We start from the raw sequence: 115,343 nt of genomic DNA on the forward strand, positions 1-115,343 counted from the left end.
GCGCGGCCTCGGTTTTACCCACACCGGTCGGCCCTGCGAACAGGAACGAACCGACGGGCTTGTCAGGCGACTTGAGGCCGGCACGGGACAGTTTGATCGCAGTCGACAGCGAGTCGATCGCCGCATCCTGGCCAAATACCGTGAGTTTCAGGTCACGTTCAAGGTTACGCAGCAGTTCTTTGTCGGAACTGGTGACGTGTTTTGGCGGAATTCGCGCGATTTTAGCGACAATGTCCTCGACCTGAGGCACTTCGATGCGCTTCACGCGTTTCTCGATCGGCTGCAGACGCTGGTAGGCGCCCGCCTCGTCGATGACGTCGATGGCCTTGTCCGGCATGTGCCGGTCATTGATGTAACGCGAGGCCAGTTCCGCAGCGGCGCGCAGGGCTTCATCGCTGTATTCGATGCTGTGGTGCGCTTCGAAACGCCCTTTCAGGCCACGCAGGATGCCAATGGTGTCTTCCACCGAAGGTTCCGACACATCGACCTTCTGGAAGCGCCGAGCCAGAGCACGGTCCTTCTCGAAGATTCCGCGGAATTCCTGGAACGTTGTCGAACCGATGCAGCGAATATCGCCCGAAGACAGCAATGGCTTGAGCAGATTCGACGCATCCATGACGCCACCGGACGCAGCGCCCGCACCGATGATGGTGTGGATCTCGTCGATGAACAGGATCGCCTGCGGACGTTTTTTCAGCTCATTGAGCAGCGCCTTGAAGCGCTTCTCGAAATCGCCGCGGTATTTGGTCCCGGCCAGCAAAGCCCCCAGATCGAGGGAATACACCACGCTATTGGCCAGCAGGTCCGGCACCTGATTGTCGACAATGCGTTTGGCCAGGCCTTCGGCAATCGCGGTTTTACCCACGCCTGCCTCGCCCACCAGCAATGGATTGTTTTTGCGACGACGCGCGAGGATCTGCGCGACGCGCTCGACCTCCAGCTCACGGCCTACCAACGGATCGATACGACCCTGGCGCGCGAGTTCGTTGAGGTTGCTGGCATAAGCATCCAGAGGATTGCCTGAAGAAGAAGACTCACCGCCCTCGTCGTCCTGCATATCTTGTTCACCTTCAGAGTGATCGCCATGCCCCGGCACTTTGGAAATGCCATGGGCGATGTAGTTGACGACATCGATGCGCGCAACGCTCTGCTGTTTCAGCAGAAACACGGCTTGACTCTCTTGCTCACTGAAGATTGCGACCAGCACGTTAGCACCAGTCACTTCGCGTTTGCCCGAGCTCTGTACATGAAAGACAGCACGTTGCAGTACACGCTGGAAGCCCAGGGTTGGCTGGGTTTCACGATCCTCGTCATGAAGCGGGATCAATGGCGTGGTGGAGTCAATGAACTCCTGCAGATCATGCTTGAGTTTGTCGAGGTTTGCGCCGCAGGCACGCAAAACGGTGGCGGCAGCCTCATTATCCAATAGGGCCAGCAGAAGGTGCTCGACAGTCATGAATTCATGACGCTTCGAGCGAGCCTCCTTGAAGGCAAGATTGAGGGTGACTTCGAGCTCGCGGTTTAACATAGCTTCACCTCATACCCAAGTGGTCGGCGATTAACCGTCCTTCTCGATTTCACAGAGTAGCGGATGCTGGCTTTCCCTGGCGTACTGGTTGACCTGCATGGCCTTGGTCTCGGCGATGTCGCGGGTAAACACTCCACATACTGCCCGTCCTTCTGTATGGACGGCCAGCATGACCTTGGTCGCCAGCTCGCGATTCAGGTTAAAAAACACCTCGAGCACTTCGACGACGAAATCCATCGGTGTGTAGTCATCGTTGAACAAAACCACCTTATACATCGGTGGCGCCTGTAAAGCAGGCTTAGCCTCCTGAACAGCAATGCCTGCGGAATCGTCGTCGTGTAAATCAGGGCGATCCTGATTGAATGTTAGTCGAATCTGGCTGATTGCATGCATGGAAAGAAAGGTTCGTCAGTTGTGCGAATACAGTGGTGGGGGCGGCCATCGAAGATTTCAACTCCGACTGCCCGGTCACCTTGACTATCGGAAAATCGGTGTTACAAACAATAGAGCCCACAGTGGGTAAAAAAGGTCCGCGGAGTCAATTCTATTTGAAAGATCAGACTGCGGATTAACTGGATGATACTCCAGTGATGGAGTCTGTTGCAGAGGGATATGGGTATGGCTGTCGGTAAGGTGAAATGGTTCAACAATGCCAAGGGGTTCGGTTTCATTAACACCGACGCCAGAGAAGGTCGCGACGAGGATGGCAAGGAAATCGATTTCTTTGCCCACTATTCGGCTATTGAAATGGACGGATACAAAACCCTCAAGGCTGGGCAAATTGTTAGCTTCGAGATCATCCAGGGCCCCAAAGGACTGCATGCGGTAAAGATCGCGGCTGCCACCTCTCCGGACGAAAAGAGCACCACTGCCACCCGGCAAGAAACAGTGTCGAGCTGACGCAGCTCGTCATCCAGTCATAAAAAAACCGCCCGAAGGCGGTTTTTTTGTCAGCTGGTTTACATGTGCGAGATCAACGCATCACCAAACGCGGAAGACGACAGCAGTTTCGCGCCCTCCATCAGACGTTCGAAGTCATAGGTTACGGTTTTCGCGGAGATCGCGCCGTTGGTGCCTTTGATGATCAGATCGGCCGCTTCGGTCCAGCCCATATGACGCAGCATCATCTCGGCGGACAGGATCAACGAACCCGGGTTGACCTGGTCCTTGCCGGCGTACTTCGGCGCAGTACCGTGGGTGGCTTCGAACATGGCCACGGTGTCGGACAGGTTGGCACCCGGCGCGATACCGATACCGCCCACTTCGGCCGCCAGGGCGTCGGAGAGGTAGTCGCCGTTGAGGTTCAGGGTCGCGATGACATCGTACTCGGCCGGGCGCAGCAGGATCTGCTGGAGCATGGCATCGGCGATGGCGTCCTTGACAATGACGTTCTTGCCGGTTTTCGGGTTCTTGAACTGCATCCACGGACCGCCGTCGAGCAGGGTCGCGCCGAATTCTTCAGCGGCCACTTCGTAGGCCCATTCCTTGAAGGCACCTTCGGTGAACTTCATGATGTTGCCTTTGTGCACGATGGTCAGCGAGTCGCGGTCGTTGTCGACCACATACTGCAGGGCTTTGCGGGCCAGACGCTTGGTGCCTTCCAGGGACACCGGCTTGACGCCGATACCGCAGTTTTCGTCGAAACGGATCTTGGTGACGCCCATTTCTTCTTTAAGGAACTTGATGACCTTGGTCGCTTCCGGCGAACCGGCCTTCCATTCGATACCGGCATAAATGTCTTCCGAGTTTTCGCGGAAGATGGTCATGTCGACATCGCCTGGCTTCTTGACCGGGCTCGGTACGCCTTCGAACCAGCGCACCGGACGCAGGCAGACATACAGGTCGAGCTGCTGACGCAGGGCCACGTTCAGCGAACGGATGCCGCCGCCGACCGGAGTGGTCAGAGGGCCCTTGATGGAAACCACGTAATCCTTGACCGCGTCCAGGGTTTCCTGAGGCAGCCAGGTGTCCTGATCGTAAACCTGAGTCGCTTTCTCCCCGGCGTAGACTTCCATCCAGGAAATTTTGCGCTCGCCGCCGTAAGCTTTCTTAACAGCAGCATCGACAACCTTGATCATGACCGGGCTGATATCAACGCCAATACCATCGCCTTCGATGAAGGGGATGATCGGGTTGTTAGGAACATTGAGAGAATGGTCTGCGTTGACGGTGATTTTGTCGCCGACGGCTGGAACCTGAATCTTCTTGTATCCCATGCTGTACTCCATTGTTTGGATTGAACATCTGGCTGCGTTCGAGCGTACCCCAGTTAAATCGGCGCGCAAACCCTATGTTCCACCCATCTGCCGCGAAGCTGCACTGTTCGCGACGTACAAGCCTGAAAGCAAAGGGAAAAGCGCCAAACTCAAGCACGGCGAACGACTCTACGCGTCGCACTTGCCTGCGACCTTTAGACCAATGGACGAAAAACGTTGCATATGAACCATCGGCAGATTGCCAGCTACCTATGTATAATGCCGCCGCTGACCACAGAGTCACGACGGCCGACCGCTCTATCACAAGACGTTGGGCCCGAATAAGCAGGATTGCTACCGCAGTCCACCCGCTTGACGCTCGACTGATGCACCCAACATCACCGCGAAGAATCTCGACATTCGGCTCATGGATGACTTTGAACGAACGCGCTTACCCGGCGCCCCTCGAGTTTCTGCGCACGCTTTAGCAAAGAAGAGAGAGTTAATCCGAATATGCCCACCCGCTCGAAGATCATCTATACCTTCACCGACGAAGCCCCAGCCCTCGCCACCTATTCACTGTTGCCTATCGTAGAGGCTTTCACTGCCTCGGCTGATATCGCCGTTGAAACCCGCGATATCTCTCTTGCAGGGCGCATTCTGGCCAGCTTCCCCGAGCAATTGGGTGACAAAGCCGTAGCCGACCACCTCGCCGAACTGGGCGACCTGGCCGTTACACCTGAAGCCAACATCATCAAGCTGCCGAACATCAGCGCTTCGGTTCCGCAACTGCAGGCTGCAATCAAAGAGCTGCAAGCCCAGGGCTTCGCACTGCCGGACTACCCGGAAACCGTAACCAGCGATGCCGACAAGCTCGCCAAGTCGCGTTACGACAAGATCAAGGGCAGCGCGGTAAACCCGGTTCTGCGCGAAGGCAACTCCGATCGTCGCGCCCCGCTGTCGGTCAAGAACTACGCGCGCAAGCACCCGCACAAAATGGGCGCCTGGGCCAAAGACTCCAAGTCCCACGTCGCTCACATGAGCACCGGCGATTTCTACGGCAGCGAAAAAGCCGCCCTGATCGACGCCGCTGACGCCGTCAAAATCGAACTGATCGCTCAAGACGGCACCACCACCGTCCTGAAAGAAAAAACCACCGTGCAAGCCGGTGAGATCCTCGATTGCGCGGTCATGAGCAAAAACGCGCTGCGCAGCTTCATCGCAGCCGAGATCGAAGACGCCAAAGCCAAAGGCGTGTTGCTGTCGGTTCACCTGAAAGCCACCATGATGAAGGTTTCCGACCCGATCATGTTCGGCCAGATCGTTGCCGAGTTCTATAAAGACGCCCTGACCAAGCACGCTGACGTACTGGCACAGATCGGCTTCAACCTGAACAACGGCATCGGCGACCTCTACGCTCGTATCAAGGCTTTGCCTGCCGAACAACAAGCGCAGATCGAAGCGGACATCCAGGCGGTCTACGCCGTTCGTCCGTCGTTGGCCATGGTCAACTCCGACAAAGGCATCACCAACCTGCACGTGCCGAGTGACGTGATCGTCGACGCCTCGATGCCAGCGATGATCCGCGACTCCGGCAAGATGTGGGGCACCGACGGTCAGTTGCACGACACCAAGGCTGTGATCCCGGATCGCTGCTACGCCACCATCTACCAGGCGGTGATCGAAGACTGCAAGGCTAACGGCGCCTTTGATCCAACCACCATGGGCAGCGTGCCAAACGTTGGCCTGATGGCGAAGAAAGCCGAAGAGTACGGCTCCCACGACAAGACCTTCCAGATCAAGGCAAACGGCGTAGTTCGGGTTTCCGACAGCGCTGGCCGCACCCTGCTGGAACAGTCGGTTGAAGCCGGCGACATTTTCCGCATGTGCCAGACCAAAGACGCGCCGATCCAGGACTGGGTCAAACTGGCCGTCAACCGTGCCCGTGCAAGCGCCACTCCAGCGATTTTCTGGCTGGACCCAATGCGCGCCCACGACGGCGTAGTGATCGAGAAAGTTCAGGCCTACCTGAAGGATCACGATACTTCTGGCCTGGACATCCGCATCATGTCGCCTGTCGACGCGATGAAGTTCACCCTGGACCGCACTCGCGAAGGCAAGGACACCATCTCGGTGACCGGCAACGTATTGCGCGACTACTTGACTGACCTGTTCCCGATCATGGAACTGGGCACCAGCGCCAAGATGCTGTCGATCGTTCCGCTGATGAACGGCGGCGGCCTGTTCGAAACCGGCGCCGGCGGTTCGGCACCCAAGCACGTTCAACAGCTGCTGGAAGAGAACTTCCTGCGCTGGGATTCCCTGGGCGAGTTCCTGGCCCTTGCTGCTTCCCTTGAGCACTTGGGTGTTACCTACAACAACCCTAAAGCGCTGGTGTTGGCCAAGACCCTGGATCAGGCCACTGGCCAGTTCCTGGACAACAACAAGTCGCCATCGCGCAAAGTCGGCAACATCGACAACCGCGGCAGCCACTTCTACCTGGCGCTGTACTGGGCTCAAGCCCTGGCTGCCCAGACCGAAGACGCTGCACTGCAAGCGCAGTTCGACGAACTGGCCAAGACCCTGACCGAGAACGAAGCGACCATCGTTGCCGAGCTCAACGCCGTGCAGGGCAAGCCAGTGGACATCGGCGGTTACTACCACGCCAATGCCGAGCTGATCAGCAAGGCCATGCGCCCGAGCGCAACCTTCAACGCCGCGATTGCTGCGCTGGTTTAAGGTTGTAAGGGAACACCACAAACCCCGGCCTCGTGCCGGGGTTTGTGTTTTTAAAAGATCAAAAGATCGCAGCCTTCGGCAGCTCCTACACGGATCCTTGTAGGAGCTGCCGAAGGCTGCGATCTTTTGATCTTCAGTTTGCCGAAGACCGTACAGAGGAAAACCCTATGGATTGGCTACCCCACATCACCGTCGCCACCATCGTCGAAGACAATGGTCGCTTCCTGATGGTCGAAGAACTCAAGCACGGACAAACGGTACTCAACCAGCCCGCGGGCCATCTGGACCCGAATGAAACCCTGATCGAGGCCGCCGTGCGCGAAACCCTCGAGGAAACCGGCTGGGACGTCGAGCCGACAGGCGTGGTGGGCATTTATCTCTACACCGCGCCAAGCAATGGCGTGACCTACCAGCGGGTCTGCTTCACCGCAAAACCGCTCAAACACCACCCGGATTATCAGCTGGACGACGGCATCGTCGGCGCAAAATGGCTGACGCGTGACGAACTGCTGCAACAGCGCGCAAACTGGCGCAGTGAGCTGATCATCCGCTGTATCGATGATTATCTGGACGGCAATCACTTCGGTCTCGAACTGATCCGCCCTTCTCTTTAGCCTTGCAGGCTTGAGCCTGCTAGAATCGCGTCCTTTTTCAAGACACTCATTGAATCCCTATGCGTGATCCAGCCCCTTCTGATACACAAAAGAAGCGCGTCATTGTCGGCATGTCCGGCGGCGTGGACTCTTCCGTTTCCGCTCTCCTGCTGATCGAGCAGGGTTATGAGGTGGAAGGCCTGTTCATGAAGAACTGGGAAGAAGACGATGGAACCGAATACTGCACCGCCATGGATGACCTGGCGGACGCTCAGGCGGTGTGCGACAAGATCGGCATCAAGCTGCACACCGCCAACTTCGCCGCCGAGTACTGGGACAACGTGTTCGAGCACTTCCTGGCCGAGTACAAGGCCGGTCGCACGCCGAACCCGGACATCCTTTGCAACCGCGAAATCAAATTCAAGGCGTTCCTCGACTACGCCATGATGCTCGGCGCCGACCTGATCGCCACCGGCCACTACGTGCGCCGCCGTGACATCGATGGCCGCACTGAATTGCTCAAGGGCCTGGATCCGAACAAGGACCAAAGCTACTTCCTGCACGCTGTCGGCGGTGAACAGATCGCCAAGACCCTGTTCCCGGTCGGCGAACTGGAAAAACCCGAAGTGCGCGCGATTGCCGAGAAACACGACCTGGCTACCGCGAAGAAAAAGGATTCCACCGGGATCTGCTTTATCGGCGAACGCCGCTTCAGCGACTTCCTCAAGCAATACCTGCCGGCCCAGCCCGGCGAGATCAAGACCACCGAAGGTGAAGTCATCGGCCGTCATCACGGCTTGATGTACCACACCATCGGCCAGCGTCAGGGCCTGGGCATTGGCGGCTTGAAAGACGCCAGTGACGAACCGTGGTACGTGCTGATCAAGGACCTGGAACACAACGAATTGATCGTTGGCCAGGGCAATGACCATCCGTATCTATTCTCCCGCGCCCTGCTCGCTTCAGACATCTATTGGGTCAACCCGATCGACCTGAGCGAACCGCGCCGTTTGACCGCCAAAGTCCGCTATCGCCAAAGCGACCAGCCCTGCACGCTGGAAAAAACCACCAGCGGCTACCGCGCGACTTTCGATGACCCGCAACGCGCGGTCACCCCAGGCCAGTCCGTGGTGTTCTACGACGGTGAAATCTGCCTCGGCGGCGGCGTGATCGAAGTGGCCGAACCCTGGACCAGGACCAGCAAGGACCAGCGTTCATGAGCCCGACTCAGGAACAACTGACGGCCTTGGGCGGCGTGTTTCTCGCGGCGGTGCTGGTCGACAAGATCGCCAAGACCGGCCAGACCAATGAAGCCGGGCTGACCTGCATGCTCGGCAGCCTGTTGATTCGCGACCCCAAGGACACGCTGGAAGTCTATGGTGGCGACGACATCAATCTGCGTGAAGGTTACCGCGCATTGATTGGCGCTCTGGAACGCGACCCAAGCACCCTTCAGCGCGAACCGCTGCGCTATGCCCTGGCGATGCTCGGCCTGGAGCGTCAGTTGGCCAAGCGCAACGACATGCTGGACGAGATCGGCAAGCGTCTGCCGCAGATTCAGTCTCAGGTCGAACACTTCGGCCCGGCTCATGAAAACGTGATCGCCGCCTGCGGTGCGTTGTATCAGGACACCCTGAGCACCCTGCGCCAACGGATTCAAGTGCATGGCGACATGCGCAACCTGCAGCAACCGAGCAATGCCTCGAAGATCCGCGCGCTGTTACTGGCCGGCATTCGATCGGCGCGCCTGTGGCGGCAGTTGGGCGGTCATCGCTGGCAGTTGGTGATCAGCCGGCGCAAATTGCTTAAAGAGCTTTACCCGCTGATGCGCAGCAGCTGAACCGCGCCCGCAATACCGTTTTGTAGTCAGTAACGCGTAATACGCCGGTCAGTTGGCAACGGACCGGCGGATTTTTTCATGTATGATACGCGCCCCATTTCGTTGCCCGACTGTCCGAGAACACCCCATGCAGCTCTCTTCGCTCACTGCGGTTTCCCCTGTTGACGGCCGCTACGCCGGCAAAACCCAGGCCCTGCGCCCGATTTTCAGCGAATACGGCCTGATCCGTGCTCGCGTCCTGGTTGAAGTGCGCTGGCTCCAGCGCCTGGCCGCTCACCCTGCCATCAGCGAAGTGCCGGCGTTCTCCGCCGAAGCCAACGCGGTGTTGAACACCCTGGCGGAAAACTTCTCTCTGGAGCACGCCGAGCGTGTCAAAGAGATCGAGCGCACCACCAACCACGACGTCAAAGCCATTGAGTACCTGCTCAAAGAGCAAGCGGCCAAGTTGCCGGAACTGGCTGCCGTCAGCGAATTCATCCACTTTGCCTGCACCAGCGAGGACATCAACAACCTGTCCCACGCCCTGATGCTGCGCGAAGGCCGTGATGACGTTATGCTGCCGCTGATGCGCCAGACTGCCGAAGCCATTCGCGAACTGGCCATCCGTTTCGCTGACGTACCGATGCTGTCGCGCACCCACGGCCAACCGGCTTCGCCGACCACCCTGGGCAAAGAGCTGGCGAACGTGGTTTACCGTCTGGAGCGTCAGATCGCTCAAGTCGCCGCCGTTCCGCTGCTGGGCAAAATCAACGGCGCTGTCGGCAACTACAACGCTCACCTGTCTGCCTACCCTGAGATCGACTGGGAAGCCAACGCCCGCGCCTTCATCGAAGACGAGCTAGGCCTGGGCTTCAACCCGTACACCACGCAGATCGAACCGCACGACTACATCGCCGAGCTGTTCGACGCGATCGCGCGCTTCAACACCATCCTGATCGATTTCGACCGCGATATCTGGGGCTACATCTCCCTGGGTTATTTCAAACAGCGCACCATCGCTGGCGAAATCGGTTCCTCGACCATGCCGCACAAGGTCAACCCGATTGACTTCGAAAACTCCGAAGGCAACCTGGGCATCGCCAACGCATTGTTCCAGCACCTGGCGAGCAAACTGCCGATCTCCCGCTGGCAGCGCGACCTGACCGACTCCACTGTACTGCGCAACCTCGGTGTCGGCTTCGCCCACAGCGTGATTGCCTACGAAGCCAGCCTCAAAGGCATCAGCAAGCTGGAGCTCAACCAGCAGAAGATCGCTGCAGACCTGGACGCGTGCTGGGAAGTGTTGGCCGAGCCGATCCAGACCGTGATGCGCCGCTACAACATCGAAAACCCGTACGAGAAATTGAAAGAGCTGACTCGCGGCAAGGGCATCAGCCCTGAAGCGCTGCAGACCTTCATCGACGGGCTGGATATGCCTGCGCAAGCCAAGGCCGAGCTGAAACTGCTCACCCCGGCCAACTACATCGGCAACGCTGTAGCGCAAGCCAAACGCATCTGATCGACCGCTTTACCCGTTTGAGACGCCCGGCAGCGCCGGGCGTTTTTATTCCCGTCTGAAAAGTGCTTTTTTTCAATAGGTTACACATGAATCCTGATATTCCTCTTCAACTTCTGGGCGGCATCACGGCGCGCGAATTCCTGCGTGACTACTGGCAGAAAAAACCCCTGCTGATCCGTCAGGCGATTCCTGATTTCGAAAGCCCGATCGACGCCGACGAACTGGCCGGCCTGGCGCTGGAAGAAGAAGTCGAATCGCGCCTGGTGATCGAGAACGGCGAGCGTCCTTGGGAATTGCGCCGTGGCCCGTTCGCCGAAGACGAATTCAGCAAACTGCCGGAACGCGACTGGACCTTGCTGGTTCAAGCGGTCGACCAGTTCGTACCGGAAGTCGCTGACCTGCTGGAGAACTTCCGCTTCCTGCCGAGCTGGCGCGTTGACGATGTGATGATCAGCTTCGCCGCCCCGGGTGGCAGTGTTGGCCCGCACTTCGATAACTACGATGTATTCCTGCTGCAGGGTCACGGCAAGCGCAACTGGAAAATCGGCCAGATGTGCGATTCCGAGAGCAAGCTGCTGCCCACACGCGGACTTGCGCATCCTCGCCGACTTCGAAGCCACCGATGAGTGGGTTCTGGAGCCGGGCGACATGCTGTATCTGCCACCACGCCTCGCTCACTGTGGCGTGGCCGTCGACGACTGCATGACCTATTCGGTCGGTTTCCGCGCACCGAGCGCCGCTGAAGTGCTGACCCACTTCACCGATTTCCTCAGCCAGTTCCTGTCGGACGAAGAGCGCTACACCGACGCCGACGCCCTGCCGGCAGTCGATCCTCACCAGATCCAGCACGACGCCCTCGATCGTCTGAAAAGCTTGCTGGCCGAGCACATGAGCGACGAGCGCCTGCTGCTGACCTGGTTCGGCCAGTTCATGACCGAGCCACGTTACCCGGAGCTGGTGGTGGGCCCGGAAGAGGTCGAAGAAGACGACCTGCTCGCCAGCCTCGAGCAAGGCGCGGTGCTGATCCGCAACCCGAGCGCGCGCCTGGCCTGGTCGGAAGTCGATGACGACTTGCTGCTGTTTGCCAGCGGTCAGAGCCGTTATCTGCCGGGCAAATTGCGCGAACTGCTGAAGTTGATTTGCGCCGCCGATGCGCTGCACGTCGACAATCTCGGCGAGTGGCTGACTGACGAAGACGGTCGTGGCCTGCTGTGCGAGTTGGTCAAGCAAGGCAGCCTGGGGTTTGCTGATGAATAAAATTCACGTACGTGTCGCAGACTGGCAAAAGGACAACGCCGAGATCCGGCGCATTCGTGAGACGGTGTTCATCGCCGAGCAATCCGTTCCGCCTGAGTTGGAATGGGATGCTGATGACGCAACGGCAGTCCACTTTCTGGCCTTTGAAGGTGACTTTCCGATCGGCACCGCTCGGCTGCTGCCAGATGGTCACATTGGCCGGGTGTCGGTACTGAAGGACTGGCGCGGCTTGAAAGTCGGCGATGCGCTGATGCAAGCAGTGATCGGTGAAGCCGAGAAGCGCGGGCTGAAACAGCAGATGCTGAGCGCGCAAGTGCAGGCCACGGCGTTCTATGAGCGCCTGGGTTTCAGCCTGGTCAGTGAGGAGTTCCTGGAAGCAGGGATTCCACATGTAGACATGGTGCGTCACTCCGCCTGACCTGTGGCGAGGGGGCTTGCTCCCGCTGGGTCGCGAAGCTGCCGCAAATTTTCAGGGCCGCTACGCAGCCCAACGGGAGCAAGCTCCCTCGCCACAAAAGCCTTCAGGAACACCCCAAAACGCCCCGCCATCCTCGGATGCCGGGGCGTTTTGCTGTCTACGATTCAACTTGCCCCACCGCGGGCCGACAAACTGGCAATATCAAGACTTTGAAGGCGGAGATAACGGATATGCCCCTACGCACCCTGCTCACCACGCTGCTGCTGACCTGCAGTTTTTCGGTCATGGCCGCCACCGAGATCGTGCCTCTGAACTATCGCACCAGCGCCGACCTGCTGCCGGTGGCGCAGAATTTCATTGGCAAGGACGGCCAGGTCAGCGCTTATGGCAATCAGCTGATCATCAACGCAGAACAACGCAAGATCGACGAACTTAAAGCCGTGATCAGCCAACTCGACGTGGCCGCCAAGCGTTTGCTGATCACCGTCGACACCAACGAAAACAACTTCCAGGGCGATCAGGGTTACTCGGTGAGCGGTACCAAGCCGAGCCAGACTCGCATCATCAATCACAGCACCGACAGCCGTGACGGCGGCATCCAACAGGTTCAGGCGAACGAAGGCACGCCGGCGCTGATCCAGGTCGGCCAGAGCGTACCGTTGACCAGCACACAGACCGATTCCTACGGCGACCTGCGCAGCGAGACTGAATACCGCAATGTCACCCAAGGCTTCTACGTCACCGCCAGCGTCACCGGCGACATCGTTCACCTGGCAATCAGTACCAACCGTGACCGGATGAGCCAGGAACGTTCCGATGTAGTGAATGTGCAAAGTACCGACACAACTGTCACGGGTCGACTGGGTGAATGGATCACCCTGGCCGGCATGAATCGCCAGACTCAGGCCGACAAACAGGGTCTGACCCGCAGCTACTCGACTCAGGGCCGGGATGACATGACGCTGAGGGTGAAAGTCGATACGTTGGACTAAAGCACCAAAAACTGACTGATTAGTCGTATTAGACCAAAGATGTAGTGCTTGAAAAAAAGCACTACAAAACGTTTGACGAGCCAAAAAAGCAAAGGCATGATGGCCTCGCTCCCGCTAATCAGAGGCCCTGGCAAGGGCTTTCGAGTCGCTGTTCGCACCCTACCCCGCGAGCCGATTCGTGTCTGTACCGCCCACAAGGTGTGTTTGACGAGGTTGCCGACTGGAACGAAGTTGTCCCGAGGGACGGAAGCGTAATAGGTAACCCGGCTCCACACTGAAGTTCGCACCAAGGCCCACGACGCCCGAATGCGCTCGCCAGTTCGCCCTTACCTGCTCACTTCCCCTCGAGCCCATCGTTCATCCCGTCGCCTACCCCGCCAAATCCAGCCTTGAGCGCCTAAGCTTCTGGTCAGCGAGCAGCCTTTTATGCCCCTTTAAAATGCGTATCTGGCAGGAGCAGGAATTTTCACCAAGAACGACTTTTATCAAAGACGCGACGAGGTTTATCTCCATGGCACTGACACGCGAACAGCAAATTGCAGCCCTCGAAAAAGATTGGGCTGAAAACCCGCGCTGGAAAGGCGTGACACGCAATTACTCCGCTGCTGACGTCGTCCGTCTGCGTGGCTCGGTTCAACCTGAGCACACCTTTGCAAAAATGGGCGCCGAGAAGCTTTGGAACCTGGTCACCCAGGGTGCCAAGCCGTCCTTCCGCCCTGAGAAAGATTTCGTCAACTGCATGGGCGCCCTGACCGGCGGCCAGGCTGTGCAACAAGTCAAGGCCGGTATCCAGGCGATCTACCTGTCGGGCTGGCAAGTGGCTGCGGACAACAACTCCGCCGAATCGATGTACCCGGATCAGTCGCTGTACCCGGTGGATTCGGTTCCGACCGTGGTCAAGCGCATCAACAACTCGTTCCGTCGCGCTGACCAGATCCAGTGGAAAGCCGGCAAGAACCCGGGCGACGAAGGCTACATCGACTACTTCGCGCCGATCGTGGCTGACGCTGAAGCCGGTTTCGGTGGCGTTCTGAACGCTTACGAGCTGATGAAGAGCATGATCGAAGCAGGCGCCGCCGGTGTTCACTTCGAAGACCAACTGGCTTCCGTGAAAAAATGCGGACACATGGGCGGCAAGGTACTGGTTCCTACCCAGGAAGCCGTGCAGAAGCTGACCGCTGCTCGCCTGGCCGCTGACGTTGCCGGTACACCGACCATCATCCTGGCCCGTACCGACGCTAACGCAGCCGACTTGCTGACTTCCGATTGCGACCCGTATGACCAGCCATTCGTCACTGGCGAACGCACCCAGGAAGGTTTCTACAAAGTGCGCGCCGGTCTCGACCAAGCCATCGCTCGCGGCCTGGCCTACGCGCCGTTCGCCGACCTGATCTGGTGCGAAACCGCCAAGCCGGATCTGGACGAGGCTCGTCGCTTCGCTGAAGCGATCAAAAAGGAATACCCGGACCAACTGCTGTCGTACAACTGCTCGCCTTCCTTCAACTGGAAGAAAAACCTGGACGACGCGACCATCGCCAAGTTCCAGCGCGAACTGTCCGCCATGGGTTACAAGCACCAATTCATCACCCTGGCCGGCATTCACAACATGTGGCACAGCATGTTCAACCTGGCGCACGACTACGCCCGCAACGACATGACTGCCTACGTGAAGCTGCAAGAGCAGGAATTCGCTGACGCCGCCAAGGGTTACACCTTCGTGGCTCACCAGCAGGAAGTGGGCACCGGCTACTTCGACGACATGACCACCGTGATCCAGGGTGGCACGTCCTCGGTGACCGCGCTGACCGGTTCGACCGAAGAAGAACAGTTCCACTGATCTGCTTCATCTGAATAAACGGCCGTTGCGGACCGAATAAAAGCTAACCGCAGCGCTGCATATCTGACGCCCCGACTGGTTCGGGGCGTTTTTTTGCCGGTGATTTCACGAACACCACCGACCACTGTGGGAGCGGGCTTGCTCGCGAAAGCGGTGTGTCATTCAGCATTGATGCCGACTGATCCGACGCTTTCGCGAGCAAGCCCGCTCCCACAGTGGTCGACGGTGACTCAGGGAAAACATTGATCCAGAGCAGTTTCATGGACCGGAAAATCAGGTAAAACGACCGCGCTCGCTACTTGCAGTAACGCGCATATAAGACAACTTCCCAGCCACTCACCTGTTAAACAGTTTGAAAAGCACGCCAAATAATATTGATTATCATTTAACGACAACTATGTTCGTTACATTCCCTACAAAACATATTTGACAAAACCCCCGCTAATGCCCGAGCAGCATGGGCTACAGGGCTTTGGAGGCAGGCTATGTCCTTATTCTTGTAAATAATTTCGCTATCTGAATTTTACTTGCTCGGTGTTTAGCCATAAAATCACCGCGATTGATTGCTGCGACATATCGTCACTGCTTTGTTTCTTTTCAAGCTCAGAGACCTTTGCTCTCTGTTAAGGATTTCCAGCATGCCCGAAGCGACCGGACTCATGGCCCACAACTGGGGCTTTGCCATTTTCCTTCTGGGTGTCGGCGGCCTTTGCGCCTTCATGCTCGGCGTCTCCAGCCTCCTCGGGTCAAAAGCCTGGGGTCGCAGCAAAAACGAACCGTTCGAGTCCGGCATGCTACCTACCGGTGGCGCCCGCTTGCGGCTCTCAGCCAAATTCTATCTGGTCGCGATGCTCTTCGTGATCTTCGATATCGAAGCCCTTTTTCTCTTTGCCTGGTCTGTGTCCGTCCGCGAAAGCGGCTGGACCGGATTCGTCGAAGCTCTCGTTTTCATAGCAATTCTGTTGGCAGGTCTTGTCTACCTATTCCGAGTGGGCGCCCTTGACTGGGCTCCGGAAGCTCGGCGCAAGCGGCAAGCGAAGCTGAAACAATGAGGCTTTGGCAATGCAATACAATCTCACCAGGATCGACCCCGATGCTCCTAACGAGCAGTATCCGATTGGCAAACGGGAAACCGTTTCCGATCCGTTAGAAGATCAAGTCCACAAAAACATTTTCATGGGCAAGCTCGAAGACGTGCTCAACGGCACGATCAACTGGGGGCGCAAGAACTCCCTGTGGCCGTATAACTTCGGTCTTTCGTGCTGCTACGTGGAAATGACCACCGCCTTCACGGCGCCCCACGACATCGCGCGCTTTGGCGCCGAGGTTATCCGGGCATCGCCGCGTCAGGCGGATTTCATGGTTATCGCCGGTACCTGCTTCATCAAGATGGCGCCGATCATTCAGCGTCTCTACGAGCAAATGCTCGAGCCCAAATGGGTCATCTCCATGGGTTCGTGCGCCAACTCCGGTGGCATGTACGACATCTACTCCGTCGTTCAAGGGGTGGACAAGTTCCTGCCCGTGGACGTCTACGTGCCTGGCTGCCCGCCCCGCCCTGAAGCTTTCCTGCAAGGCTTGATGCTGTTGCAGGAGTCGATTGGACAGGAGCGTCGTCCGCTTTCCTGGGTCGTCGGCGATCAAGGCGTGTACCGCGCCGAGATGCCTTCGCAAAAGGAACAGCGCCGCGAACAGCGAATCGCAGTCACCAACCTGCGCAGCCCCGACGAAGTCTGATCCAGATCTGTTCTTACAAAGAAACGAGAAACTGGCTTCATTCTTTACGTTGACCGAAAGCGATAAATAACCATGACTACAGGCAGTGCTCTGTACATCCCGCCTTACAAGGCAGACGACCAGGATGTGGTCGTCGAACTGAACAATCGTTTTGGCCCGGAGGCGTTCAGCGCCCAGCCGACGCGCACCGGCATGCCGGTGCTTTGGGTTGCCCGCGCCAAACTCGTCGAAGTCCTGACCTTCCTGCGTAACCTGCCCAAGCCGTACGTCATGCTCTATGACCTGCACGGCGTGGACGAGCGTCTGCGCACCAAGCGTCAAGGGCTGCCCAGCGGCGCCGACTTCACTGTGTTCTATCACTTGATGTCGATCGAACGTAATAGTGACGTAATGATCAAGGTCGCCTTGTCCGAGAGCGACCTCAGCGTGCCGACCGTTACCGGTCTGTGGCCAAACGCCAATTGGTACGAGCGTGAAGTGTGGGACATGTACGGCATCAACTTTGCCGGTCACCCACACCTGACCCGCATCATGATGCCGCCGACCTGGGAAGGTCACCCGCTGCGCAAGGACTTCCCGGCCCGCGCCACCGAGTTCGACCCGTTCAGCCTGACCCTGGCCAAGCAACAGCTTGAGGAAGAAGCCGCGCGCTTCAAGCCTGAAGACTGGGGCATGAAGCGTTCCGGGCCGAACGAGGACTACATGTTCCTCAACCTCGGCCCTAACCACCCTTCGGCGCACGGTGCGTTCCGCATCATTCTGCAGCTGGACGGTGAAGAGATCGTCGACTGCGTGCCGGACGTCGGTTACCACCACCGTGGTGCCGAGAAAATGGCCGAGCGTCAGTCCTGGCACAGCTTCATTCCGTACACCGACCGTATCGACTACCTCGGTGGTGTGATGAACAACCTGCCGTACGTGCTCTCGGTCGAAAAGCTGGCCGGCATCAAGGTGCCCGAGAAGGTCGACGTCATCCGCATCATGATGGCCGAGTTCTTCCGGATCACCAGCCACCTGTTGTTCCTGGGGACTTACATCCAGGACGTCGGCGCCATGACCCCGGTGTTCTTCACCTTCACCGACCGCCAGAAGGCGTACACGGTGATCGAAGCCATTACCGGTTTCCGTCTGCACCCGGCCTGGTACCGCATCGGTGGCGTCGCCCACGACCTGCCGCGCGGCTGGGAAAAACTGGTCAAGGATTTCGTCGAGTGGATGCCCAAGCGTCTGGACGAATACCAGAAAGCCGCACTGGACAACAGCATCCTGCGTGGCCGCACCATCGGCGTCGCCGCCTACAACACCAAGGAAGCCCTGGAATGGGGCGTCACCGGTGCCGGCCTGCGTTCGACTGGTTGCGATTTCGACCTGCGCAAGGCGCGCCCTTACTCGGGTTACGAGAACTTCGAATTCGAAGTGCCGCTGGCGGCCAATGGCGATGCCTATGACCGTTGCATCGTTCGCGTCGAAGAAATGCGCCAGAGCATCAAGATCATCGAGCAGTGCATGCGCAACATGCCGGAAGGCCCGTACAAGGCGGATCACCCGCTGACCACGCCGCCGCCCAAAGAGCGCACGCTGCAACACATCGAGACCCTGATCACGCACTTCCTGCAAGTTTCGTGGGGCCCGGTGATGCCGGCCAACGAATCCTTCCAGATGATCGAAGCGACCAAGGGCATCAACAGTTATTACCTGACGAGCGATGGCGGCACCATGAGCTACCGCACCCGGATTCGCACCCCAAGCTTCCCGCACTTGCAGCAGATCCCTTCGGTGATCAAAGGCAGCATGGTCGCGGACTTGATCGCGTACCTGGGTAGTATCGATTTCGTTATGGCCGACGTGGACCGTTAAGCATGAACAGCACGCTTATCCTGACAGACCGTTTCGCCCTGAGCGAAACCGAGCGCTCGGCCATCGAGCATGAGCTGCATCACTACGAAGACCCGCGCGCGGCGTCGATCGAAGCCTTGAAGATCGTCCAGAAGGAACGTGGCTGGGTGCCTGATGGCGCGCTCTACGCCATCGGCGAAATCCTCGGCATCCCGGCCAGCGACGTTGAAGGCGTGGCGACGTTCTACAGCCAGATCTTCCGTCAGCCGGTGGGCCGTCACATCATTCGCGTCTGCGACAGCATGGTCTGCTACATCGGCGGCCACGAGTCGGTGGTCAGCGAAATCCAGAGCAAGCTGGGCATCGGCCTGGGTCAGACCACCGCCGACGGTCGTTTCACCCTGCTGCCGGTCTGCTGCCTCGGCAACTGCGACAAGGCGCCGGCGTTGATGATCGACGACGACACATTCGGTGATGTGCAGCCTGCCGGCGTTGCCAAATTGCTCGAGGGCTACGTATGACCCTGACTTCCTTTGGTCCAGCCAACCGCATCAAGCGTTCGGCCGAGACTCACCCGCTCACCTGGCGTCTGCGTGACGACGGCGAAGCCGTATGGCTCGACGAATACCAGGCCAAGAACGGTTACGCCGCTGCGCGCAAGGCCTTCGCCGACATGGCCCAGGACGACATCGTCCAGACCGTGAAAGATTCCGGCCTCAAGGGCCGCGGCGGTGCAGGCTTCCCCACGGGCGTGAAGTGGGGCCTGATGCCCAAGGACGAATCCATCAACATCCGCTACCTGCTGTGCAACGCGGATGAGATGGAGCCGAACACCTGGAAAGACCGCATGCTGATGGAGCAACTGCCCCATCTGCTGATCGAAGGCATGCTGATCAGTGCTCGCGCGCTGAAAACCTACCGTGGCTACATCTTCCTGCGTGGCGAATACACCACCGCCGCCAAGCACCTCAACCGTGCCGTGGAAGAAGCCAAGGCAGCAGGCCTGCTGGGTAAAAACATCCTGGGCAGCGGCTTCGATTTCGAGCTGTTCGTGCACACCGGCGCCGGGCGTTACATCTGCGGTGAAGAAACCGCACTGATCAACTCCCTCGAAGGCCGCCGCGCCAACCCGCGCTCCAAGCCACCCTTCCCTGCCGCCGTCGGCGTGTGGGGCAAACCGACTTGCGTGAACAACGTGGAAACCCTGTGCAACGTGCCGGCGATCATTGCCGACGGCGTGGACTGGTACAAATCGTTGGCCCGCGAAGGCAGCGAAGACATGGGCACCAAGCTCATGGGCTTCTCCGGCAAGGTCAAGAACCCGGGCCTGTGGGAATTGCCGTTCGGCGTCACCGGTCGCGAGTTGTTCGAAGACTACGCCGGCGGCATGCGCGACGGTTACAAGCTCAAGTGCTGGCAGCCAGGCGGCGCCGGTACCGGTTTCCTGTTGCCTGAGCACCTGGACGCACAAATGTATGCCGGCGGCATCGCCAAGGTGGGCACCCGTATGGGTACCGGCCTGGCCATGGCGGTGGACGACAGCGTCAACATGGTGTCGTTGCTGCGCAACATGGAAGAGTTCTTCTCCCGCGAATCCTGTGGCTTCTGCACCCCATGCCGTGACGGCCTGCCGTGGAGCGTCAAGCTGCTGCGCGCGATCGAAAACGGTGAAGGGCAAGCCGGCGATATCGAGACCCTGCTGGGTCTGGTCGGTTTCCTCGGCCCGGGCAAGACCTTCTGTGCTCACGCACCGGGTGCCGTGGAGCCGTTGGGCAGTGCCATCAAATACTTCCGTCCAGAGTTCGAAGCCGGCATCGCGCCCACCAGCGCCGTCGTCCCGCCTCTGGCAAAGCCGATCGTAGTCGGCGCGTAAACGCTTAAAAAAGCGAAGGGTCCGTGCCCTTCGCTTTGTCGTGTGATGACGCCGTAAACGGCTGTGTTGATTCACGCGAATAACAAGATTCCATTAGCCACGCCCGCTGACACCGGGCCAACGAAGAACTTTGAACCATGGCCACTATCCACGTAGACGGCAAAGAGCTCGAAGTCGATGGGGCAGACAACCTGTTACAGGCGTGTCTGTCGCTAGGCCTCGATATTCCTTATTTCTGCTGGCACCCAGCCCTTGGCAGCGTTGGCGCTTGCCGCCAGTGCGCGGTCAAGCAGTACACCGACGAGAACGACAAGCGTGGTCGGATCGTCATGTCTTGCATGACCCCCGCCACCGACGGCAGCTGGATCTCCATCGACGACGAAGAAGCGAAAGTGTTTCGCGCAAGCGTCGTCGAATGGTTGATGACCAACCACCCTCACGACTGCCCGGTCTGTGAGGAAGGCGGTCACTGCCACCTGCAAGACATGACGGTGATGACCGGCCACAACGAGCGCCGTTATCGCTTCACCAAGCGTACTCACCAGAACCAGCAACTGGGCCCGTTCATTTCCCACGAAATGAACCGCTGCATCGCTTGCTATCGCTGCGTGCGTTTCTATAAGGACTACGCCGGCGGCACCGACCTCGGCGTATTCGGCGCCCACGACAACGTGTACTTCGGTCGCGTTGAAGACGGCGTGCTGGAAAGCGAGTTCTCCGGCAACCTCACCGAGGTCTGCCCGACCGGTGTGTTCACCGACAAGACGCACTCCGAGCGCTACAACCGCAAGTGGGACATGCAGTTCTCGCCGAGTATCTGCCATGGCTGCTCCAGCGGTTGCAACATTTCCCCGGGCGAGCGTTACGGCGAAGTGCGTCGCATCGAAAACCGTTTCAATGGTTCGGTGAACCAGTACTTCCTGTGCGACCGCGGCCGTTTCGGCTATGGCTACGTCAACCGCGAAGACCGCCCGCGTCAGCCATTGCTGGCCAACGGCACCAAGCTGAGCCTCGACGAAGCGCTGGATAAAGCCGCTGACTTGCTGCGCGGTCGCAACATCGTCGGTATCGGTTCGCCGCGCGCCAGCCTCGAAAGCAACTATGCGTTGCTGGAACTGGTGGGTGCCGAGCACTTCTACTCCGGTATCGAAGCTGCTGAACTTGAGCGCATTCGCCTGGTTGTGCAGGTGCTCAAAGACAGCCCGCTGCCGATCCCGAACATGCGCGACATCGAAGATCACGATGCGATATTCGTCCTCGGCGAAGACCTGACCCAGACAGCTGCGCGCATGGCCCTGGCCCTGCGTCAATCGGTCAAGGGCAAGGCCGAAGACATGGCCGACGCCATGCGCGTTCAGCCATGGCTCGATGCTGCGGTGAAGAACATCGGCCAGGACGCGCTGAACCCGCTGTTCATCGCCAGCCTGGCTGAAACCAAGCTCGACGACGTGGCGGAAGAATGCGTCCACGCCGCTCCCGACGACCTGGCCCGCATCGGTTTCGCCGTGGCTCACGCCCTCGATGCCAGCGCGCCGGCCGTTGAAGGCCTGGACGCTGAAGCCCTCGAACTGGCTCAGCGCATCGCCAACGCCCTGCTCGCTGCCAAGCGTCCGTTGATCATTGCCGGTACCTCGCTGGGTTCCAAGGCGTTGATCGAAGCTGCAGCGAACATCGCCAAGGCCCTGAAGCTGCGCGAGAAGAACGGTTCCATCAGCCTGATCGTGCCAGAGGCCAACAGCCTCGGCCTGGCCATGCTCGGCGGTGACTCGGTCGATGCAGCCCTGCAAGCGGTGATCGACGGTAAGGCCGACGCCATCGTCGTGCTGGAAAACGATCTGTACACCCGTACCGACAAAGCTCGTGTCGATGCTGCCCTGAGCGCCGCGAAAGTGGTGATCGTGGCGGACCATCAGAAGACCGCCACCAGCGATCGCGCGCACCTGGTGCTGCCAGCGGCCAGCTTCGCTGAAGGCGACGGTACGCTGGTCAGCCAGGAAGGCCGCGCCCAGCGTTTCTTCCAGGTCTTCGACCCGACTTACCTCGACGCAAGCATTCTGGTTCATGAAGGCTGGCGCTGGCTGCATGCCCTGCGTTCGACCCTGCTGAACCAGCCGATCGACTGGACCCAACTGGACCACGTCACCGCTGCCGTTGCTGCGAGCAAACCGCAACTGGCGCGCATCGTCGATGCCGCACCGTCCGCCGCGTTCCGCATCAAAGGCCTGAAACTGGCTCGCGAACCGCTGCGTTACAGCGGCCGGACTGCCATGCGCGCCGACATCAGCGTGCACGAACCGCGTACTTCCCAGGACAACGACACCGCGTTCTCGTTCTCCATGGAAGGTTACTCGGGCTCGGTCGAACCGCGTCAGCAAGTACCCTTCGCCTGGTCTCCGGGCTGGAACTCGCCGCAAGCCTGGAACAAGTTCCAGGACGAAGTCGGTGGTCACCTCCGTGCGGGCGACCCGGGCACTCGCCTGATCGAAAGCACCGGTGATTCGCTGAACTGGTTCGCCAGTGTTCCACGCGCGTTCAACCCGGCTCCGGGCACCTGGCAGGTTGTGCCGTTCTTCCACCTGTTCGGCAGCGAAGAGAACTCGTCCAAAGCCGCGCCGGTCCAGGAGCGCATTCCAGCTCCTTACCTGTCGCTGGCCAAGTCCGAAGCCGATCGTCTGGGCGTCAATGACGGTGCCCTGCTGAGCCTGAACGTGGCCGGTCAGACCCTGCGTCTGCCACTGCGCATCAACGAAGAGCTAGGTGCCGGTCTCGTCGCATTACCGGCCGGTATCGCCGGTATTCCGCCAGCGATCTTTGGCAAATCCGTTGACGGTCTGCAGGAGGCAGCGCTATGACCTGGTTCACTCCTGAGGTGATCGACGTAATCATCGCGGTCCTCAAGGCCATCGTGATTCTGCTCGCCGTGGTGGTGTGCGGCGCGCTGCTGAGCTGGGTCGAGCGTCGTCTGCTCGCCCTCTGGCAGGACCGTTACGGTCCGAACCGCGTCGGCCCGTTCGGCGCGTTCCAGATCGCCGCCGACATGATCAAGATGTTCTTCAAGGAAGACTGGACCCCGCCGTTCGCCGACAAAGTGATCTTCACCTTGGCGCCGGTCGTGGCCATGAGCGCCTTGCTGATGGCCTTCGCGATCATCCCGATCACCCCGACCTGGGGCGTGGCGGATATCAACATCGGCATCCTGTTCTTCTTTGCCATGGCTGGTCTGTCGGTCTACGCGGTGCTGTTCGCCGGCTGGTCGAGTAACAACAAGTTCGCCCTGTTGGGCAGCTTGCGGGCCTCGGCACAAACCGTGTCGTACGAAGTGTTCATGGGCCTGTCGCTGATGGGTATCGTGATCCAGGTCGGCTCGTTCAACATGCGCGACATCGTTGAATACCAGGCGCAGAACATGTGGTTCATCATTCCGCAGATCTTCGGTTTCCTGACCTTCTTCATCGCTGGCGTCGCCGTGACTCACCGTCACCCGTTCGACCAGCCGGAAGCGGAACAGGAACTGGCCGACGGTTACCACATTGAATACGCCGGCATGAAATGGGGCATGTTCTTCGTTGGTGAGTACATCGGCATCGTGCTGATTTCGGCGCTGCTGGTGACCTTGTTCTTCGGTGGCTGGCACGGCCCGTTCGGCATTCTGCCGCAGATCCCGTTCATCTGGTTTGCACTGAAAACCGCGTTCTTCATCATGTTCTTCATCCTGTTGCGCGCCTCGATTCCGCGCCCACGGTATGACCAAGTGATGGATTTCAGCTGGAAGTTCTGCCTGCCGCTGACCCTCGTCAACATGCTGGTGACCGCTGCGGTCGTGTTGCTCAACACGCCCGCCGTCGCGGCTCAGTGAGGATAGAGAATCATGAAGTACATTTTTGACATCGTGCATGGCTTCTTCACCCAGCTTCGCAGCCTGGTGATGATTTTCGGCCACGCCTTCCGCAAGCGCGACACGCTGCAGTACCCGGAAGAAGCCGTGTACCTGCCGCCGCGCTTCCGTGGGCGTATCGTGCTGACCCGCGACCCTGACGGTGAAGAGCGTTGTGTAGCCTGCAACCTGTGCGCCGTGGCGTGCCCGGTGGGTTGCATCTCGCTGCAGAAAGCTGAAACCGAAGACGGTCGCTGGTACCCGGACTTCTTCCGCATCAACTTCTCGCGCTGCATTTTCTGCGGCCTCTGCGAGGAAGCCTGCCCGACCACCGCGATCCAGCTGACACCGGATTTCGAAATGGCCGAGTTCAAACGTCAGGACCTGGTGTACGAGAAAGAAGATCTTTTGATCTCCGGCCCCGGCAAAAACCCTGATTACAACTTCTATCGTGTTGCAGGTATGGCGATTGCCGGTAAGCCTAAAGGCGCCGCGCAGAATGAAGCCCAGCCGATCAACGTGAAGAGCTTGCTGCCTTAAGGAAGAAAGATGGAATTCGCTTTCTATTTCGCATCGGGTATCGCTGTTGTGTCCACGCTTCGCGTGATCACCAACACCAACCCCGTGCACGCCCTGCTCTACCTGATCATTTCGCTGATCGCCGTGGCCATGACGTTCTTCGCCCTCGGCGCACCGTTTGCCGGTGTACTGGAAGTGATCGCCTACGCCGGCGCCATCATGGTGCTGTTTGTGTTCGTGGTAATGATGCTGAACCTGGGCCCGGCCTCGGTTCAGCAAGAGCGCGTCTGGCTCAAGCCCGGCATCTGGCTGGGCCCGGTCGCCCTCGGCACCCTGCTGCTGGTTGAACTGCTGTATGTGCTGTTCAGCGATGCCAGCGGTCAGGCCATCGGCCACACCACCGTAGACGCCAAGGCCGTGGGCATCAGCCTGTTCGGTCCGTATCTGCTGGTGGTCGAACTCGCCTCGATGCTGCTGCTCGCCGCAGCGGTTACGGCATTCCACTTGGGCCGCAACGAAGCCAAGGAGCAATGACGATGCCTGCTATCCCTTTGGAGCATGGTCTGGCGGTCGCCGGCATCCTGTTCTGCCTCGGTCTGGTCGGCCTGATGGTTCGGCGCAACATTCTCTTCGTGCTGATGAGCCTGGAGGTCATGATGAATGCCTCCGCGTTGGCGTTCATCGTTGCCGGTAGCCGCTGGGGCCAACCGGATGGACAGATCATGTTCATCCTGGTGATCAGCCTGGCAGCCGCCGAGGCCAGTATTGGCCTGGCGATTCTGTTGCAGCTGTATCGCCGCTTCCACACTCTCGATATCGACGCTGCCAGCGAGATGCGCGGATGAACTTTCTCTATCTGACTTTCGTATTCCCTCTCATTGGTTTCCTGCTGCTGTCGTTCTCCCGTGGACGCCTCTCGGAAAACCTTTCGGCGCTGATTGGCGTCGGCTCCATTGGCCTGTCGGCAATCGTCACGGCCTACATCATCTGGCAGTTCAACGTTGCGCCCCCTGAAGGCGGTCACTACACCCAGGTGTTGTGGCAGTGGATGGCGGTGGAAGGCTTCACGCCTAACTTCGCGCTGTACCTGGATGGTCTGTCCCTGACCATGCTGGGTGTGGTGGTCGGCGTTGGCTTCCTGATCCACCTGTTCGCGTCCTGGTACATGCGCGGTGAAGCCGGTTACTCGCGCTTCTTCGCCTACACCAACCTGTTTATCGCCAGCATGCTGTTCCTGGTCCTGGCCGATAACCTGCTGTTCGTGTACTTCGGCTGGGAAGGCGTGGGCCTGTGCTCCTACCTGTTGATCGGTTTCTACTACAGCAACCGCAACAACGGTAACGCGGCACTCAAAGCCTTCATCGTGACCCGCGTCGGCGACGTGTTCATGGCCATCGGCCTGTTCATCCTGTTCCAGCAGTTGGGCACGCTGAACATTCAGGAACTGCTGGTCAAGGCGCCTGAGCATTTCAAGGCCGGCGACTTCTGGATCGTGCTGGCGACCCTGATGCTGCTGGGCGGCGCTGTCGGTAAATCCGCGCAACTGCCGCTGCAAACCTGGCTGGCGGACGCGATGGCCGGCCCGACTCCGGTTTCGGCACTGATCCACGCCGCGACCATGGTGACCGCCGGTGTTTACCTGATTGCCCGTACCCACGGTCTGTTCGCCCTGGCGCCGGACATTCTGCACCTGGTCGGTGTCGTGGGTGGCGTGACGCTGGTACTGGCAGGTTTTGCCGCACTGGTGCAGACCGACATCAAACGGATCCTCGCCTACTCGACCATGAGCCAGATCGGCTACATGTTCCTGGCCCTGGGCGTAGGTGCGTGGGAAGGCGCGATCTTCCATCTGATGACCCACGCCTTCTTCAAGGCGCTGTTGTTCCTTGCTTCCGGTTCGGTGATCGTTGCCTGCCATCACGAGCAGAACATCTTCAAGATGGGCGGCCTGTGGAAGAAGCTGCCACTGGCCTACGCCAGCTTCATCGTCGGCGGCGCGGCCCTGGCGGCCTTGCCTCTGGTGACCGCGGGCTTCTACTCCAAGGATGAAATCCTCTGGGAAGCGTTCGCCAGCGGTAACCAGGGTCTGCTTTATGCCGGCCTGGTCGGTGCCTTCATGACCTCGCTGTACACCTTCCGCCTGATCTTCATCGCGTTCCACGGTGAAGCGAAGACCGAAGCCCACGCCGGTCACGGCATTGCTCACTGGCTGCCGCTGTCGGTGCTGATCGTACTGTCGACGTTTGTCGGCGCGATGATCGTTCCGCCGTTGCACGGTGTACTGCCGCAAAGCGTCGGCCATGCCGGCGGCGACGCCAAGCACAGTCTGGAAATCGCCTCGGGCGCCATCGCCCTGGCCGGTATCCTGCTGGCCGCGCTGCTGTTCCTCGGCAAGCGTCGCTTCGTCACCGCCATCGCCAACAGCGGCGTCGGCCGCTTCCTTTCGGCCTGGTGGTTCGCTGCCTGGGGCTTCGACTGGATCTACGACAAACTGTTCGTCAAGCCTTACCTTGCGATCAGCCACATTCTGCGCAAAGACCCGCTCGACCAGACCATCGGTCTGATCCCGCGTATGGCCAAAGGCGGTCACACCGCCCTGAGCCGCACCGAGACCGGTCAACTGCGTTGGTATGCCGCCTCGATGGCTGCTGGTGCCGTGCTGGTAATCGGCGCCGTCGTGCTGGTAGCGGTCTGATATGAACCTTGCGAACTTGCGAAAGGAAACGAGCCCGTCATGATTCTGCCCTGGCTAATCCTGATCCCCTTCATCGGCGGCCTGCTGTGCTGGATGGGTGAGCGCTTCGGCGCCACCCTCCCCCGCTGGATTGCGCTGATCACCATGTCCCTGCTGCTCTCCCTCGGCCTCTGGCTGTGGGCCAACGGTGACTATTCATTTGCACCGGCGCCTGGCGCCGATCCGACCTGGGTGATTGAGTTCAAACACGTCTGGATCCAGCGTTTCGGCATCAACGTGCACCTGGCCCTCGACGGCCTGTCGCTATTGATGATCCTGCTGACCGGCCTGCTGGGTGTCCTCTCGGTACTCTGCTCCTGGAAAGAGATTCAGCGTCACGTGGGCTTCTTCCACTTGAACCTGATGTGGATTCTGGGCGGTGTCGTTGGCGTGTTCCTCGCCCTCGACCTGTTCATGTTCTTCTTCTTCTGGGAAATGATGCTGGTGCCGATGTACTTCCTCATCGCGCTCTGGGGTCACAGTTCTTCGGACGGCAAGAAAACCCGGATCTACGCGGCGACCAAGTTCTTCATCTTCACCCAGGCTTCCGGCCTGATCATGTTGGTGGCGATCCTGGGTCTGGTACTGGTCAACTTCAACGACACCGGCGTGATTACCTTCAACTACGCCGACCTGTTGAAAACCAAGATGTCGATGACCACCGAGTACATCCTGATGCTCGGCTTCTTCATCGCCTTCGCGGTCAAGCTGCCCGTGGTGCCGTTCCACTCCTGGCTGCCTGACGCTCACGCCCAGGCACCGACCGCGGGTTCCGTGGACCTGGCCGGTATCTTGTTGAAGACTGCGGCCTATGGCCTGCTGCGTTTCGCCCTGCCGCTGTTCCCGAATGCCTCGGCCGAGTTCGCACCGTTCGCCATGACCCTGGGTCTGATCGGGATCTTCTACGGTGCGTTCCTGGCCTTCGCACAAACCGACATCAAGCGTCTGATTGCCTTCTCGTCCGTTTCCCACATGGGCTTCGTACTGATCGGCATTTACTCCGGCAGCCAACTGGCGCTGCAGGGCGCAGTGATGCAGATGCTGGCGCACGGTCTGTCGGCCGCGGCACTCTTTATCCTCTCCGGTCAGCTGTACGAGCGTACCCACACCCGCGATATGCGTGAAATGGGTGGCCTGTGGTCGAAGATTGCCTATCTGCCGGCCCTCAGCCTGTTCTTCGCCGCCGCGTCTCTGGGCTTGCCGGCGACCGGTAACTTTGTCGGCGAGTTCCTGATCCTGATCGGCACCTTTGCCAGCTCGCCATGGATTACCGTGATTGCGACGTCCGGCCTGGTGTTCGGTTCGGTCTACTCGCTGATCATGATCCACCGTGCCTTCTTCGGTCCGTCGAAATCGGACGCAGTGCTGCATGGCATGGACGGTCGCGAACTGATCATGGTGGTTGGGCTTGCGGCGCTGCTGATCTACATCGGCGTGTACCCGCAGCCGTTCCTCGATACCTCTGCCGCGACGATGCATGGCGTGCAGCAGTGGCTCGGCACCGCCTTCACTCAACTCGCTTCGGCCCGGTAAGAGCGCTATGGAATTCACGACTCAACACTTTATCGCGCTTGCGCCGTTGTTGATCACCAGCGCCACGATCATCGTGGTGATGCTGGCTATCGCATGGCGCCGCAACCACTCCCAGACCTTCCTGCTGTCGGTGGCAGGTTTGAACCTGGCCTTGCTGTCGATCCTGCCAGCCCTGAAAGTCGCGCCGCTGGCCGTGACGCCATTGCTGCAGATCGACACCTTCGCTTGCTTGTACATGGCGCTGATCCTGGTCGCCACCCTCGCCTGTGTGACCCTCGCCCACGCCTACCTCGGCGATGGCGGTTCGGGTTACCCGGGCAACCGTGAAGAACTTTACCTGCTGATCCTGATGTCCGCCGCCGGTGGCCTGGTCTTGGTCAGCGCGCAGCACCTGGCCGGCTTGTTCGTCGGTCTCGAACTGCTCTCGGTACCGGTTTATGGTTTGGTGGCATATGCCTTCTTCAACAAGCGTTCGCTGGAGGCCGGCATCAAGTACATGGTGCTGTCGGCTGCCGGTTCCGCGTTCCTGTTGTTCGGTATGGCCTTGCTCTACGCCGATTCCGGCAGCCTGAGCTTCAACGGTATCGGTCAGGCCCTGGCGGCCACCGGCCTGCCAAGTTCGCTGGCTCAACTGGGCCTGGGCATGATGCTGATCGGCCTGGCGTTCAAGTTGTCGCTGGTACCGTTCCACCTCTGGACCCCGGACGTTTACGAAGGTGCTCCGGCACCGGTGGCAGCGTTCCTGGCCACCGCGTCGAAAGTCGCTGTGTTCGCGGTGATGGTGCGTCTGTTCCAGATCTCGCCAGCGGCGAGCAGTGGCGTGCTGAGCGACGTGCTGACCCTCATCGCCATCGCGTCGATCCTGTTCGGTAACCTGCTGGCACTGACCCAGAGCAACCTCAAGCGTCTGCTGGGTTACTCGTCCATCGCCCACTTCGGCTACCTGCTGATCGCCCTGGTGGCGAGCAAAGGCCTGGCCGTGGAAGCCATCGGCGTGTACCTGGTCACTTACGTGATCACCAGCCTTGGTGCATTCGGCGTGATCACCCTGATGTCCTCGCCGTACAACGGCCGTGACGCGGATGCCCTGTACGAATACCGCGGCCTGTTCTGGCGCCGTCCGTACCTGACCGCCGTCCTGACCGTGATGATGCTGTCCCTGGCCGGTATCCCGCTGACCGCGGGCTTCATCGGCAAGTTCTACATCATCGCCACCGGTGTCGAGTCGCAGCAATGGTGGCTGGTCGGCTCCCTGGTACTGGGTAGCGCCATCGGCGTCTTCTACTACCTGCGTGTGATGGTCACCCTGTACCTGATTGAACCAAACCTGCGTCGCCACGACGCGCAACTGCACTGGGAACAACGTGCAGGCGGCGTGATGCTGCTGGCGATTGCCGCACTGGCGTTCTTCCTCGGCCTGTACCCACAGCCGCTGCTGAACCTGGTTCAACAATCGGGGTTGGCGGGTTGATCGCGTAAGCGATACTCGGTAGAAAACAGAAACGGCACCTTCGGGTGCCGTTTTTGCGTTTAGGGGATTGTCTCCCCTTTCTTCGGAAAGGGACTGCGAAGACATCAGCATTGGCTGACATCCGGCAGTTGCTGCTGAGCGCTAAGGTGGTGAAGAGTTAATCAGGAGCATCCCATGAAGCTAGAAATTCTTTCGAGGTCGGAAAATGGTTTTGAATTCCCCCCTCACTCGGCACATAGCAGTTTGACCTATCGTCCTCTCCCCTTTGCCGCCTCCAAATATTCTGGCTATATTTGTCCAGAATATGCAGGAGAACTTATGATCATCGTTCCATTAGCCGAAGCAAAAAACAATTTGTCCAAGCTCGTCGATGACGCGGCAGCCGGGCAGATCATCACTATTGCCAAACATGGGCGAGCCCTTGCCCGATTAGTCCCCGTGGGCAAGCCCTGCGGACGTCGTATTGGTGCAATGAAAGGCAAACTGGTTCTCGCTGACGACTTTGACGCGCCGCTTCCCGACGAAATGCTGGATGCTTTTGAGGGGACCCAGGAATGAGGGTTTTGCTCGACACACACATCTTGCTTTGGACGCTCAGTGATGACCCCAAACTATCTGGCAAAGCCAGAAAGCTAATTGAGAACGCAGCCGATATTTACATCAGTGCAGCGACATTCTGGGAGATGGCGATCAAGGTTGGACTAGGAAAGCTAGACGTTGACCTGGAGGAAATCCGGCAGTACAGCCTCGAAAGCGGTTTCATCGAACTACCAGTGACCTCAGAACATGCCATAGCAGTGAAGGACCTCGAACATCACCACCGTGACCCATTTGATCGGCTCATTGTTGCAACGGCCATGACAGAGCCAATGAAACTGCTCACCGCCGACCCATTGGTGGCCAGGTACACAGATTTAGCAATTCTGGTTTAACCGGCCCACCTCGCCCCTCTCCTCCCCCGATATCCAGAATCGCCTCGCGGGGGAATCAGCCGCGTCCTACATCCCGATCTCGCCTTCGACATTAATGTAATGACTTGACCGAATTGGCAGGCACAGAAGCCTTGACCTATTCGATTCTTGTGATAGAAATATACGCAGGTAACGTACAGAACATGGACGCTCTTTTTATCGAATTACCCGCATTTCAAAAGCATAGAAATGACTACCTGGACGACGAACTGTTTCGCAGCTTTCAACTGGAGCTGCTGAAAAACCCGGAAACCGGCGACCTGGTGGAAGGTATGGGCGGGTTGCGAAAGGTCCGTTTCTCCGACCAGCGACGAGGCAAAGGCAAGCGCAGTGGACTAAGGGTGATTTATTACTGGTGGTCGGGTTTTGATCAATTCTGGCTGTTCACCGTATATAGCAAAAACGAGCAAGACGACTTGTCGCCTTCCCAGAAGAAACTTTTCAGACAAACTCTATATAGCGAAATCAACACGAGATCCCACTATGAAACGTGACATTTTTGCCGAACTGATGGAAGGCCTTGACGCCTTGGCCGATGAGCGCCAAGGCAAGGTCACGCTGCGAACCCACAAGGTCAAATTGCCAAAACTGGTACCAATTACTGCCGAGGAAGTGGTAGCCATACGCCAACAGCTCAACCTTTCCCGTTCGGTATTCGCGATGTATTTGCGTACGAATACCCGGACGCTGGAGAACTGGGAGCAAGGACGGGCGAAACCTAATGCTCAGGCGACAACGTTGATCCGGCTGGTCGAGCGTTTTCCGGAGACGGTTGAACAACTGGCGGCGCTGACCTGAAGTGTTTGCGGTGTACTCAATGACGTCTTCGCGAGCAAGCCCGCTCCCACAGTTAATCGAAGGAGCTCCCCCCATGGTGTATTCACTGGAGATCCACTGTGGGAGCGGGCTTGCTCGCGAAGGCGGCCCAACAGGCACAAATGAAAACGGCACCTTTCGGTGCCGTTTTGCCTCTCGCGGTCTCGCTGTTTACTTACGCGCCGCCTCCCACGACTTCAGCAGTTCGGCATAGCTCACGGTTTCGCCCTTCGGCTTCTCGTTTGCCAGTTTCGCTTTCGGCGCACCCGGTTGATCGAACCAGTACTGCGCATCCCGCTCCGGATTCATTTTCGGCCCGCAGGTCGGTTGTACCTTGGAGCGTTCCAGACGGGTCATGATCGCATCCTGATCCTTGGCCAGACCGTCCAGTGCCTGTTGCGGCGTTTTCTCGCCACTGGCCGCTTCCGCGATATGGCTCCACCATAGTTGCGCCAAACGCGGATAGTCCGGCACGTTGGTCCCGGTCGGAGTCCATTGCACGCGGGCCGGGCTGCGATAGAACTCCACCAGACCACCGAGTTTCGGTGCCAGGTCGGTCATGGCTTGTGAGTTGATGTCCGACTCGCGAATCGGCGTCAGGCCGACGATGGTTTTCTTCAGGGATACGGTTTTCGAGGTCACGAACTGCGCGTACAGCCAGGCCGCGAGTTTTTGCTTTTCAGGCGTGGACTTGAGGAAGGTCCAGGAGCCGGCATCCTGATAACCGAGCTTCATGCCCTCCTCCCAGTACGGGCCTTTCGGCGAGGGGGCCATGCGCCATTTCGGCGTGCCGTCGGCGTTCATCACCGGCAGGCCCGGTTTGGTCATGTCGGCGGTAAACGCGGTGTACCAGAAGATCTGCTGGGCGATGTTGCCTTGGGACGGCACCGGCCCGGATTCGGAGAAGGTCATGCCCGCCGCTTCCGGTGGGGCATATTTTTTCATCCAGTCTACGTACTTGGTGGTCGCATACACCGCCGCCGGGCCGTTGGTATCGCCGCCGCGGGTCACACTGGAGCCGACCGGATGACAATCCTCGACGCGGATGCCCCATTCGTCCACCGGCAAACCGTTGGGTATGCCTTTATCGCCGGCACCCGCCATGGAGAACCAGGCATCGGTGAAGCGCCAGCCCAGGGACGGATCTTTCTTGCCGTAGTCCATGTGGCCGTAGACGCGTTTGCCGTCGATTTCCTTGACGTCTTCGCTGAAGAATTTGGCGATGTCTTCATAGGCCGACCAGTTCACCGGCACGCCCAGTTCATAACCGTACTTTTCTTTGAATTTCGCCTTCAGATCCGCCCGTTCAAACCAGTCGGCGCGGAACCAGTAAAGGTTGGCAAACTGCTGGTCGGGCAGTTGATAGACTTTGCCGTCGGGCGCGGTGGTGAACGAGATGCCGATGAAGTCTTTGATGTCCAGGGTCGGTGAGGTGTAGGCCTTGCCTTCGTTAGCCATCAGGTCGGTGATCGATTCGGTTTTGCCGTAGCGAAAGTGCGTACCGATCAGGTCCGAGTCGTTGACCCAGCCGTCATAGATGTTCTTGTCCGATTGCATCTGCGTCTGCAGCTTTTCCACCACGTCGCCTTCTTGCAGCAGGTCGTGAGTCAGTTTGATCCCGGTGATCTCGGTAAAGGCCTTGGCCAGGGTTTTGGATTCATATTCGTGGGTCGCGATGGTTTCCGAAACCACCTTGATGCTCATCCCGCGAAACGGCTCGGACGCTTTGATAAACCACTTCAGCTCTTCGAGTTGCTGGGCTTCGGTCAGGGTGGACGGTTTGAACTCGCTGCCAATCCATTTCTTGGCGGCGTCTTCATAGGCATCGGCCCAGGCCGCAGCGCTCAACCCGCTGAGTGCCAGCATGGCTGCCAATGAAACGCTATGTCGCAGCTTATTGTTTTTGTCGAACATAGAGACCTCCTGTTTAGGTTTCGGGACATGCATGCCGATCGATTTCGACTAGCCCCAACGCATCACAGCCAACAGCCACACCAGGGACAACGCGAACGCCACCCAGATGCTCCAGTCGGTGACGCCGATTACCAGCAAATGCAGGTAGGCGCTGCCGAGAAGACCGATAAACAGCCGATCACCACGGGTAGTGGCAATCGGCAAAAAACCACGCCGAGGGATACTCGGCGAACGCAATTCCCAGGTCGTCATGCCCGCCAGCGTCAAGGCAATGACACTGAAGAACGCCGCCGTGGGGCCAGTCCAACTCATCCATTCCATCATCAGTTCCTCATACCCGGCCCAGGGCAAAGCCCTTGGCCACGTGGTTGCGAACAAACCAGATCACCAGCATGCCCGGCAGGATGGTCAACACCCCCGCTGCCGCCAGCACCCCCCAGTCGATGCCGGACGCCGAGACCGTGCGGGTCATCACCGCCGCGATGGGTTTGGCGTTCACCGAGGTCAGAGTTCGCGCCAGCAGCAGCTCGACCCAGGAAAACATGAAGCAGAAAAACGCCGTGACGCCGATCCCGGAGCCGATCAGCGGGACGAAGATCTTCACGAAGAACTTGGGGAAACTGTAGCCGTCGATGTAGGCGGTTTCGTCAATTTCCTTGGGAACGCCGGACATGAAGCCTTCAAGAATCCACACCGCCAACGGCACGTTGAACAGACAGTGAGCCAGCGCCACCGCGATGTGGGTGTCAAACAGCCCGATCGAGGAATACAACTGGAAGAACGGCAGCAGGAAAACTGCCGGTGGCGCCATGCGGTTGGTCAGCAGCCAGAAAAACAGGTGCTTGTCGCCGAGGAAACGATAGCGTGAAAACGCATACGCCGCCGGCAGCGCCACGCTCAGGGAAATCACCGTGTTGAGGCTCACGTAGTACAGCGAGTTGAGGTAACCGGTGTACCAGCTAGGGTCGGTGAAGATCACTTTGTAGTTGGCGAAGGTGAAATCCTGGGGAAACAGCGTCAGACCACCGAGGATTTCGGTGTTGCTCTTGAAGGACATATTCAGCAGCCAGTAGATCGGCACCAGCAGGAACAGGATGTAGATCAGCAACGGGATAAGCTTTCTCTTGCTCATGGCGGGCCTCACCGATTGGCGTCAGAGTGAGTCATGGCGGTGTAGAACAGCCACGACACCAACAGAATGATCAGGAAGTACACCAGCGAGAAAGCTGCCGCCGGGCCGAGGTCGAATTGCCCGATGGCCATTTGGGTCAAGGTCTGACTCAAGAAAGTCGTGGCATTCCCCGGACCGCCCCCCGTCAGCACGAACGGTTCGGTGTAGATCATGAAGCTGTCCATGAACCGCAGCATCACCGCGATCAGCAACACGCTTTTGAGCTTGGGCAACTGGATGTGTCGGAACACCGCCCAAGCCGACGCCCGATCAATTCGCGCCGCCTGGTAATACACGTCCGGAATCGCCCGCAAACCGGAGAAACACAACAGCGCCACCAGCGACGTCCAGTGCCAGACGTCCATCACCAACACCGTGACCCAGGCATCCATGGTGTTGGCCGCATAGTTGTAGTTGATGCCCATGGCGTTGAGGCTCGAACCGAGCAAGCCAATGTCGGCCCGGCCGAAAATCTGCCAGATGGTGCCGACCACGTTCCACGGAATCAGCAGCGGAATCGCCAGAATAATCAGCACCAGCGACGACCAGCGGCCCTTGATCGGCATGGTCAGGGCGATGGCGATACCCAATGGAATTTCGATCAACAACACGCAGCCGGAGTAGATGAACTGGCGCAGCAGCGAGTCATGCAGCCGTGGATCGAGCAGCACCTGCCTGTACCAGTCGGCACCGACGAAGTAGCGGCTGGACTGGTCGAAGATGTCCTGCACCGAGTAGTTGACCACCGTCATCATCGGGATCACCGCACTGAATGCCACCAGCAGGAACACCGGCAACACCAGCCACCAGGCCTTGTTGTTCTGCACCTTGTTCATGGCCGCACCTCCAACAGGTAATCATCGGCATAGACCATCAGCCATTGCGCCGGAAAACTGATGTGCGCCGTGCCTTCAGGCACTGGTTTGTCTTCGGCCAGGCGTACTTTCAGCGGCGCGCCGTCTAGGTTCAGGGTCATGATCTTGTAGGTACCGAGGTCTTCGACGTGTAGGACCTGTGCCTGCATTGCTTCATCACAGGGTTCGTCCCACACATGGACGAACTCCGGACGGATGCCGACCTTCAGGGTTTTCCATTCGGACTCGGCGATTCGTTTCTGCATCGTGTCGGACAATGGCAAGTGAGTCCCGGCAAAACCGACACCGCCGGCTTGTGGCTGGACCTCGATCAGGTTCATCCCCGGGCTGCCGATGAAATAGCCGACAAAGGTGTGGCTCGGCCGTTCGAACAATTCCCGTGGCGTACCGAACTGCACGATCTGGCCGCCATACATCACGGCGATCTTGTCAGCGAAGGTCGAAGCTTCGAGCTGATCGTGGGTGACGTAGACCATGGTGATGTTGAACTGCTCGTGGATCTGCTTGAGCTTGCGCCGCAGTTTCCACTTCAGGTGCGGGTCGATCACCGTCAGCGGTTCATCGAAGAGAATCGCCGACACGTCATCGCGCACCAGCCCACGGCCCATGGAGACTTTCTGTTTTTCATCGGCGGTGAGGTTGCGCGCCTTTTTGTACAGCAGTGCCTGGAGATCGAGGACTTCAGCGATTTCCTGCACCTTGGTGTGAATTTTCGCTTCCGCCATGCCCTGATTGCGCAACGGGAAGGCCAGGTTATCGAACACCGTCATGGTGTCGTAGACCACCGGAAACTGGAAAACCTGGGCGATGTTGCGCTTTTCCGGGGTCAGTTCGTTGACCACTTTACTGTCGAACAGCACTTGGCCCTGGGACGGGCTGAGTAACCCGGAAATGATGTTGAGCAAGGTCGACTTGCCGCACCCCGAAGGCCCGAGCAGCGCATAGGCACCGCCCTGCTCCCAGACGTGGTCCATCTCGCGAATCGCGTAATCCTCAGGGCCGGCCGGCGTTGGGGTGTAGCTGTGGGCAAGGTTCTGCAAACGGATTTCGGCCATCAGGCAACCCTCGCAATGCGTCGACCAGGCGCCTGGACCAGCCGTCCCTGCATATCGAACACAAACAGTTTATGGGTCGGGATATAGATGCGAATTGGCGCATCGACGTCGTATTCATGGACACCCGGCAAATGCAGCACCAGCAGGAAATATTCGTTGCGCACGTGCAGGAAAGTTTCCGAACCGCTGATCTCGGCCACCTCGACGGTCACCGCCAGTTCGAGGTCATCGTCGTTACTCGGCACCAGCGAAATGTGGCTGGGGCGCACACCGAAACGGAACTCACCCTCGCCCACCGGCCGCAGATCGACGTTCAACGGGAAGTGCACGAAGTTGGCGAAACTGACTTCGTTGCCGGCAATGCGCCCCGGCATCAGGTTGATCGGCGGCTCGGAAAACAGCTCAGCCGCCAGCACGGTTTGCGGCTGGTGGTACACCTCGGAGGACTTGCCGCTCTGAATCACCCGACCTTCGTGAAGAATCGTGGTGGTACCGCCCAGCGCCAGGGCTTCGTTGGGTTCGGTGGTGGCATAAATCGCGATGGTGTGCCGGGCCTTGAACAGCTCGCGCATTTCCTGCCGAAGCTCTTCGCGCAGCTTGTAGTCGAGGTTGACCAGCGGCTCATCGAACAGAATCAGCTCGGCATCCTTGACCAGCGCCCGGGCCATGGCGGTGCGCTGTTGCTGGCCGCCGGAGAGTTCCAGAGGATAACGTTTGAGGAATTTCTCGATGCGCAGCATCTTCGCGGTGTCCAGCACTTTGCTCTGGATCAACTCGTTGGAAACGCCGGACTGGCGCAGCGGCGAAGCGATGTTCTCGAACACCGTCATGGTCGGGTAATTGATGAACTGCTGATAGACCATCGACACGTTGCGCAAACGCACCGGGCGCTGGGTGACATCGACACCGTTCATCAGGATGCGGCCACTGTCGGGTTTATCCAGGCCTGCCATCAGGCGCATGAGGCTGGTTTTGCCGGACAGCGTGCGACCGAGCAAAACATTGAACGATCCGGGTTCGAAGTTAAGGCACGCATCGTCGATCCAGGTCTGACCCTCGACGGTACGGCTGACGTGCTCCAGGACTAATGACATGGCTCGGCCTTTTTATTATTGGAGTCAAGCGACCGGAGCACTACAGCGACATTCGTGCCAGAAATTCCAAGCGATTGATCTGGCTTGGAAATCCTTCAAATAGAGGGAAAACCGCGTTCATAGCTGAACAGAAATGAACAACCGCGACTGAACAATTGAACAGTTAAAAGATTGACAATGAACAATAGTGAACAACACTCTACGGATGCTTTTTGCGTGATCCACCGCATTCATCTCGTGATGAACGCGGCCACCGTAGGAGCTGCCGAAGCCTGCGATCTTTTGACTTTTAGCGTCTGTACAAACGCCGAAGATCAAAAGATCGCAGCCTTCGGGAGCTCCTACAGGTATTGTTTTCGGCGTGATATCGCGGCGGCCCAAAGAGGCTTTGTGGCGCGCTGAACGTTTTGCAAAACCCATAAAAACAATAAAAGCTTGCTCAGAGATCGACTGCCATGGCCGCGCCTGCCCCGCCGCTCTCCCACGATGCCATCATCCAGGACTCCTGGTCCCGCTGCCGCGCGTTCGGGCTCAATCATCAGAGTGCGCCGGCGTTCGATCAGCTACCCGCCGATGGCATCGCCCAGTTGCTGGAGAGCCAGCATTCACTGGTGCAGACCACCCATCAGGAAGTCCTGCCGTATTACGAGAACATCCTCAGCAACTCCAATTGCCTGATCATGCTCGCCGACAATCAGGGCCAGGTGCTGACGTCCTGGGGTACCCAGCGTTTCATTGAGCCGAGCCTGGCTCGCGGTTTCAGCGCTGGCGCCAGCTGGATGGAGCGTTGCAGCGGCACCAATGCGATCGGCACCGCGTTGGCTTGCGAGCAGGCAGTGCACATCGAGCACGATGAGCATTTTCTCAAGGCCAACCGCTTCATGACCGGTTCCGCCGCACCGATTTTCGATGCCGAGCGCAAAGTAATCGCGGTGCTGGATGTGTCCAGCGACAGCTACCTGCCGCCGTCCCACACCCTGGGCATGGTCAAGATGATGAGCCAGACCGTGGAGAATCGGCTGATTCTCAACCTGTTCCACGGCCAGCATTTCCAGCTGACCTTCAACACCGGACTGAACAACCTCGACAGCCAATGGGCCGGGTTGCTGATCTTCGACGAAACCGGTCAGGTGCTGTCGGCCAATCGCCGGGCCGACAACCTGCTGGGCATCAGCCTGTCGCGGGTCAGCGTCGAAAGCCTGTTCAAAGTCTCTTTGCTCGAACTGCTGAACCAGCCGGACGGCCTGCCGTTTGCCCTGCAAGCCTCGGGGCGCAACCGATTCCAGTGCCTGCTGAAACGGCCGAAACAGGCGCCGATTCGGGCTCGTCTGTTTTCTGAACCTGAGCGTGCTGAACCCACGGCGCCAGCGCCCGCCGCGATCAGCCTCAATACCCTGCATTTTGGCGACAGCCGCGTGGAAAAAGCCGTGCGCCAGGCCGAGCGTTTGCTGGAAAAAGACATTCCGCTGTTAATTCACGGGGAAACCGGCGTCGGCAAGGAAGTCTTCGTCAAAGCCTTGCATCAGGCCAGTTCACGCAGCAAACAGCCGTTCATTGCCGTCAACTGTGCAGCGATCCCCGCCGAACTGGTGGAATCCGAATTGTTTGGCTATGAGAAAGGTGCGTTCACCGGTGCCAATCAGAAAGGCAGCATCGGGCTGATCCGCAAGGCCGACAAAGGCACCCTGTTTCTCGATGAAATTGGCGACATGCCCTTGCCGACCCAGGCCCGGCTGCTGCGGGTATTGCAAGAACGTTGCGTGCAACCGGTGGGCAGCAGTGAGCTGTTCCCGGTGGACATTCGGATCATTTCAGCGACCAACCGCTCGTTGCGCGAACAGGTTCAGTTAGGGCGGTTTCGTGAGGATTTGTATTACCGTATCGGCGGCTTGACCCTGGAACTGCCGCCACTGCGGGAACGCAGCGATAAGGAAGCGCTGTTCAAACGGCTGTGGGAACAGCACCGCGAACCGAGCCAATGGGCGGGCTTGAGCCGTGAAGTGATGGAGCTGTTCAGTCGTCATCCGTGGCCGGGGAACTTGCGTCAGGTCAGCAGTGTGATGCAGGTGGCACTGGCCATGGCCGAGGAACAACCCGTGCGGCCGGAGCATTTGCCGGATGATTTTTTTGTCGATCTGGAGATGGAGCCGGTGGATTCGCCGGAGCCGATAACCGTCGACCTCAATGATGCCGAGGAATTGAATCGGCAGTTGCAGGCGGCTGGGGGGAATATTTCGCATTTAGCCCGCAGGCTCGGGGTTAGTCGTAATACCCTTTACAAGCGATTGCGCCAGTTGGAAGGTTAAAAACGAAGATCAAAAGATCGCAGCCTTCGGCAGCTCCTACAGGATTTCGTTCACCCACAATGATGCGGTTGGACGCGGACCTGTGTAGGAGCTGCCAAAGGCTGCGATCTTTTGATCTTCAACCACCAAACAAAAACCCGCACAAGGCGGGTTTTGTTTTGTAGCAAACGCAGCGATCAGTCAGCCAATCGCCAGGTCGTCCCGCCCTTGCCGTCTTCCAGCACCACGCCCAGGGCGGTGAGCTGGTCGCGGATGCGGTCGGATTCAGCCCAGTCCTTGTTGGCACGAGCCGTCAGCCGCGCCTGGATCAATGCCTCAACCTCAGCCGCATCGACCCGCCCTTCGGCACCGGCCTGCAGGAAGTCATCGGCCTCGAGCTGCAACACACCCAGCACGCTCGCCAATTCTTTCAAACGAGCCGCCAGACCGGCCGCTGCATCGAGATCGCTCTCACGCAGACGGTTGATCTCGCGGACCATCTCGAACAACACCGCGCAGGCTTCCGGCGTACCGAAGTCGTCGTTCATCACCTGAGTGAAACGCTCGACGAACGCTTCGCCGCCAGCAGACGCCACGTTCGGCAGGCCTTTCAACGCGTGGTAGAAACGCTCGAGCGCGCCTTTGGCGTCCTTGAGGTTGTCTTCCGAATAGTTGATCGCGCTGCGGTAGTGGCTGGACACCAGCAGGTAACGCACGACTTCCGGGTGGTACTTTTCCAGCACGTCGCGAATGGTGAAGAAGTTGTTCAAGGACTTGGACATCTTCTCGCCATTGATACGAATCATGCCGCAATGCATCCACGCGTTGGCGTAGGTCTTGCCGGTGGCCGCTTCGCTCTGAGCGATTTCGTTTTCATGGTGCGGGAACTCGAGGTCGCTGCCGCCGCCATGAATGTCGAAAGTCTCACCCAGGCAGCAGGTGGACATCACCGAGCACTCGATGTGCCAGCCCGGACGACCGTCACCCCACGGCGAAGGCCAGCTCGGCTCGCCCGGCTTGGCGGCTTTCCACAGCACGAAGTCCAGTGGATCCTGCTTGGACTCGTCGACTTCGATGCGTGCGCCAATGCGCAGGTCTTCAATCTTCTTGCGCGACAGCTTGCCGTAACCCATGAACTTGGCGACGCGGTAGTACACGTCGCCATTTCCAGGGGCGTAGGCGTAGCCCTTGTCGATCAGGGTCTGGATCATGCTCTGCATACCAGCGATGTGATCGGTGGCCCGCGGTTCCATGTCCGGCTTGAGGATGTTGAGGCGAGCCTCATCTTCATGCATAGCGGTGATCATGCGCTCAGTGAGCACATTGAACGGCTCGCCGTTCTCCTTCGCCCGATTGATGATCTTGTCTTCGATGTCGGTGATGTTGCGCACATAGGTCAGGTTATAACCGCTAAACCGCAACCAGCGGGTCACCAGGTCAAACGCGACCATGCTGCGGCCATGGCCAATATGGCAGTAGTCGTACACGGTCATCCCGCAGACGTACATGCGCACATTGTTGCCATCCAGCGGCTTGAAGACTTCTTTGCTCTTGGTGAGCGTGTTGTAGATCGTTAGCACTTTATGTTGTTCCTTGAATCACTGGCCCCACGAATCACGCAAGGTCACGGTACGGTTGAATACCGGAGCGCCCGGTTTCGAGTCCTTGATATCCGCGACGAAGTAACCTTCGCGCTCGAACTGGAAACGGTCTTCCGGCTGTGCATTGCCCAGCGAAGGCTCGGCACGACAACCAGTGAGAACTTGCAGCGAGTCAGGGTTGATGTTGTCCAGGAAACTGGCGCTGTCTTCGGCCTTTTCAGGGTTGGCCGAACGGAACAGACGATCGTACAGACGCACTTCGCACTCGACGCTGGCCGCCGCCGGCACCCAATGCACCACGCCTTTGACCTTGCGGCCTTCCGGGTTCTTGCCCAGGGTTTCAGGATCGTAGGAGCAACGCAGTTCGACGATATTGCCATCGGCGTCCTTGATCGCTTCGTCGGCACGGATCACGTAGCTGCCGCGCAGACGCACTTCGCCGTTTGGCTCCAGGCGCTTGTAGCCCTTCGGCGGCTCTTCCATGAAGTCTTCACGGTCGATGTAGATTTCACGGGCGAACGGCAGAACGCGCACGCCCATGTCTTCTTTCGGGTGACACGCCAATTCGAGGTTTTCGACCTGGCCTTCCGGGTAGTTGGTGATCACGACTTTCAGCGGACGCAACACGCACATGGCGCGTGGGGCGCTGTGGTCGAGGTCATCACGGATGCTGAATTCGAGCATGCCAAAATCGACGACGCCGTCGGAACGATTGGTGCCGATCATTTCGCAGAAATTGCGGATCGATTTCGGCGTGTAACCACGGCGGCGGAAACCCGACAGCGTGGACATGCGCGGATCGTCCCAACCGTGAACGTGCTTTTCATCGACCAGTTGCTTGAGCTTGCGCTTGCTGGTGATGGTGTAGTTCAGATTCAAGCGGCTGAACTCATACTGACGTGGGTGCGCCGGCACGGGCAGGTTGTCGAGGAACCAGTCGTACAGCGGACGGTGGCTTTCGAACTCCAGGGTGCAGATCGAATGCGTGATGCCTTCGATGGCGTCCGACTGACCGTGGGTGAAGTCGTAGTTCGGGTAGATGCACCACTTGTCGCCGGTCTGGTGGTGATGCGCGTGACGGATGCGATACATGATCGGGTCGCGCAGGTTCATGTTCGGCGAGGCCATGTCGATCTTGGCCCGCAGCACACGTGCGCCGTCCGGGAACTCGCCGGCGCGCATGCGGGCGAACCAGTCCAGGTTCTCTTCCACGGAGCGGTCACGGAACGGGCTGTTCTTGCCCGGCTCGGTCAAGCTGCCACGGTATTCCTTGGCTTGCTCGGGGCTCAGGTCGTCGACGTAAGCCTTGCCGGCCTTGATCAGCTCGACCGCCCAGTCGTGCAACTGGTCGAAATACTGCGAGGCATAGCGCACTTCACCGGACCATTCGAAGCCCAGCCATTTGACGTCGCTTTCGATCGCGTCGATGTATTCCTGGTCTTCCTTGGCCGGGTTGGTGTCGTCGAAACGCAGGTGCGTGACGCCGCCGAATTCCTCTGCCAGGCCGAAGTTCACACAGATCGACTTGGCGTGACCGATGTGCAGGTAGCCGTTGGGCTCAGGCGGGAAACGGGTGACGATCTGCGTGTGCTTACCCGAGTCCAGGTCCGCCTGGATGATCGGGCGCAGGAAATTGACCGGCACGGCAGGGCCGGTCTTGGAATTCGAGGTCGGGTCGACAGTGGGCTTGCTCATAGGATCCTTGAACGTACAAGTGCGCGGCCAGTTGGCCAAATCAAAGCGGCTGTTATAAATCAAAGGGGCTTATCATAGCCGATGCTGTCAAGTGGCTGACAGAGCAGGCCGGCAATCGGTTGCATTTAATCGGTTGCCAATAAAAAACAGCCTCGAAATTCGCGCCCGGCACGCTAAACTGCGTGCCTTGGCCGACACAGGCCGGACGGGTTGAGGGCCTGAACGCCCTGAAACCCACGAATTCATAGAAAACGTATCTTCTGAAAAAGAGTCCCCATCATGACCCAAGTCAAACTGTCCACCAACTTCGGCGACATCGTCCTGGAACTGAACGCTGAGAAAGCCCCGATCACCGTGGCCAACTTCATCGAGTACGTCAAAGCCGGTCACTACGAAAACACCATTTTCCACCGTGTCATCGGCAACTTCATGATCCAGGGCGGCGGTTTCGAGCCAGGCATGAAAGAAAAGAAAGACAAGCGCCCAAGCATCCAGAACGAAGCCGACAACGGCCTGCCGAACGTGAAGTACAGCGTGGCCATGGCCCGCACCATGGAGCCGCATTCGGCTTCCGCCCAGTTCTTCATCAACGTGGCTGACAACAGCTTCCTCAACCACAGCGGCAAAACCGCTCAGGGTTGGGGCTACGCCGTATTCGCCAAAGTAGTTGAAGGCACCGACGTGGTTGACAAGATCAAAGGCGTGGCCACGACGTCCAAAGCCGGCCACCAGGACGTACCCGCAGACGACGTGATCATCGAGAAAGCCGAGATCATTGAGTGATACTGCTGATTTCAGATTTGCATCTGGAAGAGGAGCGCCCGGACATTACCCGGGCGTTTCTGGATTTGCTCGCTGGACGCGCCCGTTCGGCGAGTGCGTTGTACATTCTGGGCGACTTTTTCGAGGCGTGGATTGGCGACGATGCCATGACCCCTTTCCAGCGTTCCATCTGCCAGGCCCTGCGGAACTTGAGCGACAGCGGCACGGCCATTTTTCTGATGCACGGCAATCGCGACTTCATGCTTGGCCAGGCCTTCTGCAAACAGGCCGGCTGCACGTTGTTGAAAGACCCGAGTGTCGTGCAGTTTTACGGCGAGCCGGTGCTGTTGATGCACGGCGACAGTCTCTGCACCCGCGACGTCGGCTATATGAAGCTGCGACGCTACCTGCGTAACCCGATCACCCTGTTCATCCTGCGGCATCTGCCCTTGCGTACTCGGCATAAACTGGCGCGCAAGCTGCGCAATGAAAGCCGGACGCAGACGCGGATGAAGGCCAATGACATTGTCGATGTCACACCGGAAGAAGTGCCGCGGGTCATGCAGGCCTATGGCGTGAAAACCTTGATCCACGGCCATACCCATCGCCCGGCCATCCACAAGTTGCAGATTGGCGAGCAGGCGGCCAAACGCATTGTGTTGGGGGATTGGGATCGTCAGGGGTGGGCGTTGCAGGTGGATGAACAAGGGTTTGCGTTGGCGCCGTTTGATTTCACCCCGCCGCCACAACTGGCAGCACCCGCAAACTAACGGCCGAACACAAAATCCTTGTGGGAGCGGGCTTGCTCGCGAAGGCGGATTCACATTCAACATCTCTGTTGACTGTCACACCGCTTTCGCGAGCAAGCCCGCTCCCACATTGACCGCGTTTTGCCTCAATGCCCCGCCGAGGCCGGCCCCGCCTTCGCCGCAAACGGTGGTTTCGCCAGCCATACCAGCAAGATCAACCCCATGAACGCCCACCCCAGCAACGTGAAGTAATCCACGGTGGAGAGCATATACGCCTGGCTGGTCAGCACATGATCCAGCTGCGCGTAAGCCGGGTTACCCGCCCCTCCCAATGCATTCAACGCCTCCCGGGTCGCCGGCTCATACGTGGTAATGCTTTCACTCAAATACGCATGGTGCTGATCGGCGCGGCGAATCCAGATCCAGGTCGTCAACGACGCCGCAAAACTACCGCCCAGGGTCCTCAGGAACGTCGCAAGGCCTGCGCCGTCGGCAATCTGGCTCGGTGGCAAATCCGACATCAAAATGCTCAAGGTCGGCATGAAGAACAGCGCCACGCCAATGCCCATGAACAACTGCACCAGCGCGATGTGCTGGAAGTCCACTTCGTTGGTAAACCCGGCGCGCATGAAGCAACTCAAACCAATGCACAGGAACGCTCCACCGGCCAATAGTCGCAGGTCAAACTTGTGCGCGTACTTGCCGACAAACGGCGACAGCAGCACCGGCAGAATGCCGATCGGTGCCACCGCCAATCCGGCCCAAGTGGCGGTGTAGCCCATTTGGGTTTGCAACCATTGCGGCAGGATCAGGTTGATGCCGAAGAACCCGGCATAACCGCCCACCAGCACGATGGTGCCGATACGAAAGTTACGGTAAGCGAACAACCGCAGGTTGACCACCGGGTGTTTGTCGGTCATTTCCCAGATCACGAACACCGCCAGAGCAATCACTGAAATAGCCGCGCCGATGATGATGAAATTCGATTCGAACCAGTCCAGGTCATTGCCCTTGTCGAGGATCACCTGCAACGCGCCGACACCGATGATCAACGTGATCAGACCGACGTAATCCATTGGCTGGTAACTGGTCACCACCGGCCGCGCCTTGAGTTGCTGGCGCACGACCATCACTGCGAAAACCCCGATCGGTACGTTGATAAAGAAAATCCACGGCCAGCTGTAGCTGTCAGTAATCCAGCCGCCGAGGATCGGCCCTGCAATCGGCGCCACCACCGTGACCATCGCCAGCAGCGCCAAGGCCATGCCTCGCCTGGCGGGTGGATAGACTGCGATCAACAGCGTCTGGGTCATCGGGTACAAGGGACCTGCCACCAGGCCTTGAAGCACTCGAAAGCCGATCAGCTCCGGCATCGAGGTTGAGATGCCACAGAGAAACGACGCCAGCACGAACAGGATCGTCGCCCAGAGAAACAGCTTCACCTCACCGAAACGCCGGCTGAGCCAACCGGTCAGCGGCAGCGCGATGGCGTTGCTCACGGCAAACGAGGTGATGACCCAGGTGCCCTGCTCCGAACTCACGCCCAGGTTGCCGGAAATCGTCGGCAAGGCGACGTTGGCGATGGTGGTGTCGAGCACCTGCATGAAGGTCGCCAGCGACAGGCCGATGGTACTGAGCAGCAGGCTGGGCGGCGTGAAAGACGCGTTATTGCTCATCGCGAATCCTTTGAAACCTAATTGGCACGGCGCCTGTTACTGACGCAGCTGACCTTATGGGAGCGAGCTTTTGTGGCGAGGGAGCTTGCTCCCGCTCGGCTGCGAAGCAGTCGCAGAGCTTTTGGGGTCGCTTCGCGACCCAGCGGGAGCAAGCTCCCTCGCCACAAAGGCTCACTCCCACAGGGTCGGTGTGATGACCAATCAACGGTGCGCGGTTTTACTGACCGCGGCGCTGTTGTCATGGATCAGCTGGGTGATCATCGCGTCGGCCTCGGCCAACTGCCGGTCGTAGATGCCGGTGCTGAACGAAGCCTTTTGCGGCGACTGTTGCGCCAGCACCGGACCACTCTGGTCACGCAGGTTCACATCGACCTGAGTCGACAGGCCAACCCGCAATGGGTGCCTGGCCAGCTCTTCGGCATTGATGTGAATCCGCACCGGCACCCGCTGGACGATCTTGATCCAGTTACCGGTGGCGTTCTGCGCCGGCAGCAAGGCAAACGCACTGCCCGTCCCGGCGCCGAGGCTGTCGATGGTGCCGCTGTATTTGACGTCGCTGCCGTAGAGGTCGGCCTCGATGTCCACCGGCTGACCGATGCGCATGTCACGCAGCTGGGTTTCCTTGAAGTTGGCGTCGATCCACAGCTGATCCAACGGGATCACCGCCATCAGCGCGGTGCCCGGCTGGACCCGCTGGCCCAGTTGCACGCTGCGTTTGGCCACGTAACCGGTGACCGGCGCGATCAAAGTGCTGCGGGCATGGGTCAGGTACGCCTGACGCAATTGCGCGGCGGCGGACATCACGTCCGGGTGCGACGACACTACGGTGTCATCCACCAGCGCGCTGGTGGTCATGAGTTGTTGTTTGGCGTTGGCCAGGGCGTTCTGCGCCGAGGTCAGGTCATCACGGGCGTGGGACAGTTCTTCCTGGGAAATCGCCCCGCCAGCAGCGAGGTTTTTCCGGCGATTGAAGTTGTCCTGGGCCTTTTGCACTTCGGCCTGTTGCGCATTGACCTGGGCTTTCATCCCGTCGACATTGCTGTACAAACCGCGCACCTGGCGCACGGTGCGGGCCAGATTGGCCTGGGCACTTTGCAGACCGACTTCGGCGTCGTTCGGGTCAAAGTTGACCAGCACCTGGCCTTCGTGGACCAGATCGCCATCGTCGGCACCAATGCTGACCACGGTGCCAGTGACCAGCGGGGTGATTTCCACCACGTTGCCGTTCACATAGGCGTCGTCGGTGCTTTCATTCCAGCGACCGTAAAACTCTTGATAACCCCAGACGCTGAGCCCGACGAGGATCACCACGATGGTCAGTGCAAACAGCATCACTTTGCGCTTACGTGGATTGCTCGCGTCTTGAGCGTTGTCAGGGGCTTGGGATGTATCGACAGTGGCCATGACGGGTACCTTGAATTAGTTGTGCTGCGTGGCTGGGGTTGCGTTAGCCGCGGTCAGGGTTTCGCCTTGGAAGCCGCCGCCCAGCGCTTGCATCAGTTGAATCGACAGGTCGATCTGCTCGGCATTCAGGTTGGCCAGTTGACGCTGGGCCTGGAGCAATTGCTGCTCGATGCTGAGCACGTCCAGGTAATTACCGATGCCGGAACCGTAGCGCTGGACCACGGTGTTGTAAGAATCCTGGGCAATGTCGGTGGCGTGCTGCTGGGCGCCGATTTGCCGGCCGATATCGCGCAACTGGTTAATGGTGTCGCTGACATCACCCAAGGCTTTCACCAGGCTTTTGTTGTACTGCGCCACTGCGAGGTCGTAATCGGCGTCGCGGGAATCGAGGTCGGCCCGCAGGCGGCCACCGTCGAAAATCGGTACCGAGATCGTCGGAGCGACGTTGAAGAAGCGACTGGCGGAACCGAACATCGCATCGCCCAGCAATGACTCCACGCCCGCCGCCGCACTCAGGTTGAGATTGGGGTAGAACCGGGTCTTGCCCGCGGCGATGTTTTTGCTCGCGGCTTCAACCCGCCAACGTGCCGCTACCAGGTCCGGGCGACGACCGAGCAATTCGGCAGGCAGCACCGACGGCAACGCCACGGCGCTGGCCTGAAGAACTCTCGGCCGGACGATTTCGTTACCACGATCCGGACCTTTACCCAGCAGCACCGCCAGAGCGATTTTCGCGCTTTGCAGGCGTTTCTCGGCGTCGATCAGGCTGGCTTCGGCGCTGGCTTCCAGGCTTTCGGTCTGCTGGAACTGGTATTGGCTGTCGATCCCCGAGCTCAGGCGACGCTGGCTGAGGTCGAGCATTTGTTGGGTGCGCTTGAGGTCTTCGCTGGCCAGGTCATGGATGATATGCGCCTGCCCCAAATCGCTGTAGGCGCGGGCGACGTCGGCGGACAAGGTCAGCTGCGCAGCCTGTTGGTCGACTTCGGCGGCACGGGCCTGGCCCAATGCGGCTTCCCAGGCATCGCGCTGGCCGCCCCAAAGGTCGAAGTTGTAATTGAAACTCGCACCGAGATTACGCACGGTGGAATAGGTGCCGCCCTGCCCGCTCGGGTCCTGATCGCGGGCCAGACGCGAACGGCTGACACCGGCGCTGGCAGCGAGGGTCGGCATCCGCGCAGCGTCGGCGGCATAGGCAGCGGCGCTGGCCTGATGGCTGCGGGCGTCGGCGATTTGCATGTCGGGGCTGTCGTGTAGGGCTTCGAGGATCAGGCCGTCGAGCTGCGGATCGCCGAGGCTTTTCCACCAGTCGCTTTTTGGCCACGCCGCAGGCGACAGGGTCACGCCGTTGAGGGATTGCCCGGCCTTGAGATTTTTCGCATCGAGGCTGACGCCTTCGGTGGTCAGGCCGCTGTAACTGGCGCAACCGGCGAGGCTCATGGCCAACAGCACCAGGCTCAATCCGCTGCGCAGGCTTTTACTGTTCATGGCCACCTACCCGCAGCAGGGTGATTGAGTCACCCGCCGCTACCAGAATTTTCTTCAGGATCTGTTCCAGGGTTTTCAATTCTTGCGGGGTGATGGCGCCGGCCAGTTCATTCATGGCGTCGGCGCCGATCTGCGGCAACTGATCGGTCAGTTGCTGGCCCTGTTCGGTCAGCACCAACTGAACCTGACGCCGGTCTGCCTCGGAGCGTTGGCGGGCGAGGAAACCTTTCTGTTCCAGACGATCGAGCATGCGGGTCATCGAACCGCTGTCCAGCGACAGGTGACGGCACAGCTCGGCCGGGGTATCGACACCGAACTGGGCCATGATGATCAGCACTTTGAACTGCGCGGCGGTGATGCCGTGGGGTTCCATGTGCGTGTCGATGATCCGGTCCTTGAGCAGCGCAGCGCGCCCGAGCAAAAGACCGAGATGGCACTGCTGGAAATTTTCTGGGGTGAAATGCTTCATCTGACCACCGATTAGCTGCCTAGGCAGAGAATGTATGTCGAGATGTTACTGCCTAGGCAGAGAATGTCAACGCAATAGTTAGGCTGCTTTGTATTTGGTTAATAAATGGTGCGCCTGAAAGCAAAAAGACCGCAGCCTTCGGCAGCTCCTACGGAATCGCGTACACCCATGAATATGGATGTACGCTGCCTTTGTAGGAGCTGCCGAAGGCTGCGATCTTTTGATCTTCAGGAGGGCTAGAAATCCCGCTTGTAGAAGATGTCCAGCGAACTGGCCACGCCGCTGGCGGCTTCGAGGTAGACCTTTTTGCTCAGTTTGTAGCGCAAGGCGATGGTGTTGGCCGGTTCGAACACCCCGACGCCATAACGCAGGCTGAGTTTTTCCGAAATGTTGCCGCTGGCCACCACGGCGGTGTTGGCGCCGCTGCCTTGGGTATCGAGCTGGAAGTCCTGAATGCCCAGGTTCTTGGCCAAGCCGCTGGTCACCCCGGAACTGCCCATCAAGCCCAACCCGAGGGCGGCTTGGGCGAGCATGTTGTTGTCTTCACCGGTGGTGCTCAGCGGACGCCCCAGCACCAGATAGGACAATGCCTGCTCCTGACTCATCGCCGGTTCGGAAAAGATCTGCGTGGTCGGCTGCTCGGCGCTGCCACTCAGACGAATGCCGGCGATGACATCATCGGTCTGGCGAATCGCTTCGATGTCCAGATACGGCTGATCGATGGGACCGGCAAACAACAGGCGTGCCCGGCGCACCGTCAACCGCTGGCCGTAGGCGCGATAACGCCCTTCGTTGAGCCACAGCTCGCCACGGGTGTCCATGTTGTCGCCGATGTGCACCTGGCCTTGCAGGTTGGCGGTCAGGCCGAAGCCGGCAAAGCTGAGTTTGTCCTGCCCCACCACCACATCGATGTCCATTGCCATGGCCATCGGCGGTTTGCCCTCTTCGGTCTGCTGACCGACGATCACCGTGTCATCGGAGACCTTGACAGTCGATGGCGGCAACTCGCGCACGATGATCTCGCCTTTGGGCACCAGCACTTTGCCGACGATTGCCAGTCTGTCGTCCTTCATGGAGATCTTCAGGTCCGGCGCGACTTCCAGCGTGGCATAGGGCTCGACGGTGACCGGCAACTGCGAGCCCTTGAGCGCCAGATCCACCACCAGCGCCTGGCCCCAGGCGATGTTGCCATTGAGGTTGCCCTGCCCGGTCTTGCCGCTTTTCCAGCCGCCGTTCAGTTGCACGGTTTCGCCGGCAATCACCGCTTGAAGTTGCAAGGCTTCGAGGGCCATCGGCAGTTCAGGCCCGGCGACTTCCCCGTCGCGCAGTTCAAGGTTGCCATTGACCAACGGCGCCAGCAGTCCACCGGACAATGTGCCGCTGCCGCTCAAATGCCCGGTAAGTTTCTCGACCATCGGCACAAACGGCCGCGCCACCGACAAGTCCAGGCCACTGAGGCGGAATGAACCGGTCAGCGGTTTGTTCTTCGGTAGCGGGTTGATTTGCGCCTGAACCATCAGTTCACCGAGCTTGCCGCCGACAAAGTTGAGGTCGGTGTCGATGCGTTTTGGCGTGAGTTTGCTGGTGAGTTTCAGGGTCTGGTACGGGAAGTCCAGCCATTGCTCCTTCTCGCGCATACGCAAGGTGCCGCCACTGGCGTCGATGTTGACCAGCCCGTTCGGGCCGCTGGCCGGCAAGTCCAGTTGCAGGTCGGCATTGAGCTTGCCCTGCCAGGCGAAATCCTTCGGCAACCATTGCGCGAGGCTGTCGATGGGGAACTGCTTGAGGTGATAACGCAGCTTCGGCTCGGGCATCAAGCGCTGGTCTTCGCCGCACAGGCTGGCCGGGCCGGACATCCAGCAATGGGCGCCGAAGTTGATTTTGCCGTCCGCCAGTCGCTCAAGCTTCGCCGGATTTTGCAGTTTCCAGTCCTGGCCACCGGCCTGGATCAGCCCACTGGCCAGACGCCCGCGCCAATTGCCCTTGTCCAGCGCGCCGTCGAGATCAAGCGCCAGTTTCAACTTCGGTCCTTGCAGATCGAGGGCGAGTTTCTGGTTTTTGATGTCGCCCTGACCGCTGGCGGTCAATGTGCCCAGTGACGTGTCGCCGGTCTGGATGCCGCTGCCCTTGAGGTCGATTTTCGCCCGCTGGGCGCTGTCGAGGGTGGCGTCCAGATTGAGGCTTTTCAGTCGATGGTCTTCGAAGGCCAATTGCGTGCCTTGCAGACCGAGCTTGCCTTGTGGCGCCTTGAGCGTGCCGGCCACATCGACCCGGCCATTGAGCTGACCGCGCAGTTGCGGCCAGAGCTGGGCCAGACGCGGCATCTTGATGTCGATCTGGCCGGTGAGTTTCTGTTGCAGGCTGCCCTGACCGTTGATGCTGTTGTCGCCAAGGCGAATCTGCAACACGCTGAGGTTCCATTGCTCGCCGCCGCCATCGGCCTTGGCTTGCAACACCGCCGGTTGCCCGCGCAGCTTGCCTTTCAAGTCCAGGTCGGCGGTCAGGCTGAGCGTTTCGTTTTTCATCTCGCCTTTGCTGCGCAAGGGACCGGCCAAGGTGCCTGGCAACTCCGCGAGCCAGTACGCCGGATTGATTGCCGAGAGGTCCAGCGCCGTGTCCCAAGCAATACCGTCGGCGAACTGCAGATTCAGGTGCCCTTCGGCCTTGCCCTGCCCGGCTTCGAGTTTGAATTGCGGCAGGTGGATTTTGCTCAGATCGCCGCTGAACGGGCTGTTCAGATTGAACGCCCCGGCCGGGCCATCCAGTGCGGCTTTGAAGTTACCGATGTAGTGGCCGTCGGTGTAGGAAACCTCACCGTTGAAACTGCGCAGCGCCACTTGCGGCTCGTCGATCAGCGGATAGAGACGGCGCCACGGGAAATCCAGCCAGTCGATTTTCGCCTCAGCGCTCAGGCCTTTGCTCCAGTCCACTTGCCCGGTGAGCTTGAGGCTTTGTTTGTCGTTGGCCGTCAGGTCGAGGCCGGCGATCTGCGCGCCCCTGGCGTCGACCTTGCCTTGCAGCAACAGCGCAACCGGGCCTTGCTCTGCGGGCAACGTCGCTTTGCCGAGCAACTGGTAACCGTTTTTCAGGTCGCCGTCGCCGGTGAGTTCCAGTTGATTGAGTTGCAGGGTATCCGGTAGATCGGCGCTGGGTTTGAAGCCGTCGGCGGTGATGCGCACTTTGGCCGGCAGGTTTTCCACCAGCGGTTGCAGCTCGCCGGTGAGTTGGCCGTTCAGATAGCCGCTGCTGTCGGCTTTCAGGTTCAGGGTTTTCAGCAGATCGCCGTCGACCTTCAGGGCCAGTGCCCATGGTTCGGTATCCGGCGACGGCAAAGTCAGTTTGCCTTCAGCGGTCAGAGGCCAGTTGCCGCTCGGTTGCAACAGGCCGGACAGGTTGAGGCTCAGTTCATCACGCTGCAAATGCACCGAGTCGATCTGCAAACCCTTCTCGGTCCAGTGCGCCGCCAGTTGCAGCCCCTTGAGTTCTTCACTGCCGTTGAACAGCAGGCGGCCGATTTTGACGTCGCCCAATTCGATGGCCAGCGGCAACTTCAAGTCCGGCAGGCTGATCGGCCCGCTGCTTTGCTCTTCCACGCCCGGCGGGAATTGCAGGCTGACCTGCTCGGCCTGCAATTGCTCGATGCACAACGTCCTGCGCATCAGACACAGCGGCGACCAGGCGAAAATCGCTTTGTTCAGCTCAACCCGGCTGCTGTCCTGCTGCCACACCAGATGATCGGCACTCCACTGCCCACCCAAACGGCCCTGGAAATTCTCCACGGTCAAACCCGGCACAAACCCGAGCGCCCAGCGACTGCCCGTCGGAGTGCCCAGCACGGTGACCAGTGTCAGCACGATCAGCATCAGCAGTGCTGGAATCGCCAGCAGCGTTATTTTCAAACCGCGCTTCACAGCTCAGGCCCCATGGAAAAGTGCAATCGAATGCCGCCGTCGTCGTCCATCGCGTGGGCCAGGTCGAGGCGAATCGGCCCCACCGGCGAGACCCAGCGCACACCAATACCGACGCCGGTCTTGAGGTTCGGCAGTTCGAGTGTGTTGAAGGAGTTGCCCTGGTCGATGAAGGTCGCGACCCGCCATTTTTCGGCGACGGAGTATTGATACTCGACGCTGCCGGCCACCATGTAACGGCCACCGATACGGTCGCCATCGGAGTTTTCCGGGGACAGGCTCTGGTAGTCGTAACCGCGCACGCTCTGATCGCCACCGGCGAAGAAGCGCAAGGACGGCGGCACCGATTTGTAGCCGTTGGTGGCGCTGCCGCCGACCTGCACCCGACCGAGAAAACGGTGTTTGTCGAAGACCGTGGTCAGGCCTTTGACCAGCGCCGTGCCATAGAGCAAGTTGGTGTCCGAACCCAATCCTTCCTTGGCGACTTTGGTTTCGAATTGCAGGCGATAACCGTTGTGCGGATCGATGCGGTTGTCGCTTTTTAGGTAGGAGTAACTCACGCCGGGCATCAGCAACGTACTGAGCCCCGAATCGTCACCGAGTTTGTATTCCTCGCGCTGCCATTTGAGCGATACCACCCGCTGCCAGCCGCTGGGCAACTTGCTGTGCCATTCGGGGCCGAGGGTCAGCAGTTTGCTGAGGGTGTCGGTGCCGGCGATCTCTTCGTTCTGATAACCGCCGGCAAAGCGCAGTTTGTCGGTCAGCGGTGGGTCCAGCGGCACGTCGTAAAACAGCCCGACGTTCTGCCGTGGCGCCGAAATCTCGGCCTCCCAGCCATAACTGTGCCCTTGGGGATTGACCCAATGCCGCGTCCAGTTGGCTTTGGCCCGTGGACCGACGTCCGTGGAAAAGCCCAGACCGAGGCCCATGGTCCGTGGCTTGCGGGTTTGGAGTTTGACCGCCACCGGGATCACGTCATCCTTGGACGCGGTCGGCGCTGCATCGACGCGCACGCCCTCGAAATAACCGCTCGATTGCAGCGCCTGATTGAGTTCGGCGATCAGTTCGGAGTCATAGGGTGTACCCGCTTTGAACGGCACCATGCGTTGCAGCAGGTCTTCGTCGAATGGCGTGTCGCCTTCAAAACTGACTTTACCCAGCGCATAACGCGGGCCGCTGTCGTAGATCAATTCGATATCGGCGACGCCGGCACGCGGGTCCACCAAGAGTTTCTGGCGGGTGAAGCGCCCACTGAAAAAGCCGTAGCGCGAGGCCTGGTTCTGGATCAACCGCTTCGCGTCCTCGTAATGGCCATGGTTGAGTACCGCGCCGGGTTTCAGTAGATCGCTTTGGGGTACACGGAAGGATTTGAACGAGGCCGCCGGGCCTTCGATGCGCACCGTGACATTGCGTAAATGGATCGGCTCACCGGGTTCGATGTTCAGCACCAGGCGCGGCGTCTTGCCGCCCTTCACGTCGCTGTCGATTTGCGGCTGGTAATAACCCAAGGCCTGGGCGGCCTTGCGCGCCTGTTCTTCGGCACCGCGACTGAAGCGCAGCAAGGCTTCCTCATCGCGATCGCCGAGGCTACCGATATAGCCTTCTATATTGGCTTTGAGTTCATCGTTGGACGGTTTGATCCGCACATCCAATTCACTTTGCGCCAGCGCCGCGCAGCTGGAGATCAGCATCAGTACGCCACTGGTAAATCTTCCGGAAAACTTCATAGCGCGGATGCTATCACGAGCCTGGGGGCCTGATAGAGCCTGACCTGCCGCGAAAGTTCTACGGTTATGCCGTTGCCGTTTGTAACACCTGCGGATTTGCATGGAAAAACACGTGTTCAAGAATCGGTCCTACTGCTACTTCGCCGATTTCCTCATAGCCCTGTCGCTTATAGAACTCCAGATAACGAGGGTTCCCGGTGTCGAGGATCACGCCTTGGGAGTGTTCATCGACCGCGCACCAGTTATGCACCGCTTGCAGCAGTTGTTCGCCAAAGTGCTTGCCCTGGAATTGCGGGTGAACCCCCAGCAATGGCAAAACATGCACCGCATCGGACGGCACGCATGCCATGACGGCGGCATGGTAATCGAGGTAGCGTCGGGTACAACGAAACCCGGTGCTGAGCACCATTCGCAGGCGCCAGGCCCAGCTTTCGGTGATGCCCAGGCGGCGTTGCGGCGGTGCGATCAGAGCAATGCCAATCAAGCGGTCATTGACCAGCAGGCCGATGGCCGGCAACTCCTGAAGAAAGTGTTGCTTGACCAGTTCGCGCACCGTCGCCCGTACTCGCTGTTCGTAACCGGGGCGCTCGGCCTCGAACAGATAGCCGAATGTCGGCTCGTGCCGGTACGCCTGATACAACAGGGAGCGGGCTTCACGGGAATAGCCGCTGTCGAGCATGTGAATATCGGCAATGGCGGTCGAGGTTTCGGGCATAGCGGCGGATCTCCCTGGGCGCGGCTCAGAAGGCCCGCGTTCTTATTGGTACGAGCCTTTGGGTGGCTTCACAGTTCCCCAGACAAGGTATAGACCAAGCCGGGATCTTCATCGACCGGGCTGATGCCTTCGCGGGTAAGCCACGCTCCCACAGTTTCAGTGGCGTTCACAGATTTTGTGTACGACACGGATACTGTGGGAGCGGGCTTGCCCGCGAAGAGGCCCGATCTGCCAACACATCTCTGACAGAACACAACGAATCGCCTCACCCCAAGGCTGGCCCCATTCCTACATGTCAGCTAGCATCGCACTTTTGCCAGGACTGCCGACCATGAAGATCGTCTCCTTCAACATCAACGGGCTGCGCGCTCGCCCGCATCAGTTGGCGGCGCTGATTGAAAAGCATCAACCGGACGTGATCGGCCTGCAGGAAACCAAGGTCCACGACGACCAGTTCCCCCTGGCCGAGGTTCAGGCCCTGGGTTATCACGTGCATTTCCATGGGCAAAAAGGCCACTACGGCGTGGCCCTGCTCTCGCGCCAGGAGCCGATTGCGCTGTACAAAGGTTTCGCCACCGATGAAGACGACGCTCAGCGGCGCTTCATCTGGGGCACGTTTGCCGACGCCAATGGCGTGCCGGTGACCATCATGAACGGCTATTTCCCACAGGGCGAAAGCCGCGATCATCCGACCAAATTCCCGGCCAAGGAACGTTTCTACAGCGATTTGCAGCAGTTGCTGGAAAGCCGGTTCAGCAACGACCAGCCGATTGTGGTGATGGGCGATGTGAACATTTCCCCGGAAGACTGCGACATCGGCATCGGCCCGGACAACATGAAACGCTGGCTGAAAACCGGCAAATGCAGCTTCCTGCCCGAAGAGCGCGAATGGATGGCCCGCCTGAAGAATTGGGGCCTGGTGGACAGCTTCCGTCACTTGAACCCGGACGTTGCCGACCGTTTCAGCTGGTTCGACTACCGCAGCCGCGGATTTGAAGATGAGCCCAAGCGCGGGCTGCGGATTGACCTGATCATGGCCTCCCATGGCTTGTTGCCGCGAGTGAAGGATGCCGGCGTCGATTACGATTTGCGCGCAATGGAAAAGCCCTCCGATCACGCACCTATCTGGCTTGAGTTGAGCTAACGACGCAAAAGATCGCAGCCTTCGGCAGCTCCTACAGAATGTACGCCACCCCAGTGTAGGAGCTGCCGAAGGCTGCGATCTTTTGATCTGTCATCGTTCAGAAACCTTACTGACTTATTCTCCCGGCACTTTCCCAGGCTTATAAGGTGCCGGCATGACGCTGCGCGTGTTGTTTGTGTCGATGCTCGCCGCCCTGCTGCCGTTAACGGTGTCGGCCAGCGATTTGCCGACGCCCGAACGTGGCCCGGTGTTGCGCATCCAGGGCTCCAACACCATTGGCGCGGCATTAGGCCCGGCGCTGGTCGAAGGCTTGATGCGTGAACAGGGCTTGCTCAAGATTCACCGCGAAGCCCCGGACAAAGCCAACGAACAACGCATCGTCGGTGAAACCGTTCAGGGACGCCGGGTCGAGGTGGAGATCGCGGCCCATGGTTCCAGCACCGGGTTCAAAGCCCTGAAAAACGCCTGGGCCGATCTCGCGGCTTCGTCGCGCCCGATCAAGGACAACGAACGGCTGGATCTTGAGCCGCTGGGCGACCTGAAAAGTCCGATTGCCGAGCAAGTCATCGCCATCGACGGGCTGGCAATCATCCTTCATCCGCACAATCGGCTGAAGCAACTCAACACCGTACAACTGGCGCGAATCTTCAGCGGCGAAGCGAAAACCTGGGAAGCACTCGGCGGCAGCGGTGGGACGATTCATCTTTACGCGCGGGATGACCAATCGGGCACCTATGACACATTCAAGGAACTGGTCCTCAGCCCGCGTGGGGAATCCCTGAGCGGCAACGCGAAACGCTTCGAATCCAGCGAGCAATTGTCCGACGCCGTCAGTCTGGATCCGCAAGGCATTGGCTTCATCGGTTTGCCTTATGTACGCCAGGCCAAAGCCGTGGCCATTGTCGATGGCGACTCACAGGCCATGCTGCCGGTCACTAGCCTGATCGCGACGGAAGATTACCCGCTGTCTCGTCGGCTGTTCTTTTACCTGCCGCCAAATGGGAAAAATCCCTGGGCCAAGGCCTTGGTGAAGTTTGCCCAAAGCAGCAAAGGCCAGGCGATCGTCGCGGCCAATGGCTTTATCGCGCAGACCGTTCAGGCCATGGCCGTCACGCCGAATGCGCTGATGCCTGAGGGTTATCAGGCACTCAGTCGCCATGCCCAGCGGCTGACGGTGAATTTCCGTTTCGAAGAAGGCAGCGCGACGCTGGACAACAAGGCCCGACAAGACCTGTCACGGGTGCTCGACTATATAAAGCAGCACCACAAAACCAATCGGCAGGTGACGCTGGTGGGGTTTGGCGACGCCAAGAGCGACCCGGCGCGGGCCGATCTGCTGTCGAAACTGCGGGCCATGGCGGTGCGGCGAGAACTGGTGAAAAGCGGCGTGGTGTTTCGCGAGATTCGCGGTTTCGGCGCCGAAATGCCGGTGGCGACCAACAGCGGGGATGAGGGGCGGATCAAGAATCGGCGGGTTGAGGTTTGGGTGTATTGAACCAGACACCCTCGCGGTGAAAGGTCTGACGCATTCGCGAGCAAGCCCGCTCCCACAGGTGACCGAGTTCTCTCAAGGGAGTGCGGTCAAATGTGGGAGCGGGCTTGCTCGCGAATGGCAGGCGCCGCGGATTTACTGACCGCTACGCATCATCTCTTTCGGCACATATTTGCCGATCTCGAACTTGCCGATCGCCGCGCGGTGCACTTCGTCCGGGCCGTCGGCCAAGCGCAGGGTGCGTTGCATGGCGTACATGTAGGCCAGCGGGAAATCGTTGGAAACCCCTGCCCCGCCATGGATCTGGATCGCCCGGTCGATCACCCGCAATGCCACGTTCGGTGCGACGACTTTGATCTGCGCGATTTCGCTCTTCGCCACCTTGTTGCCGACGGTGTCCATCATGTACGCGGCTTTCAACGTCAACAGGCGCGCCATGTCGATCTCCATCCGTGAGTCGGCGATTTTGTCGATGTTACCGCCCAGTCGCGCCAAGGGTTTACCGAACGCAGTGCGGTTGACCGCACGTTTGCACATCAACTCCAACGCACGCTCGGCCATGCCGATCGAACGCATGCAGTGGTGAATCCGGCCTGGGCCGAGGCGACCCTGAGCAATTTCGAAGCCGCGCCCTTCACCCAACAGGACGTTTTCATACGGCACCCGTACGTTTTCGAACAGTACTTCGGCGTGACCGTGAGGCGCGTCGTCATAACCGAACACCGGCAGCGGACGGACAATCTTCACGCCTGGGGTATCCACCGGCACCAGAATCATCGAGTGCTGCGCATGGCGCGGTGCATCCGGGTTGCTCAGGCCCATGAAGATCAGGATCTTGCAGCGCGGATCGCAGGCCCCTGAGGTCCACCATTTCTTACCGTTGATCACCCACTCGTCGCCATCACGCACAGCGCGGGCGGCCATGTTGGTGGCATCAGACGAGGCCACGTCCGGCTCGGTCATGGCGAACGCCGAGCGAATCTCGCCGCGCAGCAGCGGTTCGAGCCAGCGTTGCTTCTGTTCTTCATTGGCGTAACGCACCAGCACTTCCATGTTGCCGGTGTCTGGCGCAGAGCAGTTGAACGGCTCAGGACCGAGCAGCGAGCGGCCCATGATTTCCGCCAATGGCGCATATTCGAGGTTGCTCAGGCCGGCGCCGAGTTCGGATTCAGGCAGGAACAAATTCCACAGGCCTTCAGCTTTGGCCTTGAGTTTGAGTTCTTCCATGATCGCTGTCGGCTGCCAGCGATCGCCCTCGGCGACCTGGCGTTCGAACACCGCTTCAGCGGGGTAAACGTAGGTGTCCATGAACGCGGTCACGCGCTCACGCAGTTCTTGCACTTTGGGCGAATAAGCGAAATCCATGGGCAGCTACCTTCTAAAGGGAGGTTGTTCAGGTCATGCAATCGATGCTAGAACAGCATTGATAATTTACCTAGCCTATTCTCGGCGTGTATTAACATTCATCACCGATATATGATCGACTGATCGAGCCCCCTTCCTGATAACAAGAACAGAGAGCGCAGCGCAATGAATCTGAGCAAGGTCGACCTCAACCTTTTCATCGTCTTCGACGCGATCTACACCGAAGCCAACCTGACGCGCGCCGGGCAGATTGTCGGTATTACTCAACCAGCGGTGTCGAACGCTCTGGCCCGCCTGCGCGAGACCTTCAACGATCCGCTTTTCGTGCGCACCGCCCAAGGCATGGTGCCCACGCCGATGGCGCAGAACATCATCGGCCCGGTGCGTAACGCCCTCTCCTTGCTGCGGGTGTCGGTGCAGGAAAGCCGTATCTTCAACCCGTTGCAGGCGGTCAAGACTTACCGCATCAGCATGACTGACCTCACCGAAGCGGTGATCCTGCCGCCGCTGTTCCAGCGCCTGCGACGCCTGGCGCCGACGGTGATCATCGAGAGCTTCCTGTCCAAACGTCGTGAGACCACCAAGGAACTGGCGGCCGGACGTCTCGATTTTGCGGTGGATGCGCCACTCAATACCGACCCGCAGGTGCGTCACGTCAAGTTGATGGAGGACCGATACGTGTGCGCCATGCGCAAGGGCCATCCGTTGGCGGGCAAAGAGAAATTCACCCTCGACGATTATCTGTCACTGACCCACATTCATATCTCCAGCCGGCGCAGCGGTCTGGGTTATGTCGATCTGGCCCTGGGCAAAATGGGCATCCAGCGCAAGATTGCCCTGCGCTCCCAGCATTACTTGATGGCGTCCCAGGTGTTGCAGCAGACCGACATGGTCATGACCGTGCCGGAACGCTTCGCCCGTCGCCATGACTTGTACGCGGTGAACCTGCCGGTCAAAGAAGTTCCGCCGGTGGAAACCCACCTTTACTGGCACGAAAGCACCGACCAGGACCCGGCCAACCGCTGGATGCGCGAGCAGATGATCGAGTTGTGCCAACAGGTTACGGCGCATGAGAAGAAGCTCGATAAGGTGTAGGGCTTTGGACCGCGTCATCGTTCTTCGCGGGCAAGCCTCGCTCCCACATTGATCGCATTCCCCTGAGAGAACGCGATCACCTGTGGGAGCGGGCTTGCTCGCGAAGAGGCCGGTGATAACAACGAAGATCCATGCCCCTTGACGTAAACGTCAACCTGCCATTAGCTTAGCGCCATGACCTTTTTCGAGCGCTTCCATGAGCAGCCAGACCTATAGCATTTCCGATCTCGCCCGCGAGCTCGACATCACCACCCGGGCTATTCGCTTCTATGAAGAGCAAGGCCTGCTCAGCCCCGAGCGTCGCGGCCAGGAGCGCATTTACTCGCCCCGTGACAAGGTCAGCCTGAAGCTGATCCTGCGGGGCAAACGCATTGGTTTTTCCCTCGCCGAATGCCGCGAGCTGATCGAGCTCTATGACCCCTCCAGCGGTAACACCAAGCAACTGCACAGCATGCTGGCGAAAATTGCCGAGCGTCGGGAACAGCTCGAACAGCAACTGCTGGACATCGAACAGATGAAACTGGAACTCGACACGGCCGAAGAGCGCTGCACTCAGGCGCTGGAACAGACAATCAAGAGCCAGCAGGCGGTCCAATAACCGTACAACGATTTAATGTGGGAGCGGGCTTGCTCGCGAAAGCGGTCTGTCATTCAACACTGATGTCGGCTGGCCCGACGCCTTCGCGAGCAAGCCCGCTCCCACGGTAGATCGTCGTTCGTCCACTACTACAGGTGAAATCCTCCATGTCCCTACCCACCCACGTACGCCTGGTCGAAGTCGGCCCCCGCGACGGTCTGCAAAACGAAGCCCAGCCCATCAGCGTTGCAGACAAGGTGCAACTGGTTGACGCACTGACCGCCGCAGGCCTGGGCTATATAGAAGTCGGCAGTTTCGTCTCGCCCAAATGGGTGCCGCAAATGGCCGGTTCCGCCGAGGTTTTCGCGCAGATCCAGCGCAAGTCGGGCGTGACCTATGGCGCCCTCGCCCCCAACCTGCGGGGCTTTGAAGACGCCATCGCCGCCGGGGTCAAGGAAGTCGCGGTGTTTGCCGCAGCGTCCGAATCGTTTTCCCAGCGCAACATCAATTGCTCGATCAGCGAAAGCCTGGAGCGTTTCGTGCCGATCATGGACGCCGCCAGACAACACGGCGTCAGCGTGCGCGGTTACGTGTCCTGCGTGCTGGGCTGCCCGTATGAAGGTGACATTGCACCGGAACACGTCGCCCGGGTTGCTCGTGAGCTCTATGCGATGGGCTGCTACGAAGTTTCGCTAGGGGACACCATCGGCACCGGCACCGCTGGCGCGACCCGCAAAATGTTCGAAGTGGTCTCGGCCGATGTGCCACGTGAAAAACTGGCCGGGCACTTTCACGATACCTACGGCCAGGCCATGGCCAACATCTACGCCAGCCTGCTGGAAGGCATCGCGGTATTCGACAGCTCCATCGCCGGCCTCGGCGGCTGCCCATACGCCAAGGGCGCCAGCGGTAATGTCGCGACCGAAGACGTGGTTTACCTGCTCAACGGCCTGGGTATCGAGACCGGAATCGACCTGGACGCCTTGATTCGAGCCGGCCAGCAGATTTGCGCGGTGCTGGGGCGCCCTACCGGTTCGCGCGTGGCCAAGGCCCGCAGCGCACAGTGACAGTGTGAATGTGTCCGGGTGTTACCGCGTGTTCTGAAACGTGGGCGGAACGAGTAACACGGAAACAAATTGTCGGGTTCGGGTTGGATGAAAAACCCTACGAAAAACACAAACTATTGATTTAAAAGGGTTTTAAAAAGTTGGCACGGCTTCTGCTATCTCTATGGCATAACAAGAATAAAAACTGCAAACCAATAAAAATAAGACGTAACGACTCTGACATAACAAGAACAACACGGCAGAGACGCAGCTAACAGATTTTTTTGGAGAGGATGTGCTTTTCAGGGTGCTTTTCGAAGTAACCCGCAACCGGGCAGAGAACAATAAAACTACCTTCAGGTAGCTCCCGAACTGGTTGGATCGCTTGGCGAAAAAGTAGATCAGCGCTCAAAAAAATACGTTTGCTCTTGATCCCGGATGGGGATCGACAAAAACAGCGGTAAAGGGCCACGGTTACCAAAAACAACAACAGACCGCCCCTCAATAATAAAAAAAGAGCACGTACGACAAAATTAAAGGGGAGCTTCGGCTCCCCTTTGTGCTTTCTTGCCTTCCGGTTTTTCTCGATCCAAATGTGGGAGCGGGCTTGCTCGCGAATGCGGTGTGTCAGTCAATACTAATGGTGATTGATCCACCGCATTCGCGAGCAAGCCCGCTCCCACACTGGTTATGTGTCAGTCTTTGTTGATGCGTAGCTCCTCGATACTGATTTCACGCATCCGAAACTTCTGGATCTTCCCAGTCACCGTCATCGGAAATTCCTCGACGAATTTGAAGTAACGCGGTGTCTTGAAGTGCGCTATGCGCTCCTTGCACCAGGCTTGCAGTTCCTGCTCGGTGGCGCTGTGGCCGGGATGGAACTTGATCCAGGCGACGATCTCTTCGCCGTAGCGGGAGCAAGGAATGCCGATCACCTGCACGTCGGCAACCGCCGGATGGGTGAAGAAGAACTCTTCCAGCTCCCTTGGGTAAATATTCTCACCGCCGCGGATGATCATGTCTTTGTTACGCCCGGCGATGCAGACGTAGCCTTCGTCGTTCATGCTCGCCAGATCGCCGGTGTGCATCCAGCCCGCCTCATCGATAGCCTCGGCGGTGCCTTGCGGATTATTCCAGTAGCCGAGCATCACGCTGTAGCCTCGGGTACACAGCTCACCGATGGTGCCGCGCGGTACCAGGTTGCCCGCCTCGTCGATGATTTTGCTTTCCAGTTGCGGCTGGGTTCGGCCAACGGTGGTGACGCGCAATTCCAGCTCGTCTGACGGACCGGTCTGCGAAGACACGGGGCTGGTTTCCGTCATGCCGTAGGCAATCTGCACTTCGCTCATGTGCATTTCATTGATCACCCGGCGCATCACCTCGATCGGACAGGTCGCCCCGGCCATGATCCCGGTGCGCAGGCTCGACAAATCAAACTCGGCGCGCTTGGGCTGATCGAGCATGGCGATGAACATGGTCGGCACGCCGTAAAGCGCGGTGGCTTTTTCTTCGGCGACGGTGTTCAACGTCAGCAATGGATCGAAGGCGTCGTTGGGATAGATCATGGTGCTGGCGTGGGTGACGCAGCCGAGGTTGCCCATGACCATGCCGAAGCAGTGATACAGCGGCACCGGAATCACCAGCCGATCATTGGCCGTCAGCCCAAGGCTTTCGCCGACCATGTAACCGTTGTTGAGAATGTTGTAGTGGCTGAGGGTCGCGCCCTTGGGGAAACCGGTGGTGCCTGAGGTGTATTGGATGTTTACCGCTTGATCGAAATGCAGACTCTCCTGACGTTCGCGCAATTGCTCGACCGACACGCTGGCCGCCAGATCGATCAGCTGCGACCACGGCAGGAAACCCGATGGCGGTTGGGCATCCAGGCTGATCACGCCGCGCAGTTCCGGCAGGCGTTCGCTCTGCAACTGGCCGATGGATTGCTCCGTCAGTTCCGGAACCAATCCTTGCAACATGCCGTGATAGTCGGAGGTCTTGAAGGCCCCGGCGCAGACCAGCCATTGGCAACCGGACTGCTTCAACACGTATTCGAGTTCGGAACTGCGGTAAGCCGGATTGATGTTGACCAGGATCACACCGATTTTCGCGCTGGCGAACTGGCTGATGCACCACTGGGCACAATTCGGCGCCCAGATGCCGAGCCGGTCACCGGCCTGCAAGCCCAACGCCAAAAATGCTCTGGCGTGCCGGTCGACGGCCTCTGACAGTTGCTGCCAGGTGTAGCGCAACTGCTGATGGCGCACGACCAGCGCCTCCCCGTTCGGGTATTGCGCGACCGTGTTATCGAATGCCTGCCCGATGGTCATCGCCAGCAAGGCTTTGTCCTGGGAACCACGGGTATAGCTGCGCTGCGGGCTTGCACTGGGTTGATCCATGACGACCCCTATTGTCTTTATTGTAAGAGCGAGTCTTGTGTGGCGAGGGAGCTTGCTCCCGTTCGGCTGCGCAGCAGTCGTGAAATCAGCTGTCAGGGGCTGCCTGACACACCTCGGATACTGATTTTGCGACCGCTTCGCGCTCGAGCGGGAGCAAGCTCCCTCGCCACAGTCTTTCAGAACTGGCTCTACTCTCGCTCAAGTTGACGTTAACGTAAAGGGTGATTGACAGCCATTCATCACAGGCTTACGTTAACGTAAAGGTGAGAGCCGAATCACTGCCCTTCCCACCCTACAAAAAAGCCAAAAGGTGCCCCATGAGCTACCCATCCCTGAACTTTGCCCTCGGTGAAACCATCGACATGCTGCGCGATCAGGTTCAGTCCTTCGTCGCCAAAGAGATCGCCCCACGCGCAGCTCAGATCGACATCGACAACCTGTTCCCCGCCGACCTGTGGCGCAAATTCGGCGACATGGGCCTGCTGGGTATTACCGTGCCGGAAGAGTACGGCGGCGCGGGCCTGGGTTACCTGGCGCACGTCGTCGCCATGGAAGAAATCAGCCGCGGTTCGGCTTCGGTCGCGTTGTCCTACGGCGCCCACTCCAACCTCTGCGTCAACCAGATCAACCGCAACGGCACTCACGAACAGAAAAGCAAATACCTGCCGAAACTGATCAGCGGCGAGCACATCGGGGCGCTGGCCATGAGCGAACCGAATGCCGGTTCCGACGTGGTCTCGATGAAACTGCGCGCCGACAAACGTGGCGACCATTACGTACTCAACGGCAGCAAAACCTGGATCACCAACGGCCCTGACGCCAACACCTACGTGATCTACGCCAAGACCGACCTGGAAAAAGGCCCCCATGGCATCACCGCGTTCATCGTCGAACGTGACTGGAAGGGTTTCAGCCGCAGCAACAAATTCGACAAGCTTGGCATGCGCGGTTCGAACACTTGCGAGCTGTTTTTCGATGACGTCGAAGTGCCGAAAGAAAACGTCCTCGGCGTGCTCAACGGTGGCGTGAAAGTGCTGATGAGCGGCCTCGACTACGAGCGCGTTGTGCTCTCGGGCGGCCCGACCGGGATCATGCAGGCTTGCATGGACCTGATCGTTCCGTACATCCATGACCGCAAACAATTCGGCCAGAGCATCGGCGAATTCCAGCTGATCCAGGGCAAAGTCGCCGACATGTACACCCAACTCAACGCCAGCCGCGCCTACCTGTATGCGGTGGCTCAGGCCTGCGAGCGCGGCGAAACCGCGCGCAAGGACGCCGCCGGCGTCATCCTCTACAGCGCCGAATGCGCGACCCGAATGGCCCTCGATGCGATCCAGATTCTCGGTGGTAACGGCTACATCAACGAATTCCCGGCCGGTCGTCTGCTGCGTGACGCCAAGCTGTATGAAATCGGTGCCGGTACCAGTGAGATCCGTCGCATGCTCATCGGTCGCGAACTGTTCAACGAGACGAAATGAATTTCGTCAGCGGCAAGCGACAAGCTTCAAGCGGCAAGAGGGAAACGTGCTCATGCTTTGAACTTGTAGCTTGCAACTTGAAGCTGCTACGGAGTAGCCCCATGATTTTGCATACCCAGCTCAACCCTCGTTCAGCGGAGTTCGCGGCCAACAGCGCGGCAATGCTCAAGCAGGTCGACGCCCTGCACACCCTGCTCGCGCAAGTGCAGCAAGGTGGCGGCCCGAAGGCTCAGGAGCGGCATACTTCGCGGGGTAAGTTGCTGCCCCGTGAGCGGATCAATCGTCTGCTCGATCCCGGCTCGCCGTTTCTGGAAATCAGCCAACTGGCGGCCTACGCGGTGTACGGCGAAGACGTTCCCGCCGCTGGCGTGATTGCCGGAATCGGCCGGGTGGAAGGCGTCGAATGCATGATCGTCGCCAACGATGCCACCGTGAAAGGCGGCTCGTATTACCCGCTGACCGTGAAAAAACACCTACGCGCGCAAACCATCGCCCAGCAAAATCGCCTGCCCTGCATTTATCTGGTGGACTCCGGCGGCGCCAACTTGCCGCGTCAGGATGAAGTGTTTCCGGACCGCGAACACTTCGGGCGGATCTTCTTCAACCAGGCCAACATGAGCGCCATGGGCATTCCGCAGATTGCGGTGGTCATGGGCTCCTGCACCGCCGGTGGCGCTTATGTACCCGCGATGGCCGATGAGGCGATCATGGTTCGTCAGCAGGCAACGATTTTCCTCGCCGGCCCGCCGCTGGTAAAGGCAGCGACCGGTGAAGTGGTCAGCGCTGAAGACCTCGGCGGGGCCGATGTGCACTGCAAGATTTCCGGGGTTGCCGATCACTACGCCGAAAGCGATGAACACGCCCTCGCCTTGGCCCGGCGCAGCGTCGCCAACCTCAATTGGCGCAAGCTCGGTGAACTGCAACAACGCACGCCGATCGCGCCGCTGTACAGCAGCGACGAGTTGTACGGCGTGGTGTCGGCGGATGCCAAGCAACCCTTCGATGTGCGCGAAGTGATCGCTCGGCTGGTGGACGGCTCGGTGTTCGATGAATTCAAGGCATTGTTCGGCACGACATTGGTCTGCGGCTTTGCCCACCTGCACGGTTACCCGATCGCGATCCTCGCCAACAACGGCATCCTGTTCGCCGAAGCCGCGCAGAAAGGCGCGCACTTCATTGAGCTGGCCTGCCAGCGCGGCATTCCATTGTTGTTCCTGCAAAACATCACCGGTTTCATGGTCGGCCAGAAATACGAAGCCGGCGGCATCGCCAAGCACGGTGCGAAACTGGTGACGGCCGTGGCGTGTGCCAAGGTACCGAAATTCACCGTGATCATCGGCGGCAGCTTCGGTGCCGGTAACTACGGCATGTGCGGTCGGGCTTACGATCCGCGCTTCCTGTGGATGTGGCCAAACGCGCGGATCGGCGTGATGGGTGCCGAACAGGCGGCAGGCGTGCTGGTGCAGGTCAAGCGTGAGCAAGCCGAGCGCGGTGGCCATGGTTTCAGCGCCGAGCAGGAAGCCGAGATCAAGCAACCGATCCTCGATCAGTACGAAGAGCAAGGTCACCCCTATTATTCCAGCGCTCGACTGTGGGACGACGGTGTCATCGACCCGGCGCAGACCCGCGATGTATTGGCCCTGGCCTTGTCGGCGTCGCTGAACGCGCCAATCGAACCGAGCCGCTTCGGCGTGTTCCGGATGTGATTTTTTGTGGGAGCGGGCTTGCTCGCGAAGGATTCACCGCGGTTTACCTGATGCACCGCGTTATCGTTCTTCGCGAGCAAGCCCGCTCCCACATGAGTTGTGGAGACGGACAAACATGAGCGACTTCAACACCCTCGAACTGCTGAGCGATCCAAGGGGTTTTGCGACCCTGTGGCTCAGCCGTGAAGAAAAGAACAACGCCTTCAACGCCGAAATGATCCGCGAACTGATCCTCGCGCTGGACAAAGTATCGAGCGATGCCAGCCTGCGTTTTCTGCTGATCCGTGGGCGCGGCAAACATTTCAGCGCTGGTGCCGATCTGGCCTGGATGCAGCAATCGGCCGAACTCGATTACCACACCAACCTTGACGACGCCCGGGAACTGGCGGAATTGATGTACAACCTCGCCAAGCTGAAAATCCCGACGGTGGCGGTGGTGCAAGGCGCGGCCTATGGCGGCGCGCTGGGTCTGATCAGTTGCTGCGACATGGCGATCGGCGCCGATGACGCACAGTTCTGCCTGTCGGAAGTGCGCATCGGCCTGGCACCGGCGGTCATCAGCCCGTTCGTGGTGCAAGCCATCGGCGAACGCGCAGCACGCCGCTATGCCTTGACCGCCGAACGATTCGGCGGGCAACGGGCCCGGGAAATCGGCCTGTTGTCGGAGAGCTACCCGATGGCTGAACTGGAGCAGAAAGTCGATCAATGGGTCGACAACCTGCTGCTCAACAGTCCGGCGGCCATGCGCGCCAGCAAGGACTTGCTGCGTGAAGTCGGCCATGGCGCGCTGACTCCGGCGCTGCGACGCTACACCGAAAATGCCATCGCCCGAATCCGCGTCAGCCCCGAAGGCCAGGAAGGCCTGCGCGCCTTCCTGCAAAAACGCTCGCCAACCTGGCAAGCCGAAACCATCCTCAAGGAGCCGCGTTGATGAGCGCACCTGTTCTCACCACCTTGCTGGTGGCCAACCGGGGCGAAATCGCTTGCCGGGTGATGCGCACCGCCAAAGCCCTGGGCCTGACCACCGTGGCCGTGCACAGCGCCACCGATCGTGATGCCCGGCACAGCCGCGAAGCCGATATCCGCGTTGATCTGGGCGGCAGCAAAGCCGCCGACAGTTACCTGCAAATCGATAAACTGATCGCCGCCGCGAAAGCCAGCGACGCCCAGGCGATTCATCCCGGTTATGGCTTTCTCTCGGAAAATGCCGGGTTCGCCCGCGCAATCGAAGCGGCCGGCCTGATTTTTCTCGGCCCTCCCGCCTCGGCCATCGACGCCATGGGCAGCAAGTCCGCGGCCAAGGCCCTGATGGAAACTGCAGGCGTGCCACTGGTGCCCGGCTACCACGGCGAAGCCCAAGACCTCGACACCTTCCGCGACGCCTGCGCACGCATCGGTTATCCGGTGCTGCTCAAAGCCACGGCGGGCGGCGGCGGTAAAGGCATGAAAGTCGTCGAGGACGTCAGCCAACTGGCCGAAGCCCTGGCCTCGGCGCAACGTGAAGCGCAGTCGTCATTCGGCGACTCGCGGATGTTGGTGGAGAAGTACCTGCTCAAGCCACGCCACGTGGAAATCCAGGTATTCGCCGACCAGCATGGCAACTGTCTGTACCTCAATGAACGTGATTGCTCGATCCAGCGTCGGCATCAGAAAGTCGTCGAAGAAGCCCCGGCTCCGGGTCTGAGCCCGGAACTGCGTCGCGCCATGGGCGAAGCCGCCGTACGCTCGGCACAGGCCATCGGTTATGTCGGTGCAGGCACCGTGGAGTTTTTGCTGGATGCGCGCGGTGAGTTCTTCTTCATGGAGATGAACACGCGCCTGCAAGTCGAGCACCCGGTCACCGAAGCCATTACCGGCCTCGATCTGGTGGCCTGGCAGATTCGCGTGGCCCGCGGTGAAGTGTTGCCGATGACCCAGGATCAGGTACCGCTGATCGGCCATGCGATCGAAGTGCGGCTGTACGCCGAAGACCCGGGCAACGATTTTCTGCCGGCCACCGGGCGTCTGACGTTATATCGCGAATCCGCCGCAGGGCCGGGGCGTCGCGTCGACAGTGGTGTCGAAGAAGGCGACGAGATTTCGCCCTTCTACGACCCGATGCTCGGCAAGCTGATTGCCTGGGGCGAAGACCGTGAGCAGGCGCGGCTGCGTTTGCTGAGCATGCTCGATGAGTTTGTCATCGGCGGGCTGAAAACCAACATCAACTTCCTGCGCCGAATCGTCGGTCATCCGGCATTTGCCGCGGCGGAGCTGGATACCGGGTTTATTCCGCGTTATCAGGAACAACTGCTGCCAGCACCTTCAGACCTCAGCGATGAATTCTGGCAAGCGGCCGCGCAGGCGTTCGCACAAAGCCAACCGACTGTTTCACGCGCCGATGACTTGAGTTCGCCTTGGGCGATCAACAATGGTTTGCGTATTGGGCTGCCCACAGAAATCACCCTGCATTTGAGTTGCGAAGGGCAAGACCGGGCGCTGACTTTGGGTGATGCCGACGCTCATACCGCGCAGCTCAAGGGTGAATACCTGCTGACCGACCACAACGGTTTGCACCGCCAACATCGGGCAATCCGCCGGGGCGAGGCGCTGTATCTGCAATGGGACGGTGAGCTGCGCCACATCGAGTCGTATGACCCGATCAGTGCCGTCGAAGCCAGTCACAGCCATCAGGGCGGACTCACCGCACCTATGAACGGCAGCATCGTGCGAGTGCTGGTAGAGGCTGGGCAAACGGTCGAAGCCGGGGCGCAATTGGTGGTGCTGGAAGCGATGAAAATGGAGCACAGCATTCGCGCGCCCCACGCTGGGATTATCAAGGCGTTGTATTGCCAGGAAGGCGAGATGGTCAGCGAAGGCAGTGCATTGGTGGAGTTGGAACAGGCGTGAAATGAAGATCGGTCCTACGCGTTGCGAGGACCGATCTGATTAGAATTTGGCCGTCGCCTGAACCACTACGCCGATAATTCGGCATTCCTCGGTGAAAAGGGCTTTCGGATAGGTCGGATTGAGCGGGACCAGGTAACGCTGCCCGCCCTCTTCGATCAGCTTGCGAAAAACCGCCTCGGTGCTGCCGGGCCATTGGGCGATCACCAGTTTGCCAGGCTCGGGCACGATGGCCGGGTCCACCAGAATCAACATGTCCGCGGCAATGCTCACCCCCGTGGGTGCGGTCATCGCATCGCCAACCACCACCAACCAGAACGCTGCGCCCTGGGCATGGTAATCGGACAACTCGAAGCGCGGCTTGCTGACAGTCGATGAGGCGCCGTAAGTCGATAGTTCTCCATCGCGCACCTCCCCGGTATCCCGCCAGTCACTGACTGGGTAGCGAAAGTACGGGTTGTACTTTTGCGTCAGAGAGATCTCCTCATCCTGTGAGACCTGCGGTTCCCGGATCACCATCGCGACTTCCAGATAGTCCATCCCCAGGGCCTGCAAGACACGGTTCATCTCTTGGATGCGGGGCTGACGACGTTTATTCAGCCAATGGCCGACGCCGCCCTGGGACATTCCGATGCGCTCGGCGAGTATTTCTTGAGTGACTTTGAGTTCACTCATTTTGGCCTTGACCAATTCAATCCATTTATCCATGTGCGGCACGATACGTGGGGGACTCCGACCAACAAAACACAAATTGTAGTATTTAAATTCAAGACACAAATACAGTACGTACTAAGCTGGGCTCACGGATTTGAATCTATCACGGAGCTTGCCATCGTCATGACCATCCCCAGCATTACCCTGCCCGACATGCAATTCGACACCACACTCAACTCGCCAAAAGGCTCGGCTGCCGCGCAGCGGGCACTGGACTATTACTTGAAACCAGCTGTGTCAGAAGAGGCCGGCGAAGAACGTTTCTTCGATGTGAACCGTAACATCAGCAGCGAAGAGGCATTGGTCCATGCTTCGGATCTGTTGCGATGTGCCGCCGCCACCGCGCATGAATCAGCCAACCAGCTGCAGGGCGCAAGCCGGGATCTGGCGTTTTCGACGGTGCACATGATCGACATGGCCAAGGCGATGGTCGACCGATCCCTGGAAGGGGCATAGCAGGACCGAGACGAATACGCTGGAGGAGGAAGGAAAGAATTTTCCAATCACGCAGATAAAAACATTTGACTTGCAAATGATAATGATTATTATTGCATGCAGCTGGTCGCGAGATCAGTCGATGGACCAGGGACCTTAGGTCGGTCTCCTGGACTATCTCCTCATCAGGCTAATCACGGTTTTTGACCCGGCTTTTTGCCGGGTCTTTTTTTGCCAGTTTTCTGGCTTATGGCTTCAGGCTAATGAAGTCTGTGGGTGCTGCAAATTCGATTGGCGCGGATGATATCAAAAGAATGTCTGTTGGCAAGAGAAGCCCGGCAGCATTGGGCCAAACTAATGCAAAATAGCACTTGAGAATCACTTGCACAGTCTCTAAGCTGCATCGGCGTCAAGGAGGACGCCCCCCCTTTTCACCTCGCAATTTCCCCCGGTTTCTCGCTCCCTTGCGTGTAAAGTAGCAGCCATAAAAATCATATTCAGGAATTGATTATGGCCGTGGCTAGATCCTCTTTCGACATCAGCGCGAACTTCGACAGTGGCAACATCGAAGTGCTGGACATCAGCAATCCTCTGCAAGCGCTGTTAGCAATCAAGCCAGACACTCGCAGCCAGCACTTCCAGTGGTTTCACTTCAAGGCCAGCGGTCTGCACGTCGGTGAAGAGCATTGGTTTCGCCTGAACAACGCCAGTAAATCCTCGTACAACAAAGCCTGGGATGGCTATCAGGCGGTGGCGTCCTATGACCACGTCAACTGGTTCCGGGTGCCGACCATTTTTGAAGGCGACTGCCTGCGTTTCAGTCTCGAAGCCACTGCCACCCATGCCTGGTTCGCCTATTTCGAACCTTACAGCCGTGGCCGTCATGATTGGCTGATCGAACAGGCATTGACCAAAGCCGGCACCGAACTGTTGGCCACCGGCAAAAGCGTTGAAGGTCGTGACATCCAGTTGTTGCGCAAAGGGACGGGGGCCGAAGGTCAGCGCAAGGTCTGGATCATCGCCCAGCAACACCCCGGCGAACACATGGCCGAATGGTTCATGGAGGGTGTAATCGAACGCCTCGAAAAACACGACGACCCGGTGCTGAAAAAACTCCTGGCCAGGGCCGACCTGTACCTGGTGCCGAACATGAACCCGGACGGCGCTTTCCACGGCCATTTGCGTACCAATGCCATGGGCCAGGACCTGAACCGCGCCTGGCAGAGCGCCAGCCAGGACACCACCCCGGAAGTGCTGTTCGTTCAGCAGCAAATGGAAAAATACGGCGTCGACCTGTTCCTGGACATCCACGGCGACGAAGAAATCCCCTACGTGTTCACCGCCGGTTGCGAAGGCAACCCGGCCTATACGCCGCGCATCGAAAAACTCGAAGAGCATTTCCGCAGCCATCTGAAACATCAGACCAAGGACTTCCAGACCAAACACGGCTATACCCGCGACGAGCCGGGCAAAGCCAACATGACTTTGGCCTGCAACAGCGTCGGTCAGAAGTTCGACTGCCTGTCGCTGACCTTGGAAATGCCCTTCAAAGACCACAACGACGCACCGAACCCGCTGACCGGCTGGTCCGGCAAACGCTCCAAGCAATTGGGCAAGGACGTGCTGACGACCATCGCCGACATGGTCGATACCCTGCGTTGATTATTTAAGACCAAAAGATCGCAGGCTTCGCCAGCTCCTACAGGGTTTTGTGTACGCCTGGAGCTGGCGAAGGTTGCGATCTTTATTCTTTTGATCTTTTACTCAGCCACAATCCGCACACAATCCTCCGGCCCCAACAAACGCCCATCCTCGGCACGCAACTCCAGCGGCCGCACCGGTCGACCATTCTCACGATCCACAACCCGCGAATGCGCCTCCCCCGCCTCAAAGAAAAACGCCTCGCCCCACTGCCGCAATCCGATGATCAACGGGAACAGCCCCTTGCCTTTCTCCGTCAGCACATATTCCTGATACGCGCTGCCGTCCGACGCTGGTACCAGATCGAAAATCCCGTGAGCCACCAACGTGCGCAGGCGTGCCGAGAGAATGTTTTTGGCCATGCCCAGATTGCGCTGGAACTCACCGAATCGCCGCAAGCCATCGAACGCATCGCGCACGATCAATAACGACCACCAATCACCAATCGCGTCCAGTGAACGGGCGACCGGGCATTCGGCGCCTTCCATGCTTGTACGTTTAACCATGACCGCGTCCGCCTGCAAACAAATGTGGTTGCAATATAAAACCAGACTCCCTACCGTACAACTGGTTTTATTTTGAAACCACTAAAGGAAGCCCGTGATGAAACCTGACTACCCGTTAAGCGGCGCAGTGGTGCTGCTGTTTGCCGTTGCCTGCGGCCTGGCCGTCGGTAATGTGTATTACGCACAACCGCTGCTCGATGCCATGGCCGAAGCCTTCGCGATGGACCCGGCAACCATCGGTATCGTCGTCACCCTTACCCAGATCGGTTATGGCGTGGGTCTGTTGTTGCTGGTTCCGCTAGGGGATCTGCTCAACCACCGCCGGTTGATCGTCGTGCAAACCCTGCTGTCGGCACTGGCCTTGTTGATGATCGGATTTGCTTCGAACAGCATCTGGCTACTGCTCGGCATGGCGCTGACCGGGTTACTGGCAGTCGTGACGCAAGTCCTGGTGGCCTACGCCGCGACGCTGGCCATCCCGGCGCAACGTGGACGTGTGGTGGGCGTGATCACCAGCGGCATTGTCGTCGGCATTTTGTTGGCACGAACGGTGGCGGGCGGCATGGCCGACCTGGCCGGTTGGCGTTCGATTTATCTGTTGTCCGCCGGGTTGACCCTGATGATGGCGCTGCTGTTGTTTCGTGTGCTGCCCAAGCACGAAGATGCGCGACCCAATAGCACTTACGCTGAGTTGATTGGCTCGGTATTCAGGTTGTTCAAGGAAGAACCGGTATTGCGTCAACGGGCCCTGCTCGCCCTGCTGACCTTCGCCAGTGCCATGGTGCTGTGGACACCCTTGGTGCTGCCGCTGAGTGCCCCGCCGCTTTCACTTTCCCATACCGAAATCGGACTGTTCGGCCTGGCCGGAGCCGCCGGTGCGCTAGCCGCTGCCCGTGCCGGGCATCTGTCCGATCGCGGTTTTGGCCAATGGACCAGTGGACTGTCGTTGCTGCTGATGCTCGCCTCATGGCTGCCCATCGCACTCACCCAATCCTCGCTATGGGCGCTGCTGCTTGGGGTGATTACGCTGGATCTGGGTTTACAGGCCGTTCATGTCACCAGCCAGAGCATGATCTACAGCGTGCGCCCCGAAGCGCAAAGCCGACTCACCGCCGGCTACATGCTGTTCTATTCGATCGGCAGCGCCTTGGGTTCCATCGGTTCGACGGCGATGTACGCCTGGGCGGGATGGATCGGGGTGTGTTGGCTGGGTGCGGGCATCAATGCGGTGGCGCTGATTTATTGGTGGATGACGTTGGCCACGAAGAACCAACCTGTGGAAGCAACTTCACGCTGACGCGTAGGAGCTGCCGCAGGCTGCGATCTTTTGATCTTGGGGATCACCTTCAATTTTCAAGATCAAAAGATCGCAGCCTTCGGCAGCTCCTACGTTGACCGTGCACATCCGCAGAATTTGGCTGCAGCTGTTGGGATCACCCGCGATCCTTACCCCGCAGCATGCTGTTCAGCACATCATCCCGACGCACCCACCCGTGAAACAACGCCGCCGCCAGGTGCAACAACACGGTCAGAAACAGCAGATACGCCAGATACCCATGCGACTTGCGCAGGAACGCAAACACTTGCGCATTCGCTGGCAGAATCGACGGCAACTGCAACGAACTACTGAGCATCACCGGATCGCCAGCGGCCGAAATCATTGCCCAGCCCAGTAGCGGCAAAATCAGCATCAAGGCATACAGCAGCGCATGCGAAGCCTTGGCCGCGAACGCTTGCCAGGCTGGCAGGTCTGCCGGCAGCGATGGTTGGCGGGTCGAAAAACGCACGGCCAGGCGCACGATCACCAGTAACAGAATCGCAACGCCCAAAGGTTTGTGCAGATTGATCAGCCACTGATGGCGCTCGGACACCGAGGCTGCCATGCCCGCGCCGATAAACAGCATCGAGAGGATCATCAGCGCCATCAGCCAGTGCAGCAGCCGCGCCAAAGGCGCGAAATGAGTCGGTTGGGCGCTCATTGTTGAGACTCCTGGTTGGCGTTGGGTAACTGCTTCACTTCGCTGGCGCGGCGCAGATAGGAGCGGGCGTAACCTGCTGAGCGAGCGGCGAGCAGCGGGTCGTCGGAGCCTTCGATACCGCTGGGCAATACCAGTGGGTCGTAGTTGATGTCACGGCATTCGCCATTGAGTTGCGGCTGAGTGCTTTCGAGCACCAGCGTGCCAGCGTTCAGCACTTTTCGGCCGTCGGGCCAGGCTTTGCTCGCATCGTTAGTCGGGTCCCCTGGATTCGCCAAGGTTATGTTCAACTGCCAACGCAGCGGTCCGGCGGACAAGCGCTGCACCAAATCTTTCTCCAGGAAATCACTGCCCTCGGCGGCCGTTGCACCGGCCGCGTCCTGAGCCACTGGCGTCATGCTCCAACGCACCGCTTGTCGCTGACCGGCCGCGTTCACCAGGTAAAACGCGTTGACGCTGTTATAGGTTTCCGTCGCGTAACTGGCCGACGGTTTGGCGGTCTTGACCCAAGTCAGAAACGGCACGGCTTCGGGGTGCGCCGCAAAAAACGCTGGCACAGCCGCTGGGTTTGGTTTGCCGGTAGACGGATCCGGTGATTGTGCTTGTTGCAACTGATAAAACGCCTCGGGCGTGCCCACCGGGAACACCGGCATGCTGTTCATCCCGGTGCGCCACTGCTGACCGTTAGCCTGGGTAAAACGTAGCGCCAGGCTGCGGATCGGCACGCTGTTGTCCGGCGCGTAAGGATTGCCGGCAGGCAGCGCGAAACGCCCGACCACCGGGGTCCGCGCTTCGCTGAACACTTGGGCGCTGGAATATTCGCGCGCCTGATTGCTGCTCTCGAAATGCCCGATCACGCACACGCCTTTGGCGTGATTGCGACGGAATCCGGGGTGTACGCCGTTGTTTTTCTCCAGCACATTGACCAAGTCTTTTGGCGTCAGGCGTTGTGGGTCGAGTGTGCCGTTGACGTAGGCAAAAGCCCCGGCCAGCGTTGCGACTACCACGGCAATGCCGGTCAGGCGCAACGTCAGGCTCGCGGCACTCAGCGGTGGCCGGTCAGGCCCCGTTGGCGGTGATGAGCGATCTACCATGAATGACTCCAGGGCCATCGGCCACAAGTGAGAAGAATCAGGCAGACGAACCGCGCCAAGGTTTATTCCATCGCCCGGTGTTTATTTTTCCAGGCGTGGAATAACCTCGAATGCCGGGCGTCTTCCTGAACACTCACCACAGCGTAGTGACTGGCCAGAACTTCATGAATGATATCGACGAACAACTCAGGGAAGTCATTCCCAGGCTGCGGCGTTTCGCCGTATCGCTGACGCGCAACCCCAGCAGCGCCGACGATCTGGTGCAGGCCTGCCTTGAGCGCGCGCTGTCGAGGTGGGGCGACAAACGTCCCGACGGCGACTTGCGTGCCTGGCTGTTCTCGATCCTTTATCGGCAGTTTCTCGACGCTCATCGCCGCTCCCGGCGTTATGCGCGCATGCTCGAATTTTTTACCGGACGTGATGATGCGCAACCTTCGGCAGAACGCACGGTGATCGCCCAATCGACCCTGCAAGCCTTCGATCAGCTCAGCACTGAACAGCGCGCACTGCTGCTCTGGGTCTCGGTGGAAGGCTTGAGTTACAAGGATGTCGCCGAGATCCTCGACGTCCCCACTGGCACCGTGATGTCGCGTCTGTCCCGCGCACGCCAGGCCTTGCGTCAACTCAGCGACGGCGAAATCGCCCCCCCTTCTCTGCGGAGACTCAAATGATCAGCATGCCTCCCAGCGAGCGTGACCTGCACGCCTACGTCGATCACCAACTCAGCGATGCCGACCACCATCGGGTGGAGATTTATCTGGCCAGCAATGCCGATATGGCGGCGCAAGTTCGCGCCTGGCAATACGATGCCCAACAACTGCGCGCAGCCCTGAGCGGCGCCTTGCAGCAACCGGCCAACCCGCAACTCGACCCGGCAATGATTCGCCTGCGAGCCAAACGCCAGTCGCGCCGTCATCTGGCCAACGCCGCGATGCTGTTGATCGCAGTCAGCGTCGGCGGCCTGGGCGGTTGGCAGGCGCGACAAATGACCCTGGCCAGCGCCCCGCTACCAATGACCGATGCCATGCAGGCCTACCGGCTGATTGCCCAACAAGGCATGCTGCCGGCGGATTACGAGGTCAGCGATGAAGGCGATATGCAGGGCTGGCTCGATCGCTATTTCAGCCAGGCCCAACGCCTGCCGAACCTGACCGCTTCCGGATACACACCCGTCAGCGGACGGCTGCTCAGCACCGAACAAGGGCCGGCGGCGATGGTGGTTTATGAGGATCAGGGCGGCCATAAAGTCAGCTTCTACGTCCGTCCACCCGGGCCGAAAAACTTCCTCCTGCCTCGGGGGAGCCGCAGCGATGGCGAACTGCAGGCCGAGTACTGGTCAGGGGCGGGGTACAACTACGCGATGGTCAGCCCGAGTGACACGCCGACGGCGCAGATGCTCAAGCAAACTGCGCAGTTCTGATCATCACCCTTCCCCTATGGGAGCGAGCCTGCTCGCGATGAGGCCGCGACATTCAACATTTAATGTCGACTGATACACCGCCATCGCGGGCAGGCTCCCACATTGGGTCCGTGCCAACCACCGACAAGACCCGCGGTCAGGTCGAGGAGATGAAGCAGTATCTGACGACTGCGATCGCGATCGATGAGGCCAAGCCCGACTTTCCCGCTATCATGTCGCCCATTTCCAGGCCCCCACGCCCTCCTCCTGATCAATAGCGAATCTGCCCATGGATACCCTCGCCCAACTGCGCGCCGGCCAACTGTCGGGCATCACCCGCCTGGATCTGTCCTGCGGCCTGACCGAGTTCCCCCGGGAAATCTTCGACCTGGCGGACTCGCTGGAAGTGCTCAACCTCAGCGGCAACGCCTTGCGCAGCTTGCCGGACGACCTGCACCGCCTGACCCGTTTGCGCGTGCTGTTCTGCTCGGACAACCAGTTCACCGAACTGCCCGCGTGCGTCGGCCAATGCACGGCACTGACGATGGTCGGCTTCAAGGCCAACGCCATCGAAAACGTGCCGGGCGCCGCCCTGCCGCCGCTGTTGCGCTGGCTGATCCTGACTGACAACCGCCTCACTGATTTGCCGACCGAACTGGGTGAACGCCCGCATTTGCAAAAGCTCATGCTCGCTGGCAACCGGTTACAGCGTTTGCCCGAAAGCCTGAGCCAATGCCATCGACTCGAACTGATCCGCATCGCCGCCAATCAGCTCACCGAGCTTCCCGAGTGGCTGCTGACCCTGCCAAGCCTGACTTGGCTGGCGTACGCCGGTAACCCGCTGGAAACCGAAGCCGACGCGGCTGCGCTTGAAGCCACGGCGAGCATTCCCTGGTCCCAACTGAACCTGGAGAAAAAACTCGGCGAAGGCGCGTCGGGGGTTATTCATCAGGCGTTGTGGGAGCAGACAAAACCGGTTGCGGTAAAACTCTACAAAGGCGAAATGACCAGCGATGGCTCGCCGCTGCACGAAATGAACGCCTGCATCACCGCCGGCATCCACCCCAACCTGATCCGGGTCAAGGGCCGAATTGTCGATCACCCGCAGCAAGCGGCCGGGCTGGTGATGCAGTTGATCGATCCGAGCTATCGCAACCTGGCCCGGCTGCCGAGCCTGGCGTCCTGCACCCGCGACGTCTACGCCGACCACACCCGGTTCAGCGCTGGCGTGGCATTGCGCATCGCCAGTGGCATTGCTTCAGCGGCTGAACATTTGCACCGCCAAGGCATCACCCACGGCGACCTCTATGCTCACAACATCCTGTGGAATGAGCACGGTGATTGCCTGTTGGGCGACTTTGGCGCGGCGTCTTTCCATGCCACTTCGGACAGCCTTGAAAGCCGTGCACTGCAACGGATCGAGGTGCGGGCGTTTGGGATGCTGCTGGGGGAATTGCTGGCGCGGATCGACTCGGGGTTGAGTGATGAACAGCGGGTCGCGTTAGAGGATCTACAGCAGTGCTGCTGTCAGCCGGATGTGCTGACGCGGCCGGGGTTCAGTGAGGTTGTGCGGGAACTGGCTGAATTAAACTAGCGGCAAATACAAAACCTGTGGCGAGGGAGCTTGCTCCCGTTGGGTTGCGAAGCGACCCCAAAGCGACGGCTGCTGCGCAACCGAACGGGAGCAAGCTCCCTCGCCACAGGCAAGCCCCCTCGCCACAAGTCAGACCACAAACTGTCGGGACCGTTTAACCCGCCAACCCGACAAACATGTCCTGCACGTCATCGTGGTTATCGAGGCCTTCGAGGAAGGCTTCGACTTCTGCCATCTGCTCATCGCTCAAACCACTGACCGGGTTCTTCGGCTGGTAGCCCAACTTGGCCGACAACACGGTGAAACCCTGCTCCGGCAGCGCTTTCTGTACCGCATCCAGGTCCGCAGGTTCGGTCAGGAACAGCGTCGCGCCGTCTTCACCTGGCTCGAAATCCTGGGCACCGGCTTCGATCGCAGCCATTTCCGGGTCGGCGTCAGGGCTGTCCGGGGACGCCTCGATCATGCCGACGTGGTTGAAGTCCCAGGCCACCGAACCGGAAGCGCCCAACTGGCCCTTACGGAACGCGACGCGGATTTCAGCGACGGTGCGGTTGATGTTGTCAGTCACGCATTCAACGATCAGCGGCACCTGATGCGGTGCGAACCCTTCATACGTCACGCGATGGTATTGCACGGTTTCGCCGAGCTGGCCGGAGCCTTTCTTGATCGCGCGTTCCAGGGTTTCGCGGGGCATCGAAGCTTTTTTCGCCTGTTCGACCACCAGACGCAGGTGTGCGTTGGTGGTGGTATCGGCACCGTTGCGGGCAGCGATGGTGATCTCTTTCACCAGTTTGCCGAAGATCTTGCCTTTGGCGTTGGCTGCCGCTTCTTTGTGTTTAACCTTCCACTGTGCGCCCATTACTCACTCTCTTGATCTGTGGCGCCGAGACATCTATTGGCCGACGCGTTGCGCAAGTTTATACGGCCTAAAGACGCCAATCGACCAAAAATTCCAAGATCTTCACCCCGTCACGCATCGACATCTTCACCAGTGTTTGTAGGGCGATTCTGAAAAGTCGATTTGCGGTGACGCTTCAGGGCTGTGGTTTCGTACCCTCTGCGCCCATCCTCTCTGGCAGAAGCGCGTTCGATGCACAACGACAAGGAAAGCCCCTTTACCCTGACACTGCTCGACGGTGGTTTGAGTTTGCAGGTGTTGCAGTTCAGCGGCCATGAAGGTCTCAATCGGCCCTACCGGTTCGACATTGAGGTAATCGGCCTCGCACCCGCGACGCACCTTGACCAATGGCTGCAACAACCGGCGTTTTTGCGGCTGGCGGATGATCAGGGCATTCACGGCGTGATCCACAGCGTCAGTCGCGAACATCGCGGCCCGCACCGGGTTGGCTACTCCCTGGTGCTGACGCCCCACCTGCAACACTTGGATCGACACCGTTTGCGTCGGGTGTTTCATCGTCTCAGCGTGCCCACGATCCTGCGTCAATTGCTGGTCGAGCATCAATTGCCCGAGCGCAGTTACCGTTTCGAACTGGTAAACGGCTGCTACCCGCCCCGGCCTTTTTGCATTCAATACGATGAGAGCGATCTGGCCTTTCTGCAGCGCCTGTGTGAAGAAGAAGGCATCCACTATCACTTCGAACATCAGCCCGACGGACACGTGCTTGTGCTGGCCGATGACAGCTTGAGTTTCCCCCAGGAGCCACTGCTGATGCCGTTCCAGGACGCCCCATTCAACGACGCCGTGTCACCGGTAATCAGCGAACTGTTCCAGCGCCATGAGCCGCCTCCCGCCCTGGCACAATGGGAAGCCAGGAACCGCGGCGCGCCGATGGTCGGCGAGGGAGCGGCTAATCACACGCTCGCCAGAACGGGCCCGGTCACGGCACGCCCTGCACCTGCGCAGCTTCATCACGAGCAGCTCAGCCGTCGACGGCTGGAACGCCTGCGTTGCCCGCAACGGCAGATCCACGGCCACAGCAACCAGAAGGAACTGCGCAGTGGACGGATCCTGCAAGTGGCGCAGCATCCGCTCTCGAGTTTCAACGATCAGTGGTTGCTCACCGATATCCGGCACCAGGGCCAGCAGCCATCGATTCTCGCCCATGATCAGCCCGATAGGGGTCGGCACTACAGCAATCAGTTCACGGCCATTCCCTGGTCAACGGTCTTCAGGCCGACGCTTGAACAGGTCAAGCCGAGTATCCCGGGCTATCAGACCGCCCGAGTGCTCGGCCCCGCCGGGCAACCGGCGGCACTCGATGATCAAGGCCGGATACAGGTCAGGCTATGGCCGACGCCGGCGTTCGAGGCGGATGAATCCGTCGGTCTCTGGCTACCGATCGCCCTCGCAGCACCAGATGGTCGGATCGATTCGTCGAGGTTACCCATGGCCGGCACCGACGTGCTGATCAGTTTTCTCGATAGCGATCCGGACCGGCCGGTACTGTGTGCCGGCATGGGTCATCCGAAGCCTCCCCGACCCGCTCCCGAGCCACGCCGTGACGGCCGCCTGCTGCTCGATTGGCTGGTCAACCGCCCGGATCTCGCACCTTGAGTTTCAACCCTTGTCGGCGCACCGGGAGTCTGGTGTAGGCAGTTCGGCCTCTTCGCGGGCAAGCCACACTCCCACAGGTTTTTTGTCCTACACAAGATTTGCGGCCAGCATAAACCCTATGGGAGCGTGGCTTGCCCGCGATAGCCGCGCCTCGGTCTATTTGCCAGGCGCCAACCCAAAAAACGCCTGGATCAACCGCAAATCCCGCCGCCGCTCCATGCACCCGATCATGTGCCGATTGACCAGGCCCTCGCCGATAATCGGCACCGCCGCCACCCGCGGGTCATGGCTGACTTCCACCGACGACACCACCCCCACGCCCAATTCGGCGGCCACGGCTTCGGTCACCGCCTCGCGACTGTCCAGTTCCAGCAACACCCGTGGATTGACCTTGGCCTGAGCGCACGCCTCGTCGAACGTGCGTCGGGTAATCGAACCCGGTTCACGCAAGACCATGATCACCTGGTCCAGATCCTTGAGCGGCACCCCTTTCGACTGCTGCGCCCACGGATGACCCGCGGGCACCAACGCACAAATCCTCGACTCGCTTAACGCTTGCAGGTGCAGCCCCTTGCGTGGCTCGACTTCGGTCAGCACCGCCACGTCGGCATGCTCCGACAACAACGCCGCCAAGGTTTCCTGGGCATTACCCAACCGCAGGTTCACGGTGATCCCCGGATAACGTGCACGCAAACTGGCGAGCATCGGCATGACCCTATGCGGCCCGTCTGCCGCCACTTCCAGGCGCCCGGTCAGTAACTGCCGGTTGGCTTCCAGCATCACCTGCGCCTCTTCGGCCAGCCCAAACATCGCCCGGGTGATTGCCGCCAGTTTGCTGCCCTCTTCTGTCAGCTCGACGCGCCGCGCGGTACGTCGCAACAAAATGATCTGGTAGTGCTCCTCCAGCGCCTTGATGTGCCCGGTGACCGCCGGCTGGCTGATAAACAGGCGCTCGGCGGCGCGGGTGAAGCTGCCTTCCCGAGCCACAGCGTCGAAGGCACGCAGCTGAAACAGATTCATGGATAACCCTCACTGATGGCTGGCATAACAACAAACAATTTGATTGATAGCTCACCGAATTGCAATTTATGCCCCGTAGCTTCATCCCACTGAGCTTTTGCGAGAACACAAGAATGAGTACTGCCGAGCCCATCCTGCTCACCCCCGGCCCATTGAGCACATCGAGCCGCACCCGTCATGCAATGATGGTCGACTGGGGTTCATGGGATGACCGCTTCAACCAATTGACCGCCAGCCTCTGCGAACAGTTGCTGGCGATCATCAACGGCGCCGACAGCCATCACTGCGTGCCGTTGCAAGGCAGCGGCACGTTCGCGGTCGAGGCGGCCATCGGCACACTGGTGCCTCGGGACGGTAAAGTTCTGGTGCTGATCAACGGCGCCTACGGCAAACGCCTGGCGAAAATCTGCGAAGTGCTCGGCCGTTCGTTCAGCACCTTCGAAACCGCCGAAGACGAACCAACCACCGCCGCCGACGTCGACCATCTGCTGCGCGCCGATGCCAGCATCACTCACGTTGCGCTGATTCACTGCGAAACCAGCACCGGCATTCTCAACCCGCTGGCGCACATCGCCCACGTCATCGAGCAACACGGCAAACGCCTGATCATCGACGCCATGAGCTCGTTTGGCGCCCTGCCAATCGACGCCCAGGATGTGCCCTTCGATGCACTGATCGCAGCCTCAGGCAAATGCCTGGAAGGTGTTCCGGGGATGGGCTTCGTTTTCGCGCGCAAAGAAACACTGGCCAGCGCCGCCGGCAATTCGCACTCACTGGCGATGGACTTGTTCGACCAGCACACCTACATGGCCAAAACCGGCCAATGGCGCTTCACCCCGCCGACCCACGTGGTCGCGGCGCTGCACGAAGCCCTGCTGCAATACAACGAAGAAGGCGGCTTGCCCGCACGGCATCGGCGCTATGCCAATAACTGCCAGGTGCTGCTCGATGACATGGCCAAACTGGGGCTGCGCAGCTTTTTGCCCGCCGCGATCCAGGCGCCGATCATCGTCACCTTCCACGCGCCGAAAGACCCGCGCTATCAGTTCAAGGAATTCTACGAACGGGTCAAGGCCAAGGGTTTCATCCTCTACCCCGGCAAACTGACCCAAGTCGAAACCTTCCGCGTTGGCTGCATCGGCCACGTCAACCAGGCCGAAATGCATGCGGCGGTGGCGGCGGTGGCCGAAGTGCTGCGCGAGATGGAAATACTCGACATCTGATTCACCTCAATCCCCTGTGGGAGCGGGCTTGCTCGCGAAAGCGGACTGACATTCAACTTTGATGTCGACTGACACACCGCCTTCGCGAGCAAGCCCGCTCCCACCAAAAGCAGCTCCCCTCTTAGCCAGTTACCACAGGATTTGCTCACCGTGAACTACACCAACCCAACCAAACTCCAAGCCGCCATCCTCGACTGGGCCGGCACCGTGGTCGACTTCGGCTCTTTCGCCCCGACGCAGATTTTTGTCGAAGCCTTCGCCGAGTTCGACGTCCAGGTTTCCATCGAAGAAGCCCGTGGGCCGATGGGCATGGGCAAGTGGGACCACATTCGTACCTTGTGCAATCAGCCGCCAGTCGCCGAGCGCTACCACAACGTGTTCGGTCGCACCCCGACCGACGATGACGTCACCGCCATCTACAAGCGCTTCATGCCGTTGCAGATCGAAAAAATCGCCGAACATTCGGCTCTGATTCCGGGCGCCCTGGACACCATCGCCAACCTGCGCCAACAAGGGATCAAGATCGGTTCGTGCTCTGGCTACCCGAAACAGGTCATGGACAAAGTCGTTGAACTGGCTGCCATCAACGGTTACGTCGCCGATCACGTGGTCGCTACCGACGAAGTGCCCAACGGTCGCCCTTGGCCGGCTCAGGCACTGGCCAACGTGATCGCCCTGGGCATCGACGACGTCGCGGCCTGCGTGAAGATCGACGACACAGTGCCGGGCATTCTCGAAGGTCGCCGCGCCGGTATGTGGACCGTGGCGTTGATTTGCTCCGGCAACGCGCTGGGGCTGGACTACGAAGGCTATCGCGCCCTGAGCAGCGATAAACTGGCCAGCGAACGCAAGCGCATTCACGCCATGTTCGAAGGCTCGCGGCCGCACTACATGATCGACACCATCACCGACTTGCCCGAAGTCATCGCCGACATCAACAAGCGCCTGGCCAAGGGGGAGATGCCGCAAACATGATGCCGGCACCTCAAGACGCATAACCTGTGGGAGCGTGGTGAACCCGCGAAGAAAGCACCGCGTTTTTGCAGGTATTACGCGTCATCGTTCTTCGCGGGCAAGCCACGCTCCCACAGGATTTTCGTCGCTCGCCACAAATGCAGGATGCCTCAGTTTCGTGAACTCAACCCCCGGCGGCCCTGCAAGCCACCGGTGTGGACGAAGATCAGGCGCGTTCCCCGGGCAAATTTACCCGCCTCGACTTGCTGCTTGAGCGCCAGCAACCCTTTGCCGGTGTACAGCGGCTCGAGAGGAATGCCGCTGGCCTGTTCGGTCTGCTCGACGAACGCAAGCAACGGCGGATCGACTTTGGCAAAACCGCCACGGCTGGCGTCCAGCAGTTCATAGGCGGGATCGATCAGTCCGGCTTCCTGCACAATCATCTCGACCTGCTGTGCCACGCCATGATCATCAGGCACCGCCAGCGCGCCGTACACCGGATATTCGCCCGCCTCGGCCAGAACCAGGCCGGCCAGAGTGGTGCCCGTTCCGCAGGCCAGCCACCAACCGTCGTAATGGCTCCAGCCCAAAGCACTCAGTTGCTCGCAGGCCATCGTCTTCAGCCGCCAGCAGCCCTTCGCCCCAGGCAAGCCGCCGCCACCTTCCGGCACTGGATGCAGCTCAGGGTATTGCTCACGCCATGGCTGCCAGAAGCCCGGTTCATGTCGTGCGCGATAACCGCCATAACCCAACCAGTGCAAGTGCATGCCGAATGCCTGCAAGTCCTTTACCGTCGGAGTGTCTTGCGGATGCCCACGCAGCAGTCCGACGGTGCTGAAACCGAAGCGTTTACCCGCTGCGGCCAATGCATGGAGATGGTTGGAATGGGCACCGCCCAGGCTAATGATGCCTTGGGCGCCATGCTGGTCAGCGGCGTTGAGGTGTTCGATGAGTTTGAACCACTTGTTGCCGCTGATCAGCGGGTCGATCTGGTCCAGACGTAGGATCGCGACGTCGATGCCGGCAGTGGTGAGCCAGTCGAGATGAAGGGGCTCGAGGGGGGCTTGGGGTAGCCAGTTGCCAGGAAGAGAAAGCATTGACGCCTGATTGTTCTCAGAAGGAGCCCACATTAGGGGGTTATATCCAGATTTTGTGTTTGCAACGCCTGGCCGTAACCCTCTATGAATTCCGCCGGCATGCGCTTGGGCTTGCCGGTAGACAGTTCGATGCACACGAAAGTGGTCTGCGCCCGCAGCACCGTGGTGTTGTCGCTGGGGCGCTTGAGCTGGAAGTGGCGGGTCATTTTCAGGCGCTGATCCCAATCGACGATCCAGGTTGCCAGTTGCAGCTCGTCGCCCTCATAGGCCGCCGCCAGGTAATCGATCTCGTGGCGTACCACCGCCATTGCCCGGTCCAGCCGCCGGTACTCGACCAGATCCAGCCCAAGCCGTTGCGAATGGCGCCAGGCGCAACGCTCGAGCCAGGTCACGTACACCGCGTTGTTCGCATGGCCCAACCCGTCGATGTCCTCGGCGCCCACTTCCAGATCAATGATAAATGGCGTTGCCCGATCCCAGCCCATGCCCCACTCCCGGTCAGATAATTTCGACCGGGGCAGTGTAACGGAAGCTCAGGCCGATTGGCGCGATTGCAGGCTACGACCGGCCAGCAACGAAAGAACGCCATCGATCACCCGCGGGTCAGCCAACACCCGTTGATGACCACCCTCTTCCAGGCGCAACAGACGACTGTCGAACCAGGCTTCGTGGATCAATTGGGATTCCTTGACTGGAACAAAGTTGTCGTCCTCGGCATGGACGATCAGCCCCGGCATGTCGAGCTGATAGCGCGCAACATCCAATGCAGCGGCGCGCATGCCGACATCTTTCTCGACCTGACGAATAAACGCCGAGCGCGCTTTGGGTGGCAGGCGCACATAGCGTGCGAACCCACGCAGTACCCCGAGAATTCGCGCCGGGGCGGCGATCGACACCAGGGTTTCGGTGCGCAAGCCCAACTGAACCGCGAGCATGGCACTGGCGCCGCCCATGGAGTGACCGATCACCGCTTGCAGCGGCGGCAATTCAGCGGCCGCCTCGAGCATCGCCCGAGCGAACAGCACCACATTAGCCTCGCGGCCTGGCGAGCGACCGTGAGCCGGACCGTCCAGGGCCACCACGGTGTAACCGGCATCGACCAGCACGGTGATCAGCGCGGCAAACTGTGTCGGCCGGCCCTCCCAGCCGTGCATCAACAACACCGCCGGCCCTTGCCCCCAACGCAGCGCCGAGAGGCCGAAACGCAAGGTGATCCGTTCGGATTTCGCCAGCAGCGGCAACTCCCAGTCACGCGGCAGCAATTGCCGTGGGGTCATGAATGCCAGACGCATCTTGCTCGCCACCAGCTGCGGCGCGACCCAGCCCAAGGTGCCATTAACGCCACGAACCCAGCTCAACGTGTTCATCGCCCATCTCCTCAGGCTGGCGCCTTCAGGTCATAGCACCGCCGACTTGGCGGCGCGCAGTAATCGATCGGACAACTCTCCTGGCCCCAGCGCCCGTGCCAGAGCCAAACCACCGACCATCAAGGCCATGTCGGCCAAGGCTTTGTCGGCCTCTTCCGGGCTGGCCGCCAACTGCGCGACCATCAACTCGATATGCTCATTCAATGCCACACGAAATTCGTCCGGCAGACGGCCCAACTCGCCGACCGATGCCGGAATCGGACATGCCTGTTCGATGGAATCACGGTGTTTGCGCGACAGGTAGAACGCTGCAACCAACGCACGCCGCTCTTCGCCGGTCAACTCGGCATCCATGTCGGCGATCAAGCCACGACGATGGCTGAGTAGCTGCTTGAATGCTTCCAGCATCAACGCGTCCTTGCTTTCGAAGTGTGCGTAGAAGCCGCCGACCGTCAGGCCGGCCGCGCCCATCACTTCGCCCACGCTCGGCTCGGCCGGGCCGCGCTGAATCAGCGCTGCACTGGCAGCCTTGAGGATGCGTTCGCGGGTTTGAGCTTTTTTATCGTTCATCGTTGCCTCCGAATATTACGACTAGAATATTATTCTCATAATAATTTTCCGCAAGTCGTGGATATGACCGCTGGTCTGAAGAACAGTTTTTTGAGGAAAACGGAGAATTGGCCAAACGCCAGACAAACAAAAGGGCCATTCAATAATTGAATGACCCTTAAAAATCCCGCAGAGCGGGTAATCGTGGCGTCCCCTAGGGGACTCGAACCCCTGTTACCGCCGTGAAAGGGCGGTGTCCTAGGCCACTAGACGAAGGGGACACAAACCCTTCTATACAACTGATCAGTGCTGAGAGCTGATCGATTCAAGGCCGGTGTGGCCAGACCTTGAACTGTAAAATTGGTGGAGCTAGACGGGATCGAACCGTCGACCTCTTGCATGCCATGCAAGCGCTCTCCCAGCTGAGCTATAGCCCCAGATTTTTCGCCTCGCGGCGGAGCGACATCTCGCAACATCGCTTCTGTAAAACTGGCGTCCCCTAGGGGACTCGAACCCCTGTTACCGCCGTGAAAGGGCGGTGTCCTAGGCCACTAGACGAAGGGGACACAAACCCTTCTATACAACTGATCAGTGCTGAGAGCTGATCGATTCAAGGCCGGTGTGGCCAGACCTTGAAGTGTAAATTGGTGGAGCTAGACGGGATCGAACCGTCGACCTCTTGCATGCCATGCAAGCGCTCTCCCAGCTGAGCTATAGCCCCTCATCGCTGAGGACGGGGCGAATCTTAATGGCGCTTCGGAAGGCTGTCAAACTTATTTTCAACAATTTCCAAAATTTTTTGTCGCCATAACAATCACTTACCGCCCTCCCCCCCGAAAAACGGGGGTGGCGCCGAAGAGCAAGATCAAAAGATCGCAGCCTTCGGCAGCTCCTACGCAAAGTTAAACAGCGTTAAGCGATAGCGCTCAGGAGTTTTTCCCACTCCTTGTTTTCCTTTTTTGACACGCCACCCAGCAGGTCAATAGCCTGGCGCAGACGGAAACGGGTCAGGTCCGGCCCGAGGATTTCCATCGCATCGAGCACCGATACCGAGCTGGCCTGGCCCGTGATCGCAGCGAACATCAGCGGCATGGCATCGCGCAGCTTCAGCTCCAGGGATTCGACCACCGACTGGATGGTTGCAGTAATGCTGTCTTTCTCCCACTGACGCAGGCTTTCCAGCTTCCAAAGAATCAACTGCATCAACTGACGGACCTGATCGCCCGAGAGTTTCTTGGATTCGAACAGCTTGGCATCCGGGTTCACGCCACCGGCAAAGAAGAAGCCGGCCAGCGGTGCGACCTGGCTGAAGATTTCAACCCGGCCCTGCACGTGCGGTGCGATCTTCATCATGTATTCAGGGTTCAGTGCCCACTTTTGCAGACGAGCGGCGAACTCTTCCACCGGCAGGTCACGCAGCCATTGGCCGTTGAGCCACGACAGCTTCTCGATGTCGAAAATCGGCCCGCCGAGGGAGACGCGGCTCAGGTCGAAGTTATCGACCATTTCCTGCAGGGAGAACTTCTCGCGCTCGTCCGGCATCGACCAGCCCATACGGCCCAGGTAGTTGAGCATTGCTTCCGGCATGAAACCCATGCGCTCGTAGAACGTCACCGAGGTCGGGTTCTTGCGCTTGGACAGCTTGCTCTTGTCCGGGTTACGCAGCAGCGGCATGTAGCACAGCTGCGGTTGCTCCCAACCAAAGTATTCGTACAAGAGGATCAGTTTCGGCGCCGAAGGCAGCCATTCTTCGCCGCGCAAGACGTGGGTGATGCCCATCAAGTGGTCATCGACAACGTTGGCCAGGAAGTATGTCGGCAAGCCGTCGGTCTTCATCAGCACTTGCATATCCATGCGATCCCACGGGATCTCGACGTCGCCACGCAGCATGTCAGGCACCACGCACACGCCTTCGGTCGGCACTTTCATGCGGATGACGTGTGGCTCGCCAGCGGCCAGACGACGCGCGACTTCTTCCTTGGAGAGCAACAGCGCACGGCCGTCGTAACGCGGGGTTTCGCCGCGGGCCATTTGCTCGGCGCGCATCTGGTCCAGTTCTTCAGCCGTGCAGAAGCACGGGAAGGCATGACCCATGTCGACCAATTGCTGGCAGTACTTCTGATAGATATCGCCGCGCTCGCTCTGGCGGTAAGGACCGTGCGGGCCGCCGACGTCCGGGCCTTCGCTCCAGTCGATACCCAACCAGCGCAGGGCGTCGAAAATCTGCTGTTCGGACTCGCGGGTCGAACGCAGTTGGTCGGTATCTTCGATCCGCAGGATAAACTCACCGCCATGCTGCTTGGCAAAGCAGTAGTTGAACAAAGCGATGTAAGCGGTACCTACATGGGGGTCCCCGGTAGGCGATGGCGCGATGCGAGTGCGGACGGTGGTCATGGCATGTCTCGAAAAGAATAAAAGCGAAGATCAAACAAGAGGCGAATGGTAACAGGCGATAGCTGCCTGGCTCCAGTGAGTGGGGTATTTAGGCCAATATTGCGTTGGGAATCAGTAGGGTGGCGATGCTGAGAAGCTCACTGAATCAGTGCACGCCCTGTAGGAGCTGCCGAAGGCTGCGATCTTTTGACCTTGCCTTTAAAAACAAGATCAAAAGATCGCAGCCTTCGGCAGCTTCTACAGGGAGAGCGTCAAACAACGATCAACCGCTCGCGCAACTTGCCGATTTCGTCGCGCAGCTGTGCCGCGGCTTCGAATTCCAGGTCGCGGGCGAGCTGGTACATCTTTTCTTCCAGCTGACGAATGCGTTTGCTGATCTCGCTCGGCGAGCGCAGTTCCGCCTCGTACCTGGCACTTTCCTCGGCGGCCTTGGCCATGCCTTTGCGCTTCTTGCTGCGCGAACCCGGCACAACCGCGCCTTCCATGATGTCGGCGACATCCTTGAACACTCCCTTCGGCGTGATGCCATTGGCCAGGTTGAAGGCGATCTGCTTGTCGCGACGACGCTCGGTTTCGCCGATCGCACGTTCCATGGAACCGGTGATCCGATCCGCATACAGAATCGCCCGCCCATTGAGGTTGCGCGCCGCCCGGCCAATGGTCTGGATCAGTGAGCGCTCGGAACGCAGGAAGCCTTCCTTGTCCGCGTCGAGAATCGCTACCAGCGAGACTTCCGGCATGTCCAGGCCTTCACGCAGCAAGTTGATCCCCACCAGCACATCGAAGACGCCGAGGCGCAAGTCACGGATAATTTCGACCCGCTCCACGGTGTCGATATCCGAATGCAGATAACGCACGCGCACGCCGTGGTCGGCCAGGTAATCGGTCAAGTCTTCGGACATGCGCTTGGTCAGCGTGGTAACCAGCACCCGCTCTTCCAGGGCCACGCGCCTGGTGATTTCCGAGAGCAAGTCGTCGACCTGAGTCAACGCCGGGCGAATTTCGATTTGTGGGTCCACCAGGCCAGTCGGGCGCACTAATTGCTCGACCACTCGGCCGGCGTGCTCCGCCTCGTAATTGCCCGGCGTGGCCGAGACAAAAATCGTTTGGGGACTAATGCTTTCGAACTCGTCGAAACGCATCGGCCGGTTGTCCAGCGCCGACGGCAGACGGAACCCATACTCGACCAGCGTCTCTTTGCGCGAACGGTCGCCCTTATACATGGCGCCGACTTGCGGCACGCTGACGTGGGATTCGTCGATTACCAGCAAGGCATCGGCCGGCAAGTAATCAAACAAGGTGGGCGGCGCCTCGCCGGCAGCCCGCCCCGACAGGTAGCGCGAATAGTTTTCGATGCCGTTGCAATAACCAAGCTCGAGGATCATTTCCAGATCGAAACGGGTGCGCTGCTCCAATCGCTGAGCTTCCACCAGTTTGTTATTGGAACGCAGGTATTCCAGGCGCTCCTGCAATTCGATCTTTATCCCTTCGGTAGCTTCGAGCAGGGTTTCCCGCGGGGTCACGTAATGGCTCTTCGGATAGAAGGTAAAACGCGGCAGTTTGCGGATGACTTCACCGGTCAGCGGATCGAAGGCAGACAGGCTCTCCACTTCGTCATCGAACAGCTCGATGCGGATCGCTTCGAAATCGGATTCTGCCGGGTGGATATCAATCACGTCGCCGCGTACCCGGAAGGTCGCCCGGGCGAAATCCATGTCGTTGCGGGTGTATTGCAAGTCGGCCAGGCGACGCAGCAGCGCACGCTGGTCGAGCTTGTCGCCGCGATCGACGTGCAACACCATCTTCAGATAGGTTTCCGGGCTGCCCAGACCGTAGATGCACGACACCGTGGTGACGATAATCGCGTCCTTGCGCTCCAGCAGAGCCTTAGTCGCGGACAGGCGCATCTGCTCGATGTGGTCGTTGATCGAGGCATCCTTCTCGATGAAGGTATCGGATGACGGCACATAGGCTTCAGGCTGGTAGTAGTCGTAATAGGACACGAAGTATTCAACGGCGTTGTTCGGGAAGAACGCCTTGAATTCGCCATACAACTGCGCGGCCAGGGTCTTGTTGGGAGCCAGCACCAGCGTCGGGCGCTGTATCTGGGCGATCACGTTGGCGATACTGAAAGTCTTGCCCGAGCCGGTCACACCGAGCAACGTCTGGTGCGCCAGCCCGGCCTCAATGCCCTCTACCATCAGACGGATGGCTTCCGGCTGATCGCCGGCGGGCTCGAAGCGGGTAACTAGCTGGAATTCAGACATACATACCTCTGGATTCGCGCCGGCCCGGACAAACCGGACAGCGACGAAAAAAACCGCAAACGACCGATGTCGCCCGAGGAAAAAACTGGATTGTGCTCAATGTGGAGCCGATTGCCATCGCTTTCAAGGCAAACGTCCTACATCGGGTAGGATCTTTGACGACATCACTCGACCAACGATCGAAAAATAAATGGAAAAACTTACGGTAAAAGCCGAATCGCCTGTCGCCATCAATCGCTGATGGCCTCTATACTAGCTCCCCGTTTGTGCACCGCTCTAGTGCATTCGGCTGGAGCGCGACACGTCCCTCCACACTCCATTCAGAGCCGCCGCAATAATGAGCCTGTTCTCCGCTGTCGAAATGGCACCACGCGATCCAATCCTGGGCCTCAACGAAGCATTCAATGCCGATACCCGCACCAACAAGGTCAACCTGGGGGTCGGTGTTTACTGCGACGAGGAGGGGCGAATTCCACTCCTGCGCGCCGTTGTCGAAGCCGAGACGATTCGCGCTGCTCAACACGTTTCCCGTGGTTACTTGCCGATCGACGGCATCGCCGCTTACGACCAGGCCGTGCAAAAACTGCTGTTCGGCAATGATTCGCCGCTGATCGCCGCTGGCCGGGTTATCACCACCCAAGCCGTCGGCGGTACTGGCGCGCTGAAAATCGGCGCCGACTTCCTCAAGCAACTGCTGCCGAACGCCGTCGTGGCCATCAGCGACCCGAGCTGGGAAAACCATCGCGCGCTGTTCGAAACCGCTGGTTTCCCGGTGCAGAACTATCGCTACTACGACGCCGCCACCCACGACGTTAACCGCGCCGGCCTGCTGGAAGACCTGAACGCCCTGCCGTCCGGCTCCATCGTTGTGCTGCACGCTTGCTGCCACAACCCGACCGGCGTGGACCTGAGCCCGGCGGACTGGAAAAACGTGCTGGAAGTGGTCAAGGCCAAAGGTCACGTGCCGTTCCTCGACATGGCTTACCAGGGCTTTGGCGATGGTATCGATGAAGACGCCGCGGCCGTGCGCCTGTTCGCCGAATCGGACCTGACCTTTTTCGTTTCCAGTTCGTTCTCCAAATCTTTCTCGCTGTACGGCGAGCGCGTTGGCGCCCTGTCGATCGTCAGCGAATCGAAAGAAGAAAGCGCGCGCGTACTGTCGCAAGTCAAACGCGTGATCCGCACCAACTACTCCAACCCGCCGACCCACGGTGCAAGCATCGTCGCCGCCGTGCTGAACAGCCCGGTACTGCGTGCCCAGTGGGAAGAGGAACTGGCAGAAATGCGCCTGCGGATTCGCGGCATGCGCATCCAGATGGTCGACCTGCTGGCGAAAAACGCGCCACAGCGCGATTTCAGCTTCGTCGGTCGCCAGCGCGGCATGTTCTCCTACTCCGGCCTGACGGTTGAGCAGGTTACCCGCCTGCGCAGCGAGTTCGGCATCTACGCCCTGGACACCGGCCGCATCTGCGTTGCCGCGCTGAACCAGAGCAACATCGACGCCGTGACCAAGGCCATCGTTCAGGTGATCTGAGTCTCGGGCGATACGAAAACGGGAAGCCATAGGGCTTCCCGTTTTTTATTTGTCTTTGATAATTCCCAGTTCGGCGACCGGTCGCTCTAGACTGCACGCAGATCAAACATGTGGGAGCGGGCTTGCTCGCGAAAGCGGTCTATCTGTCACATTGAGGCTGGATGTGCCGCCGCCTTCGCGAGCAAGCCCGCTCCCACAGGTTATGAGTACACCCGAGAATTCTTGAGAACCCCACATGAAAAACGATGACTTACGCGCCGACCGCGACGAGCTGGACCACTTCGTACCCCGCTCTTCGGCCAAACGCGGTAATAACCTGGTGCTGCAAGTGGCTGCGGGCGTGTTCCTTGGTGGCCTGGCGTTGTGGCTGGTGCAACTGACCGCCACGATGCTGTACGCCAAGTTGATGCTCGGCACCATTACCTTCGGCGGTTAAGCCAGTTCGCCCGCGCGCTGGCTGGCAGCGTCGTCATAGGCGACATAAAGCGACTCGGCCACCTGGCTTTTGATCGCCTTGGTGCTTTCCAGGCCCAGGACAAAACCTTCGGCCTTGCCGCCGGCGCGGTTCAATTCGTCAGCGGTACTGGCCTGAGTGATTGCGTCGAACAGTTTCTCGGCGTGCGGGCCAACGCCTTTGGGCAGGCTGATCTGAGCGATGCTCATGCGAACACCCCGCTGTTTTGAAATGTGAGGATTGGATGATTCATGGCGCGTACCTTTTCGGCTGAGGGCCGGCAGCGCGTGTCACCACTTCCGGGCGACCATGGTAGACCTCTACCGCGATTCTGGTAACCGCCAATGGCCGATAACCCCCGCCGATCCGATGAAAACATCAAACTGCCGACAGAAGCTTGACTTCTCTTTTTGAATCAGTAACATAGGCGCCATTCCGCGATAGCTCAGTTGGTAGAGCAAGTGACTGTTAATCACTGGGTCCCTGGTTCGAGTCCAGGTCGTGGAGCCAGACAAGTTCCAGAGAAGGCTTTTAAAATCTCTGGAGCCCCCGAAAAACCCGCCTTTATGGCGGGTTTTTTCGTTTTGGCGTTTTGTCGGTACGCAGGTATCAAGCAACATGAGTGCTCACCGCAAGCTCATGCGCGGGCTCAGGCTCAGGCTTGATCTTGTACCAGAGGGCGTACATCGCTGGCAGGAACACCAAGGTCAGCACGGTGCCGGCAAACGTACCGCCAATCAGGGTGTAGGCCAGCGTTCCCCAAAACACCGAATGGGTCAGTGGAATGAACGCCAGCATTGCCGCCAACGCCGTGAGAATCACCGGCCTCGCGCGCTGCACCGTGGCTTCGACCACGGCGTTGTAAGGTGACAGGCCGGCTTGCTTATTGGAGTGAATCTGTCCGATGAGGATCAGCGTGTTGCGCATCAGAATCCCTGACAAGGCAATCAGACCCACCAACGCGTTGATCCCGAACGGTTGCTGGAACAGCAGCAGAATCGGTACCACACCGATCAGGCCCAAAGGCGCGGTGGCGAACACCATCATCATTGCCGATATCGAGCGCACCTGAATAATGATGGTCAGCAACATCAGCGCGATCATGATCGGGAACAACGGTAGCAATGCCTTGTTCGCTTTACCCGACTCCTCGATCGAGCCGGCAAACTCAATCCGGTAGCCCGCCGGCAGTTTTTCGATGATGGGCTGCAACTGCGTTATCAAGGCGTTGGAGACATCGGGAGGCTGAAGGCCTTCAGCCACGTCACCGCGCACAGTGATCGTCGGCGTACGATCACGACGCCGCAGAATCGGCTCCTCCATGCGCACATCCACCGCCCCTACCTGGGACAGCGATACGCGCTGCCCCTGGGCGCCGGTCAGCGTGAAGGCGGCAATTTTCGACGGATCCAGACGCGTCTCTCCCGCCGAGCGAGCGACCACCTGAACCGAACGAATGTCCTCACGCACGTCGGTGACAGGCACCCCTGTGAGCAGGAATTGCAGCTGTTGCGCGACATCGGCCGACGTCAAGCCGAATGCTTGCAGGCGATCCTGATCCAGCGTGAGATGAAGTGCCGGCGCGCGCTCGCCCAAGTCAGTGTTGACGGTCCTCATCATGGGACTGGCGTTCATGACCTCACGCAGCTGCGCGGCGATATCACGTAACACCGCGGGGTCGGCGCCCATCACCCGAAAGGCCACCGGATATGGTGAATAAGGACCAAATACCAACTGCGTCACCCGCACCCTGGCTTCCGGCGCCAAGCCATCGGCTACGGCTTGCCTGAGGCGCAGCTTGAGCGCCTCGCGCTCTTGCTGACTCGCGGTCAGGACGACGATTTTTGCGAAGGATGGATCGGGTAACTCAGGGGCCATCGCCAAATAGAAGCGCGGCGCGCCCTGACCAATATAGGCGGTGACGATCCTGGCTTCCGACTGCTGAGCCAGCCACGCCTCGACTTTGGCCGCAGCCACATCCGTCTGTTCTATAGAGGTGCCGTAAGGCATCTGCACCTCAACCAGCACTTCAGGTCGGTCGGACGTTGGAAAGAACTGCTTCTTGACCACGCCCATGCCCAGAATCGCAACAACAAACAAGCCAACGACGGATGTAGCCACCAGGCCTTTGCGGCGGATCACACTGCCCAGCAGGCGCCTGAAACGCTGGTAGTTCGGTGTACCGTAAATCGCCGTATGCCCGCCTTCAGGCACCTTGATCTGTGGCAGCAGTTTGACGCCCAGGTAAGGGGTAAACACCACGGCCACCACCCAGGAAGTGATCAGCGCAATGCCAACGATCCAGAACATGTTCGCGGTGTACTCACCAGCGGTCGATTTGGCAAAACCGTTGGGCATAAAGCCGATCGCCGTCACCAATGTCCCCGACAACATCGGCGCGGCCGTGTGGCTCCAGGCGTACGCGGAGGCCTTGATTCGGTCGTAGCCCTCCTCCATCTTCACCACCATCATTTCAATGGCAATGATTGCATCGTCCACCAGCAGTCCCAGCGCCAGAATCAACGAGCCCAAGGTAATTCGATCGAAGTCTTTGCCCGTGGCGGCCATGACAATGAACACGGCCGCCAGGGTCAGTGGTACCGCCGCGGCAACCACAACGCCGACACGCCAGCCCATGCTGAGAAAACACACCAGCAGCACCACGCCCAGGGCAGCAAAAAACTTCACCATGAACTCGTTGACGGAGGCGTCAATATTTACCGCCTGATCCGTGACCTTGGTCAGGCTCATGCCCAAAGGCATCTGCTCGTTGATCGCTGTTGCCTCGGCCTCCAGCGACTTCCCCAGATCCAGACCGTTCCAGCCATCGCGCATGATCACGCCGAGCAACAATGCGGGCTCGCCATTGTTGCGTACCAGGAACGTCGCAGGGTCCTCATAACCGCGCTTGACCTCAGCCACATCGGACAATTTGAGGGTTCTGCCCTGCACCGTCAGTGGGGTATTACGAATCTTCTGCAGGTCATCGAACGCGCCATCCAGGCGGATGAAAACCTGTGGGCCCTTCGCTTCAACCGAGCCGGCCGGCGTAATCATGTTCTGCGTGTTCAATGCACTGAAGATGTTTCGTGCGGAAATGCCCAGTGTCGCCAGACGCTCGTAGGACAACTCGACAAAAATGCGCTCGGCCTGCTCACCGATGATGTTGACCTTCTTCACTCCCGCCACATGCAGCAGACGCTGGCGCAAGCTCTCGGCTTCGCGCACCAACAGACGTTGCGGCTCGCCCTTGGCCTTGAGCGCATAGAGCGCGAAGGTGACATCGGAATACTCATCATTGACCATCGGGCCGATCACCCCAGACGGCAACCCCTTCTGCTCATCCAGGATTTTCTTGCGCGCCTGGTAAAACTCCTCCTGGACGGCTGAGGGCGGCGTGCTATCGAGCAGATAAACCGTGGTGAATGCCAAGCCGGGCCGGGTAAAGGTCTCGGTCCGGTCGTACCAACGCAGTTCCTGCATGCGTTTTTCCAGCTTTTCTACCACCTGGTCCTGGATCTCCTGGGCCGTCGCCCCAGGCCAGGCGGTGACCACCGTCATTTGTTTAATGGTGAATGCGGGGTCTTCCGCACGTCCCAATTTGAAGAAGGCGTACAACCCACCCACAGAAATCAGCAGGATCAAAAACAGAGTGATCGAGCGCTCGCGTACTGCCAGCGCCGAAAGATTGAAGCCACTCATCGACTCACCTCAACTACCGTTTTTTGCGTGGCACCGGCAAGTTCAGTTCTGACCTTCTCTCCCTCATTCAATAGGTGTGCCCCCATTGCGACGACCCGATCACCCACCCGCAGATCACCCGTCACGCGCACGCTGGCCTCGTTATCCAGGCTGTGAACCTTGATCGGGCGCCAAACCACATGCTCCGGCTCTCCCCCAACCACCCAGACACCCGGGCCTTTACCCGCGTCGTAGAGGGCTCCCATGGGCACCTGGAATTCCTTGGCATCCGCAACTTCCGTGTCGGCGATAACCACTGAGATCGTCGAACCCAAAGTGGCGTTGGAGAGCGCTCCCTCCAGCACATAACGCGCTTCGAACGTTCGGGTCTGTCGGTCCGCAGAGTCGGACAGCTGACGTAAACGGGCGCTGCCTGCACGCTGGTTCTGCCCGTAGAGCTCAACTGTAGCCGTCGAGCCCAGCACAGGACGTAGCGTCTCGGGTAACTGGATCACGGCCTCGCGCTGCCCTGAATGGGCAACGCGCACCACCACCTGCCCTGCGCCAACCACCTGCCCCGGCTCCGCCAAGGTATCCACTACAACCCCATCGGCATCCGCCAGCAACGTCGAGTAACCGGTCGCGTTTTTCGCCACATCAGCCTGAGCCCGGGCAGCGTTTAGCTGAGCCTTCGCCGAGTCAGCAGCTGCTTTGATCCCTGCGTAAGCTGAGGCCGATACCGCACCGATGGACACCAGATCACGGTAGCGAAGTTCATCATCGGAGGCCTGCCGGGCTCGGGCCATTGCAGCCAGCACCGCTTCCTGCTGCGCCCTCGCAGTCAGCGTCAGGTCGTTGGCATCGATGCGCATAAGTGGCTGCCCACGTTTGACACTCTGCCCAGCATCCACCAGACGTTCCAAGACCTTCCCAGGCACCCGAAAGCCGAGATCGCTCTGAACTCGAGCCGCGACGACACCGGTGAATACCCGTGCCGCAGGCGCGGAGGGTTGAACCACACCGATGCGCACCAAGGGCACTTGAAGGCGAGGATCGGCAGGCGTGGCCTCCTTGCAGGCCACCAGGGCAAACGGCAACAAGGCAATGAAAATGAGTGACATGCGATGGCGCTGGACCATAAAAACCTCTCGGTAGCGGATGCCTCATGTTTATTCAGGTGACCAATTCTGTCAATAGTCACTTCCGAGACGAATCTATATCCCCCACTTGATCAGAGCAAAGCGTAAAGGCTTGATATCTGGTTTTTTCAGATGCACACGCTGATACGGATGCGCAGCGCATCCGTCAGCGGACGGTTCAAGGCATCAGGCTGCGCAGAACAAGATTGGAGATAAGAGAAGGGGCTTCTTCAACGAAATCGAGGTTGTACTGCAATAGCAAAGGATTGATGAAGGGGCGCAGAGCGAGATGAATTGCCTCTACCGTCTCGTCCAGCGGTGTCTTGCGTTCAAACTCGCCGAGCTCTCGTCCCTCACGCACGATTTGCAAGACGAAGTTCTTGATCTGAGCGTCATAGACTTGTGAGCTGGGCCAGCGCTCCGACGCGGCGAACGCAGCGATGTCATAGAGTTTACGGTCATTAAAGAACAGGCTCACACCTGTAGCGACCAGGGTTTTGACCAGGCGCCGAAAACGTTCAGTCGCCGAGACCCCCTCCACATTGATGGCCTGCTCCACTGCCGCAACGATTTCAGTCAGGCAATTTGTACAGATTGCTTCACCAATCGCCTGCTTGGATTCAAAGAACTTGTAGATGTAAGCCTTGGAAAAGCCGATAGCCTTGGCCAGGTCGGAAACCGTTGTTTTGCCATAACCGTATTGACTGAAATGCTCGTTGGCCGCCGCGACAATCTGGTCTCGGATGTCGTGATCGACTGGGCCACGGGTGCTGGACGAAGAAACTGATGGCTGATTCATGCGAGCAGCTTACTCATCCCAAAGGTGGTTGACAACTTGTGACCAAATTGTAATATCGTCACAAAACGACCCTTTCGCAGGTATCCCATGCTCTCTCCTCGTTTCGTCGTCTTATTGTGTCTGGGTATGGTTGCAGGTTGCGCAGTGGGCCCCGACTACTCAGAACCCAATGTGGAATTGCCCGAGCATTTCTCGGCGCAAACGTCCAAGGCCCGACAAGTGGACGCCACAAATGCCGATCTCGCCGTTTGGTGGAACGCATTTAATGACCCGCTACTCAATCAGCTGATAACTCAAGCACTTGAACAGAATCTCGATTTAGCCCAGGCAAGCGCAAGGATCGAGCAGGCTCGCGCCGGTTTGGGCGCAGCTAACGCAGCCCTCCTGCCGTCGGCTACCGTCAATGGTCAAGCGGCCCGAGCCCGTCAGTCATTGGAGACTCCGTTAGGCCAAGCGCTGAATTCAGACCCTTCCTATAATCGCTATGGCAGTGCCTATGAGGCAAATTTGAATGCCAGTTGGGAGCTGGATGTGTTTGGCGGGCTGCGCCGAGGTAAAGAAGCCGCCTTCGCCGATTATCAGGCCTCACAAGCCGGGGCGATTGCCACACGCCTGGCAGTGGTTGCGCAGACAGCCGATCTTTACATCAGCCTCCGTGGCCTTCAAGCACGCCTGGAAATTGCCCGGCAGCAAGTAAACACGCGACAACAACTGCTCACCACTATCGAACATCTCTACACAAAAGGCCTGGCGGCTGAACTGCAGTTGAACCAGACCCAAGGCGCGCTGAATCAAGCGCAGGCCACCGTTCCGGTACTGCAAGCAGGCATTGACGCGGCAATGAATGCGCTGGATATCATGCTAGGCAAGGCGCCCGGCACTTATAGCGCGCAGTTGAGCAAACCGGCGCCCATCCCTGATGTGCCAGGCCTCTCGGACATGGGTGCTCCGGCCGACCTGCTGCGTCGGCGTCCAGACGTGATCGTCGCTGAGCGCCGACTTGCAGCATCCAACGCACGCATCGGCGAAGCCATGTCCGAGTACTACCCCAAACTGTCTGTGGGGGCGCTGCTCGGCAGTGCGACCTCCGTGTCCAGCGCAAACCTGTTCAGCAATGGCGCCAGTCAGGCTTCGGCGGCACTGGGATTACGTTGGAGGCTGTTCGATTTTGGCCGCATCAACGCTCAAATCGATTTGGCGAAAGGCCAGGAAGCCGAAGCCTTAGCCGCTTACCGCCAGTCCGTTCTGCGGGCCTGCGAAGATGTTGAAAGCGCTTTTTCGGCGCTGATCAACCGCGAGCAACAATCGACACAACTCGCTCAGGGCGAGTCGGCGTATGCGAAAGCCCGAGCGACGTCGTTTGTCGCTTATGAAAAAGGCGTGGTCAGCCTGATCGAAGTACTGGATGCCGATGAACACCTTTTAGCGGCATCCGATGGCAGAGCTCAGGCACAAACTGAATCGGCTCGCGCTGCAGTGGCCACGTTCAAAGCATTGGGCGGCGGCTGGCAGCGAGACGACTCAGGGGCGCGTGTTGCCTCAAAGGCACTATAAGGCCTTGGTTTCGACCCGCTTTGCATCGTGCACGTGACGGAGTTCGGCCCAGTCGATAAGCGCGGTCATCGTAGGGGCCAGCGCATGACCCAGCTCTGTCAGGGCGTACTCCACCCGCGGAGGCACCTCTGGGTAAACGGTTCGGTGAACGATGTCGTCTTGATGCAGCCCCTTCAACTGCTGGATAAGCATCTTCTGCGTGACGTCGGGAATGAGCTTCTCCAGTTCGGAGAACCGAAGTGGCCGGCCTTTGGCGGCCATCAGCTCATTGATGATGACGATCTTCCACTTCCCCTCCAGCACGCGAAGCGTGGCGTTGATGGCAGCAGACCAGGCCTGCCGCCGTAATGGGTTCTCACATTCCCACTCACGATCCATTGATACTTACCTTTTAGTGCGTTACAGACAAAAACGTCGGTTCTTGCGAATTTTGCAGCATCGATAATACCGTATCTGGACTTTGAATCCTTGGAGGGACTATGAAAATCGCTATCGTTGGAATCGGATCTATCGGCGGGAACCTTGCCCGTCGACTCGCCGCTGCTGGCCATGAGGTCCGCGTGGCCAACTCCCGCGGAAAAGCTGCTGTGAGCAGCTTTGCTAAAGAGGCAGGCGTCACCCCTGCCGACCTCAAAGATGCAATAGACGGCGCCGACGCTGTGATACTTGCCATCCCACTGCCAGCAATGGCAACGCTTCCAGAAGGCCTGCTGGCCGAATTACCCTCCTCGGTTCCGGTGGTCGACACCAGCAACTACTACCCAGGCCTGAGAGACGCGCAGATCCCCGCATTGGAGTCTGGTCAAACGGAGAGCGTCTGGGTCAGCGAGCAGCTCGGCCGACCGGTCATCAAGGCATTCAACAATCTCCTGGCTTACTCGCTGGAGAATCTTGGTCAACCGAAAGGGGCGGAAGGCCGTCTAGGCGTCGCCGTCGCTGGCGACGATGTCAGTCAGAAAACTCTCGTGATGAAGCTCGTTGATGACGTTGGCTTCGATCCGGTCGACAGCGCAAGCCTCGAGGATTCGTGGCGGCAACAGCCATGCACCCCAGCGTACTGCTGCGATTACACCGCTGATCAAATGCGTCCGGCGCTGGCCGCCGCAATCAAGGGAGCCGGCGCGCAGAAACGAGAGGAGTTTAATGCGCGTTTACCTGAGCTCTTCGCCAAGAATCCTTCCCACGCCGACGTGGTGGCATTTAACCGGAACTTCAACGCGGTCAACTGAGATCCTCGTCACCGATCCATTCGTAAGCCATGGTGTATGGATTGCGGCACGCCAATGGTTCCTTATGCAACGGATTCAGTGGCTTTTTTGTGCTCGCCATAAAGTCAAAAGATCGCAGCCTGCGGCAGCTCCTACACCGGTCGCGTTTTATCCCGACCGGATGCGATCCGTTTCGTACGCGACGAAACGGATCATGTAGGAGCTGCCGCAGGCTGCGATCTTTTGATCTACCTGCCGTTTTACCGGCTGCCGTCAGACATGCTCACTGCTTTTCGCATGCACCGCCCGCGGCTCGGCATGCCCATGTTCTGCCTCTATCACCGGAATCTCGTTCCCGTCGCAGTCCCGCAGTTTGCCTTCGCTGAAGTAATCCCCTTCCCGCAACGCGGCCAGATCCTGATAACGCAAGACGCGCTCGGTACCGGCGGCAAACACCGATTGTTGATCCGAGTTGCCGGCGGTGAGGTGGTTGAAGGCCAGGTTCAGCACGATGGCCATGATCGCCGAGGAGCTGATGCCCGAGTGGAAGATCGTCGCGAACCAGCTGGGGAAGTGGTCGTAGAAATTCGGTGCAGCGATGGGGATCATGCCAAAACCGATGGAGGTGGCAACGATGATCAGATTGACGTTGTTGCGGTAGTCGACCTTGGACAGCGTCCGAATGCCGCTGGCCGCCACGGTGCCGAACAGCACGATGCCGGCGCCGCCGAGCACGGAGGTTGGCACAGCGGCGATGACCCGGCCCATGAAGGGCAGCAAACCGAGCACCACCAGGAATACGCCACCGGTGGCCACCACGAAACGGCTCTTGATCCCGGTGACCGCCACCAGCCCGACGTTCTGGGCGAAAGCGCTCTGGGTGAAGGAGCCGAAGATCGGCGCGATCATGCTCGACAACATGTCGGCGCGCAGGCCATTGCCCAGGCGTTTGGAGTCGACTTTGGTGTCGATGATTTCACCGACGGCCAGAATGTCGGCCGAGGTTTCCACCAGGGTCACCATGATCACAATGCACATCGACAGGATCGCGGCGAAGTGGAAGGTCGGCATGCCGAAATGAAACGGTGCCGGGAAGCCGAACATCGGGCCCTGGGTGACGGACGAAAAATCCGCCATGCCGAGGAACACGGCGATAACAGTGCCGATGACCATTGCCAGGAGGATCGACAAACGGGAGATTGTCGCACTGCCGATCTTGCTCAGCAGCAGCACCAGCACCAGCGTCACCGCCGCCAGGCCGATGTTGGCCATGCTGCCGAAGTCCGGGGCATGGTTGTTGCCGCCCATGGCCCAGCGTGCAGCCACTGGCATCAGCGTCAGGCCGATGGTGGTGATCACAATGCCCGTCACCAGCGGCGGAAAGAACTTGGTGATTCGCGAGAACACCGGCGTGATCAGCAAGCCGATCAGTGACGCGGCAATCACCGCCCCGAGAATCGACTGAAAGCCACCCTCCCCACCGCTGCTGACAATCGCCACCATGGTCGCAACGCCAGAGAACGAAACGCCCTGCACCAGCGGCAACTGACAACCGAAAAACGGTAAACCCAGGGTCTGCAGCAACGTCGCCAGCCCCCCTGCAAACAATGAAGCAGCAATCAACAAACCGATGTCCGCCGGCGAGAGCCCGGCCGCCTGGCCGATGATCAAAGGCACCGCGACGATACCACCGTACATGGTCAGAACGTGTTGCAGGCCGTAAGCCATATTCGCGCCGATCCCGAGATTCTCATCCTCGGGCCGTTGTTGTGAAACATGGGGCGTTTTCATGGTTGGGGGGTTCCCTGGTTTTTGTTGTGCGCACACTGTATTCAATAGTCAGGACAAATGTCTATAGAGTTGTATACAACTATCCAGTCAGATTACGGACAGATGTTCACACAGCCCTTTCGCCGTAGAGCCCCCGGCCTAAAAACTCTTGAAATACATCCCTCCTCCCCTATTCCTCTCCACCGCTAATCTTTTGCTTTCCAAGCGACCGCCGGCACGGCCGCCCTCTCGCTTATACATATAAAGTATGCATAATGAAGTCATTCGAAATTCAGTACCACAAGGCAAAGAACGCGGCCAACAAACTGAAGCACCAAGGCATCAGCCTCGCCGAGACAGAACCTGTGTTTTATGACGATCGAGCGTTGACGCTTCAGGACAACCACCATGATGAGCAGCGATGGATCATCATCGGGCTGGATGCCAAAGGTCGACTGCTGGTCGTTGCATACACCTACCGCGACCCGAATTTCGTGCGAATCATTTCCGCGCGCATCGCCACCAAAAACGAGCGTCGCCACTATATGGAGGCTTGACCGATGAAAGATGAATACGACTTCAGCAATGCCAAGCGCGGGGCAGTTGCCTCCAGCAAAGGCAAGACCCGAATCACCATCATGCTCGATGATGTCGTCATAGAGGCCGCGCGTGCGTTGGCAGAAAGCGAGGGGTATGGCTATCAGACGGTGATCAACAATACCCTGCGCCAGGCATTGCTCAGCGATAAAGGCAAAACGGCGAAACCTGATCAGAACACCGCTGCTGCCAATGTCGGGCATCTCAAAAAAGGCCTCACCGCCTCCGAGCTGAAAAGCCTGGAGAAAAAGTTGTCCGAGGTTCTCAGCGAAATCCATCACGTGATGGAGCTCGAAGTTCGTTCCTAGGCAAAAAACACCCACGGTGGCTCGACCAGATAAAAAGGGGCGAATGGATCCGCCCCCTTTACGTGAGGCTCAGTTTTCCTGCGACACAGGCTCAATCAACCGTTCAAGCACCCGCTTCAATGCTTCCTGCGCCGGCACTCGAATATCGAATTCACGTTCCAGTAACCCGATCAACTCATCCACGTCCGTTACCTGCCGCCGCTCGCTCTCGCTGCCCATGCGATGAATGGCAAAACTGCCGTTGCTCAGCGTCCGCCGCCATCCCTGCCCTGTCCGCGCCACCTTTAACTGTTTGAGAAAGGGCGATTCCGGATGGGTCGAGACGTACCAGTTGCCGAGGGTGTAATCGATGTCTTCCTGACGTTGCAAGTCGAAGATATACATCGCCCGCCATTCATCCCCGACGTTAGCGCGCAAGGTGTAGCCGTCGACGTGCGGTTCGATGCGAAAGGGTTCATGGGGAGTGAATTGCTCAGCTTCGGTATCCAGCATCAGCGGTGCGGTGGGCACCATGCCGCCGAAACCGACGTCAGTGATGTAGCGCACGCCGTCGAGAGTCACCAGGCTCAAGCGGTGCGTTCGTGCGGTCCACGCGCCTTCGGGCTGGCCCATGACCACGCGACCCGTGATGCCACGTGCATCGAAGCCCAGCGTTTGAAGCAAGGCCAGGAACAGGTGATTGAGTTCATAGCAGTAGCCACCACGACCTTCGTGCAATACTTTCTGCTCGATGGACGGCAGATCGATGAGCACCGGTTCGCCCAATAACGTGGTGAGGTTTTCGAACGTGAAGGCGCCGGTGTGGCGCAATTGCAGTTGGCGCAGGGTTTCCAGGGTAGGCGCCGGGGGCGTATCGAAGCCCAGGCGTTGCAGGTACAGCGCAAGATTCGTCAGTCGTGTCTCGCTCATCGCTCAATCCTTTATGCAGGGGGTCCGCGGATCACTCCACCAATGGGCGCCATATATAAGGGAAAACACGGTCGGGCTGACAATTGATTTAGCCAATCAGCGACGCTTGCGCGAACCCACTCGAATCCATGCCGGTGCATGATCGCTGGCATGAGGTTCGTTGCGAACCCAGGCATCGACGCCAGCCTCCTGCAGGTAAGGACTCAATGCTGGGTTGAGCAGCAAATGATCGATGCGCAATCCCGAATTTTTCTGCCAGTGCTGCCGGAAATAATCCCAGAAGGTATAGATCCGCTCATCTGGGTACAGAAAACGCAGGGAATCGGTCCAGCCCTGATCCAGCAATCGCTGATAACACGCGCGACTCTCGGGTTGAAGCAGCGCGTCCTTGAGCCAGGAGCGTGGGTTGTAGATGTCCAGATCGGTGGGCACCACGTTGTAGTCACCGGCCAGCACCACCGGATGGTCGCTGCTCTGCAAGTCCTTGGCGTGCGAAATCAGACGCTCGAACCACGCCAGTTTGTAATCGAATTTCGGCCCCGGTTGCGGGTTGCCATTGGGCAGGTACAGGCACCCGACCAGAATCCCGTGCACGGCGGCTTCCACGTAGCGGCTATGGGTATCGCTGTCATCACCTGGCAAACCACGTCGGCTCTCCAACGGCTGCGCATCGCGCGCCAGAATCGCCACCCCGTTCCACGACACTTGGCCATGCCAGACGGCGCCATACCCGGCCGCCTCCAGTTCGGCGACGGGGAATGCGCCATCCACCGATTTGAGTTCCTGCAAGCAGGCGATGTCTGGCTGTTCTCGCGCAAGCCAGGCCAGCAGATTCGGCAAGCGGGCGCGCATGCCGTTGACGTTGAAGGTGGCGATTTTCAGGTTCTTCATGATCCGACGCTCGCAACGGATGGGGCGGTATCCAGTTGTGACCGGGGTGCGCCACGGCAGTTGCCGCGGCGAACGAAACAGGCGACTAAAGGCGCGAGACTTACAGCGGGTGATCTTCCCATGATGCCTTGAGCAACGGCAGCAGTGCATGCCTGTCCACCGGTCGACTGAGGTAGAACCCCTGCACTTCATGGCACTGGTCCGAAATCAGAAAGTCCAGTTGCTCCAGCGTCTCGACACCTTCGGCAGTCACGGTCAGGCCCATGGCCTTGCCCAGGTTGATGATCGCCTGCACCACGGCGCGGTCATTGCTGCCGTTGCTCATGGACGCAATGAAGCGCTTGTCGATCTTGATCCCGTCGAATGGATACGTGCGCAAGTAACCCAGCGAAGAATAACCGGTGCCGAAATCGTCCATGTTCAGCCGTACGCCTAACTCCTTGAGCGCATTCATGGTCGCCAAAGCGCCATCGACATCGATGAGCATCACGTTTTCGGTGATCTCCAGCTCCAGTCGACTAGCGGGCAAGCGGGTCTGGATCAATACTTCCCGGACATCCTCGATCACATCGCTACGGGCAAACTGCACCGGCGACAGATTGACCGACACCATCATCGCGCCCGGCCAGGTCAGGGCCGTCTCGCATGCCTCGCGCAGCACCCAGCGCCCTAGTGGCACGATCAAGTCGGTCTGCTCGGCCAATGGGATAAACGCGTCGGGATTCAATAAGCCTTGCACCGGATGCTGCCAGCGCAACAGCGCTTCGACCGAGACGATCTGCTTGCCATCGACGTGATAACGCGGCTGGTAATGCATCACGAATTCGTTGTTCTTGATCGCCTGACGCAGGTCGCTTTCCAGTTGTCGGCGGTGCTGGATCTGATCGTTCATGTGCGGCGCAAAGTAGCACCAGGTCTTCTTGCCATTGGACTTGGCCTGATACAACGCGATATCGGCACAGCGAATCAATTCCTCCGGAACGTGCCCCTGGCGCCGACTCAGGGCGACACCGATGCTCGCACCAATGTGCAGCGTGTGGTGATCGTAATGGATGGGTTGATGCAAGCTGTCGAGCAAGCGCTCGCAAAACCGGTCGATTTCCGCGTGGCTGTCCATGCCGTGGAGCACCAGCACGAACTCGTCACCGCCCAATCGCGCAACCAGATCAATATCCCGCGTGCATTCGCGCAAACGGATCGCCACTTCCAGCAATACCGCATCGCCCGCCGGGTGGCCGAGGGAATCGTTGATCGGCTTGAAGTTATCCAGGTCGATCATCAACAACGTCAACGCCGTCGATTGCTCTTTCAGCGCCAGTGCGTCTTCGAGGTAGCGCGCCAGTTTGTTGCGGTTCGGCAAGCCAGTCAGTGCGTCGTGCATCGATAGATGCTGGATCTGCGCATGGGCGGCGACTTCATCAGTGATGTCGCTGGCCGTCCCGCGAAACCCCAATAGGGCGCCCTTGCGCTGGATCGGTCGCGCCGACACCCGGCACACTCGCTGTTGCCCCGACTGATCGCGATAGGAACAGCGCAAGTGGCTGACGGCTTGCTCTTCATCAAGTTTATTCAGCCACAGTGACAAGGGCGTGGTTTCACAATTAAGCAGTTGCCCGATGTTTTGCCCCAGCCATTGCTGATCGGAGAACCCGGTGACGGTGCTGAAGCGCCCCGACAGATAAGTGATGCAATGCTCATCGTCGGTTTCCCAGATCCAGTCGGACGCGGCTTCGGCCACCGCACGAAAGCGTTCTTCACTGGCCTCCAGTGCCTGATTCGACAAATCGAGGCTGGCGTAACTGGCATCTACATGCCTGGACGTGCGCAGGACATATCGAAAGAAGTAAGCGGTCAATAACGCCAGAATCAACAGCGCCCCGCCCAGTGGCGGCAGCAGCGACCAGAGCAATTGATGACCCGGCTGCTCAAGCCGGGACACCAGGCTATAACCGGTGTCGGTCAGCGCGACAGCTGGCTGATCGGGAACGATGACGTCGTCGGCCGTCAGGTTCAAGTCATGCAAACCGTAATCGGCGCTCAAGGTCGCGAGCTTCTCAGGGTTCAACTGGTCAATGTAAATCAGCACTGAGGTGCTCTTGGGATCGACCGCCGGGCGTTCGTCATTGGGCACGATCGCGGCCGCCGTCAACAGCGCCGGCTTGCCTTCGAACAAGGTGTACCGGCTGACAGGCTCGATGAGGCTTTCCTGACTTTGAACCTCGTCTACAAGCGACGCCATCGAGGTCGACAGATAGGCTGTCGCCTGATCCTCAACCAGCAGCCCGCGCACCGTGGCGTATTTGGTTCGCTGACCATCGATTATGAAAACCGCGTCGTAGTGATCGATGGTAAACAGGGTTTTACCCACGTTCTGCTCGACGTAGGCCCACTGCACATCGACCTTGTCGTTCAGGTGATCGTAGGCGGTCGTCCAGTTGGCGTAGCTGGCAATGTAGTTTTTCGAGGCGGTGATGCGGTTCTCAAGTGCCCGTTGCGTGTAGAACGTGGTTTTGCCCAGATCCTGAATATCGAGCCGTGCGGCAATGCTGAACAGGGCCATTAGCGCAATCAACACCCCAACCATGAACAGCACGCCGATGACGAACATCAGGTTGCGAGTAATCGGTGTATGACGCGCAGGTGCAGCGATAGTAATGGCCGTAAAATCCATGCATTGATCCTGTCGATCGATCGCCTTATCGGGTGAGGCCGGCGGGGTCTGGTCTGTCGTCATGACAGCCAGGCTCTTCACTGACCATAGCAGCCCTGCCCGGTCAGCGCCCCTGAAATAATGCAAGTCAGCGGCACGGGCACCGATGCATAAAAGCAATCCATGACGACTAATGCGAAACCTGTGGGAGCGGGCTTGCTCGCGAAGGCGGTGTGTCAGGCGACATCAATGTTGACTGTGCCGCCGCCTTCGCGAGCAAGTCGGATCGCCGCACCGCCGCTCCCACATGGATTGCACTTAACTGACTAGCATTAGCGGTCCGAGCGCATCAGCGCCTCGACACCGCCTTCCATGGACAACACTGCCGAACGATTTCGTCCCGAATGCTTGGCCTGGTACAACGCCGCATCCGCACGTTTGATCAACATTTCGGTGCTGTCGTGCCCCGTCGGCACAAACGAATAGCAGCCAAGGCTGACCGTGACATAACCCGTGGGCGAACCGCTGTGGATGATGTTTTTGTCCATGACGCTACGGCGGATCTGCTCGGCGATCGTCAGTGCCCCATGAATATCGGTGTCCGGCAGCAACACCGCGAACTCTTCACCGCCATAGCGCACCGCCAGATCGGCGTTGCGGTGACAGCAACTCTTCAGTGCCCGCGCCACTTCGGCCAGGCAATGGTCCCCGGCCACATGACCGTAGGTGTCGTTATAGCGTTTGAAGTAATCGATATCGAGCATGATCAGGCTCAGCGGGCTCGACCGCCGGGCACCGCGCCCAAACTCGATCTCCAGCCCCCGCTCGAACAATCGACGGTTGGCCAACCCGGTCAGGCTGTCGTGGGTGGCGATCAATTCCAGGGTTTTCTGCGCCTCGCGCAAATCCGCCTCGATGCGCTCGCCCGCGCGCACCTGATGAATGAACACCCAACCGAACAACCCCACGCCGAGGACGACCAGAGCGACGATCACACTGGATTGAATCGCCGTGTCGTACCAGTCCTTGAGGATCGCGTCTCTGGAGGATGCCGCCGCGACCACCACCGGATAGGTATCGAGTTGCCGGTAGCCATACAACCGCACGATGCCATCCACCACCGAGTCGATCATGGCGTTGCCGGATGTCGCGCTGGGCAGAAATTTTTGAAAAATCTCACCCTGAGCCAATGACGTGCCGATCTGCGAATCCACAAATGGCCGTCGCGCCAGCAGTGTTCCCTCGGTCAACGCCAAAAACATCGCGCCGTTGTTATCGATGCTGAAGCTTTTGAAGAACTGGTCGAAGTACGACATCTTGATCCCGGCCAGCAACACCCCCTGGAAATTGCCGCTCGGGTCGTTTACCCGTCTTGAAACCGGGATGATCCACTCGCCATTTTCCCGACTGCGAATCGCCGGGCCGATGTGTGCCAGGGACGAAATGTTTTGCTGGTGAAACCTGAAGTATTCGCGGTCCGCCACACTTGGGCCACGGGGCAGGTTTTCGAACGACGTCACGACCCATTGCCCCTGTTTGTCGAACAGAAATATCCCGTGTAACTGATGCAGCGCCTGCACTCGCCGGGCGAAGGTTTTCTGCAAGCGTGGCGTCTGGACAGCGTCGAAACCTTCAGCCTGAATCCAGTCGACCAGACTGGTCAGCACCAGATCGGCTTTCATGAACGTGTCTTCGGCCTGCTGCGCCATGGCCCGCGTCAGGTTCGACGAAGACACCTCGGCCAACGCCAGATCGTGGCGGCGCGACTGCTCCAGTTGCAGGTAAAGCAGCCCACACAGACAAAGGCACACCGCCGCAATAAACAGCACCGCAGCTTTGAGCAGGGGCAACCGCCTCAAGGCACCATCGGGCGAGTGGTGCGGATCGGGAATGGGGATAGGCAAAAGTGAGTCCTGAAAAGGGTAAGGCATGGGCAAAGGCCCAAAACCCTTATTTTTTTTGTGAGCTTAGTCTACGGTGTTGTGCGGGGTAAATGCGCCAGAACTGCAGAGATCGACTTCCCGACGAGTGAAGTACGAAAATCATCTCTGCTAGGATGAAAAACCTCAGGAGCCTGTCGAACGCTTTGATATCGGCTTCCGTGCCTGCCCCAGCCCCGTTTACCCAAGGAGGAAAAACATGAGCGCTGCGCGCCACCCAGCCCCCATCGACACCGCTGTGTTCGATCTCGGTAATGTTCTTATCCGCTGGAACCCGAGAAACCTTTATCGAAAGTTGTTCGGTGAAGACCTGCAAGCCATGGAAACGTTTCTGTCAGAGGTCTGCCACACCGCCTGGAATGAACAACAGGACCAGGGCAGAACCTGGCAGGAAGCGATTGAGGAAGCCATCGCCCGACATCCGTCCCAAGAGGCATTGATTCGTGCCTACCGCGAGCGCTGGGAAGAAATGCTCGACGGCGCCATAGAAGAGACCGTGGACATCCTCGATGAACTGCATGCCAAAGGCATACGGTTATTGGCGCTGACCAACTGGTCTGCCGAAACCTTTCCGATTGCCCTTGAGCGCTTTGAGTTCTTGCAGCGATTCGAAGGCATTCTGGTGTCGGGTGCCGAAGGGGTCATCAAGCCTTCGCCGGAGATTTTTCAGTTGCTGCTATCGCGGTTTGACGTTGATAGCCGCCGCGCAGTATTCATCGATGATCACGCGCCGAATATTGCAGGAGCACGCCGGGAGGGATTTCATGCGGTTCAGTTCCTGAACCCGGGACAATTGCGCGAAGAACTGGTGGCGCTTGGGTTGCCCGTACAGCAAGGTCAATCAGGGACGTTACACAGCATTTCGTAGGAGCCAGGTTTGTTTTGTCATGCGGTGTTTCAATCCCATGACGCAAGGCAAAACCGCATTATCTTGAAGGGGCTACGATTAACTGACATCACGACAGGAAATCGACATGAGTAAAGCAGATGAGCTCGCCGAGAAGCTGAAACAATCCCGGCAAACCAGTGCCGATGCGACCATCGCCGATCAGGCCATCGACGGCTGGCCGGGTCAG

The 115,343-nt window shown here is 59.2% G+C and carries 98 protein-coding genes, 5 tRNA genes and 1 pseudogene (2 of these 104 only partly in view); 58 read left to right on the top strand and 46 right to left on the bottom strand.

Annotated elements, in window-relative coordinates; all coding sequences use genetic code 11:
• Positions 1-1,528: the 5' portion of an ATP-dependent Clp protease ATP-binding subunit ClpA gene (clpA, locus tag ABH909_RS22065; protein WP_429437097.1), read on the bottom strand. Its footprint begins 743 nt before the window's first position; 1,528 of the gene's 2,271 nt are visible here — the first part of the coding sequence; the start codon lies at positions 1,526-1,528; its stop codon lies off the left edge, out of view.
• 30 nt (positions 1,529-1,558) lie between these two features.
• Complete coding sequence (gene clpS / locus ABH909_RS22070; protein ID WP_015094394.1) at positions 1,559-1,921, bottom strand: ATP-dependent Clp protease adapter ClpS; 363 nt, start codon at positions 1,919-1,921, stop codon at positions 1,559-1,561.
• Between the two features lie 225 nt (positions 1,922-2,146).
• Here clpS and ABH909_RS22075 point away from each other — a divergent pair, with 225 nt between their 5' ends.
• Complete coding sequence (locus ABH909_RS22075; protein WP_429437099.1) at positions 2,147-2,428, top strand: cold shock domain-containing protein; 282 nt, start codon at positions 2,147-2,149, stop codon at positions 2,426-2,428.
• A gap of 59 nt (positions 2,429-2,487) precedes the next feature.
• Here the strand turns inward: ABH909_RS22075 and icd are convergent, their stop codons facing one another.
• Positions 2,488-3,744 (bottom strand): NADP-dependent isocitrate dehydrogenase, encoded by a 1,257-nt coding sequence (icd, locus tag ABH909_RS22080; protein ID WP_007905029.1) that lies wholly within the window; start codon positions 3,742-3,744, stop codon positions 2,488-2,490.
• Positions 3,745-4,236: 492 nt separating this feature from the next.
• Between icd and ABH909_RS22085 the strand changes: the two genes are divergently transcribed.
• From ABH909_RS22085 to ABH909_RS22210, 26 genes and pseudogenes are all read left to right on the top strand, one after another.
• Complete coding sequence (locus tag ABH909_RS22085; RefSeq protein WP_429437102.1) at positions 4,237-6,462, top strand: NADP-dependent isocitrate dehydrogenase; 2,226 nt, start codon at positions 4,237-4,239, stop codon at positions 6,460-6,462.
• A 167-nt stretch (positions 6,463-6,629) separates the two neighbouring features.
• Entirely contained in the window at positions 6,630-7,076 is a 447-nt protein-coding gene (locus tag ABH909_RS22090; RefSeq protein WP_429437104.1) for an NUDIX hydrolase, read from the top strand.
• A 59-nt stretch (positions 7,077-7,135) separates the two neighbouring features.
• A complete protein-coding gene (gene mnmA / locus ABH909_RS22095) occupies positions 7,136-8,275 on the top strand; it encodes a tRNA 2-thiouridine(34) synthase MnmA (RefSeq protein ID WP_429437107.1) in 1,140 nt (379 codons plus the stop codon).
• Entirely contained in the window at positions 8,272-8,895 is a 624-nt protein-coding gene (gene hflD, locus ABH909_RS22100; RefSeq protein ID WP_007905037.1) for a high frequency lysogenization protein HflD, read from the top strand. The genes mnmA and hflD overlap by 4 nt, the downstream gene beginning before the upstream one ends.
• Positions 8,896-9,022: 127 nt before the next feature.
• The gene (purB, locus tag ABH909_RS22105; RefSeq protein ID WP_123493780.1) at positions 9,023-10,393 is read left to right on the top strand and encodes an adenylosuccinate lyase; all 1,371 of its coding nucleotides are present in this window, start codon (positions 9,023-9,025) and stop codon (positions 10,391-10,393) included.
• A gap of 86 nt (positions 10,394-10,479) precedes the next feature.
• Positions 10,480-11,650: pseudogene (locus ABH909_RS22110) on the top strand (JmjC domain-containing protein).
• Positions 11,643-12,068, top strand: coding sequence for a GNAT family N-acetyltransferase (locus tag ABH909_RS22115; RefSeq protein WP_429437110.1), 426 nt, complete (start codon positions 11,643-11,645; stop codon positions 12,066-12,068). Before ABH909_RS22110 ends, ABH909_RS22115 begins: the two are co-directional and overlap by 8 nt.
• A 230-nt stretch (positions 12,069-12,298) precedes the next feature.
• Positions 12,299-13,060: a secretin N-terminal domain-containing protein gene (locus ABH909_RS22120; RefSeq protein WP_429437112.1), complete on the top strand. Its 762-nt coding sequence runs from the start codon at positions 12,299-12,301 to the stop codon at positions 13,058-13,060.
• A gap of 511 nt (positions 13,061-13,571) precedes the next feature.
• Complete coding sequence (aceA, locus tag ABH909_RS22125; RefSeq protein ID WP_095053167.1) at positions 13,572-14,897, top strand: isocitrate lyase; 1,326 nt, start codon at positions 13,572-13,574, stop codon at positions 14,895-14,897.
• Positions 14,898-15,535: 638 nt separating this feature from the next.
• Positions 15,536-15,949: an NADH-quinone oxidoreductase subunit A gene (locus ABH909_RS22130; protein WP_007905050.1), complete on the top strand. Its 414-nt coding sequence runs from the start codon at positions 15,536-15,538 to the stop codon at positions 15,947-15,949.
• A gap of 10 nt (positions 15,950-15,959) precedes the next feature.
• Entirely contained in the window at positions 15,960-16,634 is a 675-nt protein-coding gene (locus tag ABH909_RS22135; RefSeq protein ID WP_048396919.1) for a NuoB/complex I 20 kDa subunit family protein, read from the top strand.
• 72 nt (positions 16,635-16,706) lie between these two features.
• Positions 16,707-18,491 carry an NADH-quinone oxidoreductase subunit C/D gene (gene nuoC / locus ABH909_RS22140; protein ID WP_429437116.1) on the top strand — a complete coding sequence of 595 codons (1,785 nt, stop codon included), beginning with the start codon at positions 16,707-16,709 and terminating at the stop codon, positions 18,489-18,491.
• A 2-nt stretch (positions 18,492-18,493) separates the two neighbouring features.
• The gene (gene nuoE / locus ABH909_RS22145; protein WP_007905058.1) at positions 18,494-18,991 is read left to right on the top strand and encodes an NADH-quinone oxidoreductase subunit NuoE; all 498 of its coding nucleotides are present in this window, start codon (positions 18,494-18,496) and stop codon (positions 18,989-18,991) included.
• Complete coding sequence (gene nuoF, locus ABH909_RS22150) at positions 18,988-20,343, top strand: NADH-quinone oxidoreductase subunit NuoF (protein WP_007905061.1); 1,356 nt, start codon at positions 18,988-18,990, stop codon at positions 20,341-20,343. Before nuoE ends, nuoF begins: the two co-directional genes overlap by 4 nt.
• A 137-nt stretch (positions 20,344-20,480) precedes the next feature.
• The gene (gene nuoG / locus ABH909_RS22155) at positions 20,481-23,195 is read left to right on the top strand and encodes an NADH-quinone oxidoreductase subunit NuoG (protein ID WP_429437118.1); all 2,715 of its coding nucleotides are present in this window, start codon (positions 20,481-20,483) and stop codon (positions 23,193-23,195) included.
• Complete coding sequence (nuoH, locus tag ABH909_RS22160) at positions 23,192-24,199, top strand: NADH-quinone oxidoreductase subunit NuoH (protein ID WP_008068290.1); 1,008 nt, start codon at positions 23,192-23,194, stop codon at positions 24,197-24,199. The genes nuoG and nuoH overlap by 4 nt, the downstream gene beginning before the upstream one ends.
• A 12-nt stretch (positions 24,200-24,211) precedes the next feature.
• Positions 24,212-24,757, top strand: coding sequence for an NADH-quinone oxidoreductase subunit NuoI (gene nuoI, locus ABH909_RS22165; RefSeq protein ID WP_008014903.1), 546 nt, complete (start codon positions 24,212-24,214; stop codon positions 24,755-24,757).
• Positions 24,758-24,766: 9 nt separating this feature from the next.
• Positions 24,767-25,270 carry an NADH-quinone oxidoreductase subunit J gene (gene nuoJ / locus ABH909_RS22170; protein ID WP_007905076.1) on the top strand — a complete coding sequence of 168 codons (504 nt, stop codon included), beginning with the start codon at positions 24,767-24,769 and terminating at the stop codon, positions 25,268-25,270.
• Positions 25,271-25,272: 2 nt separating this feature from the next.
• On the top strand, positions 25,273-25,581 hold the full coding sequence (gene nuoK / locus ABH909_RS22175) for an NADH-quinone oxidoreductase subunit NuoK (protein WP_007905077.1): 309 nt from the start codon (positions 25,273-25,275) through the stop codon (positions 25,579-25,581).
• Complete coding sequence (gene nuoL / locus ABH909_RS22180; protein ID WP_429437121.1) at positions 25,578-27,431, top strand: NADH-quinone oxidoreductase subunit L; 1,854 nt, start codon at positions 25,578-25,580, stop codon at positions 27,429-27,431. The genes nuoK and nuoL overlap by 4 nt, the downstream gene beginning before the upstream one ends.
• Positions 27,432-27,470: 39 nt before the next feature.
• Positions 27,471-29,003, top strand: coding sequence for an NADH-quinone oxidoreductase subunit M (nuoM, locus tag ABH909_RS22185; RefSeq protein WP_429437123.1), 1,533 nt, complete (start codon positions 27,471-27,473; stop codon positions 29,001-29,003).
• Positions 29,004-29,010: 7 nt separating this feature from the next.
• Positions 29,011-30,474 (top strand): NADH-quinone oxidoreductase subunit NuoN, encoded by a 1,464-nt coding sequence (gene nuoN, locus ABH909_RS22190; RefSeq protein WP_429437125.1) that lies wholly within the window; start codon positions 29,011-29,013, stop codon positions 30,472-30,474.
• A 174-nt stretch (positions 30,475-30,648) separates the two neighbouring features.
• Complete coding sequence (locus tag ABH909_RS22195) at positions 30,649-31,032, top strand: type II toxin-antitoxin system Phd/YefM family antitoxin (protein ID WP_429437128.1); 384 nt, start codon at positions 30,649-30,651, stop codon at positions 31,030-31,032.
• Positions 31,029-31,406, top strand: a complete 378-nt coding sequence (locus ABH909_RS22200) for a type II toxin-antitoxin system VapC family toxin (protein WP_123358328.1) — start codon at positions 31,029-31,031, stop codon at positions 31,404-31,406. The genes ABH909_RS22195 and ABH909_RS22200 overlap by 4 nt, the downstream gene beginning before the upstream one ends.
• 182 nt (positions 31,407-31,588) lie before the next feature.
• Positions 31,589-31,939 (top strand): toxin, encoded by a 351-nt coding sequence (locus ABH909_RS22205; RefSeq protein WP_429440061.1) that lies wholly within the window; start codon positions 31,589-31,591, stop codon positions 31,937-31,939.
• Positions 31,929-32,243, top strand: a complete 315-nt coding sequence (locus tag ABH909_RS22210; protein ID WP_429437131.1) for a helix-turn-helix domain-containing protein — start codon at positions 31,929-31,931, stop codon at positions 32,241-32,243. The genes ABH909_RS22205 and ABH909_RS22210 overlap by 11 nt, the downstream gene beginning before the upstream one ends.
• 189 nt (positions 32,244-32,432) lie before the next feature.
• On the opposite strand, the gene ABH909_RS22215 is transcribed toward ABH909_RS22210, so the two are convergent.
• The 6 genes from ABH909_RS22215 to ABH909_RS22240 are packed head-to-tail and all read right to left on the bottom strand — an operon-like array spanning position 32,433 to position 38,370.
• Positions 32,433-34,175, bottom strand: coding sequence for an extracellular solute-binding protein (locus tag ABH909_RS22215; protein ID WP_123496647.1), 1,743 nt, complete (start codon positions 34,173-34,175; stop codon positions 32,433-32,435).
• A 48-nt stretch (positions 34,176-34,223) separates the two neighbouring features.
• Entirely contained in the window at positions 34,224-34,496 is a 273-nt protein-coding gene (locus ABH909_RS22220) for a DUF2160 domain-containing protein (RefSeq protein ID WP_038983664.1), read from the bottom strand.
• Between the two features lie 10 nt (positions 34,497-34,506).
• Positions 34,507-35,307 carry a carbohydrate ABC transporter permease gene (locus tag ABH909_RS22225; protein WP_007896138.1) on the bottom strand — a complete coding sequence of 267 codons (801 nt, stop codon included), beginning with the start codon at positions 35,305-35,307 and terminating at the stop codon, positions 34,507-34,509.
• 8 nt (positions 35,308-35,315) lie between these two features.
• Entirely contained in the window at positions 35,316-36,182 is an 867-nt protein-coding gene (locus tag ABH909_RS22230; protein ID WP_048396906.1) for a carbohydrate ABC transporter permease, read from the bottom strand.
• A complete protein-coding gene (locus ABH909_RS22235; RefSeq protein ID WP_429437135.1) occupies positions 36,179-37,276 on the bottom strand; it encodes an ABC transporter ATP-binding protein in 1,098 nt (365 codons plus the stop codon). Before ABH909_RS22235 ends, ABH909_RS22230 begins: the two co-directional genes overlap by 4 nt.
• Entirely contained in the window at positions 37,276-38,370 is a 1,095-nt protein-coding gene (locus ABH909_RS22240; RefSeq protein ID WP_429437137.1) for an ABC transporter ATP-binding protein, read from the bottom strand. Before ABH909_RS22240 ends, ABH909_RS22235 begins: the two co-directional genes overlap by 1 nt.
• A gap of 177 nt (positions 38,371-38,547) precedes the next feature.
• On the opposite strand from ABH909_RS22240, the gene ABH909_RS22245 reads away from it, so the two are divergent.
• Together ABH909_RS22245 and ABH909_RS22250 are read left to right on the top strand one after the other, a co-directional pair.
• The gene (locus ABH909_RS22245; RefSeq protein ID WP_429437139.1) at positions 38,548-38,772 is read left to right on the top strand and encodes a hypothetical protein; all 225 of its coding nucleotides are present in this window, start codon (positions 38,548-38,550) and stop codon (positions 38,770-38,772) included.
• Positions 38,773-38,825: 53 nt separating this feature from the next.
• Entirely contained in the window at positions 38,826-40,676 is a 1,851-nt protein-coding gene (locus ABH909_RS22250) for a sigma-54-dependent Fis family transcriptional regulator (RefSeq protein ID WP_429437142.1), read from the top strand.
• Positions 40,677-40,852: 176 nt separating this feature from the next.
• On the opposite strand, the gene cysS is transcribed toward ABH909_RS22250, so the two are convergent.
• Together cysS and ABH909_RS22260 are read right to left on the bottom strand one after the other, a co-directional pair.
• Complete coding sequence (gene cysS / locus ABH909_RS22255; RefSeq protein WP_429437145.1) at positions 40,853-42,235, bottom strand: cysteine--tRNA ligase; 1,383 nt, start codon at positions 42,233-42,235, stop codon at positions 40,853-40,855.
• Positions 42,236-42,253: 18 nt separating this feature from the next.
• Positions 42,254-43,951 carry a glutamine--tRNA ligase/YqeY domain fusion protein gene (locus ABH909_RS22260; RefSeq protein WP_429437147.1) on the bottom strand — a complete coding sequence of 566 codons (1,698 nt, stop codon included), beginning with the start codon at positions 43,949-43,951 and terminating at the stop codon, positions 42,254-42,256.
• A gap of 279 nt (positions 43,952-44,230) precedes the next feature.
• Here ABH909_RS22260 and ABH909_RS22265 point away from each other — a divergent pair, with 279 nt between their 5' ends.
• Positions 44,231-44,734 carry a peptidylprolyl isomerase gene (locus tag ABH909_RS22265; RefSeq protein ID WP_429437149.1) on the top strand — a complete coding sequence of 168 codons (504 nt, stop codon included), beginning with the start codon at positions 44,231-44,233 and terminating at the stop codon, positions 44,732-44,734.
• Positions 44,731-45,483, top strand: coding sequence for a UDP-2,3-diacylglucosamine diphosphatase (lpxH, locus tag ABH909_RS22270; protein WP_429437151.1), 753 nt, complete (start codon positions 44,731-44,733; stop codon positions 45,481-45,483). Before ABH909_RS22265 ends, lpxH begins: the two co-directional genes overlap by 4 nt.
• A 125-nt stretch (positions 45,484-45,608) precedes the next feature.
• Here the strand turns inward: lpxH and ABH909_RS22275 are convergent, their stop codons facing one another.
• The 7 genes from ABH909_RS22275 to ABH909_RS22305 all read right to left on the bottom strand — a co-directional run bounded on the left by ABH909_RS22275 (position 45,609) and on the right by ABH909_RS22305 (position 56,846).
• Positions 45,609-47,138, bottom strand: coding sequence for a DHA2 family efflux MFS transporter permease subunit (locus tag ABH909_RS22275; protein WP_429437153.1), 1,530 nt, complete (start codon positions 47,136-47,138; stop codon positions 45,609-45,611).
• 201 nt (positions 47,139-47,339) lie between these two features.
• Complete coding sequence (locus ABH909_RS22280; RefSeq protein WP_429437155.1) at positions 47,340-48,542, bottom strand: efflux RND transporter periplasmic adaptor subunit; 1,203 nt, start codon at positions 48,540-48,542, stop codon at positions 47,340-47,342.
• A 15-nt stretch (positions 48,543-48,557) separates the two neighbouring features.
• Complete coding sequence (locus tag ABH909_RS22285) at positions 48,558-50,027, bottom strand: efflux transporter outer membrane subunit (protein WP_429437158.1); 1,470 nt, start codon at positions 50,025-50,027, stop codon at positions 48,558-48,560.
• The gene (locus ABH909_RS22290) at positions 50,017-50,496 is read right to left on the bottom strand and encodes a MarR family winged helix-turn-helix transcriptional regulator (RefSeq protein WP_429437161.1); all 480 of its coding nucleotides are present in this window, start codon (positions 50,494-50,496) and stop codon (positions 50,017-50,019) included. Before ABH909_RS22290 ends, ABH909_RS22285 begins: the two co-directional genes overlap by 11 nt.
• Before the next feature lie 236 nt (positions 50,497-50,732).
• A complete protein-coding gene (locus tag ABH909_RS22295) occupies positions 50,733-54,407 on the bottom strand; it encodes a translocation/assembly module TamB domain-containing protein (protein ID WP_429437164.1) in 3,675 nt (1,224 codons plus the stop codon).
• Positions 54,404-56,131 (bottom strand): autotransporter assembly complex protein TamA, encoded by a 1,728-nt coding sequence (locus ABH909_RS22300; protein WP_429437167.1) that lies wholly within the window; start codon positions 56,129-56,131, stop codon positions 54,404-54,406. Before ABH909_RS22300 ends, ABH909_RS22295 begins: the two co-directional genes overlap by 4 nt.
• Positions 56,132-56,195: 64 nt before the next feature.
• Positions 56,196-56,846: a GNAT family N-acetyltransferase gene (locus tag ABH909_RS22305; protein WP_095631576.1), complete on the bottom strand. Its 651-nt coding sequence runs from the start codon at positions 56,844-56,846 to the stop codon at positions 56,196-56,198.
• Positions 56,847-57,177: 331 nt separating this feature from the next.
• On the opposite strand from ABH909_RS22305, the gene xthA reads away from it, so the two are divergent.
• Positions 57,178-57,990, top strand: a complete 813-nt coding sequence (gene xthA / locus ABH909_RS22310; protein ID WP_429437170.1) for an exodeoxyribonuclease III — start codon at positions 57,178-57,180, stop codon at positions 57,988-57,990.
• A 154-nt stretch (positions 57,991-58,144) separates the two neighbouring features.
• Positions 58,145-59,485 (top strand): substrate-binding domain-containing protein, encoded by a 1,341-nt coding sequence (locus ABH909_RS22315; RefSeq protein ID WP_429437172.1) that lies wholly within the window; start codon positions 58,145-58,147, stop codon positions 59,483-59,485.
• 132 nt (positions 59,486-59,617) lie between these two features.
• Here the strand turns inward: ABH909_RS22315 and ABH909_RS22320 are convergent, their stop codons facing one another.
• Positions 59,618-60,847, bottom strand: coding sequence for an acyl-CoA dehydrogenase (locus ABH909_RS22320; RefSeq protein ID WP_429437175.1), 1,230 nt, complete (start codon positions 60,845-60,847; stop codon positions 59,618-59,620).
• Between the two features lie 165 nt (positions 60,848-61,012).
• On the opposite strand from ABH909_RS22320, the gene ABH909_RS22325 reads away from it, so the two are divergent.
• The 3 genes from ABH909_RS22325 (at position 61,013) to ABH909_RS22335 (ending at position 63,586) form a co-directional block, all read left to right on the top strand.
• Entirely contained in the window at positions 61,013-61,942 is a 930-nt protein-coding gene (locus tag ABH909_RS22325) for a LysR family transcriptional regulator (protein WP_007904083.1), read from the top strand.
• A 196-nt stretch (positions 61,943-62,138) separates the two neighbouring features.
• Positions 62,139-62,540: a MerR family transcriptional regulator gene (locus ABH909_RS22330; protein WP_008068244.1), complete on the top strand. Its 402-nt coding sequence runs from the start codon at positions 62,139-62,141 to the stop codon at positions 62,538-62,540.
• A gap of 146 nt (positions 62,541-62,686) precedes the next feature.
• Positions 62,687-63,586, top strand: a complete 900-nt coding sequence (locus tag ABH909_RS22335) for a hydroxymethylglutaryl-CoA lyase (protein WP_429437178.1) — start codon at positions 62,687-62,689, stop codon at positions 63,584-63,586.
• Between the two features lie 674 nt (positions 63,587-64,260).
• On the opposite strand, the gene ABH909_RS22340 is transcribed toward ABH909_RS22335, so the two are convergent.
• Positions 64,261-65,958 carry an AMP-binding protein gene (locus tag ABH909_RS22340; RefSeq protein ID WP_429437180.1) on the bottom strand — a complete coding sequence of 566 codons (1,698 nt, stop codon included), beginning with the start codon at positions 65,956-65,958 and terminating at the stop codon, positions 64,261-64,263.
• Positions 65,959-66,275: 317 nt separating this feature from the next.
• On the opposite strand from ABH909_RS22340, the gene ABH909_RS22345 reads away from it, so the two are divergent.
• The 4 genes from ABH909_RS22345 to ABH909_RS22360 all read left to right on the top strand — a co-directional run bounded on the left by ABH909_RS22345 (position 66,276) and on the right by ABH909_RS22360 (position 72,031).
• Positions 66,276-67,439, top strand: a complete 1,164-nt coding sequence (locus ABH909_RS22345) for an isovaleryl-CoA dehydrogenase (protein WP_429437182.1) — start codon at positions 66,276-66,278, stop codon at positions 67,437-67,439.
• Positions 67,440-67,540: 101 nt separating this feature from the next.
• Positions 67,541-69,145, top strand: a complete 1,605-nt coding sequence (locus tag ABH909_RS22350; RefSeq protein WP_429437185.1) for a carboxyl transferase domain-containing protein — start codon at positions 67,541-67,543, stop codon at positions 69,143-69,145.
• A gap of 115 nt (positions 69,146-69,260) precedes the next feature.
• A complete protein-coding gene (locus ABH909_RS22355; RefSeq protein ID WP_429437187.1) occupies positions 69,261-70,076 on the top strand; it encodes a gamma-carboxygeranoyl-CoA hydratase in 816 nt (271 codons plus the stop codon).
• Positions 70,076-72,031 carry an acetyl/propionyl/methylcrotonyl-CoA carboxylase subunit alpha gene (locus tag ABH909_RS22360; protein ID WP_429437190.1) on the top strand — a complete coding sequence of 652 codons (1,956 nt, stop codon included), beginning with the start codon at positions 70,076-70,078 and terminating at the stop codon, positions 72,029-72,031. The genes ABH909_RS22355 and ABH909_RS22360 overlap by 1 nt, the downstream gene beginning before the upstream one ends.
• Before the next feature lie 39 nt (positions 72,032-72,070).
• On the opposite strand, the gene ABH909_RS22365 is transcribed toward ABH909_RS22360, so the two are convergent.
• A complete protein-coding gene (locus tag ABH909_RS22365) occupies positions 72,071-72,736 on the bottom strand; it encodes a LexA family protein (RefSeq protein ID WP_429437193.1) in 666 nt (221 codons plus the stop codon).
• A gap of 129 nt (positions 72,737-72,865) precedes the next feature.
• On the opposite strand from ABH909_RS22365, the gene ABH909_RS22370 reads away from it, so the two are divergent.
• Together ABH909_RS22370 and ABH909_RS22375 are read left to right on the top strand one after the other, a co-directional pair.
• Entirely contained in the window at positions 72,866-73,198 is a 333-nt protein-coding gene (locus ABH909_RS22370) for a DUF6124 family protein (protein ID WP_429437195.1), read from the top strand.
• 489 nt (positions 73,199-73,687) lie between these two features.
• Positions 73,688-74,839: a M14 family metallopeptidase gene (locus ABH909_RS22375; protein ID WP_429437197.1), complete on the top strand. Its 1,152-nt coding sequence runs from the start codon at positions 73,688-73,690 to the stop codon at positions 74,837-74,839.
• Positions 74,840-74,937: 98 nt separating this feature from the next.
• On the opposite strand, the gene ABH909_RS22380 is transcribed toward ABH909_RS22375, so the two are convergent.
• Positions 74,938-75,384, bottom strand: coding sequence for a winged helix-turn-helix transcriptional regulator (locus tag ABH909_RS22380; protein WP_429425732.1), 447 nt, complete (start codon positions 75,382-75,384; stop codon positions 74,938-74,940).
• A 97-nt stretch (positions 75,385-75,481) separates the two neighbouring features.
• Here ABH909_RS22380 and ABH909_RS22385 point away from each other — a divergent pair, with 97 nt between their 5' ends.
• Positions 75,482-76,681 (top strand): MFS transporter, encoded by a 1,200-nt coding sequence (locus ABH909_RS22385; protein WP_429437200.1) that lies wholly within the window; start codon positions 75,482-75,484, stop codon positions 76,679-76,681.
• A 136-nt stretch (positions 76,682-76,817) separates the two neighbouring features.
• Here the strand turns inward: ABH909_RS22385 and ABH909_RS22390 are convergent, their stop codons facing one another.
• Together ABH909_RS22390 and ABH909_RS22395 are read right to left on the bottom strand one after the other, a co-directional pair.
• Positions 76,818-77,363, bottom strand: coding sequence for a cytochrome b (locus ABH909_RS22390; RefSeq protein ID WP_429437202.1), 546 nt, complete (start codon positions 77,361-77,363; stop codon positions 76,818-76,820).
• Positions 77,360-78,454, bottom strand: coding sequence for a catalase family peroxidase (locus ABH909_RS22395; protein ID WP_429437205.1), 1,095 nt, complete (start codon positions 78,452-78,454; stop codon positions 77,360-77,362). The genes ABH909_RS22390 and ABH909_RS22395 overlap by 4 nt, the downstream gene beginning before the upstream one ends.
• A 164-nt stretch (positions 78,455-78,618) precedes the next feature.
• Here ABH909_RS22395 and ABH909_RS22400 point away from each other — a divergent pair, with 164 nt between their 5' ends.
• The 3 genes from ABH909_RS22400 to ABH909_RS22410 all read left to right on the top strand — a co-directional run bounded on the left by ABH909_RS22400 (position 78,619) and on the right by ABH909_RS22410 (position 81,447).
• Positions 78,619-79,125, top strand: coding sequence for a sigma-70 family RNA polymerase sigma factor (locus ABH909_RS22400; RefSeq protein ID WP_429440063.1), 507 nt, complete (start codon positions 78,619-78,621; stop codon positions 79,123-79,125).
• Positions 79,122-79,874 carry an anti-sigma factor family protein gene (locus ABH909_RS22405; RefSeq protein ID WP_429437207.1) on the top strand — a complete coding sequence of 251 codons (753 nt, stop codon included), beginning with the start codon at positions 79,122-79,124 and terminating at the stop codon, positions 79,872-79,874. The genes ABH909_RS22400 and ABH909_RS22405 overlap by 4 nt, the downstream gene beginning before the upstream one ends.
• Before the next feature lie 268 nt (positions 79,875-80,142).
• Entirely contained in the window at positions 80,143-81,447 is a 1,305-nt protein-coding gene (locus ABH909_RS22410) for a protein kinase (protein WP_429437210.1), read from the top strand.
• Between the two features lie 154 nt (positions 81,448-81,601).
• Here ABH909_RS22410 and ABH909_RS22415 read toward each other — a convergent pair whose 3' ends face one another.
• Positions 81,602-82,306, bottom strand: a complete 705-nt coding sequence (locus ABH909_RS22415; RefSeq protein WP_007903391.1) for a YebC/PmpR family DNA-binding transcriptional regulator — start codon at positions 82,304-82,306, stop codon at positions 81,602-81,604.
• A 231-nt stretch (positions 82,307-82,537) separates the two neighbouring features.
• On the opposite strand from ABH909_RS22415, the gene ABH909_RS22420 reads away from it, so the two are divergent.
• On the top strand, positions 82,538-83,962 hold the full coding sequence (locus tag ABH909_RS22420) for a type VI secretion system Vgr family protein (RefSeq protein ID WP_429437212.1): 1,425 nt from the start codon (positions 82,538-82,540) through the stop codon (positions 83,960-83,962).
• Positions 83,963-84,118: 156 nt separating this feature from the next.
• On the opposite strand, the gene ABH909_RS22425 is transcribed toward ABH909_RS22420, so the two are convergent.
• The gene (locus tag ABH909_RS22425) at positions 84,119-84,982 is read right to left on the bottom strand and encodes a LysR substrate-binding domain-containing protein (protein WP_429437215.1); all 864 of its coding nucleotides are present in this window, start codon (positions 84,980-84,982) and stop codon (positions 84,119-84,121) included.
• 113 nt (positions 84,983-85,095) lie between these two features.
• Between ABH909_RS22425 and ABH909_RS22430 the strand changes: the two genes are divergently transcribed.
• Both ABH909_RS22430 and phnX read left to right on the top strand, forming a co-directional pair.
• A complete protein-coding gene (locus tag ABH909_RS22430; protein WP_429437218.1) occupies positions 85,096-86,205 on the top strand; it encodes a 2-aminoethylphosphonate--pyruvate transaminase in 1,110 nt (369 codons plus the stop codon).
• A gap of 150 nt (positions 86,206-86,355) precedes the next feature.
• Positions 86,356-87,180 (top strand): phosphonoacetaldehyde hydrolase, encoded by an 825-nt coding sequence (gene phnX / locus ABH909_RS22435; RefSeq protein WP_429437221.1) that lies wholly within the window; start codon positions 86,356-86,358, stop codon positions 87,178-87,180.
• A 149-nt stretch (positions 87,181-87,329) separates the two neighbouring features.
• Here phnX and ABH909_RS22440 read toward each other — a convergent pair whose 3' ends face one another.
• From ABH909_RS22440 to uvrB, 10 genes are all read right to left on the bottom strand, one after another.
• A complete protein-coding gene (locus tag ABH909_RS22440; RefSeq protein WP_429437224.1) occupies positions 87,330-88,256 on the bottom strand; it encodes a 1-aminocyclopropane-1-carboxylate deaminase/D-cysteine desulfhydrase in 927 nt (308 codons plus the stop codon).
• A gap of 32 nt (positions 88,257-88,288) precedes the next feature.
• Complete coding sequence (locus ABH909_RS22445) at positions 88,289-88,741, bottom strand: acyl-CoA thioesterase (protein WP_429437226.1); 453 nt, start codon at positions 88,739-88,741, stop codon at positions 88,289-88,291.
• Positions 88,742-88,789: 48 nt separating this feature from the next.
• Positions 88,790-89,623, bottom strand: coding sequence for an alpha/beta fold hydrolase (locus tag ABH909_RS22450; RefSeq protein WP_429437229.1), 834 nt, complete (start codon positions 89,621-89,623; stop codon positions 88,790-88,792).
• A 30-nt stretch (positions 89,624-89,653) separates the two neighbouring features.
• Complete coding sequence (locus tag ABH909_RS22455; protein WP_429437232.1) at positions 89,654-90,193, bottom strand: TetR/AcrR family transcriptional regulator; 540 nt, start codon at positions 90,191-90,193, stop codon at positions 89,654-89,656.
• 184 nt (positions 90,194-90,377) lie between these two features.
• Positions 90,378-90,453, bottom strand: a tRNA-Glu gene (locus ABH909_RS22460).
• Positions 90,454-90,533: 80 nt separating this feature from the next.
• A tRNA-Ala gene (locus tag ABH909_RS22465) sits at positions 90,534-90,609 on the bottom strand.
• Positions 90,610-90,662: 53 nt separating this feature from the next.
• Positions 90,663-90,738, bottom strand: a tRNA-Glu gene (locus ABH909_RS22470).
• A gap of 79 nt (positions 90,739-90,817) precedes the next feature.
• Positions 90,818-90,893, bottom strand: a tRNA-Ala gene (locus tag ABH909_RS22475).
• Between the two features lie 191 nt (positions 90,894-91,084).
• On the bottom strand, positions 91,085-92,566 hold the full coding sequence (gene gltX, locus ABH909_RS22480; protein ID WP_429437235.1) for a glutamate--tRNA ligase: 1,482 nt from the start codon (positions 92,564-92,566) through the stop codon (positions 91,085-91,087).
• Positions 92,567-92,817: 251 nt separating this feature from the next.
• A complete protein-coding gene (uvrB, locus tag ABH909_RS22485) occupies positions 92,818-94,833 on the bottom strand; it encodes an excinuclease ABC subunit UvrB (protein WP_429437237.1) in 2,016 nt (671 codons plus the stop codon).
• Between the two features lie 337 nt (positions 94,834-95,170).
• Here uvrB and ABH909_RS22490 point away from each other — a divergent pair, with 337 nt between their 5' ends.
• Entirely contained in the window at positions 95,171-96,367 is a 1,197-nt protein-coding gene (locus ABH909_RS22490; RefSeq protein ID WP_258621230.1) for an amino acid aminotransferase, read from the top strand.
• A 235-nt stretch (positions 96,368-96,602) separates the two neighbouring features.
• The gene (locus ABH909_RS22495; RefSeq protein WP_007905992.1) at positions 96,603-96,803 is read left to right on the top strand and encodes a hypothetical protein; all 201 of its coding nucleotides are present in this window, start codon (positions 96,603-96,605) and stop codon (positions 96,801-96,803) included.
• Here ABH909_RS22495 and ABH909_RS22500 read toward each other — a convergent pair.
• Positions 96,800-97,030: a hypothetical protein gene (locus ABH909_RS22500; RefSeq protein ID WP_218399152.1), complete on the bottom strand. Its 231-nt coding sequence runs from the start codon at positions 97,028-97,030 to the stop codon at positions 96,800-96,802. The genes ABH909_RS22495 and ABH909_RS22500 overlap by 4 nt on opposite strands.
• 225 nt (positions 97,031-97,255) lie before the next feature.
• Between ABH909_RS22500 and ABH909_RS22505 the strand changes: the two genes are divergently transcribed.
• Positions 97,256-97,331: transfer RNA gene (locus ABH909_RS22505), tRNA-Asn, on the top strand.
• A 99-nt stretch (positions 97,332-97,430) separates the two neighbouring features.
• On the opposite strand, the gene ABH909_RS22510 is transcribed toward ABH909_RS22505, so the two are convergent.
• The 3 genes from ABH909_RS22510 to ABH909_RS22520 form a co-directional block, all read right to left on the bottom strand.
• Entirely contained in the window at positions 97,431-100,523 is a 3,093-nt protein-coding gene (locus ABH909_RS22510; protein ID WP_429437241.1) for an efflux RND transporter permease subunit, read from the bottom strand.
• Positions 100,520-101,641, bottom strand: a complete 1,122-nt coding sequence (locus ABH909_RS22515) for an efflux RND transporter periplasmic adaptor subunit (RefSeq protein ID WP_429437244.1) — start codon at positions 101,639-101,641, stop codon at positions 100,520-100,522. The genes ABH909_RS22510 and ABH909_RS22515 overlap by 4 nt, the downstream gene beginning before the upstream one ends.
• A 178-nt stretch (positions 101,642-101,819) precedes the next feature.
• On the bottom strand, positions 101,820-102,440 hold the full coding sequence (locus ABH909_RS22520; RefSeq protein ID WP_429437246.1) for a TetR/AcrR family transcriptional regulator: 621 nt from the start codon (positions 102,438-102,440) through the stop codon (positions 101,820-101,822).
• Between the two features lie 87 nt (positions 102,441-102,527).
• Here ABH909_RS22520 and ABH909_RS22525 point away from each other — a divergent pair, with 87 nt between their 5' ends.
• On the top strand, positions 102,528-103,994 hold the full coding sequence (locus tag ABH909_RS22525) for an efflux transporter outer membrane subunit (RefSeq protein WP_429437249.1): 1,467 nt from the start codon (positions 102,528-102,530) through the stop codon (positions 103,992-103,994).
• Here the strand turns inward: ABH909_RS22525 and ABH909_RS22530 are convergent.
• Positions 103,989-104,372: a winged helix-turn-helix transcriptional regulator gene (locus tag ABH909_RS22530; RefSeq protein WP_429437251.1), complete on the bottom strand. Its 384-nt coding sequence runs from the start codon at positions 104,370-104,372 to the stop codon at positions 103,989-103,991. The two genes, ABH909_RS22525 and ABH909_RS22530, sit on opposite strands and share 6 nt — an antisense overlap.
• 101 nt (positions 104,373-104,473) lie before the next feature.
• Here ABH909_RS22530 and ABH909_RS22535 point away from each other — a divergent pair, with 101 nt between their 5' ends.
• A complete protein-coding gene (locus tag ABH909_RS22535) occupies positions 104,474-105,223 on the top strand; it encodes an NADPH-dependent F420 reductase (RefSeq protein WP_429437254.1) in 750 nt (249 codons plus the stop codon).
• Positions 105,224-105,475: 252 nt separating this feature from the next.
• Here the strand turns inward: ABH909_RS22535 and ABH909_RS22540 are convergent, their stop codons facing one another.
• Positions 105,476-106,993 (bottom strand): nucleobase:cation symporter-2 family protein, encoded by a 1,518-nt coding sequence (locus tag ABH909_RS22540; protein WP_429437257.1) that lies wholly within the window; start codon positions 106,991-106,993, stop codon positions 105,476-105,478.
• 254 nt (positions 106,994-107,247) lie between these two features.
• Here ABH909_RS22540 and ABH909_RS22545 point away from each other — a divergent pair, with 254 nt between their 5' ends.
• Together ABH909_RS22545 and ABH909_RS22550 are read left to right on the top strand one after the other, a co-directional pair.
• A complete protein-coding gene (locus ABH909_RS22545) occupies positions 107,248-107,529 on the top strand; it encodes a BrnT family toxin (protein ID WP_123501395.1) in 282 nt (93 codons plus the stop codon).
• A gap of 3 nt (positions 107,530-107,532) precedes the next feature.
• The gene (locus ABH909_RS22550; protein WP_429437259.1) at positions 107,533-107,877 is read left to right on the top strand and encodes a BrnA antitoxin family protein; all 345 of its coding nucleotides are present in this window, start codon (positions 107,533-107,535) and stop codon (positions 107,875-107,877) included.
• A 69-nt stretch (positions 107,878-107,946) separates the two neighbouring features.
• Here the strand turns inward: ABH909_RS22550 and ABH909_RS22555 are convergent, their stop codons facing one another.
• The 4 genes from ABH909_RS22555 to ABH909_RS22570 form a co-directional block, all read right to left on the bottom strand.
• Entirely contained in the window at positions 107,947-108,786 is an 840-nt protein-coding gene (locus ABH909_RS22555; protein WP_429437262.1) for an arylamine N-acetyltransferase family protein, read from the bottom strand.
• Between the two features lie 96 nt (positions 108,787-108,882).
• Positions 108,883-109,677 carry an exodeoxyribonuclease III gene (gene xth / locus ABH909_RS22560; protein ID WP_429437264.1) on the bottom strand — a complete coding sequence of 265 codons (795 nt, stop codon included), beginning with the start codon at positions 109,675-109,677 and terminating at the stop codon, positions 108,883-108,885.
• A 100-nt stretch (positions 109,678-109,777) separates the two neighbouring features.
• Positions 109,778-112,348 carry a bifunctional diguanylate cyclase/phosphodiesterase gene (locus tag ABH909_RS22565; protein WP_429437266.1) on the bottom strand — a complete coding sequence of 857 codons (2,571 nt, stop codon included), beginning with the start codon at positions 112,346-112,348 and terminating at the stop codon, positions 109,778-109,780.
• Positions 112,349-112,659: 311 nt separating this feature from the next.
• The gene (locus ABH909_RS22570) at positions 112,660-114,231 is read right to left on the bottom strand and encodes a sensor domain-containing diguanylate cyclase (protein ID WP_429437269.1); all 1,572 of its coding nucleotides are present in this window, start codon (positions 114,229-114,231) and stop codon (positions 112,660-112,662) included.
• A gap of 235 nt (positions 114,232-114,466) precedes the next feature.
• On the opposite strand from ABH909_RS22570, the gene ABH909_RS22575 reads away from it, so the two are divergent.
• The gene (locus tag ABH909_RS22575) at positions 114,467-115,135 is read left to right on the top strand and encodes an HAD family hydrolase (protein WP_429437271.1); all 669 of its coding nucleotides are present in this window, start codon (positions 114,467-114,469) and stop codon (positions 115,133-115,135) included.
• Between the two features lie 106 nt (positions 115,136-115,241).
• Positions 115,242-115,343 carry the 5' end (the start) of a hypothetical protein gene (locus ABH909_RS22580; protein WP_429437274.1) on the top strand. It continues 381 nt past the right edge of the window, so 102 of the gene's 483 nt are visible here — the first part of the coding sequence; it begins with the start codon at positions 115,242-115,244; its stop codon lies beyond the right edge, outside the window.

It is taken from the genome of Pseudomonas sp. BS3782 TE3695 (assembly GCF_050435305.1).
In the GTDB taxonomy this organism is placed as follows: domain Bacteria; phylum Pseudomonadota; class Gammaproteobacteria; order Pseudomonadales; family Pseudomonadaceae; genus Aquipseudomonas.

Coding starts and splice junctions, on each gene's coding strand:
- ABH909_RS22315 (WP_429437172.1), top strand. CDS start 58,145: ATGACGCTGCGCGTGTTGTTTGTGTCGATGCTCGCCGCCCTGCTGCCG.
- ABH909_RS22555 (WP_429437262.1), bottom strand. CDS start 108,786: ATGAGCGAGACACGACTGACGAATCTTGCGCTGTACCTGCAACGCCTG.
- nuoJ (WP_007905076.1), top strand. CDS start 24,767: ATGGAATTCGCTTTCTATTTCGCATCGGGTATCGCTGTTGTGTCCACG.
- ABH909_RS22075 (WP_429437099.1), top strand. CDS start 2,147: ATGGCTGTCGGTAAGGTGAAATGGTTCAACAATGCCAAGGGGTTCGGT.
- ABH909_RS22090 (WP_429437104.1), top strand. CDS start 6,630: ATGGATTGGCTACCCCACATCACCGTCGCCACCATCGTCGAAGACAAT.
- xthA (WP_429437170.1), top strand. CDS start 57,178: ATGAAGATCGTCTCCTTCAACATCAACGGGCTGCGCGCTCGCCCGCAT.
- ABH909_RS22290 (WP_429437161.1), bottom strand. CDS start 50,496: ATGAAGCATTTCACCCCAGAAAATTTCCAGCAGTGCCATCTCGGTCTT.
- ABH909_RS22550 (WP_429437259.1), top strand. CDS start 107,533: ATGAAAGATGAATACGACTTCAGCAATGCCAAGCGCGGGGCAGTTGCC.
- ABH909_RS22565 (WP_429437266.1), bottom strand. CDS start 112,348: ATGGATTTTACGGCCATTACTATCGCTGCACCTGCGCGTCATACACCG.
- nuoH (WP_008068290.1), top strand. CDS start 23,192: ATGACCTGGTTCACTCCTGAGGTGATCGACGTAATCATCGCGGTCCTC.
- icd (WP_007905029.1), bottom strand. CDS start 3,744: ATGGGATACAAGAAGATTCAGGTTCCAGCCGTCGGCGACAAAATCACC.
- ABH909_RS22390 (WP_429437202.1), bottom strand. CDS start 77,363: ATGAGCGCCCAACCGACTCATTTCGCGCCTTTGGCGCGGCTGCTGCAC.
- ABH909_RS22440 (WP_429437224.1), bottom strand. CDS start 88,256: ATGCTTTCTCTTCCTGGCAACTGGCTACCCCAAGCCCCCCTCGAGCCC.
- mnmA (WP_429437107.1), top strand. CDS start 7,136: ATGCGTGATCCAGCCCCTTCTGATACACAAAAGAAGCGCGTCATTGTC.
- ABH909_RS22305 (WP_095631576.1), bottom strand. CDS start 56,846: ATGCCCGAAACCTCGACCGCCATTGCCGATATTCACATGCTCGACAGC.
- ABH909_RS22360 (WP_429437190.1), top strand. CDS start 70,076: ATGAGCGCACCTGTTCTCACCACCTTGCTGGTGGCCAACCGGGGCGAA.
- nuoF (WP_007905061.1), top strand. CDS start 18,988: ATGACCCTGACTTCCTTTGGTCCAGCCAACCGCATCAAGCGTTCGGCC.
- ABH909_RS22260 (WP_429437147.1), bottom strand. CDS start 43,951: ATGAGCAAGCCCACTGTCGACCCGACCTCGAATTCCAAGACCGGCCCT.
- ABH909_RS22215 (WP_123496647.1), bottom strand. CDS start 34,175: ATGTTCGACAAAAACAATAAGCTGCGACATAGCGTTTCATTGGCAGCC.
- ABH909_RS22240 (WP_429437137.1), bottom strand. CDS start 38,370: ATGTCATTAGTCCTGGAGCACGTCAGCCGTACCGTCGAGGGTCAGACC.
- ABH909_RS22195 (WP_429437128.1), top strand. CDS start 30,649: ATGAAGCTAGAAATTCTTTCGAGGTCGGAAAATGGTTTTGAATTCCCC.
- ABH909_RS22540 (WP_429437257.1), bottom strand. CDS start 106,993: ATGAAAACGCCCCATGTTTCACAACAACGGCCCGAGGATGAGAATCTC.
- ABH909_RS22340 (WP_429437180.1), bottom strand. CDS start 65,958: ATGGATCAACCCAGTGCAAGCCCGCAGCGCAGCTATACCCGTGGTTCC.
- ABH909_RS22250 (WP_429437142.1), top strand. CDS start 38,826: ATGGCCGCGCCTGCCCCGCCGCTCTCCCACGATGCCATCATCCAGGAC.
- ABH909_RS22355 (WP_429437187.1), top strand. CDS start 69,261: ATGAGCGACTTCAACACCCTCGAACTGCTGAGCGATCCAAGGGGTTTT.
- ABH909_RS22500 (WP_218399152.1), bottom strand. CDS start 97,030: ATGAGCATCGCTCAGATCAGCCTGCCCAAAGGCGTTGGCCCGCACGCC.
- nuoL (WP_429437121.1), top strand. CDS start 25,578: ATGAACTTTCTCTATCTGACTTTCGTATTCCCTCTCATTGGTTTCCTG.
- ABH909_RS22400 (WP_429440063.1), top strand. CDS start 78,619: ATGAATGATATCGACGAACAACTCAGGGAAGTCATTCCCAGGCTGCGG.
- ABH909_RS22235 (WP_429437135.1), bottom strand. CDS start 37,276: ATGGCCGAAATCCGTTTGCAGAACCTTGCCCACAGCTACACCCCAACG.
- ABH909_RS22225 (WP_007896138.1), bottom strand. CDS start 35,307: ATGAGCAAGAGAAAGCTTATCCCGTTGCTGATCTACATCCTGTTCCTG.
- clpS (WP_015094394.1), bottom strand. CDS start 1,921: ATGCATGCAATCAGCCAGATTCGACTAACATTCAATCAGGATCGCCCT.
- ABH909_RS22495 (WP_007905992.1), top strand. CDS start 96,603: ATGAAAAACGATGACTTACGCGCCGACCGCGACGAGCTGGACCACTTC.
- nuoI (WP_008014903.1), top strand. CDS start 24,212: ATGAAGTACATTTTTGACATCGTGCATGGCTTCTTCACCCAGCTTCGC.
- ABH909_RS22515 (WP_429437244.1), bottom strand. CDS start 101,641: ATGGTCCAGCGCCATCGCATGTCACTCATTTTCATTGCCTTGTTGCCG.
- ABH909_RS22130 (WP_007905050.1), top strand. CDS start 15,536: ATGCCCGAAGCGACCGGACTCATGGCCCACAACTGGGGCTTTGCCATT.
- nuoE (WP_007905058.1), top strand. CDS start 18,494: ATGAACAGCACGCTTATCCTGACAGACCGTTTCGCCCTGAGCGAAACC.
- ABH909_RS22575 (WP_429437271.1), top strand. CDS start 114,467: ATGAGCGCTGCGCGCCACCCAGCCCCCATCGACACCGCTGTGTTCGAT.
- nuoK (WP_007905077.1), top strand. CDS start 25,273: ATGCCTGCTATCCCTTTGGAGCATGGTCTGGCGGTCGCCGGCATCCTG.
- ABH909_RS22415 (WP_007903391.1), bottom strand. CDS start 82,306: ATGGGCGCACAGTGGAAGGTTAAACACAAAGAAGCGGCAGCCAACGCC.
- ABH909_RS22320 (WP_429437175.1), bottom strand. CDS start 60,847: ATGGATTTCGCTTATTCGCCCAAAGTGCAAGAACTGCGTGAGCGCGTG.
- xth (WP_429437264.1), bottom strand. CDS start 109,677: ATGAAGAACCTGAAAATCGCCACCTTCAACGTCAACGGCATGCGCGCC.
- ABH909_RS22230 (WP_048396906.1), bottom strand. CDS start 36,182: ATGAACAAGGTGCAGAACAACAAGGCCTGGTGGCTGGTGTTGCCGGTG.
- purB (WP_123493780.1), top strand. CDS start 9,023: ATGCAGCTCTCTTCGCTCACTGCGGTTTCCCCTGTTGACGGCCGCTAC.
- ABH909_RS22325 (WP_007904083.1), top strand. CDS start 61,013: ATGAATCTGAGCAAGGTCGACCTCAACCTTTTCATCGTCTTCGACGCG.
- ABH909_RS22220 (WP_038983664.1), bottom strand. CDS start 34,496: ATGGAATGGATGAGTTGGACTGGCCCCACGGCGGCGTTCTTCAGTGTC.
- uvrB (WP_429437237.1), bottom strand. CDS start 94,833: ATGTCTGAATTCCAGCTAGTTACCCGCTTCGAGCCCGCCGGCGATCAG.
- ABH909_RS22200 (WP_123358328.1), top strand. CDS start 31,029: ATGAGGGTTTTGCTCGACACACACATCTTGCTTTGGACGCTCAGTGAT.
- ABH909_RS22405 (WP_429437207.1), top strand. CDS start 79,122: ATGATCAGCATGCCTCCCAGCGAGCGTGACCTGCACGCCTACGTCGAT.
- ABH909_RS22330 (WP_008068244.1), top strand. CDS start 62,139: ATGAGCAGCCAGACCTATAGCATTTCCGATCTCGCCCGCGAGCTCGAC.
- ABH909_RS22135 (WP_048396919.1), top strand. CDS start 15,960: ATGCAATACAATCTCACCAGGATCGACCCCGATGCTCCTAACGAGCAG.
- ABH909_RS22375 (WP_429437197.1), top strand. CDS start 73,688: ATGGCCGTGGCTAGATCCTCTTTCGACATCAGCGCGAACTTCGACAGT.
- ABH909_RS22445 (WP_429437226.1), bottom strand. CDS start 88,741: ATGGGCTGGGATCGGGCAACGCCATTTATCATTGATCTGGAAGTGGGC.
- ABH909_RS22425 (WP_429437215.1), bottom strand. CDS start 84,982: ATGAATCTGTTTCAGCTGCGTGCCTTCGACGCTGTGGCTCGGGAAGGC.
- ABH909_RS22525 (WP_429437249.1), top strand. CDS start 102,528: ATGCTCTCTCCTCGTTTCGTCGTCTTATTGTGTCTGGGTATGGTTGCA.
- ABH909_RS22085 (WP_429437102.1), top strand. CDS start 4,237: ATGCCCACCCGCTCGAAGATCATCTATACCTTCACCGACGAAGCCCCA.
- ABH909_RS22450 (WP_429437229.1), bottom strand. CDS start 89,623: ATGAACACGTTGAGCTGGGTTCGTGGCGTTAATGGCACCTTGGGCTGG.
- ABH909_RS22350 (WP_429437185.1), top strand. CDS start 67,541: ATGATTTTGCATACCCAGCTCAACCCTCGTTCAGCGGAGTTCGCGGCC.
- ABH909_RS22510 (WP_429437241.1), bottom strand. CDS start 100,523: ATGAGTGGCTTCAATCTTTCGGCGCTGGCAGTACGCGAGCGCTCGATC.
- ABH909_RS22345 (WP_429437182.1), top strand. CDS start 66,276: ATGAGCTACCCATCCCTGAACTTTGCCCTCGGTGAAACCATCGACATG.
- hflD (WP_007905037.1), top strand. CDS start 8,272: ATGAGCCCGACTCAGGAACAACTGACGGCCTTGGGCGGCGTGTTTCTC.
- nuoM (WP_429437123.1), top strand. CDS start 27,471: ATGATTCTGCCCTGGCTAATCCTGATCCCCTTCATCGGCGGCCTGCTG.
- ABH909_RS22120 (WP_429437112.1), top strand. CDS start 12,299: ATGCCCCTACGCACCCTGCTCACCACGCTGCTGCTGACCTGCAGTTTT.
- ABH909_RS22365 (WP_429437193.1), bottom strand. CDS start 72,736: ATGGATAAATGGATTGAATTGGTCAAGGCCAAAATGAGTGAACTCAAA.
- ABH909_RS22370 (WP_429437195.1), top strand. CDS start 72,866: ATGACCATCCCCAGCATTACCCTGCCCGACATGCAATTCGACACCACA.
- ABH909_RS22275 (WP_429437153.1), bottom strand. CDS start 47,138: ATGAGCAATAACGCGTCTTTCACGCCGCCCAGCCTGCTGCTCAGTACC.
- ABH909_RS22265 (WP_429437149.1), top strand. CDS start 44,231: ATGACCCAAGTCAAACTGTCCACCAACTTCGGCGACATCGTCCTGGAA.
- ABH909_RS22410 (WP_429437210.1), top strand. CDS start 80,143: ATGGATACCCTCGCCCAACTGCGCGCCGGCCAACTGTCGGGCATCACC.
- ABH909_RS22205 (WP_429440061.1), top strand. CDS start 31,589: ATGGACGCTCTTTTTATCGAATTACCCGCATTTCAAAAGCATAGAAAT.
- nuoN (WP_429437125.1), top strand. CDS start 29,011: ATGGAATTCACGACTCAACACTTTATCGCGCTTGCGCCGTTGTTGATC.
- ABH909_RS22430 (WP_429437218.1), top strand. CDS start 85,096: ATGAGTACTGCCGAGCCCATCCTGCTCACCCCCGGCCCATTGAGCACA.
- ABH909_RS22530 (WP_429437251.1), bottom strand. CDS start 104,372: ATGGATCGTGAGTGGGAATGTGAGAACCCATTACGGCGGCAGGCCTGG.
- ABH909_RS22490 (WP_258621230.1), top strand. CDS start 95,171: ATGAGCCTGTTCTCCGCTGTCGAAATGGCACCACGCGATCCAATCCTG.
- ABH909_RS22285 (WP_429437158.1), bottom strand. CDS start 50,027: ATGAACAGTAAAAGCCTGCGCAGCGGATTGAGCCTGGTGCTGTTGGCC.
- ABH909_RS22115 (WP_429437110.1), top strand. CDS start 11,643: ATGAATAAAATTCACGTACGTGTCGCAGACTGGCAAAAGGACAACGCC.
- ABH909_RS22395 (WP_429437205.1), bottom strand. CDS start 78,454: ATGGTAGATCGCTCATCACCGCCAACGGGGCCTGACCGGCCACCGCTG.
- ABH909_RS22300 (WP_429437167.1), bottom strand. CDS start 56,131: ATGAAGTTTTCCGGAAGATTTACCAGTGGCGTACTGATGCTGATCTCC.
- ABH909_RS22210 (WP_429437131.1), top strand. CDS start 31,929: ATGAAACGTGACATTTTTGCCGAACTGATGGAAGGCCTTGACGCCTTG.
- ABH909_RS22335 (WP_429437178.1), top strand. CDS start 62,687: ATGTCCCTACCCACCCACGTACGCCTGGTCGAAGTCGGCCCCCGCGAC.
- ABH909_RS22455 (WP_429437232.1), bottom strand. CDS start 90,193: ATGAACGATAAAAAAGCTCAAACCCGCGAACGCATCCTCAAGGCTGCC.
- nuoG (WP_429437118.1), top strand. CDS start 20,481: ATGGCCACTATCCACGTAGACGGCAAAGAGCTCGAAGTCGATGGGGCA.
- ABH909_RS22380 (WP_429425732.1), bottom strand. CDS start 75,384: ATGGTTAAACGTACAAGCATGGAAGGCGCCGAATGCCCGGTCGCCCGT.
- aceA (WP_095053167.1), top strand. CDS start 13,572: ATGGCACTGACACGCGAACAGCAAATTGCAGCCCTCGAAAAAGATTGG.
- ABH909_RS22520 (WP_429437246.1), bottom strand. CDS start 102,440: ATGAATCAGCCATCAGTTTCTTCGTCCAGCACCCGTGGCCCAGTCGAT.
- gltX (WP_429437235.1), bottom strand. CDS start 92,566: ATGACCACCGTCCGCACTCGCATCGCGCCATCGCCTACCGGGGACCCC.
- ABH909_RS22245 (WP_429437139.1), top strand. CDS start 38,548: ATGAACAATAGTGAACAACACTCTACGGATGCTTTTTGCGTGATCCAC.
- ABH909_RS22385 (WP_429437200.1), top strand. CDS start 75,482: ATGAAACCTGACTACCCGTTAAGCGGCGCAGTGGTGCTGCTGTTTGCC.
- ABH909_RS22545 (WP_123501395.1), top strand. CDS start 107,248: ATGAAGTCATTCGAAATTCAGTACCACAAGGCAAAGAACGCGGCCAAC.
- ABH909_RS22535 (WP_429437254.1), top strand. CDS start 104,474: ATGAAAATCGCTATCGTTGGAATCGGATCTATCGGCGGGAACCTTGCC.
- ABH909_RS22280 (WP_429437155.1), bottom strand. CDS start 48,542: ATGGCCACTGTCGATACATCCCAAGCCCCTGACAACGCTCAAGACGCG.
- nuoC (WP_429437116.1), top strand. CDS start 16,707: ATGACTACAGGCAGTGCTCTGTACATCCCGCCTTACAAGGCAGACGAC.
- ABH909_RS22420 (WP_429437212.1), top strand. CDS start 82,538: ATGCACAACGACAAGGAAAGCCCCTTTACCCTGACACTGCTCGACGGT.